The following is a 114,467-nucleotide window of genomic DNA, read 5'->3' on the forward strand; positions in this document are numbered from 1 at the left end:
GCGTCCTTGGCGCGGTTGCCGAAAATCTTGAAGACGTTGCGTACTTCGATCTTGCTCACGCTTGCATTGCTCATTTGCTCACCTCATGGCGTGGCCGACCGTACGCTTGAGTGATGCGGTCGATGACCACAGCGAGAATCACGATCGCCAGCCCGGCTTCGAGACCCCGGCCGACGTTGAGGGTCTGAATCCCCACCAGTACGTCTTCACCGAGGCCACGGGCACCGATCATCGAGGCGATCACCACCATCGACAGGGCCATCATCGTGGTCTGGTTGATCCCGGCCATGATGCTCGGCAGCGCCAGCGGCAGTTGCACGCCGAACAGTTGCTGCCAGCGGTTGGCGCCGAAGGCGTTGATCGCCTCCATGACTTCGCCGTCGACCTGGCGAATGCCCAGATCGGTCAGGCGAATCAGCGGCGGCGCGGCGTAGATCACCGTGGCGAAAATCGCCGGCACCTTGCCCAGGCCGAACAGCATCAGCACCGGAATCAGGTACACGAAACTCGGCATGGTCTGCATGATGTCGAGCAGCGGCATCAGCACCGAACGCAGGCGATTGCTGCGCGCCGAGAGGATCCCCAGCGGGATGCCGATCAGCACCGAAATGATCGTCGCGACCATCATCAGCGCCAGGGTCTGCATGAGCTTGTCCCAGAGGCCAACCGCACCCACCAGAAACAGCAAGCCGACAATCACGGCGGTGGTGACGACTTTGCGCGTGGCGTGCCAGGCGATGACACCGACGATTGCCAGCATCAACCACCACGGCGCCGCACGCAGCAGACCTTCGAGACTGACGATGGCCCACAGCAGCGTGTCGGAGATTTGCCGGAACACGTCGCCGTAATTGGTCACCAGCGAATCGACCCAACCGTTGACCCAGTCGGCGATGGAAAAGGTAAAGCTTTCGGGAAACATAAGGGACTCTCAATCAAGGGTTGCGATCAAGCGTCCGGCTGCCATGGCTGGCAGCCGGGAAGCCTGACCTACAAGGCCGCGTCGATTTTCTTGGCTGCGTCGTCGCTCACCCATGCGTGCCAGACTTCAGGATGTTCCTTGAGGAAGATTTTCGCCAGTTTTGCCGACTCGATACGTTCCTTGGCCATGCGCCCGAGGTTCTGATTGAGCAGGTCGATCGGCAGGTTGACCTTTTCCAGCACGGCGACCAGTTCCGGGGCTTCGTCGTGGAAGGTTTTCGACAGGCCGACCTTGATGCTCACGGTCTTGTCGACGCCGGGTTTCTCTTCCAGTTTGACTGCATCGATCTGGCCCATCAGCGGCGTTGGCGACCAGTAGTAGAAGAGGATCGGCTCGCCACGCTTGTAGCTCGACAGCACCGCCGCATCCAGCGCAGGTCCTGTGCCTGGGCGGAAGTTGGTGTAGCTGTTTTCCAGGCCGTAGCTCTTGAGCATTTCGCTGTTGTCGAGCTCGCAGGTCCAGCCGGCCGGGCAGTTATAGAAGCGGCCCTTGGACGGCTCTTCGGCATCCTTGAACACGGCGGAATACTTGCCCAGGTCAGCGATGTTTTTCAGGTCCGGGGCTTTCGCCTCGAGCTTGCGCTTGGCGTCGCCTTCGATCACGTAACGCGGCACGTACCAGCCTTCGACAGCGCCCACCACCGGTGCACCGACGCCAACGACCTTGCCGGCCTTCTCGGCCTTGTTCCAGACCTCGCTGCGGCCGACCCACTCTTCGGCAAACACTTGAATATCGTTGCTGCTCAGGGCGTTTTCCATGGTGATGGAATTGCCCGGCAAGCTGTCGGTCTTGCAGCCGTAACCTTTCTCCAGCACCACTTGCAGCACGTCGGTCAGGAGCATGCCGCTTTCCCAGTTCAGCCCGGCGAATTTCACCGGTTTGCCCGATTCGCACCAGCCGGCGGCTTGCGTCGCACCGGCACTGGCCAACAGGCCCATGGACAGCAATGTGGTCAGCAGGGTCTTGTTCGATTTCATTGTCGTGACGCTCCTAATCATGAATGGGCTTACGGCAGTTCAAGAGGCATCCAGCCTGGTCCACGTCCAGATCAGGCCTGCGCCGCAGCGCGACCGGCCCCGCTCGTTTTTGCTTGTTGGGTGCTGTTCGGCTCGACCGGCAGAATCAGGCGATCGGGCACTGCGCTGTGCCATTTCTTTGCGCAGAAGTAATAGACGGCGGCCGGCAGAACCAAACCGATGATCCAGGAAATGTCGACATCACCGAGGGCGGCCACCAGTGGGCCGGTGTAGAACTTGGTCGAGATGAATGGCAACTGCACCAGCACGCCGAACACATAGACACTGATACCGAGCAGGTTCCAGCGGCCGTAGCGACCGTCCGGATCGGCCAGTGCCGGCACGTCATAGCGCTCGCGGGTGATGCAGTAGTAGTCGACCAGATTGATCGCGCTCCACGGGGTGAAGAAGGCGAGCAGAAACAGGATGAACGACTTGAACGCACCGAGGAACGAGTGCTGTCCGAGCAGGGCAATCAGGGTTGCCGCGCCGACGATGAACAGCACGAACACCAGGCGCTGCATGCGGGTAACCGTCAGGTGTCCTTTGAAGCCACTGATGATGGTGGCGATGCACATGAAGCTGCCGTAGGAGTTCAGCGTCGAGATGGTCACTTTGCCGAACGCGATGCTGAAATACAGCAGCGCGGCGGTGGCGCCGGTGCCGCCTAAACCAACGATGTAAGCGACTTCGTGACCGGCGAATTGACCATCGGCCGAAGCGGCGGCAAACACACCAAGGATCATCGCCACTTGGGCGCCAATCACCGAACCTGCGCCAGCGGCGAAAAAAGTTTTCACCGATGAAGTGGCGCTCGGCAGGTAACGCGAGTAGTCCGCTACATACGGGCCGAAAGCGATCTGCCAGGACGCCGCCAGCGACACCGCCAGGAGGAAACTGCTCCAGCTGAAATGACGTATCTGCAGAAGTGCGCCGACGTCGGTCTGGCTCATCAGCCGCCAGAACAGGAACACAAAAGCGATCACGCCAACCACGCTGGCGACGCGGCCGATCCAGTGGATCACTCGGTAGCCAAGCACCGTAACCAGCACGATGACACTGGCGAAAATCAGAATGCCAACGCTGTCGCTGACGTTGAACAGCTGCCCCAGCGCCTGCCCGGACAGCACCGTCCCGGTGGCGGTGAAGCCGAGGTACATCAGGCACACCAGGACGATCGGAATCGCCGCGCCATAAACGCCGAACTGCACGCGACTGGAGATCATCTGCGGCAGGCCCAGTTTCGGCCCTTGCGCGGCATGCAGCGCCATCACGCCACCGCCGAGCAGTTGGCCGATCAAAAGACCGATCAACGACCAGAACACATCACCGCCAAGCACCACCGCCAAGGCCCCGGTGACGATCGCGGTGATCTGCAGGTTGGCGCCCATCCACAGGGTGAACTGGCTGAACAGACGACCGTGTCTTTCCGCTTCCGGGATGTAGTCGATCGAACGCCTTTCGATCAACGGAGTACTGCCTGCACGTTCGTTGTTAACCGCCATGATTCAACCTCTGTGGATTGCTATTCGGGTTCACTGAAATTCCTCTGTGGGAGCGAGCCTGCTCGCGAATCGGTGTATCAGGCACAGCAGTAGCGACTGACACGACGCCTTCGCGAGCAGGCTCGCTCCCACATAAACCAGAGCGTGTTACCCGCCAGTGACCATCGGCAGATTCAGCCCCTGCTCTTTCGCGCAGTCGATGGCGATCTGGTAACCGGCATCGGCATGGCGCATGACGCCGGTAGCCGGGTCGTTGTGCAGCACGCGAGCGATGCGCTCGGCAGCCTCATCGGTACCGTCGCAGACGATCACCATCCCCGAATGCTGCGAGAAGCCCATGCCGACGCCGCCGCCGTGGTGCAGCGACACCCAGGTCGCGCCGCTGGCGGTGTTCAGCAGTGCGTTGAGCAGCGGCCAGTCGGAGACGGCGTCGGAACCGTCCTGCATCGATTCGGTTTCGCGGTTGGGACTGGCGACCGAGCCGGAGTCGAGGTGGTCGCGGCCGATCACCACGGGGGCCGACAGCTCGCCGCTACGGACCATTTCGTTGAAGGCCAAGCCGAGCTTGGCGCGCTGGCCCAGACCGACCCAGCAGATACGCGCCGGCAGACCCTGGAAGCTGATGCGCTCGCGGGCCATGTCCAGCCAGTTGTGCAAATGCGCGTCGTCGGGGATCAGCTCTTTGACCTTGGCGTCGGTTTTGTAGATGTCCTGTGGATCACCCGACAGCGCCGCCCAACGGAACGGGCCGATGCCACGGCAGAACAGCGGACGGATGTAGGCCGGCACGAAGCCCGGGAAATCGAAAGCGTTTTCGACGCCTTCTTCCTGAGCCATCTGGCGGATGTTGTTGCCGTAGTCGAAGGTCGGGATGCCTTGCTTCTGGAACTCCAGCATGGCTTTCACATGCACCGCCATCGACTGCTTGGCAGCCTTGATCACAGCGGCTGGTTCGGTCTTGGCGCGGGCGCGGTATTCGTCCCAGCTCCAGCCAGCCGGCAGATAGCCGTTGAGCGGATCGTGGGCGCTGGTCTGGTCGGTGACCATGTCCGGGCGCACGCCGCGCTTGACCAGTTCCGGCAGGATTTCCGCCGCGTTGCCGAGCAGGGCGATGGAAATCGCTTTGCCTTCTTTGGTGTATTTGTCGATCCGCGCCAGAGCGTCGTCGAGGTCTTTGGCTTGCTCATCGACGTAACGGCTTTTCAGGCGGAAATCGATGCTGACCTGCTGGCATTCGATGTTCAGCGAGCAGGCGCCGGCCAGGGTGGCGGCCAGCGGTTGTGCGCCGCCCATACCACCGAGGCCGGCGGTGAGCACCCAGCGCCCCTTGAGGTCGGCGTTGTAATGCTGGCGCCCGGCCTCGACGAAAGTTTCGTAGGTGCCCTGAACGATGCCCTGGCTGCCGATGTAGATCCAGCTGCCGGCGGTCATCTGGCCGTACATGGCCAGGCCTTTGGCGTCGAGTTCGTTGAAGTGTTCCCAGCTCGCCCAGTGCGGCACCAGGTTGGAGTTGGCGATCAGCACGCGCGGCGCGTTGCTATGAGTCTTGAATACGCCGACCGGCTTGCCCGATTGCACCAGCAGGGTTTCGTCGTCATTCAGGTTGGTCAGGCTATCGACGATCTTGTCGTAGCACTCCCAGTTGCGCGCGGCGCGACCGATGCCACCGTAGACCACCAGTTCTTTCGGATTTTCGGCAACTTCCGGGTCGAGGTTGTTCATCAACATGCGCAGCGGCGCTTCGGTCAGCCAGCTCTTGGCGGTCAGCGTGTTACCGCGTGCGGCGCGGATCTGCACGTCACGAAACTTGTTGCTGTTCTGGGTATTGTCAGTCACGAAAAAGACTCCTCAGCGATCAATTCAAACCAACCCTGGTAGTGGGCAGCAGCCTGCGCGCCGTGCTGCGCGACAAGCGAATCAGTGGACGCTGCGGAGAGTCTCGACCGACTCATACGCATACGTCTTTACTTGTACATACAAGCATATGCAATCAAGCGGCCAACTTGTTGGTGGAGTGTTCAAGGAAAATTGCGGACGAGGCTGGAGAGCTTCTGAGACAAGGGTTCTGGCGTGGATGAAATTTTCTTCGAGGATATTGCGAGGAGGCGCGACATGGCCAAGCGAACGTGGTTTTGCGCCACGCTGGGGCGTTCGGTAACAAGTTGGTGCGTGGAGGGAAACAAGAGTGAGGATGGCTTGTGGCGAGGGGATTTATCCCCGCTGGGCTGCGCAGCAGACCGCTTTTTTAATCAGGAATGGGGCCGCTTCGCGACCCAGCGGGGATAAATCCCCTCGCCACAGGGTGTGTTCAATTCTGGGGGAGTTCGATCACGCAGCATGCCGCGTTGGTGGAGACTTCGACCAGCCCACTGTTGCCGTCCAGTTGCAGGCAATCATGCCGACCGAGCTGCGAAACGCCGTCGCCAACACGCACGTCCATCAGCTCACTGACACTGAACACCAGCAGCGTCGATGCCGAGCTGAAAAACCGCTGCTCACCGTCCAGCCACTGCAACCGCGCGCTGTAACGTTGCGGCGCGTAGATCAGATTGAAGTCGCGAATCGCACCGCCGAGCAAGGTGCAGGACACTTGGCTTTCGCCGCTGAAAGCAAACGGGTCCAGGGGTAACAATGGCCGGGTATCGTCACCGTCGACGCACAAGGTCATGCCGTCGCCCTGCAACACGGTGATGACTCGCTGGTAACCGGCGAATGTCGAGAAACCGCCCGATTCGGTGATGTCGGCAATCGACAGACGCCAGCCGAAACCGTCCAGGCCAGCGCCAGCATCGCGGGTGATTTCCTCGGTGCTGCCGCCGCCGTTTTTCCACGGCATGCGCGGGTAGCCTTCAGCGCGTAGAACCTTCACTTGATAATTCATTTATGAAAGCGCCCTTCCAGACGATGACGCGAGCCCGGGTGGATCAAACGCGCCGCCGTCACTGGTTGACGCCCCGACCAGGTTCGCCGACGAATCAGCAAGCACGGCTCGCCCTTTTCGATCTGCAGCAACTTGCACTCCGACGGCTCGGCAAGAATCGCTTCGACCACGTGCTCGCCCTCGGTCAGCGGCGCGACCTGGTTGAGATAGGCATAAGGCGTTTGCAGGGTGAAATCCTGCTTGAGGTATTCCGGCGCGACCAGGGCGTTGACGAAACGGTCTTCGATTTGCACCGGAATGCCGTTTTCGTAATGCACGATCAGCGAGTGGAAGACCTTCTGACCTTCGCGCATGTCCAGCGCCAGCGCGCGTTCGGAGCCGGCAGCTTCTTCTTCGAGGGTGATGACCTGGCAGGTGTGGCGATGGCCGCGCGAGGCGATTTCGTCGGCAATGTTGTGCACTTCGAACAGCGCGGACTGGCTCTTCGGTTCGGCGACAAACGTGCCCACGCCTTGCATGCGCACCAGCAAGCCATCGGCGGTCATCTCGCGCAGGGCGCGGTTGATGGTCATGCGGCTGAAGCCAAGCTGGCTGACCAGTTCGCTTTCGGACGGCACGCGGTAGTGCGGCGGCCAGTTACCGCTGTCGATCTGCTGGGTGATCATCTGTTTGACGCGGGCGTACAAAGGCGCCGGACTGTCGCCCATGTTCGCGGCCAACGGAGAAACTGGAGGCGGAGTCGGCACGGTTGATCCCTGTTCATTGGATGAAAGTGACTAGCTTGCCGGAGTTTACCGGGCAGGCAAACGTCTGTATATGTATATACAAATAACACACGATGGGGTGCCGAACGATGTCCGCCTTCTTTGCCGAACGCGCACTGCTGCCTGAGGGATGGGCCAACAATGTACGTCTCGAGGTCAGCGCCGATGGCTTGTTGACCCGAATCCAGGCCGATTCCAGCGCAGACGGCGCCGAACGGCTGCGCGGGCCGTTGCTGCCGGGAATGCCCAATCTGCACTCCCACGCCTTCCAGCGTGCCATGGCTGGATTGGCCGAAGTGGCCGGCAACCCCAACGACAGTTTCTGGACCTGGCGCGATCTGATGTATCGCCTCGTCGGAAAAATCAGCCCGGATCAGCTCGGCATCATCGCCCGTCAGCTGTACATCGAAATGCTCAAGGCCGGTTACACCTCGGTCGCCGAATTTCACTATGTGCACCACGACAGCAACGGCCAACCGTACGCCGATCCGGCCGAGCTGGCCTTGCGCATCAGTCAGGCCGCCAGCGAAAGCGGAATCGGTCTGACCCTGCTGCCAGTGCTCTACAGTCATTCCGGTTTCGGTGGCCAGACGCCCAACGATGGCCAGCGTCGCTTTATCAACAGCACTGAAAACTATCTGAATCTGCAAGCGCGGTTGCAGCCGTTACTGGCGCAGCAAAAGGCGCAATCGCTGGGCCTGTGTTTCCACTCGTTGCGTGCGGTGACGCCGCAGCAGATCAGCGAAGTGTTGGCGGCCAGTGACAAACAATGCCCGGTGCACATCCACATCGCCGAGCAGCAGAAAGAAGTCGACGATTGCCTGAGCTGGAGCGGTCGCCGTCCGTTGCAATGGCTGTATGAAAATACTGAAGTCGATCAGCGCTGGTGCCTGGTCCACGCCACCCACGCCAACCCGGAAGAAGTCACGCTGATGGCCAACAGTCGCGCGATCGCCGGGCTGTGTCTGACCACTGAAGCGAATCTGGGTGACGGGATTTTCCCGGCGGTGGACTTTCTTGCCCAGGGCGGGCGCATGGGTATCGGTTCCGACAGCCATGTGTCGCTGAGCGTAGTGGAAGAGTTGCGCTGGCTGGAATATGGCCAGCGCCTGCGCGATCAGCGGCGTAATCGCTTGTATGGCGCGCAGCAGCCGATGGTCGGGCGCACCCTGTATGACGCGGCGCTGGACGGCGGCGCGCAAGCGCTGGGGCAGCCGATCGGCGCGCTGGAAGTGGGCAAGCGCGCGGACTGGATTGTGCTCGATGGCAACGATCCGTATCTGGCGACGGCTGCGGGGGACGGGATTCTCAATCGCTGGTTGTTCGCCGGCGGCGATCGCCAGGTGCGTGATGTGCTGGTCAATGGTCAGTGGGTGGTGCGCGATGGACGGCATGCCGACGAAGAGCACAGCGCCCGAGCCTTCACCCGGGTCCTGCGCGATCTTTTAGGGTAAGAAAAGCAAAAGATCGCAGCCTTCGGCAGCTCCTACACGAATGCATTCTCATGTAGGAGCTGCCGAAGGCTGCGATCTTTTCGCTCTTAATTGGATGTCTTGGCCATCTGCCGATCCGACGCGCGCCAGATCAGGCGTGTGGTGTCGTAACCCTGCTGACGCGCCTTGCTCAGCAATTCTTCGCGCACTACACCGTTGACGGTCGGTGTGCGTGACAGCAGCCACAGGTACTTGCGACTCGGATCGCCGACGATGGCGGTCTTGTAGTCGTCGCTGACGTACAACACCCAGTACTCGCCCTTTGCCACACCCGGCACCAGGCGCGAGAACCAGTTATCGAATTCGACCCAGAGCTTGTCGGTCTTGCCCGGCACTTGTGGATAAGCCGTGCCCTTGGCCTCTTCCCACTGCCACTCCGGGGTCAGGCAACGGTTGAGCACGCCGACATTACCGTCAGGCTTGAGGGTGTAATGGGCTTCGGATTGCGCACAGTGGCGCTGGAAGTACATCGGCAAGCGTGCCAGTTCATACCAAGTGCCCTGATAACGCTTGAGATTGACGCTGTTGACGGTCTTGGGCGCCAACGGGTCGACGCCGGAAGTGGCGCAGCCAGCCAGTACCAGGCCAGCAAAAAGGATCAGCAATAACCGCTTCATTTTTTTCTCCGTGGGCGCGAAGCCCCGGTTTACTTCAGGCCTTGGCCGGAAAACATCAGCACTTTGTCACCGGCGTATTGCACGCTGATAAAGCTGTTCTTGTCGCCCCAGGTGCAGCTGGACATACCGAGCGCGCCCGAGCAATCGGTGGGCTTGCCGAGAAGGGTTTCCACTTCGGACTTGGCCATGCCGGCCGAGAGCTTGGAGTAGTTTTCCTGATTAACCTTGCTGCATGCGGCCAACAGCACGCAAAACGACAGCAGGGCGATAGATCGCAGCGACATGGTGAAACTCCTGGAACGAGGGGGGATGGCATGGTGCCAACCAGAAGCTTAGAAGAGAAAAGTGTCATCTGGTTCCGTGACCGAACGCCTATTTATCAGCCCGCCCGTCCGGCTTTTGTCGGTAAATCAAAAACTTTGTGAAGCCGTCGAGCATTTCGTCGACTTTCCCTGCAAGCGCCTAATCTTTGGCGCGGCGCGGTCGAAATAAGAGCAGCGCAACGCTGCCGATTATGGCAAATTGCCGCCCTTTCCTGACCAGCCCCTTCGCGGTAGTTCATTCGATGACCAGAAACATGAAATTCAGCCACAAGATTCTGCTGGCTGCTGCCCTTGTGGTGGCCGTTGCGTTCGCCTGTTTCATCTTCTTCAACGACTATCGCCAGCGTCAGGCCTTGAGCAGCAGCACCGAAGCGACCATGCAGGAGCTGGGCAGCCTGACCACCAGCAACATTCAGACGTGGCTGGAAAGCCGCATCCAACTGCTGCAATCGCTGTCGCAGCAAGTCGCCGTCGACGGCAACGCGCCCGCCAGCCTCAAGCGCATCATTGACCTGCCCGCCTACACCGGCAATTTCCAGCTCAGCTATTTCGGTGGCGCTGACGGTGTGATGTTCTCGGTGCCGGCCGGCAACCGCGCGCCGGACTACGATCCGCGGGCGCGCGGCTGGTACAAAGCCGCCAATAGCGCACAGCAGACCATCGTCACCGAACCGTACATTGCCGCTTCGTCGGGCAAGCTGGTGATCACCGTCGCCACGCCGGTGCAGCGTCAGGGCCAGATGCTCGGCGTGGCCGGGGCCGACATCGATCTGACCAGCGTCAGCGCGATCATCAACTCGCTGAACTTCGGCGGCCACGGTCACGCATTCATCGTCAGCGCCGAAGGCAAGATTCTGATTCACCCGGACAGCAAACTGGTGCTCAAGACCCTCGCCGAGGCCTATCCGAACGGCGCGCCTCAAGTCAGCCCGGGCCTGAAAGAAGTCGAGTTCGACGGCAAGACCCAGTTGATTTCCTTCACTCGCGTCAACGGCGTGCCATCGGCTGACTGGTACGTGGCACTGGTGCTCGACAAAGACACCGCGTTCTCGATGCTCAGCGAATTCCGCACCTCGGCGCTGATCGCCATGGTCATCGCCGTGCTGATCATCATCGGCCTGCTTGGCATGCTGATTCGCGTGCTGATGCAGCCACTGCTGACCATGGGCCGCGCGATGCATGACATCGCTGAAGGCGAAGGCGACCTGACCAAGCGTCTGGTGATTCACGGCAACGATGAATTCGGCGCGCTGGGCACTTCGTTCAACCGCTTCGTCGAACGCATTCATACGTCGATCCGCGAAGTGTCCTCGGCTACCGGCCAGGTCAACGAAGTCGCTTTGCGCGTGGTCGCGGCATCGAACTCGTCGATGTACAACTCCGACCAACAGGCCAGCCGCACCAACAGCGTCGCCGCCGCGATCAATCAGCTCGGCGCCGCCGCCCAGGAAATCGCACAAAACGCCGCCCTCGCCTCGCAACACTCCAGCGATGCGCGCAGCCTCGCGGTCGATGGCCAGCAGGTGGTGGATAAAACCATTCAGGCCATGCAGCAACTGTCGGCAAAGATCAGCGATTCCTGCGGCAACATCGAAACCCTTAACAGCAACACGGTGAACATCGGCCAGATTCTCGAAGTGATCACCAGCATCTCCCAGCAGACCAACCTGCTCGCACTCAACGCCGCCATCGAAGCCGCGCGCGCCGGTGAAGCCGGACGCGGTTTCGCCGTGGTCGCCGACGAGGTGCGCAACCTCGCGCACCGCACCCAGGATTCGGCGCAGCAAGTGCAGAAGATGATCGAAGAGTTGCAGGTCGGCGCACGTCAGGCAGTAACCATCATGACCGAGAGCCAGCGCGAGAGCGAAAGCAGCGTCGGCATCGCCAACCAGGCCGGCGAGCGCCTGGGCAGCGTGACCCAGCGCATCGGCGAAATCGACGGCATGAACCAGTCGGTGGCCACCGCGACCGAAGAACAGACAGCCGTGGTCGAGTCGATCAACGTTGATATCAACGAGATCAACACGCTGAATCAGGAAGGCGTGGAGAACTTGCAGGCGACATTGCGCGCCTGTTCGGATCTTGAGCAGCAGGCGGCGCGGTTGAAGCATCTGGTCGGCAGCTTCAGGATCTAAGCTGCGGCCGCAGGCCTCTTCGCGAGCAGGCTCGCTCCCCCAGTGGAATGCATTTCAATTGTGGGAGCGAGCCTGCTCGCGAAAGCGGCATAAGCCGCACTGAAGATTCAGAATCTTGAACCGGGCCTGGACAGAAACTCCAACTCCTCAGCCGTAGACTCCCGCCCCAACACCGAATTGCGGTGCGGAAATCTTCCAAACTGCGCAATCACCTTCCGATGCCGCTCGGCATAGTCCAGGTTATCGGCAAACACCGCCCGCTCCGACTCTGGCTGTTCAGCCACCAATTCAATAAATCTGGAAACGGCTTCGTTCTGCACTGCGAGGTTTTCGCAGTGTTCGAATACCAGATAAATGAATACCCGCTGAATCGGTTTCAACTGCCGATCGAAATCCGCTGCAATGCCTTGGGCGACGAGCTTCTGTGCGAGCAGATCACCGGAAAAGGCTTTTGGGGTGTCGCGATAGATCATGCGTGGCAGTTGATCAAGCAACAGCACCACCGCCAGCCAACCTTCGGGACATTGCGTCCACTCGGTCAATTCGCCGGCCAGGGCCTGATCGACAAAGACCCCGAAACGCGTCTGCGCTTCGAGGTCCTGGCTGTTTCGCTTGCCGAACCACAACTTGCCCTTTTCGGCCGCTACTGCATTCGGTGATTCAGCGTGTCCGAACCACCAGTCAAGCAACGGCTGCCAGGGTGCAGTCATGTTTATTCCTTGTGGTAAGCCGTGGCGCGTGCGACTTCTTCTTTCGAGCCGAGGAACACTGCAACGCGCTGGTGCAGGCCTTCCGGCTGGATGTCGAGAATGCGCTGGTGGCCGTCAGTGGACGCGCCGCCGGCTTGTTCGACGAGGAACGACATCGGGTTGGCTTCGTACATCAGGCGCAGCTTGCCCGGTTTCGACGGCTCGCGGCTGTCGCGCGGGTACATGAACAGACCGCCACGGGTCAGGATGCGGTGTACGTCGGCAACCATCGCCGCGACCCAACGCATGTTGTAGTTCTTCTTCAGCGGGCCTTCTTCACCGGCCAGCAGCTCGCCGACATAGCGCTGCACCGGGGCTTCCCAGTGGCGCTGGTTGGACATGTTGATGGCGAATTCCTGGGTAGTTTCCGGGATGGTGATGTCTTCGTGAGTCAGGACGAAGCTGCCCATTTCGCGATCGAGGGTGAAGCCTTTGACGCCGTCGCCCAGGGTCAGCACCAGCATGGTCTGCGGGCCGTAGATGGCGTAACCGGCGGCCACTTGCTGGGTGCCTGGCTGCAGGAACGCTTTTTCGTTCAGTGGCTCGTTCTGGCTCAGGTATTCGTTCGGGCAACGCAGTACCGAGAAGATCGTGCCGACCGGGGCGTTGATGTCGATGTTCGACGAGCCGTCGAGTGGGTCGAAGACCAGCAGGTATGCGCCCTTCGGGTATTTGCCCGGGATCTGGTAGGCATTGTCCATTTCTTCGGACGCCATGCCGGCCAGGTGACCGCCCCATTCGTTGGCTTCGAGGAGGATCTCGTTCGACAGCACGTCGAGCTTCTTCTGCACTTCGCCTTGCACGTTCTCGGTGCCCATGCTGCCCAGAACACCACCCAGGGCGCCTTTGGACACGGCGTGGCTGATCTCCTTGCAGGCACGCGCCACCACTTCGATCAAAAAGCGCAGATCGGCAGGAGTGTTGTTGCTGCGGGTCTGCTCAATCAAATAGCGACTCAAGGTAACGCGGGACATGGACGGCTCCGGTGGAATGGGGGGCGGAAAACCCGCGCAGTTTACAGGGAGTCTGAAAACCTAGCGAGCGAAGACGCCGGCTAACGTGCGCCTGGGTGTATTTGCCTGTATGAGACGTGATTGTCGGTGCAGAGTTCAGGTGTCGGATTGAGCGTAGTTCGGTTCGGCATGAGCGATTGAAGATTTTCAGTGTCTGCCCGGGCGCTTTCGCGAGCGGGCTCCCACAGGGCAATGCATTCCATTGTGGGAGCAAGCCCGCTCGCGAATGGCGCAAAGCGCCGCCATGCTCAGGTATTGGCTGGCGGTTTGCGCAACAGGCTGAACGCCATCGCTGCGAGAAACACCACACTGAGCAGCAACACCGCCCACAAGCCGAACTTCTTCCAGTTAGTCCCGGCCACCGCAGCCGTCGTCGTCGTTGAGGTTTGCGTGGCCACTGCTTCGTCCTGCACCGTCGCCTTGCCCAGGCTCGCCAGCTTTTCTGGCTTGAAGTCCGGAATCAACGTTGCCAGCGGCAGGTTCGCCGTTTTCACCGTGGCATTGCCCAAGGCCAGGCTGTACGGCCCTTCGCCCCGGGCGAGGAAGATCACTTGCGTGGCGCGCACCGCATATTTCAGGTCCGGCGCCTGCTCACCCAACCCGCCGCCGCGCTCATCCACGGTCAGCTTGAGTTGCTGCACGGTCTGCCCGGACAGCGGGATTTCGTTCTGCACCACGTCCTGATTGTTCTGGCTCAGGCGATACAGCAAACCGCTGCTCAGCGTCTGCCACGGCAAGTTGCTCTCCCTCCGGCCGGCCAACGTGACTGGCGCCAGACTGTTCGGCTGTTTCAGCTCAACCTGCACCCGCTCGACATTCAGCCCCATCGGCAACTGCCAGGTGTATTCCCCGGATTTGCTGCTGCTGCCGGCCACGCTGGGCGACCACACCAAAGGCAGCGGCAGGTCGCGCGGGTCGCTGCTCTTCAATTGCGCCGACGTCAGGACGGGCGCCGAACCCGGCGACTCCCACAACAGGCGCACATAGCGCGCGGTCTGCCCCGGCAGGGTCACTTCGTGCTGTTCGATGCGCTCATCGGAAAAGGTCAGCCGTGCCACTTGGCCCTCGCCCCATGACTGCCAGTGCTGCAGATCGTCGCTGGCCTCGATGCTGAAACGCTGGAAACCGTCGCGCTCGCTGGTCCAGTCGAGGATCAACTGCTGCAACGGTGCCTTGATCGCACTGGCATCAAGCAGCCAGCCGCGCAGCACTTCTTCGCCCGCCTCCAGTTGCGAGGACGGTTGCACTTCGACCAGCGTGCCGTTGGTGGTCGACTGCACGCGCACGTTCGGCGCACGTTCGCTGGCGTCAGCGGCGTTGTACAGCGGGAACCACTTGACCTCGTGCAGCTTGCCGTCGTCACGGGTCTGCGCCGACTCGCGAGCCAAGGCGTAGGCCTGCGCTTCGCCGGCGGCGTTGAACACACGCAAATCGCTGAGATCGGTCTGGCGCGCCTGCAATTGCGCGCTCAGCGGCAGGTCGAGGCGATACCACGGGCCATTGCCGCTCACCGTCAACGGCACTTGCGTGGCGAAGTCCGCCGGTTTTTCCTGAGCGCCGGCGACCATCACCACGCCCAGCGCCAACCACCCCAGATTCAGCATGCGACTCAAGATGCAACTCCTTCGGTTTCCGGCGCGGGTTTGTCCGCCGCCGGTTCAGCCTCGACGCGCTTGGGTGGCAGCGGCGCGAAGTAGCCCACCACCAGCAGCAATACGCCGACACCGATAAACGAGACGATCCGGGCGAGGCCGCCACGGTTGCTCAGTTCGACAAAAATCAGTTTGGCCACCACCAGCGCAATCAGCGCCGCGCCGATCAGCCACACTTCGCGGCGATGACGCAGATGGCCGCCGATCATCAGCCCCAGCGCCATCAACGTCCAGACGATCGACAGGCCGGCCTGCACCAGCATCGACGCGAGCAGTTGATCAAGCTCGAACGGGATGCCGGCCCAGTGATGCGCCGCGCGGGTGACCAGCGCGGTGCAGAAGGCGAACAGCGAAACCCCGGCGATCAGTTGCGTGGCGTGGTCGGCATGATCCTGACGGATCGACAACTGCGCAACGGCGCTGCGCGACCAGACATAAACGCCGAACAGCGCAAACAGCAGCCCCAGCTCCAATGGGTTGAGCAGCGGCACGTAAGGCAACGGTTCGGCATTGCCATCGCTGACGCCATTGGCCAGCCAGAACCACGCCAGCATCAGCACCGCCAGCGGTGCCGCCGCATACAAGCGGTACTCGCGGGCAAACGCGGCCACCGGCCACGGCCACGTTCGGGGAGCAGCCATCAGCAACAGATAGAGGCTCGGCAGAATCGCCCAACCCAACCAGCGCCAGGCATTGTATTGCTCGGACAACAGCAGCAGGCCGTAACGCAACTCCAGCGCCAGCACGCCAATCAGCAGCCAGCAACCGAGCACATGGGCCACGCTCAATGCGCGCGCCGGCAACATGGACCCCAAGCGGCGCAGGCTGAAGAAGTGCACCACGAACAGCGCCGGCCACGCCAGCCAGCCGAAGTCGGCGGCCGGGTGGTAGCGCGAATGCCAAGCGCCGAGCAAAACCAGCGCCGCCGCCGGAATCAGTGAGGTGCAGAGCAACCCCAGCGCCGGCCATTTCAAGCGCAGTGACAAAATCGTCCACAGCGCCACACTGATCGCAGCGACCAGCAGCAACAATGTGCCTTGCAGGTTCGGCGAGGCGAAACGCAGGATTTCGCTGACCCACGCCAGCGTCCACCAACCGGCGCCCCAGACCAGCAGCACTTGCGACAAGCGCTGCAAACTCAAGGCATCAAAAGCCGTGGCATGGTTGCCCAATTGCAAGCGCCACGCACCGATCAGCGCGGCCAGCCCCAGCACCAGCGGTGTCCAGAAGCCGCCATGGGCCAATGGTTGCAATCCTTCGCTAGACAACGGCCCGAGCCATTCGGGGCCGGCGAGCAGAAACGCCGCGCCGCCGACCACCTGCAACAGCAGCCCGAAAACGAAACTCAGACGCTGTTGCAGGTACAGGCTCAGCCAGATGATCAGCAAACCGCTGGCCGCCCACACTGCACTCGCAGTTTGCCACGGCAGCACGAACAGCACCGCCAGATTGATCAGCACCAAGCCGGCCAGCAGCACCACCGACAAGCCGCGCAGCAGGCGCACATCGCCGCGCACCATCTCGTCCCGCGCCGCCAGCAGCATGCCGCCAATCAAGGCCAGACCGATCAAGGACGCACTGAGCAAACCGCTCCAGCCAGCGCTGAACACCGCCGCCGAATCTTCGCCTGCCGTTTGCAGGCGCAACAGAAATAACGCGCCGCCCAGCAACTGCACGGCGAATGCGGTGAACAGGAATGTGCGTGATTGAATCCGCAAGCCGACAAACAACGTTGCCAAACCCGCCAAGGCCCAACTGATCGCCGTGCCCTGGATGAACAGGAACAACGGCGCCAGCAAATACAGGAACGTCAGGCCCAGACACGCCAGCACTGGCAGGCCTTGCCTTTCCCACGGCGATGTCTGCTCGGGCGTAGCCTTGCGCAGTTGGAAGAAACTGAACAGCAGCGCGGCGCCAAGCATCAGCGCGCCCAGCGGTGCGCCGTCGAGCAGGCTGCTCTCGCCGGGCTGCAACTGGCTGAGAAACGCCAGTGCCGAACCCAGTTGCAGCAGTAAGGCAAAGGCCCGGGCAAACGGTCGACGCTGACGCAACCCGAGCCAGAAAATTCCCGCGCCTTCCACGGCCCACGCCGCAGAAGTCCAGCGCGCATCCAGCCCCAGCGGAATCGCCAGGCTGGCGAAAATCACTCCCAGCGCCAGGCAGGTTTCGCCCAGCAGCATCGCGCGCCCGCCCATCAAAACTTTGGCCAGCGCCATATAGATCATGCCCAGCGCCAACGCACTGAACGCCGCCGCAAATTCGAGGTGCTGGACCAAGGCGAACTGCAAACCGAAGCCAATGATCGGCGGGCCGAACAGCATGGTGCCGTCGACGTAATCACCCTTGCGTGCAGACCATTGCAGCAGCGCCTCGCGATCAGCCTCCGCCGGGGCATCAGGCAGGTCGCGCAATTTGCGCCGGGCGAACAGCAGGCCGATGGCGAGGTACATGAGGAAAAACACAATCAGGAACGGCTCGGTGCTCCACAGCAGTTCCGGCGTGTATGAACGCAGACCCCAGGCGAAACCGATACCGAAGGTGCCGACGAAGCCGATAAGGTTGAGCAGGCGCCAGGCCTTGAACCAGGCGATAGCAAGAATGCCGGCGTTGAGCAGAGCGAAATAGCTGAACAGTGCGACGTGATTGCCTTCGCCGGTAGAAGTGAGAATCGGCGCGGCGAAACCACCGAGTGCCGCCGCTGCCGCCAGCCCCAGCGCGTCCTGGGTAATTGCCAGAATGGCCGAGAACACCGTCACCGCGACCAGCAAACCGAGTGCAGCGGACGGATCAAGCAACGGATGCAGACGCATCGCCGCAAACACCGTCAGGTACAACACCGCGATCCCGGTGCCTTGCAGCATCAATGCATAGTTGCTGTTGCGTCGGCGCAACCACCAGCCCAGCGCAAGCAGAGCCAACGCCGCTGCCGCGACGCCGGCGTACCGCAACTCGATCGGCACCACCATGCCTTCGGTGGCGTAACGCAGTAAAAATGCCAGACCGAAAAACAGCAGCACCACACCGACGCGCAGCACTGTATTGCCGCCAAACAGCCAGTTGCGCGCAGCGCTGATGCCGCGTTCGATCAGGTTCGGGCCACGGGGGTGGGCAGGTTGTTGTGGCGGTGCAGCAGGAGCCGGTTCGGCGCGCCAGACATCGGCGGGCAGCGGCTGGCTGGTTTCGCGGACGACGGCGGAAATCGGTTCGAGTTCGGGAGGCAGTTCCCAGATCAGTTCAGGGGTCAGGGCAGCCTGCTCAGCCATGTCGACAGGTTCGGCGACTGGCTCGGTTTCAGGTGACGGCGCAGGCGCATGCGAGGGCGAACCCTCCAGCACAAACAGCCGCTGAGCCACGCCTTGCAAGGCTTCGCGCACCTGCTCGAGTTGACGCTGTTGCTCCGCCGCCTGCGAGCCAAGGCGCGCAATGCGCAGCGCCTGGCCGATGACCAGCCCCAGCAGCGCACCCAACAGCGCGCCACTGAACGACTCGTCGAGCAGTCCACCGAGCACCAGCCCGATCAACATGAACATCCATTGCATGGTCGATATCCCTAAGCAGCCCCGGGGCGGGGCGAGTCCGGCGATGGCTTCAGTCTAGGCAGAAACCGTGTGGGAGCGAGCCTGCTCGCGAAGGCGGATTGTCAGCCAACATTTCTGTTTAAGTCGACGATCGCTTCGCGAGCAGGCTCGCTCCCACAGGGTAAGGCCGTGATTGATGCCTTTTAACCGGCGCTCAGTATATCGATCCGGCCCAACAAACGTTGGGCCTTGAGCAGATTTGTCGGGGAAAGTTACTCCAGCGCTTTCCAGATATCCGTGGCGTACTCGCGAATCGTCCGGTCGGAAGAGAACCAGCCCATCCGCGAGGTGTTGAGCACCGCCGAACGCCACCAGTTCTGCGAGTCATGCCAGTGCGCATCGACACGCTTCTGCGCTTCCCAATAGGAGTCGAAATCGGCGCAGACCAGGAAGCGGTCATAGTCGATCAGCGAGTCGATCAGGCCGGTGTAACGAGAGGTATCGTCCGGCGAGAACACACCGCTGCGAATCGCTTGCAGCACATCGTTCAAACGATGGGAGGCGGCGATGTCGGGTACGGCGCTGAACTCGTGGTTCTGCTTGCGCGCCTCAACCTGTTGCGCACTGAGACCGAAGATGAACATGTGCTCGGCACCGATGCGCTCGCACATTTCCACGTTGGCACCGTCGAGGGTGCCGATGGTCAGCGCGCCGTTGAGGCCGAACTTCATGTTACTGGTGCCCGACGCCTCGAAACCGGCGGTGGAAATCTGCTCGGACAAGTCCGCCGCCGGGATGATGCTCTCGGCCAGGCTGACGTTGTAATTGGGCAGGAACACCACCTTCAGCAGGCCGCGCACGGTCGGGTCGTTGTTCACCACCCGAGCGATGTCGTTGGTCAGCTTGATGATCAGCTTGGCCTGGTGATAACTCGCCGCCGCTTTACCGGCGAAGATCTTCACCCGTGGCACCCAGTCGACTTCCGGCTCGGCACGAATCGCCTGGTACAGCGCCACGGTATGCATCAGATTGAGCAACTGACGCTTGTATTCGTGAATACGTTTGACCTGCACGTCGAACATCGCTGCCGGGTTGACCGCGATCCCGAGGCGCTCGTGAATCAGATAGGCCAGCGCCTTCTTGCTGTGCAAACGCTGATCGGCGAAGGCTTTGCGGAACGCGGTTTTCTCGGCGAACGGCTCGAGTTCGAGCAGGCGCTCTTCAGGATGATCAAGCAGGTCCGGGCCGAGGGCATCGACCAGCATCGAAGTCAGTTCCGGGTTGGCCTGATACAGCCAGCGGCGGAAGGTGATGCCGTTGGTTTTGTTGTTGATCCGCTCCGGGTAGAGCTTGTGCAGTTCGGCGAATACGGTTTTGCGCATCAGTTGCGTATGCAGACCGGACACGCCGTTGACGCTGTGCGAGCCGAGGAACGCGAGGTTGCCCATGCGCACCCGGCGGCCGTTGTCTTCTTCGATCAGCGACACCGCGCGCAACACGTCGAAGTCATGAATGCCCTTGGCCCGCAACGAATCGATGTGCTGCGCGTTGATCAGATAAATGATCTGCATGTGCCGTGGCAGCATGCGTTCCATCAGCCCGACCGGCCAGGTTTCCAGCGCTTCCGGCAGCAGCGTGTGGTTGGTGTACGACAGAGTGTCGACGGTTACTTGCCATGCTGCGTCCCACGCGACGTCGTAGACGTCGACCAGTTGGCGCATCAGTTCTGCCACGGCGATTGACGGGTGAGTGTCGTTGAGCTGGATCGCCGCGTGATCACCCAGGGTCAGCACCGAGGTGTGCATGTTGCGATGACGGCGCAGCAGATCCTGCAGCGAAGCGGCGACGAAGAAGTATTCCTGACGCAGGCGCAGTTCTTGCCCGGCTTCGGTGCTGTCGGCCGGATAAAGGACGCGGGAGATACTTTCGGCGCGAGCCACTTCCGCCACGGCGCCCAGGTGGTCACCGGCGTTGAAGCGTTCCAGGTGCAGATCTTCCATGGCGCGGGCACGCCACAGACGCAGAGTGTTGACACTCGCCCCGCGCCAGCCGACCACTGGCGTGTCATAGGCAATTGCGCGCACGGTTTCCGCCGGCGACCAGACCTGACGAGTCTTGCCGGAGGCATCGGTGACGGTTTCGACGCTGCCGCCGAAGCCGATCGGGTACGCCACTTCCGGCCGTTCGAATTCCCAAGGGTTGCCGAAATCCAGCCAGTGTTCGGTCTGCTCCTGTTGCCAGCCATCGACGATCGCCTGACGGAACAAGCCGTGTTCATAACGAATGCCATAGCCATGGCCGGCGATGCCAAGGGTCGACATGCTTTCCATGAAGCACGCCGCGAGACGACCGAGGCCGCCGTTGCCCAGAGCCGCATCGGGCTCCAGCAGACGAATGCGTTCCAGATCGACGCCCAATTCGGTCAACGCTTCACGGGCGACGTCGAGCAGGCCGAGGTTGCTCAGGCTGTCGTAGAGCAAACGGCCGATGAGAAATTCCAGCGAGAGGTAATACACCCGCTTCTGGCCTTTGCGATAGATCTGTCGGGTGTGGTCCATCCAGTGTTCGACCATGTGATCACGCGCAGCCAGGGCGATGGCTTCGAACCAGTCATGGTCGAAGGCGTGATCGGGGTCTTTGCCCACGGCGTAGGTGAGTTTGGTCAGGACGGCGTCGCGGAATGCGGCCACCTCTGCTTCGCGAACTAGTGGTTCTTGAGTCATCAACAGGACCTCGAGCGAGCGGGAATTTTCTGAGCCTAGACGGTCTGACCGGCGCTAACGGCTCTGGTTCGGCAGTATTTGCGCGGACTGTGCGCCAGTGCGACATAACCCTGGCGGATGAGCCAATGAATGCAGGGGCCGTGCCGTCCTGTCGGGCAAAATGCGGCCGCTGCGAAAATATCCGGCGAAAGGTTGTTCAAAATTCCACCGCTCCCGGTATGATCGCGCGCCCTGATGCATACACGCCTGGTAACTCCCGATGATGAAGCCCAACCTGATCGCCGCCGCCGAGATTGATCGTCTCGATACGTGGGCCAAATATTCGGCACCGATGTGCGGCTCGTGCATGTCCAGCTGCTGCACGCTGCCGGTCGAAGTGAAGATCAAGGATCTGGTGCGCATCGGCGTGGTCGACGAGTTCGAACTGGGCGATCCGCCAAAGAACATCGCCAAGCGCCTGCAAAAGGAAGGTCTGGTCGAGCGCTTCAATCAAAAGTCGGGAATCTTCACCCTGCAGCGCATGAGCAACAACGACTGCTATTACCTGGATCGTAAAACCCGCTTGTGCACCATTTATGACAAGCGCCCGGACACTTGCCGCAACCACCCGAAGATCGGCCCGCGGCCGGGGTATTGCGCTTATAAGCCGAAAGAAGTCGAGCGGGTGCAGAATTTCCGGGCCATCGACAAATTTTGATCGCTGGTGAGGTTTTCGGCGGCTGATCGGCCGCTTTCGCGAGCAGGCTCGCTCCCACAATAGAGATCAGTGAACACAGATTTTGTGTGCACCCTAAATCCCCTGTGGGAGCGAGCCTGCTCGCGAAAGGGCCAGTGCAAACACTGCATAAACCCCAGACAAACAAAAACGCCCCCGGTCTCGCGACCGGGGGCGTTTTCTATTCCAGGGCTGGATTACGCCTTGGCTTTCTTCGCAGCGCGGGTACGCTCGCTTTCGTCGAGGATCTTCTTGCGAAGACGGATCGACTTAGGCGTAACTTCGCACAGCTCGTCTTCCTGGATGTATTCCAGAGCCTGTTCCAGGGTGAAGCGAACAGGTGGGACCAGAGCGATGGTTTCGTCTTTACCCGAAGCACGCATGTTGTCGAGCTTCTTGCCTTTGGTTGGGTTGACACCCAGGTCGTTGTCGCGGCTGTTCTGACCAACGATCTGACCGTTGTAGATCTCCTGGCCGTGTTCTACGAACAGCTTGCCACGAGCCTGCAGGGTTTCCAGCGAGTAGGTCAGAGCCTTGCCGGTTTCAACCGAAACCAGAACGCCGTTCTGACGGCCGGACATGTGGCCCGACTTCACTGGAGCGTAACGGTCGAAGATCGAGGTCAGGATGCCAGCACCGTTGGTCAGGGTCAGGAACTGGTTACGGAAACCGATCAGACCGCGAGCAGGGATGTTGTATTCCAGACGAACACGGCCCTTGCCATCCGGCACCATGTTGCTCAGGTCGCCCTTACGCAGACCCATCTCTTCCATGACCTTGCCCTGCGATTCTTCAGGGATGTCGATGGTGACGTTTTCGAACGGTTCCTGCTTCACGCCGTCAACTTCACGGATGATCACTTCAGGACGGCCCAGGGCCAGCTCGAAACCTTCGCGACGCATGGTTTCGATCAGTACCGAGAGGTGCAGCTCACCACGGCCGGAAACCTTGAACTTGTCAGCCGAGTCGCCTTCTTCAACGCGCAGTGCAACGTTGTACAGCAGCTCTTTGTCCAGACGATCCTTGATGTTACGGGAGGTCACGAACTTGCCTTCTTTACCGCAGAATGGCGAGTCGTTTACCTGGAAGGTCATGGAAACGGTTGGCTCGTCAACGGTCAGCGGCTTCATCGCCTCGACGGTGTTGATGTCGCACAGAGTGTCGGAGATGAACAGCTCGTCGAAGCCGCTGATGCAGACGATGTCGCCGGCAGCTGCTTCGTCAACGTCGATGCGGTGCAGACCGTGGTGACCCATCAGCTTCAGGATACGACCGTTGCGACGCTTGCCGTCGGCGCTGATAGCGACAACCGGGGTGTTCGGCTTGACGCGACCGCGAGCGATACGGCCAACACCGATAACACCCAGGAAGCTGTTGTAGTCCAGAGCGGAGATCTGCATCTGGAACGGACCGTCACGGTCAACGGCCGGAGGCGGAACGTGGTCGACTACCGCCTGGTACAGCGGAGTCATGTCTTCCGCCATGGCGGTGTGGTCCAGACCGGCAATACCGTTCAGGGCCGAAGCGTAAACAACCTGGAAGTCCAGTTGTTCTTCGGTAGCACCGAGGTTGTCGAACAGGTCGAAGATCTGATCCAGAACCCAGTCCGGACGCGCGCCTGGACGGTCAACCTTGTTGATCACCACGATTGGACGCAGGCCGGCTTCGAAAGCCTTCTTGGTCACGAAACGGGTTTGCGGCATAGGGCCGTCTTGAGCGTCAACCAGCAGCAGAACGGAGTCGACCATCGACATTACGCGTTCAACTTCGCCGCCGAAGTCGGCGTGGCCCGGGGTGTCCACGATGTTGATGTGGTAGCCGTTCCAGTTGATGGCGGTGTTCTTCGCCAGAATGGTAATACCGCGCTCTTTTTCCTGGTCGTTGGAGTCCATCACGCGCTCGTCGTTGAGCTCGTTGCGCTCCAGGGTGCCGGATTGACGCAGGAGTTTGTCTACCAGGGTGGTTTTACCGTGGTCAACGTGGGCAATGATGGCGATGTTGCGTAGATTTTCGATCACTTGTGTATCTCGATCAGAGGATTCGGTTTGCTGACAAGTCATGGCAGCGATTAGCAGTAGTGTCCGGCATGGCCGTTACAGCTTGACGGCGGTGTCGGGGGGCCGGTGACGCAGGCCACAGGCAAACAGCCCCGGGCACTTAGCTCGGTCGATAAACGCGCACATTGGCATGCCCCTCACTGAGCAAATGGTGGGCATGCAGGCGACTCATCACGCCTTTGTCGCAATACAGCAGGTACTGGCGAGTAGGGTCCAGTTCCTTGAAACGTGCGTTCACTGCATAGAACGGCATCGTCTGTACCTCTATGCCGGCGAGTTCCAGCGGGTCATCCTCGGCGGCATCCGGGTGGCGGATGTCGATGACGATCTGACCGGCCAGCGCTTCGCTGACTTCTTCAATCTGCAAATCCTGGCCCAATTCGTCGATCACCCGATCGATCGGCACCAGTTTGGCGTTGGCGAGCGCACGCTCGAGTACCGCCATGTCGAATTCTTTCTCTTCGTGCTCAACCCGGCCCCGCTTGGCGGCGGTCTTGGGGTTGACCGAAATCACGCCGCAGTATTCCGGCATGTGCCGGGCGAAATCGGCGGTGCCGATCTCGTTGGCGGTGTCGATGATGTCCTGCTTGTGCGCGACGATCAGCGGCCGCAGCACCAGCTTGTCGGTCACGCAGTCGATCACCGACAGGTTCGGCAGCGTCTGGCTCGACACCTGGGAGATCGCTTCACCGGTCACCAGTGCATCGATGTGCAGGCGTTCGGCGATCTCGGACGAGGCGCGCAACATCATACGCTTCAAAACCACGCCCATATGACTGTTATCGACTTTGCCGAGAATTTCGCCCAGCACTTCCTCGAACGGCACACTGACAAATAGCACGCGTTGCGAGCTGCCGTACTTCTTCCAGATGAAGTGCGCGACTTCCATCACGCCCAATTCGTGGGCACGCCCGCCGAGATTGAAGAAGCAGAAGTGCGCCATCAGGCCGCGACGCATGATCTGATAAGCCGCCACGGTCGAATCGAAGCCGCCGGACATCAATACCAGCGTTTGCTCCAACGCGCCGAGCGGATAGCCGCCGATGCCGTTGTGCTGGCTGTGAATCACGAACAACCGTTTGTCGCGAACTTCGATACGGACTTCGATTTGCGGCGCTTTAAGGTCGATTCCGGCCGCACCGCACTCGCGACGCAGCTTGCTGCCAACGTATTTTTCCACGTCCATCGAGCTGAACGCATGCTTGCCTGCGCGCTTGCAGCGGACCGAGAAAATCTTCCCGGCCAGCGCATCGCCGTAGTGCTGTTTGCACTTCTCGGTGATGTCGTCGAAGTCGCCCAGCGGGTACTCGTCGATCTGCAGAAAGTGCGCGATACCCGGCATGCAGGTCAGGCGCTCGCCCATCTCTTTCAAGGCTTTGGGGTCGGTAACGCGGGTTTCCAGCTCGAGATTGTCCCACACGCCGTTCACCACCACGGCCGGGTCCAGGTCACGGAGCACGGTGCGGATGTTCTTGGCCAACTGGCGGATGAATTTCGTCCGGACAGGTCGGCTTTTGATGGTGATCTCGGGGAAGACTTTTACGATAAGTTTCATGAAAACAGCGCGCGAACGGCCAGCCGAAAAAGGGGGGCGCGGATTATAGCGGAAATTGCTCAAGGTTTAACCAGTTAATGTGCAGAAGGTTTTGCGCGCACCAAAACAGGTCATTTATGGAGTTAAGCGCAACATTACGGGGCGGGATTTGTCGATTCAGTAGCCTGCGCACCTTAATAAGCGTGAATTTGGGGCAAAAAACCCATGCTGGGGCACTGGCATGCAATTTGCTCCCTTGTGAGGCAGGTTGCCTTGGCAGAGTATTCGCGCCGGCATCACCATTATTAAGGGCATCCACTACCCGCCCTAATTCACCCGGAGGACACTATGTCGAAGTCGGTTCAACTCATCAAAGATCATGACGTCAAGTGGATTGATCTGCGCTTCACGGACACCAAAGGCACTCAGCACCACGTGACCATGCCGGCTCGCGATGCGCTGGATGACGACTTCTTCGAAGTCGGCAAGATGTTCGACGGCTCCTCCATCTCCGGCTGGAAAGGCATCGAAGCCTCCGACATGATCCTGATGCCGGTCGACGAAACTGCCGTACTCGATCCGTTCACCGAAGACCCAACCCTGATTCTGGTGTGCGACATCATCGAGCCTTCGAGCATGCAGGGCTACGATCGCGACCCACGTGCGATCGCCAAGCGCGCCGAAGAGCACCTGAAAGCCACCGGTATCGGTGACACCGTATTCGCCGGTCCAGAGCCTGAGTTCTTCATCTTTGACTCGGTGAAATTCAAGTCGGACATCTCCGGCTCGATGTTCAAGATCTACTCCGAGCAAGGTTCGTGGATGTCCGACCAGGACATCGAAGGCGGCAACAAGGGTCACCGTCCAGGCGTGAAAGGCGGCTACTTCCCGGTTCCACCGTTCGACCACGACCACGAAATCCGTACCGCCATGTGCAACGCACTGGAAGAGATGGGTCAGTCGGTTGAAGTTCACCACCACGAAGTGGCGACTGCCGGCCAGAACGAAATCGGCGTCAAGTTCAACACCCTGGTGAAGAAAGCTGACGAAGTTCAGACCCTGAAATACGTTGTGCACAACGTTGCCGACGCTTACGGCCGCACCGCGACCTTCATGCCGAAGCCACTGTACGGCGACAACGGTTCGGGCATGCACGTACACATGTCGATCTGGAAAGACGGCAAGAACACCTTCGCAGGTGAAGGCTATGCCGGCCTGTCCGATACCGCTCTGTACTTCATCGGCGGCATCATCAAGCACGGTAAGGCGCTGAACGGCTTCACCAACCCGGCGACCAACTCCTACAAGCGTCTGGTGCCAGGCTTCGAAGCGCCGGTAATGCTGGCCTACTCGGCGCGCAACCGTTCCGCCTCGATCCGTATTCCATACGTGTCGAGCCCGAAAGCCCGCCGTATCGAAGCACGCTTCCCGGATCCGGCTGCCAACCCGTACCTGGCCTTCGCAGCACTGCTGATGGCCGGTCTGGACGGCATCCAGAACAAGATCCACCCAGGCGATGCTGCCGACAAAAACCTGTACGACCTGCCGCCTGAAGAGGCGAAAGAGATTCCACAGGTTTGCGGCAGCCTGAAAGAAGCCCTGGAAGAGCTGGACAAGGGCCGCGCCTTCCTGACCAAGGGCGGCGTGTTCTCCGACGACTTCATCGACGCTTACATCGCGCTGAAATCGGAAGAAGAAATCAAGGTTCGCACCTTCGTACACCCACTGGAATATGAGCTGTACTACAGCTGCTGATCCGGTAGCGCTGCGTAAAGTGGCGTGACACAAGAGGCCTCCTTCGGGAGGCCTTTTTTATTGCCCGGCGCAGCGCATTTTCCGTGTGGGAGCGAGCCCGCTCGCGAAAGCGGTGTGTCATTGAAGATGATGGTGACTGACGCGACGCCTTCGCGAGCAGGCTCGCTCCCACAGGGGATCTGTGGTGTCTGAATGATCTTTGGATGTGTCGCCAGTTGGGCCAACCGCCCCTCCTGTCCTATGCTGCTACCCATCGCTTCCAACCCCGGTCGATTTCATGGGTCGCACGTTTCTCTACATTCTGCTGCTGATCGCCCTGCCCGCCGCCGCGCAGATCTACAAGTACACCGACGCCAACGGCAACACGGCGTACAGCAATCAGCCGCCGGACGGCGTGCAGGCGCAACCGGTCGAGTTGCCACCGCTCAATCGGGTCGAGCCGCAAGCACCGAGTGCGCCGCAGGCACCCACCGCAGAACAACCGCAGCCACCGCGCAACGCCTATGAAATCCTTGAGCTCGCCGGTCTGCCCACTGACGAGGCGCTGCGCGCCAATAACGGCACCTTCACGGTCAATGTTCTGCTCAAGCCGCGCCTGCAACCGCCGCATCAATTAAGGCTGCTGCTCGACGACCAGCCCTATGGCCAGCCGAGCAACGTGCCGGTTCTGCAACTGGTGAATATCGATCGCGGCGAGCATCGCCTGGCCGTGCAAGTGATCGATGGCCAGACTGTCATCCAGCAGAGCCCGCCAGCCGTCTTCACCGTGCAACGGGTGCATACACCATGATCCGCGCGGGGCTGGCACTCATCCTGGCGCTGATGGCGCTGCCCGCCTCGGCGGAGGTCTTTACCTACATCGACGCGCAGGGCAACCGCGTCTACACCGACCAGCCGCGCGCCAACGCCAAGCGAGTGCCGATCGCGACGAGCAATCGCATGGCTGTCCCTGCCAGCACCGCAGCGCCGATCACCACAGCGAAAAAGTCCGCCGAACCAGCGCCCTTTCACTACGACATGCTGCGCATTCTGATCCCGGAGCCTGATGCCACTCTGCGCAGCAGCGCCGGCGAGCTGATCGTCAGCGTCACCAGCGAGCCCGGCCTGCAAAGCGGCCATCGTTATCGCCTGCTGCTGGATGGCAAGGCCACTGGCGAGCCCGGCGTCAGCCCGGTATTTGCGCTGAGCAATATCGATCGCGGCAGCCACAGCCTTTCGATCGAAATCCTCGACGCCGCCGGGCGTACCGTGGAACGCACCGCCAATCAGCCGTTCCACATGCTGCGCATTTCCCTGGCGCAGAAACGTCAGGTCAAACCCTGTGTCGCCGACGATTACGGCGTGCGCCCGGAATGTCCGCTCAAGGACAAACCTGCTGAGCCTAAAAACCCATTCCTGCGCTTCTTTTAACGCCTGCCGGGCATGCGCACCCTATTGGTGCACTAAACTGCATCTCGCCCACAACCCAACCCATTTTGGTTCGAAACTTCCCGTTTGAGCTGGCTTCGTGCCATACAAACGCGCGTCAAACGCCTGTTTCAGGGCTTAAACGCTTCTTTTCGGAGCCTTGGTTTGGTTTTTGCATTTTCCCGACATCAGCGCTTTGTTCTCGCGCACGCCTTGCTCCAAAAGGGGTCCAGATGACCATAAGCGACGCTATTCACCGTTTGCTGCTCGACAACCTGACCACGGCGACCATCCTGCTCGACGCCGAATTGCGCCTGGAGTACATGAACCCGGCGGCGGAGATGCTGTTGGCGGTCAGCGGTCAACGCAGCCACGGCCAGTTCATCAGCGAGCTGTTCACCGAATCCCCCGAGGCGCTCAATTCCCTGCGTCAGGCGGTGGAGCAGGCGCACCCGTTCACCAAGCGTGAAGCGATGCTCACCGCCCTGACCGGCCAGACGCTGACCGTGGATTACGCGGTCACGCCAATTCTCAGCAACGGCGAGACCTTGCTTTTGCTTGAAGTGCATCCGCGTGATCGCCTGTTGCGCATCACCAAGGAAGAGGCCCAGCTGTCCAAACAGGAAACCAGCAAGATGCTGGTGCGCGGCCTCGCCCACGAGATCAAGAATCCCCTCGGTGGCATCCGTGGTGCGGCGCAATTGCTCGCCCGCGAGCTGCCCGAAGACAGCCTGCGCGATTACACCAATGTGATCATCGAAGAGGCCGACCGCCTGCGCAATCTGGTCGATCGCATGCTCGGCTCGAATAAGTTGCCGTCGCTGGCCATGTGCAACGTCCACGAAGTGCTCGAACGCGTTTGCCATCTGGTCGAGGCCGAAAGCCAAGGCTGCATCACCCTGGTGCGTGATTACGACCCGAGCATTCCCGATGTATTGATCGACCGCGAGCAAATGATTCAGGCGGTGTTGAACATCGTGCGCAACGCGATGCAGGCGATCAGCAGCCAGAACGAGCTGCGCCTGGGCCGCATCAGCCTGCGCACCCGCGCCATGCGCCAGTTCACCATCGGCCACATCCGCCATCGTCTGGTGACCAAGATCGAGATCATCGACAACGGTCCGGGCATTCCGGCGGAACTGCAGGAAACCATTTTCTTTCCCATGGTCAGCGGCCGCCCGGACGGTACCGGGCTGGGCCTGGCCATTACCCAGAACATCATCAGTCAGCACCAGGGCCTGATCGAGTGTGAGAGCCATCCAGGCCACACCACCTTCTCGATCTTCCTGCCACTGGAACAAGGAGCCACATCGACATGAGCCGTAGTGAAACCGTGTGGATCGTCGATGACGACCGTTCTATCCGTTGGGTCCTGGAAAAGGCCTTGCAGCAGGAAGGCATGACCACCCAGAGCTTCGACAGCGCCGATGGCGTGATGAGTCGTCTGGCCCGGCAGCAGCCGGACGTGATCATTTCCGATATCCGCATGCCGGGCGCCAGTGGCCTGGATCTGCTGGCGCGGATTCGCGAACAGCACCCACGGCTGCCGGTCATCATCATGACCGCTCACTCCGATCTGGACAGCGCTGTCGCCTCGTATCAGGGCGGCGCTTTCGAGTATCTGCCCAAGCCGTTCGACGTCGATGAAGCGGTGTCGCTGGTCAAGCGCGCCAATCAACATGCGCAGGAACAGCAAGGCCTGGAAGTCGTGCCAGCCCTGACCCGTACCCCGGAAATCATCGGCGAAGCGCCGGCGATGCAGGAAGTGTTTCGCGCCATCGGGCGCTTGAGCCACTCCAACATCACCGTGCTGATCAACGGCGAATCCGGTACCGGTAAAGAACTGGTGGCCCACGCCCTGCACCGCCACAGCCCCCGCGCGGCCTCGCCGTTCATTGCCCTGAACATGGCGGCGATTCCCAAGGATCTGATGGAATCGGAACTGTTCGGCCACGAGAAAGGCGCGTTCACCGGCGCGGCAAACCTGCGTCGCGGTCGTTTTGAACAGGCGGACGGCGGCACGCTGTTCCTTGATGAAATCGGCGACATGCCGGCGGACACACAGACTCGCCTGCTGCGCGTGCTGGCCGATGGCGAATTCTATCGCGTCGGCGGTCATGTGCCGGTCAAAGTCGATGTGCGCATCATCGCCGCGACCCACCAGAATCTCGAAACGCTCGTCCACGCCGGCAAGTTCCGTGAGGACCTTTTCCACCGCCTCAACGTGATCCGCATCCACATCCCGCGCCTGTCGGATCGTCGCGAAGACATTCCAACCCTGGCCCGGCACTTCCTCAGCCGCGCCGCGCAGGAACTGGCGGTCGAGCCGAAGCTGCTGAAAAGCGAGACCGAGGAATACCTGAAAAACCTGCCGTGGCCGGGCAACGTGCGCCAGTTGGAGAACACCTGCCGCTGGATCACCGTCATGGCCTCCGGCCGTGAAGTGCACATCAGCGATTTGCCGCCGGAACTGCTCAACCTGCCGCAGGATTCGGCGCCAGTGACCAACTGGGAACAGGCCCTGCGCCAGTGGGCCGATCAGGCGCTGGCCCGTGGCCAGTCGAGCCTGCTCGACAGCGCAGTGCCAGCGTTCGAGCGGATCATGATCGAGACGGCACTGAAGCACACCGCAGGGCGTCGACGAGATGCGGCGGTGTTGCTGGGTTGGGGGCGGAACACCTTGACGCGCAAGATCAAGGAACTGGGGATGAAGGTTGATGGTGGGGATGATGACGAGGGGGAAGAGGGTTAACGCTTAAGGATTGTCGTGTACTCAGGATCGATCCCCCTCCCCAGCCCTCTCCCCCGAGGGGGAGAGGGGGAAGGGAGCCGATCTCGGGTGGTTTCGAGGCCTGAGTTCGGCTCGGTATCTCAGGTCGGCGTAACTTGACCGGGCACCTCGGTCAGTCCCCTCTCCCTCTGGGAGAGGGTTAGGGTGAGGGCTACCGTGCACCGCATCAATGCACAATGACCCGCGATCGCGCACAGCCGTATCGCCACAATCACTCCTGAAAACACTGAAAAACCCTTCATTCAAAAACGCGAAAGCCCCGAGTCCCGGGGCTTTCGCGTCCCCAAAGTGTTTTTTGTTTCGGCAAATTAAAACCTGGCACGCCCCCTGCAGTACCTGTCTCAGGTGATTCGTTTCACCACCCGTTTCGGGGACCTTGGTACAGGCAGGCCGGGGATTCCCCTCTTTACATCGGGCTCACAGCGCAAAGCGGTGAGCCCACCCTTTTGGGATCCTTGGTACAGGCAGGCCGGGGGTTCCCTCTTTACACCGGGCTGACGCCGCAAGCGAAGCCCATGCTTTTGGGAACCCTGATACAGGCAGGTCAGGGATTCCCGCTTTTACACCTCCAGCCGAGGTGTTCAGCTCGGCGCTAATCAAGCTTTGGACGTTTGGGCAAATGGTGCAGGGGCTGGTTCTGCCGCCCCGAGTCATATTCCCGTATTAGTGCTTCAAGCCTGTCCAGCATTTTCCCGGGGCTGGGTTCATTGATCAGAATGTCCTTCATCCTTGCCTGTTCGCTTGGCTCAGCCTTCGTATAGATATCCAGAAACCACCACACCCGTCGCTGTAAAAGTGGATACTCAACGTGAAATTCAGGTGTACGGCTCAGCTTCCGGATTCCATTGAGCACGTCACTTCCTGCTCCGCCGAAACTGTCCCAGAGCTTCAATTTTCCGGACAACTCCAATGGCGGCACATTGCGCAGCCACAGGTTTGCCGAGCGATCATTACTTTCAACTCCCAGCCAGATATCGGTGCCTGTTTTTATACGCGCATGTATCAGCCGGCGGAGCGAAGCCGGATCCGTAATTGGATTGCCGATGAAATTGAAGCCGGTTCTGAGTTCAACGGACTCGGGAATCGACGTAATGCGGTTGTTCGCCAGGTTCAACACTTTCCCGGGAATCTCGTCGGTGATGCCCTCCGGAAATTTGTCTAGCAATGCATTGGAAAGATTCAGCTCCTGCAGTGCAGTCATTCCTTTGAGTGAAGGTGCGACAGAAAGCGCATTGTTGCCGAGCCTTAATACTTCCAGTGTTGACCACCCGCTGTCGGCATCAAGACCGAAAGGGATTCGGCGTATACCAGCTCCTGTCAGGTCCAGCACACGCAACTCGGTCATCCCGGAAATATCAGGATCCGTTTGCAAGAAATCGTTCTGGCGTTGAACAGGTACGCCAAAGCGCAACGGACCGGGCAAACCATTCACCTCTGGCCCCGGTGTGCTACCAAGCCTCAACACCTGGAGTCTGGTCATGTCCCTCACCGAAAAATCAGCCTGTAGGTCACAATCCTGCAGGCTCAGTTCTCGTAAATGGGGGAGCCTTTTTAATTGCTCGGTAAAGCGCGAATCCACCCTGAATCTTGAATAACTCATATCCATAAGGAACAGTCCGGCCCCTGAGCTTCTACTGGTGATCATCTGGCTGGCTATCGTCAGACTTTCAATGTTGGGAAACTGCGCAAAAAACACTTCCGGGTCCAGCGGCGCATGCCCTCTTAAAGAAAGAGAAACGACGGACTTGAACTTCAATGAAAGCAGCCTATCGACTGGCCATAGCGTGAGATTGATATCCAGTTTGTAACCCGTTAGCCGCCCATTACTATAAACCTGCTGATCAGGCGCACCTTGCCACTTGTGCACTTGGCGTAGCGTGTTCCACATGGCAATCGCCTCAGTTATTTCATGGGACTGTAAAGCGTGATTCTGGTGGTACGGGATGCTGACGTGTTTGATGTCCAGCTGAGGAAGCCCAAGCTGAATGTGCTTGAGTTCAAGCTCTGCCACGTCCTTGTCATCGAACCGGGCAATGAACGCATCTGCGTCCTGATCGGCAATTTCCGGAAGATATTTCCGAACCTGCGCCAAGGTTGTTGGCTCAACGACCGCGCGCGGGTACCAGTAACCGGTGTCGGGGTTGCGCAGAAGCACCGGTCCGGACGCAAGCAACTCGCTTGGACGTCGGGCACGATATAAACCTGTGACCGGATCCGTCGCGACAGGCACAAGATCGCCGTTGGCCAGGTCAGCGTATATTCGCTTCCCGATCACACGCAAACCATCAGTGTTGACCTGTGGAAGTATCGCTCGGGCGTTGGTGACGTAATTGTCGAGCGAAGCCTGGGGCTCGGGAGGGCGGGCGCCCTCCGGCATCGCATGAACCACAACTGCAGAAGGGAGTACGCCATCGATAGTTGCATCGCTGGATGAGCCGGCACGCGGCTGTGAAATATCCTGCGTAAGATTCGAGTCGCCGCCTCTGCGACCCAAGTGGCCCTGCAGAGAAGCGTCCGCATCCGTCGACCGATGCGGGCTGCCGGAAGCGTCCACGTGGCTGCTGCCACCGCGAGGGGGTTTTACTGGCATATTTTTTCATCCTTGAAAATAGTCTCCGGCATTGATGCCGGAGGAAATGGGGGTTGGCATACTGAACACAGGCAGGCTGAAGATTCCTGCGATAACACAGACTTCACGTGCTCTTGCGAGTCATTCGAGCCTTGGGCGCTTGGACGGTGGATGCAGCGGCTGATTCTGTCGCCCTCCGTCATAGCTGCGGATTTCATTCTCCAGACGATCCAGCATTCTTCCGGGACTCGTTTCCGTATGAAGAATGGCGTCAAGCCTGGCCCGCTCGTTGACGTCGGCCCCGTCATAAATTTCCAGAAACCACCAAACGCGCCGCTGCAACAGCGGGCGTTCAACGTGAAACTCGGGCGTTCGACTCAGCCGACGAAGAATTCCGGTCACTGCCAGTGGCATCGCGGCGTTATGCCTGTCCCACAGCGCTTGTTTTTCGGCTATCTGTTCCTGTGGCACATTGCGGAGCCAGAGATCGGCAGATACGTCGCTGCTTTCCTGTCCAAGCCAGATATCGGTGCCTGTCTCTACACGTGCTCGTATCAACCGCCGTAGAGAGGCCGGGTCCGTTACAGGATTGCCGATGAGATTGAAGCCCGCTCTGAGCTCAACGGATTCGGGAATCGACCTGATATGATTGTCAGCAAGATTCAATTCTTTTGCGGGAATCCTGTCGGTAATGCCCTCGGGAAATCTTTGCAATCGTGTATTGGAAAGATCCAGCTCCTGCAGTGCGGTCATGTTTTCGAGTGAAAGGCTGTTCGCAAGCGGATTGCCCCCCAGTCTTAACACTTCCAGCTTCGACGCCACATCGATGGTCTCAAGACCGGAAGGCAGCAGGTGTATTCCGGTGCGGCTCAGATCCAGCACCCGCAGTTCAGTCATCCCTCTGAGGTCAGCTGCCACTTGCAAAAAGGTGACTTGCTCCTGATGCTGCATTTGCATGTGGAGGCTATTCACCGGCGGCTCGAATGTATTGCAAAGCCAAAGCTCATGTAGCCTGGCAAGGCCTCGTACCGAAAAGTCAGACGTCAATTCACAGTCCTGCAGGTGCAGCCTTTGCAAACGCGGGAATTTTTTCAATTGCTCGGCAAAGCGCGAATCCAGACTGAATTTTGAATGAACCCGTTCTATCACGTTCCATCCTTGAAACCGCCCTTCCACTTCGATTACCTGACTGGTGATCGTCAGAGTTTCAAGGTTGGGAAATTGTGCGCAAAACACGTCCGGGTCCAGCCGCCCACGGCCTCTCAAAGTCAAAGAAACGACTGAGCCGAATTTCAAGGAAAGCGGCTTTGCAACTGGCCATATTGTCAGATCGATTTCCAGCTTGAAGCCCACGAGCCGCCCATCACGGTAGACCCGCTGATCGGGCTGACCTTGCCATTTGTACAACTGGCGAAGCGTCGTCCACATATTCCACGCCGCACGAAACTCCTGGTCCGATGTAATGCGAGCTCGACTGAACGGCATTTCAAAACGCGTCGAGTCCAATTGCGCAATCCCAAGCTGGATATGCTTGAGCTCAAGCTCTGCCACGTCCTTGTCATCAAACCGGGCGATGAAGGCATCTGCGTCCTCGTCGGTCGTGTCGGGGAGGTATTTGCGGATCTGTTCCCGGGTAGTTGGCTCCGCGACTTCACGCGCATACCAAAGTCCGCTGTCCACATCGCGCAGCATCACCGGGCCGGATGGGAGCAACTCGCTTGGCCGCCGGGCTCGATACAAGCCCGTCGCAGGATCCACTGCGACAGGCACCAGGTCGCCGTTGACCAGATCTGCATATGTTCGCCGACTGATCACCCGCAAACCTTCGCTGTTGACCTGTGGAAGTATCGCTCGGGCGTTGGTGACGTAATTGTCCAGCGAAGGCTGGGTGGCGGGAGGGCGAATACCCTCAGCGATTGTGCGAACCACAACGGCCGCGGTGGGGGGTACGGCATCCAGGGTCGCGTCAATGGAGGATGTGGCGCGCGGCTGCGAATGAACCTGAGCGATACTCACATCGACGCCTGTGCGACCCAAGTGGCCGGGAAGCGAAGTCTCCACGTCCGCAGACCGGTGCGGGCCGCCCGAGGCGTCCACGTGGGTACCGCCACCGCGAGGGGGTTTTACTGGCATATTTTCATCCTTGAAAAAGACGCCCCCTGCATTCCTGCAAGGGGACGACGGGTTTCGGCATCCTGCCGTTTGGAGGGACGAACGATAGCGTGCACGAGCACGTGCTGGAGATGGGAAAGGAAGACGGTCGCAGTGGGAAACGACCTCAAATAGTGTGGGAGCGCGCCCCAGTGATGAAGAAGTGCCGCTAGGGCTCGCTCAAACGGATCTCCAGTCGCCAGCGATCATCGACCTCGCTACCGACCCAGTCGCCCCGCAACGGACGCGCTGCCAGCACCGTCAGCAACAATCCGCCATCACTCTTGCGCGTGCGCCAGTTGACGTCCTTGCCGTTGAGCCTGAGCTGGCCTTTCTGCGGTCGACCTTCGGCCTGAAACAGCAGCGCGACGGTGCCGTCGATGATCTCGCCGTGCAGCTTCGGCTCATTGTTGAACCACACCACCAGGCCGCCATCGGTAACCTCGACCTGCTCCAGCATGCTCGGATCCGGCGTGGTCAGCCGGCCGATCATCAAGCCGATCATCAAGCCGACAATCGCCAGCGAGCCGATGACTCGCGGGAATAGTTTCGAACGGTTGTCCACAGGCGGCGTAGAATGCCGCTCATCTTTACCTTCGGAGCCGTGCATGTTTCACGTCATCCTTTTTCAACCAGAAATTCCGCCGAACACCGGCAACGTTATCAGGCTGTGCGCCAACAGCGGCTGCCACCTGCATTTGATCGAACCACTGGGTTTCGAGATGGACGACAAGCGCCTGCGCCGTGCCGGTCTCGACTACCACGAATATGCCACGTTGCAGCGTCACGCTGACTTGGCCAGTTGTCTGGAAAGTCTGGGCAACCCGCGCGTGTTCGCCTTCACCACCAAAGGTTCGCGGCCGTTCCATGATGCCGCGTTCGTGCCCGGCGATGCGTTTCTGTTCGGCCCGGAAAGTCGTGGCCTGCCAGCGGACGTGCTCGATTCCCTGCCCGGCGAACAGCGCCTGCGCCTGCCAATGCGCGAAGGCTGCCGCAGCCTGAACCTGTCCAACACCGTGGCGGTCGCCGTGTACGAAGCGTGGCGGCAGAACGACTTCAAGTAACGCCGCAAAACAAATGTGGGAGCGAGCCTGCTCGCGATTACGGAGTGTCAGTCAACATTGATGTGTCTGACAGACCGCTTTCGCGAGCAGGCTCGCTCCCACATGGGGTATTGCTGAACCGTCTTACTGAACGGTCGGGGTCTCGCCGCTTTCCTGCATGCGCTGCAGCTCTTGCGCGTACAGGGCATCGAAGTTCACCGGGGCCAGCATCAGCGCCGGGAACGAGCCACGGGTAACCAGGCTGTCCAGGGTCTCGCGGGCATACGGGAACAGGATGTTCGGGCAGAATGCTCCCAAGGTGTGGCTCATCGAAGCCGCGTCCAGGTTCTTGATCAGGAAGATACCGGCCTGTTGCACTTCAGCGATGAAGGCCACTTCTTCACCGTTTTTTACGGTAACGGAAAGGGTCAGCACCACTTCGTAGAAGTCGCCTTCCAGCGCTTTTTGGCGAGTGTTCAGATCCAGACCGACCGCCGGATCCCACTGCTGGCGGAAGATCGCCGGGCTTTTCGGGGCTTCGAAGGACAGGTCGCGTACGTAGATGCGCTGCAAGGAGAATTGCGGTGCGGTTTCTTCTTCGCTGGCTGCAGTGTTCTGTTGGTCAGTCATCTCAGATCCTTATCGATCTTGGGTCTTTTAGGGAGTGCTGTACGTGGGTGCAGCCGTTCAGCCCTTGAGCAGCGCGTCGAGTTTGCCGGCGCGTTCCAGGGCGTATAAATCATCGCAACCGCCGATGTGCTTTGCGCCGATCCAGATCTGCGGCACGGACGTGCGCCCGGCCTTTTTGGTCATTTCGGCACGCAGCTGCGGCTTGCCATCGACCTTGATCTCTTCGAAGGCCACGCCTTTGTTCTCGAGCAGGTACTTGGCGCGCGAGCAGTAAGGGCAGTAATCGCTGGAGTAGACGATGACTTTGTTCATGTCATTTCACCAGCGGCAGGTTGTCGCCCTTCCAGCTGGAAATCCCGCCGGACAGCTTGGCGGCGGTGAAGCCGGACTTCATCAGCTCGCGGGCGTGGGTGCCGGCGGTCTGACCGAGGGCGTCGACCAGAATGATGGTCTTGGCCTTGTGTTTTTCCAGCTCGCCGACGCGGGCAGCCAGTTTGTCCTGAGGGATGTTCACCGCGCCGACGATGTGGCCAGCGGCATAATCCTTGGCCGGACGGATGTCCACCACCACGCCTGCGTCTTTATTGACCAGTGCGGTCAGTTCGCCGGTGCTCAGGCTCTTGCCGCCGCCCTGCATCGTGTGCGCCAGCAACAGAGCCAGAAGTACGACGAAGATACCGACAAGAATGTAGTGGTTAGTGGCAAATTCAATCAGGTGAGCAACCATCGAAGGAGGTTCCAGGGCGTTAAAATGTCGGCCAGTATACACAGCCACTATGGTCGGCCAAACCCCGTCCGGCGGTGACGCGGTCGGAACTTCGCTTTAAACTCCAACTCCGTTTTCCATCGCCCTCTTCTTTATCAGCCACGAGTGGATTCCATGACGACTACGCCCAAACCTTTGGTCCTGATGATTCTCGACGGCTTCGGTCACAGCGACAGCCCCGAATCCAATGCCGTGTTCGCGGCGAAGAAACCTGTGCTGGATCGTCTCTGGGCCACGGTGCCGAACGGCTTGATTTCGGGCAGCGGCATGGACGTCGGCCTGCCGGACGGCCAGATGGGCAACTCGGAAGTCGGCCACATGAACCTCGGCGCCGGGCGCGTGGTATATCAGGACTTCACCCGCGTGACCAAAGCGATCCGCGACGGCGAATTCTTCGAAAACCCGACCATCTGCGCCGCTGTCGATAAAGCCGTGGCCGCCGGCAAAGCCGTGCACTTTATGGGGCTGCTGTCCGATGGCGGCGTGCACAGCCACCAGGATCACCTGATCGCCATGGCCGAACTGGCCTTCAAGCGCGGCGCCGAAAAAATCTACCTGCACGCCTTCCTCGATGGCCGCGACACGCCGCCGAAAAGCGCTGCTTCGTCGATCGAACTGCTCGACGCGACTTTCCAGGCACTCGGCAAGGGCCGCATCGCCAGCATCATCGGCCGCTACTTCGCCATGGACCGTGACAACCGTTGGGATCGCGTCGCCCAGGCCTACAACCTGATCGTCGACGGCAACGGCGAATTCAACGCCGCCACCGCTCAGGAAGGTCTTGAAGCTGCCTACGCCCGTGGCGAAAGCGACGAGTTCGTCAAAGCCACCTCCATCGGCGAGCCGGTAAAAGTCGAGGACGGCGATGCCGTGGTGTTCATGAACTTCCGTGCCGACCGCGCTCGCGAGCTGACCCGCGTGTTCGTCGAAGACGATTTCAAGGAATTCGCGCGCGCCCGCCAGCCAAAACTGGCCGGTTTCGTCATGCTGACCCAGTACGCCGCAAGCATTCCGGCACCGTCGGCCTTCGCCGCCGGCAGCCTGGAAAACGTCCTCGGTGATTACCTGGCGAAAAACGGCAAGACCCAGCTGCGCATCGCTGAAACCGAGAAGTATGCCCATGTGACCTTCTTCTTCTCCGGCGGTCGCGAAGAACCGTTCCCGGGCGAAGAGCGCATCCTGATCCCGTCGCCGAAAGTCGCTACCTATGACCTGCAGCCGGAAATGAGCGCCCCGGAAGTCACTGACCGCATCGTCGACGCCATCGAAAACCAGCGCTACGACGTGATCGTGGTCAACTACGCCAACGGCGACATGGTCGGCCATAGCGGCGTATTCGACGCGGCGGTGAAGGCGGTCGAGTGCCTGGACACCTGCGTCGGTCGCATCGTCGAGGCGCTGGACAAGGTCGGTGGCGAAGCGCTGATCACGGCCGACCACGGCAACGTCGAGCAAATGGCCGACGAATCCACCGGTCAGGCGCATACCGCGCACACCACCGAGCCGGTGCCGTTCATCTACGTCGGCAAACGCGACCTGAAAGTGCGCGAAGGCGGCGTGCTGGCGGACGTGGCACCGACCATGCTGATGCTGCTGGGCCTGGAAAAACCGGCGGAGATGACTGGCACTTCGATCCTCGTATAAACACTGATAATCCCTGTGGGAGCGAGCCTGCTCGCGAATACGGTGGATCAGTCGACAGCGATGTCGCCTGACGCACCGCTTTCGCGAGCAAGCTCGCTCCCACATTGGTTTTGCGGTGTTTTTCTGTCCAGTTATCACACAGCCCCAATTGGGCGTTTTTTTTGCAGCCTCGGGCGGGCATACTAGGCCGTCCCTTACCCTGGTGCCGCCCGCCCCTATGCTTCGCGTCCTGATCGCCCTTGCTCTGACCTGTCTGCTCCAGCCGGCCTTCGCCGACGAGCGCGCGCAAACCCAACAGCAGTTGGACGCCACGCGTCAGGATATCGCCGAGCTGAAAAAACTCCTGGGCAAGCTGCAGGAAGAAAAGTCCGGCGTACAGAAAGAGCTCAAGGGCACTGAAACCGAGATGGGCAAGCTGCAGAAGCAGGTCGACGCGCTGCAGAAAGAACTGCAGAAAAGCGAATCCGAGCTACAGCGGCTCGATGCAGAGAAAAAAAAACTCCAGAGCGCGCGCACTGAACAGCAGCGACTGATCGCCATTCAGGCCCGAGCGGCGTACCAGAACGGCCGCCAGGAATACCTCAAGCTGCTGCTCAATCAGCAGAACCCCGAGAAGTTCGCCCGCACCCTCACCTATTACGACTACCTGAGCCAGGCCCGCCTGGAGCAGTTGAAGAACTTCAACGAAACCCTGCGCCAACTGGCCAATGTCGAAAAAGACATTGGCCTGCAGCAGGCGCAGTTGCTGGTGCAGAAAAGCGACCTCGACACTCAGCGCGAAGCACTCGAGAAGGTCCGCAAGGAACGCCAGCAGGTTCTCGCCAAGCTAAATGACGACGTGAAAGCCCGCGATCAAAAGCTGGCCGCCCGCGAGCAGGATCAGGCAGACCTGTCTAAAGTCCTTAAAACCATCGAAGAAACCCTGGCGCGCCAGGCTCGTGAGGCAGAAGAAGCGCGGCAGAAAGCGCTGATGGCCCAGCAGGAAGCGGAAAAAAAGCGTTTGCGTGAGGCGCAGGCTGACAACAGCGACGCCCCACGAAAACCCGCCAGATCAAGCCCCGGCGCGCTGGTATCGAGCAGCGGCGAAACCTTTGGCGGGCCTTTTGCTGCAACCCGGGGAAAACTTCCGTGGCCGGTTGATGGTCGATTACTCGCACGCTTCGGTGAAAGCCGTGGCGACGACGCCCGCACCAAGTGGGATGGTGTGATGATCAGCGCCTCCGCCGGCAGCCAGGTGCACGCAGTACACGGTGGGCGCGTGGTATTTGCCGATTGGCTGCGCGGTGCCGGTTTGCTGGTGATTCTCGATCACGGCAACGGTTTTCTCAGTCTTTACGGCCACAACCAGACGCTGCTTAAGTCGGCGGGTGATGTGGTCAAGGCTGGCGAGTCGATTTCCACTGTCGGTAACAGTGGCGGTCAGGACACGCCAGCGCTGTATTTCGCAATTCGTCAGCAGGGTCACCCGAGTGATCCGGCGCAATGGTGTCGTGCGCAAGGATAAGCGCACCATCTAATTCAGGAGTTCGTTCGACATGCTGCATTTGTCCCGCCTTACCTCGCTGGCCCTGACGATCGCCCTGGTGATCGGCGCGCCTCTGGCGTTCGCCGCGCAACCGGCCCCGACCGTCGCTCCGGCAGGCACTGCCGCGACCGCCAAGGCGCCGTTGCCGCTGGAAGAGCTGCGCACCTTCGCCGAGGTCATGGACCGGATCAAAGCCGCCTATGTCGAGCCTGTAGACGACAAGACCCTGCTGGAAAACGCGATCAAGGGCATGCTCAGCAACCTCGATCCGCATTCAGCCTACCTTGGCCCGGAAGACTTCACCGAACTGCAGGAAAGCACCAGCGGTGAATTCGGCGGCCTGGGCATCGAAGTCGGCGCCGAAGACGGTTTCATCAAGGTCGTCTCGCCGATTGACGACACCCCGGCGTCGAAGGCCGGCATTCAGGCTGGTGACTTCATCGTCAAGATCAACGGCCAGCCAACGCGTGGCCAGACCATGACTGAAGCCGTCGACAAGATGCGCGGCAAGATCGGCCAGAAAATCACCCTGACCCTGGTTCGCGACGGCGGCACGCCGTTCGACGTGACCCTGGCCCGTGCAGTGATTCAGGTCAAGAGCGTCAAGGCGCAGCTGCTGGAATCGGGCTACGGCTATATCCGCATCACCCAGTTCCAGGTCAAGACCGGCGAAGAAGTCTCCAAGGCTCTGGCCAAGCTGCGCAAGGACAACGGCAAGAAGCTCAACGGCATCATTCTCGACCTGCGCAACAACCCGGGCGGCGTGCTGCAATCGGCGGTGGAAGTGGTCGACCACTTTATCACCAAAGGCCTGATCGTCTACACCAAGGGCCGCATCGCCAACTCCGAATTGCGCTTCTCCGCCACCGGCAAGGACGAAAGCGAAGCGGTGCCGATGGTCGTGCTGATCAACGGTGGCAGTGCCTCGGCTTCGGAAATCGTCGCCGGCGCCCTGCAGGACCAGAAACGTGCCGTGGTCATGGGCACCACCAGTTTCGGCAAGGGCTCGGTGCAGACCGTGCTGCCGCTGAACAACGACCGCGCGCTGAAGATCACCACCGCGCTGTATTTCACGCCGAACGGCCGCTCGATCCAGGCTCAGGGCATCGTGCCGGACATCGAAGTGCGCCGCGCGAAGATCACCAACGAAGCCGACAGCGAGTACTTCAAGGAAGCCGATCTGCAAGGTCACTTGGGCAACGGCAACGGCGGCGCCGACAAACCGAGCGGTTCCGGCGGCAAGGCCAAAGCGATGCCGCAGGATGACGATTACCAGTTGGCCCAGGCCCTGAGCCTGCTCAAAGGCCTGAGCATCACTTCCGGCCGCTGAGGATGTTGCTGCGTTCCCTCTGCGTTCTGCTGTGCTGTCTGGCGGGTTTTGCCCAAGCAGAGCCCGCCAGCTCCTCGCCGCACAAAGCCTACCTGACATTGATCATCGACGACCTGGGGCAGAGCCTGCCCCGGGATCGTCGCGTGCTCGCCCTGCCCGGCCCGGTCACGGCGGCGATCATGCCCGACACCCCTCACGCCACCGAGCTTGCCCGCGAAGCCCATCGCGCCGGCAAGATCGTCATCCTGCACATGCCCATGGATCCGGCCACCGGGCCGTACGCCTGGCACCCCGAACTGCCCATCGAAGAGCTGCAGAAACGCCTGAATGCCGCGTTTGAAAAAGTCCCGTTCACCGCCGGCATCAACAATCACATGGGCAGCCGCATGACCGCCCAGCCTGCGGCGATGGCGTGGTTGATGGCTGAGTTGCAGCGTCGGCACAAGTTCTTCGTCGACAGCCGCACCAGCGCGCAGACCGTCGCAGCGCAGCAGGCGCAGAAAATCGATCTGGCCAGCGTTTCCAGAGATGTGTTTCTCGATGATGAGCGCACCGAAGCGGCCATTGCCACTCAGTTGCAGACCGCGATCGCCCTGGCGCACAAACAGGGTTCAGCGGTGATGATCGGCCATCCGTATCCGCAGACCCTGGCGGTGCTGGAGCGCGAATTACCCAAGCTCAAAGCGCAAGGCATCGACTGGATCGATATCCGGCAGATGATCAGCGTGCGCAGCAACCGCGCCATGGCTGGCCATGGCAAGGATGGCGTCTACCGGTAACACCCGTGACGCTGGCACATACATAGTTACCACCCGCTAACTACCCCCGTTTCCGATAGTGCGACCTGCAACGGGTCGCGACGCCCTCGCGTCGCCTTTAACTATCAGGAATCATCATGACTATCGAAGACAATATCGCAGCGCTGCCACGGCAAATGGAACCGATCATTCAAGACAGCCTGCTGATCAGCTTCACCACGGAGTTCAATCGGGTCTGGAGCAGCAACGGCTCGAAAGCAAAACCCGCCACCTTCTGGCGCCCTGCCCCCGGCCCGGATGCACTGCCCGGCTATTTCCCGCTGGGCGATGTGCTGATCCCCGGCGATGCCAATATCAATGGCGAAGTAGTCGCGGCCGTGGTCTGCGAGAGGGATTTGAAAGGAGTCGCAAACGCCAGAGGCAAGGCACTGGCGCGCCCTGTCGATTTTGAACTGGTCTGGAAAGAAACCGGGGCTCCCAACGTTGCGCGCCTGTCGATCTGGCGCCCTTTGGCACCTGTCGGTTACGTCGCCTTGGGGCAGGTCTGCACCAACGATCATTGCAAACCTTCTCTGAACTCAATGCGTTGCGTCAGGGTCGACCTCGTCGTCGCAGCGAACCTCGGCGAGTTGATCTGGAATGACAAAGGTAGCGGCGCCAAAATGAGTTTCAGTGCCTTCGCCATCGAACCGCCGACTGCGGCAGCAGGCGATATCCTGTTTGCAGCGGGCACATTTGCCGGCATTCAGGGCTACGGCAAGCCTGCGGCACCATCATCGGCGTACGCGTTGCGCATGCAGATCCCTGTGCAACTGAGCGAACCGCCACAGGCTCCGGTTCTCGGTGGATATGCCAAGCCACCCGAAAGCGAACCCGCCACGGTCACACATGTTGCCCGCCTGCCCTGGTTCGCGGTGAGAGACCATGCGCATCCCGGTGAGCAGTTTCGCAACTCACCTTACTACGCACTCAAAAGGACCGACCAATACGTGCTCATCGGTTATGAGCGCAATGAGTCGGACACATACCGCGCGAAAAAATGGACTGCGCCGCGCGCGCAGAGCGCCGTGACGATGCGGATGTTCCATAGCTTCACCGCGATGGAAATTGTAAAAGCCTGGCCATCCGTGCCTCTGAGCGACATCCGCATGACCAGATTCTCGGCGTGCCTGCCGAAGGCCCTGACCCATACTGAAGCGTCTTCCAACGGCTGGAACGAGCTGCGACCGCAGATCGTGATTGCCATGGTGCCAAAACAATCAGCCGTAGCGGTCTATCAGATGCAAAGCCATTACGAACTGGTGAGGGAAGACGGTACTCAAGTGGCGGTCGATTTCGGCTATACCGACGACTCCAGCGTTCTGCTGACGCAATACCCGCCGCAATCCATCGAATCAGTCGGCTCGTGTCCATCGTTGACGACGGACATCCCCGCTGAGCCAGGCATCGACAGCGCCAGCGTAGAAGCGCTGCCATCACCCGGTCTGGATGTGGTCACAGATAGCGCGCCATGATTTCATCGACCACGCCTTCTTTGCGCAGTTGATCCAGCGCGGTCTGTAGCCTGTTGACCACCTCATCGGAAACATCCTTGTTCAGCGCCAGGTACAACTCGGCGCTGTTGAAGCGCAGCACGGTCTTCAGGCCGGTCACGCCATCCTGCCGTGCCAGATAACGGCCGGCAGGATCACCGGTGGCCCACAGGTCGATCTGGCCATTGAGCAGCTTTTTAGCGTTGTCCTGATCGCGCAGCACCACCACCGGTTTGAGGCCTTGCTTGGTGAGAGTCTCGGCAATCGCATCACCCTTGTAGGCGCCGATCTTGTATTTGCGCGCGTCGTTGAGGGTGTCGAGGGTGATCTTGCTGTCAGCCTTGGCCAGCAGAATCCAGTCATCCGGGCCGATCGGGCCGACCCATTTGAACAGTCTTTCGCGATCGGGCAGGCGCGCCATGACGAAGGCCCCGTAACCGGGATTTTCCAGGGCGAGCTTGTAGACACGTTCCCAGGGGAAACGCAGGGTCAGGCTGTAAGTGAGGCCGGCGCGCTGGAACATCTCGCGAACGATGTCCGTGGCAATGCCGTTGATGTTGTCGCCCTGGGCGAAATTCTTGCCGTTCTTCGCCATGTTGTACGGCGGGAAGTTCTCGGTGAGCAGCACCAGATCGGTGTCGGGACTGGTTTCGGCCCGGGCATTGCTGATGAACAACAACGAGGCGCTGGCGAGAACAACAAGCAGGCGTTTGATCATGTCGGGCTACCGGAATCCATGGCGTGCCCAAGAGTGCCTTGGGCGCGCCATGCTGTCCACTGGCCTGTACGCTTTAGCGCATGACGATGCCGCGATGCGACATGTAGGCCTTGGCTTCCTGCACGGTGTATTCGCCGAAGTGGAAAATACTTGCCGCCAGCACCGCACTGGCATGGCCTTCGAGAATGCCGTCGGCCAGATGCTGCAAATTGCCGACGCCACCGGAAGCGATCACCGGAATGCCCAGCGCGTCGCTGATGGCGCGGGTCACGCCGAGGTCGAAGCCGTTTTTCATGCCGTCCTGATCCATGCTGGTCAGGAGGATTTCGCCAGCACCGAGGCCTTCCATTTTCTTCGCCCACTCGACCGCGTCGAGGCCGGTCGGCTTGCGCCCGCCGTGGGTGAAGATTTCCCAGCGCGGGGTTTCGCCGGGGCCGGAGACTTTCTTGGCGTCGATGGCGACGACGATGCACTGCGAGCCGAAATGCTGCGCGGCTTCGCCAACGAACTCCGGGTTGAACACGGCGGCGGTGTTGATCGACACCTTGTCCGCGCCGGCATTGAGCAGGTTGCGGATGTCCTGCACGGTACGCACGCCACCGCCGACGGTCAGCGGAATGAACACCTGGCTGGCCATGCGCTCGACGGTATGCAGCGTAGTGTCACGCCCATCGACGCTGGCGGTGATGTCGAGAAAGGTAATCTCGTCGGCACCCTGCTCGTCGTAGCGACGGGCGATTTCCACCGGGTCACCGGCGTCGCGGATGTTCTCGAACTTCACACCTTTGACGACCCGGCCGTTGTCCACGTCCAGGCAAGGGATGATGCGTTTGGCTAACGCCATAAGACTTAATCTCCGATTAAGAAGCTTCAAGCTTCAAGCTGCAAGAAAGGGCGGATTGCGGTCGCGCTTCTAACTTGCAGCTCGCAGCTTGCAACTTGAAGCTGCTTTTATCTGGCCGCGTAGCCATCACAAAAAGCTTGAGCCTCTGCAACATCCAAAGTGCCCTCATAGATCGCGCGGCCCGTGATCGCGCCGATGATGCCCGGTGCCTTGGCGTCGAGCAGCGACTTGATGTCACCCAGGTTATGGATGCCGCCGGAAGCGATCACCGGAATCCTGGTGGCAGCGGCCAGCGCAGCGGTGAACGGTACGTTGCAGCCCTGCATCATGCCGTCTTTGGCGATGTCGGTATAAACGATCGAGGACACGCCGTCGGCTTCGAACTGCTTGGCCAGGTCAATGACCTGCACGGTGCTGATCTCAGCCCAGCCGTCGGTGGCGACGAAACCGTCTTTCGCATCCAGACCGACAATGATCTTGCCCGGAAACGCACGGCAGGCTTCAGCAACGAACGCCGGATCTTTTACGGCTTTGGTGCCGATGATCACGTAGCTGACGCCGGCCTTGACGTAATGCTCGATGGTTTCCAGCGAACGGATGCCGCCACCGATCTGGATCGGCAGGGTCGGGTAGCGCTTGGCGATCGCCGTGACCACTTCGCCGTTGACCGGCTGGCCTTCGAACGCGCCGTTCAGGTCGACCAGATGCAGACGGCGGCAACCGCCCTCCACCCACTTGGCAGCCATGCTCACCGGGTCATCGGAGAACACCGTGGAATCTTCCATGCGGCCCTGGCGCAGACGTACGCAGGCACCGTCTTTGAGATCGATAGCGGGAATAATCAGCATGCTTTTTCCTTCGTCAAAAGAGCGGCAAGCTGCAAGCCATAAGCTGCAAGCGCGCACGCGCGTCTATCTCTTGCAGCTTGCAGCTTGACGCTTGCCGCTGCTCTTAATTTTTTTCGAGCGCCCACAGGTCGCTTTCGATGCTTTCAAACCGTTCCTTGAGGTGGGTCTGCACATCGAAAATCGCCCTGTTGTAATAGTGCGGAGCAATTTCGCGGGTAAACAGCTCAAGAATTTCCGCCGCTTCGAACGAACCCAGGTCCAGCTCGAAACGATCCTCCATGAACCGCTGAATCTTGCGATTGGCCTCGCTCTCCTGCTCGGGAGTGAGGGTCAGAATCGGCGGTTTGGACTTCTTGACAGCCATTTACCAGCGACCGTCCCACGCAGCGAAGTTCTGCAGCAGTTGCAGGCCGTGGGTATGGCTTTTCTCCGGGTGGAACTGCACGGCGAAACGCGAGCCATCGGCCAGCGCGGCAGCGAAATCGACACCGTAATGACCGCTGCCCACCACCTGACGCGTATTGGCGGCGGCGATGTAGTAGCTGTGCACGAAGTAGAAACGCGCCAGATCCGGGATGTCATGCCACAGCGGGTGACTGATGTTCTGCTTCACCTCGTTCCAGCCCATGTGCGGGACCTTCAGGTGCTCGCCGTCTTCGTGCAGATCCTTGCCGAAGAATTTCACCGCGCCCGGAAACAGGCCGATGCCGTCGACGCCGGCGTTCTCTTCGCTGGTATCGAGCAGGGCTTGCATGCCGACACAGATGCCGAGGAACGGCCGATCCTGGCTGACCTCACGGACCAGCGAATCGAAGCCGAGGCGACGGATCTCCGCCATGCAATCGCGAATTGCGCCAACGCCCGGGAAGACCACGCGGTCGGCTTCGCGAATCACGTTCGCATCGCTGGTGATCAGCACCTTGCCGGCGCCGACGTGCTCAAGAGCCTTGGCCACCGAGTGCAGATTGCCCATGCCGTAGTCGATAACTGCAACCGTCTGCATTACAGAACGCCTTTGGTCGACGGCATTTGCCCGGCCATGCGCTCGTCCAGCTCGACGGCCATGCGCAGCGCGCGGCCGAAAGCCTTGAACACGGTTTCGATCTGGTGGTGGGTGTTGGTGCCGCGCAGGTTGTCGATGTGCACGCTGACCAGCGCGTGGTTGACGAAGCCCTGGAAAAACTCCTGGAACAGGTCAACGTCGAAACCGCCGACGGTAGCGCGGGTGTACGGCACGTGCATCTGCAGGCCCGGGCGACCGGAGAAATCGATCACCACGCGCGACAGCGCTTCATCGAGCGGCACGTAGGCATGGCCATAGCGACGGATGCCTTTCTTGTCGCCGATGGCTTTGGCAAACGCCTGGCCGAGGGTGATACCGACGTCTTCCACCGTATGGTGGTCGTCGATATGCAGATCGCCCTTGCATTCGATATCCAGGTCGATCAACCCGTGACGGGCGATCTGATCCAGCATGTGCTCAAGAAAAGGTACACCGATATCGAATCGGGCCTTTCCGGTGCCATCAAGGTTGATCGAGGCTTTGATCTGGGTTTCCAGAGTGTCGCGCTCGACAGACGCCTTACGTTCGGCCATCACCAGCTCCGCAAAATCATTGGGCGAAAAAGGCAGCCATTATAGGCACGCAGGAGGCAAACAGAAACACGAGAGGTGAGATGCCTGACGGACAGAACGCCCGGCTGTCGCGGGTAGACATGTCCATACAAGCCAGTACAGGCATGCCATAACCAAATGTGGGAGCGAGCCTGCTCGCGAATGCGGTACGCCAGCCAACATTGATATCGACTGGTGCTCCGTCTTCGCGAGCAGGCTCGCTCCCACAAGTTCGGTGTTTATTCAGCTAACACCTTAGTGAAACAGTACCGCCGTCTTCTGCAGGGTCACCCACACACCCCACGCCAACGGAATACCCACCACCAGCCATGCCGCGATCGCCAGAGGCTTGGTGCCCGGCGCCGCTTTCCACTCCAGAACGGTGCTGGCATCGGCACCCTTGTCGTGGCCCAGCGCCTGTTCGGCGGCCAGTTCGGCGTCGGTCATGAAGTACTTGTCGGCCACCGGGCGCACCATCAGGTTGCACAGGAAGCCCAGCACCAGCAGGCCGGCGAGGATGTACAGGGTGATGTCGTAAGCGGCAGCGCGTTCCACGCCGATGCTCAACTGATATTCACGCAGGTAGTTGACCAGCACCGGACCGAGCACGCCGGCAGCGGCCCAGGCAGTCAGCAGACGACCGTGGATCGCACCGACCATCTGTGTACCGAACAGGTCGGCCAGATACGCCGGAACGGTGGCAAAACCACCGCCGTACATCGACAGGATGATGCAGAACGCCGCCACGAACAGCGCAACGTTGCCCAGATGGCCCATGTTCGGAATCAGCGCGTACAGGGCAAAACCCAGCGCGAAGAACACGAAGTAAGTGTTCTTGCGGCCCAGGTAGTCCGAGAACGAGGCCCAGAAGAAACGGCCACCGATGTTGAACAGGCTCAGCAGACCAGTGAAGCCCGCTGCGATCGCCGCGATCGAGGCCAGTTGGCCAGCGTCGAGTTGACCGAACGGCACATCGACGCCCAGCAGCTTGCCGCCGAACACTTCCTGCAACAGTGGCGAAGCCATGCCGAGGATACCGATACCCGCCGACACGTTCAGGCACAGCACCAGCCAGACCAGACGGAATTGCGGGGTTTTCCACGCTACGTTCACGTGGACGTGACGGTTGGTGATCATGGCGTTGGAAGCTTTCTTCGCCGGAGCGGTCCAGCCTTCAGGTTTCCAGCCGGTTGGCGGCACGCGGTAGGACAGTGCGCCACCGATCATGAACACGAAGTAGATGGCCGCCATGGCCACGAAGCTCTGCCATACGCCTACGCCTTCTGGGGAAGCGAAGTGGCTCATCAGTGCAGTCGCCAGTGGTGCGCCGACCATCGCGCCGCCACCGAAGCCCATGATCGCCATGCCGGTCGCCATGCCGCGCTTGTCCGGGAACCACTTGATCAGGGTCGACACCGGCGAGATATAGCCCAGGCCCAGACCGATACCGCCGATCACGCCGGAGCCGATCCACATCAGCCAGATCTGGTGGGTATAGATACCCAGCGCGGAAATCAGCAGACCGCCGCACCAGCACAAGGCCGAGACCACGCCCGCTTTACGAGGACCGGCGTGTTCCAGCCAGCCACCCCAGATCGCTGCCGAGCAGCCGAGGAAGATGAAGAACAGCGTGTAGATCCAGCCGAGCATGGAGATCGGCCAGTCGCAGTTCGACGAAAATACCTGTGCGATGAAGCTCATGTCCGGCGCGCAAGCCACCGGCGCGGTAACGCCGAGTGCCTTGGACAGCGGCAACCAGAACACCGAGAAGCCGTAAGCCATGCCGATGCACAGGTGAATGGCCAAAGCGGCCGGTGGAACCAGCCAGCGGTTGAAACCGGGCTTGGCGATGATGCGTTCCTTGGACAGGAACGCAGGCTGGTCGGCCTTGAGGCCGTCCGCCGTGATGCTCGTGCTCATTGTGTATCCCCCAATTGTTAGTATGGTTCGCCAGCCACTGCTCACCCTCGGCCTTATGCACGCAGGCATGACCGTTTTTTTAGGTGAAGCTCCTTGAAGGCGCGACGTTAAGTCGCAGACGGGCGGACGAACTGGCGAAGGTTACCATTCTCAGGTGACAGAAAAACCAAACTGATATCACCTTTTTTCAAGTCATCTGTTCTCGTATGACTCGGGAAGCCGTCAACCCCGCGTCTGCAAAGGCACCACGCCGTTTGCTACTTGTCCCATTTATGCGTGTGAAAAGTTACCCGTCGCCTGGGCGTGACTGAACGACGGGTGAACCAAGCGCAAAAAATGGCGTCGCAAGCGGGGGCCGGATTGCGCCCTCTGGCGCCCGCCGGGCATCCTCAAGCGCAGGCCCTGTGGCGAAGTTGCAGGTGCCGCCGCCGACCCTCGGCAGATGACGCCACACCGAACCGGGTGCCGGCAGCGCTATACTCCCCGGCCATATGACCAATTCGACTAACTACAAGGACTCGCCCATGAAAGCGTTCGGCAAAATCCTGGGTCTGGTACTTCTCGGGCTGTTGCTGATCATTGTGGCGGCAGGCTTTGCCCTGACCCACCTCTTCGATCCCAACGATTATAAAGACGAGATCCGCCAGATTGCCCGCGACAAGGCCCACATCGAGCTGACGCTCAATGGCGATATCGGCTGGAGCCTGTTCCCGTGGCTCGGCCTGGAATTGCACGAAGCCAGCGTCGCCACCCTGGCCAAACCTGCCGAACCGTTTGCCGACTTGCAGATGCTCGGCCTGTCCGTGCGCGTGCTGCCGCTGTTGCGCCGGGAAGTGCAGATGAGTGACGTACGCGTCGAAGGCCTCAACCTGCGCCTGAACCGTGACAAGAACGGCCACGGCAACTGGGAAGACATCGGCAAGGTGCCTGTGGCACCTGGCTCGACGCCACCCGCCACAGCGGGCGCAACCGCCAGCGAACCGACCGTCGCCGTGGAAAAACCGGCGCAACCGATCCGCCTCGACATCGACAGCCTGACCGTCAACAACGCCCGCGTTGAATACACCGATGAGCTGACCGGCAAACAGTTCAGCGCTGAAAGCATTCAACTGAGCACCGGTCCGGTACACGATTCGACCAATATCCCGGTGAAAGCCACCGCGTTCCTCGGCACCAACCAACCGGTGCTGCGCGTGCGCACCGAGCTCAACGGCGAGCTGCGCTTCGAGCGCGCCCTGCAACGCTACAAGTTCGAAGACCTGAAGCTGACCGGCGAACTCGCTGGCGATCCGCTGCAAGGCAAGACCATGACCTTCTCCGCTCAAGGTCAGTTGCTGCTGGACAAGGCAGCGAACGTCGCCGAATGGACCGGCATCAAGATTTCCGCCAACCAGTTGCGCGCCCTGGGCGAACTGAAAGCCAACGACCTCGACAAGACGCCACAGATCAGCGGCGGCATTTCCATTGCCCAGTTCGATCTGGCGAAATTCGTCGACAGCATTGGCCAGACACTGCCGGCGATGGGCGAAGGCAGCCTGAGCAAGGTCGAACTGGTCAGCCGCGTTGCTGCCACTCCGACCAGCCTGTCGTTCGACAACATCAACCTGAAACTCGATGACAGCAGCTTCAGCGGCCGCATCGCCATCGAGGACTTCGCCAAACAATCGCTGCGCGCGATTCTCAAGGCCGACACGTTCAACGTCGACCGTTACCTGCCACCGAAATCGGCCCAGGCCAACAGCGCCACGCAAACCCGTCAGGCCGAAGTCGCCAGCACCGAGGCCGGCGCCGTCGCGGGCTCCACGCCGCTGCCAGACAAACCGAGCAAAACCGCCTGGAGCACCGAGCGCCTGCTACCGGTCGAACGCCTGGCCAAACTCGACGTCGATGCCGATCTGACTTTCGGCCAACTGACCCTCGACAAACTGCCGATCCAGAACGCCGCGCTCAAAGCCACCGGCCAGGGCGGCCTGCTGACGCTGACTAACCTGAGCGGCGATCTGTACAACGGCGGCTTCGTCGCCAACGGCACACTCGACGTGCGCCCAAGCGCGCCGGTGCTGAACCTGCAGACCCGGCTCAACCGCGTGCCGGCGGAAAAAATCATTGAAAGCCAAGGCAAGAATCCGCCGGTCAAAGGTCTGGTAACGCTGACCAGCAGCCTCACCGGCAGCGGCAACAGCCAACAGGCGCTGATCGATACGCTGAACGGCAACGCCAGTTTCGTCATCAATAACGGCGTGCTGCTCAACGCCAACCTTGAACAGCAATTGTGCAAAGGCATCGCCACCCTCAACCGCAAATCCCTCAGCGGCGAGCCACGGGGCAAGGACACACCATTCGAGGAGCTCAAGGGCAACCTGACCGTGCGCAATGGCGTCGCCAGCAACCCCGACCTGAAAGTGCGCATCCCCGGCATGACCGTCAACGGTGACGGCGACATCGACCTGCGCGTGCTCGGCATGGACTACCGCGTCGGCATCATCGTCGAGGGCGACACCAGCGCCATGCCCGACCCGGCCTGTCAGGTCGGCGAGAAATTCGTCGGCATCGAGTGGCCACTGCGCTGCCGTGGCCCGCTGGAACTGGGGGCCAAGGCCTGCCGTGTCGACAATGACCGCCTCGGTCAGGTCGCCAGCAAGATGGCTGGCAACAAGCTCAGCGAGAAAATCGACGAAAAACTGGGCGACAAAGTCAGCCCGGAATTGAAAGACGCGTTGAAGGGACTGTTCAAGCGATGACAGCGGAGCAATTTTCCACGGCTGTGCTGGAGTGGTTCGACCGCCATGGCCGCCACGACTTGCCGTGGCAGCAGGACATCAATCCGTATCGGGTCTGGGTGTCCGAGATCATGTTGCAGCAGACTCAGGTCAGCACCGTGCTCAACTATTTCGAGCGTTTCATGGCGGCGCTGCCAACAGTCGAAGCGCTGGCCGCAGCGCCGGAAGACGAGGTGCTGCACCTGTGGACCGGGTTGGGTTACTACACTCGCGCTCGCAATCTGCAGAAGACCGCGAAGATCGTCGTCAGCCAGTACGCTGGCGAATTCCCGCGCGACGTGGAAAAACTCACCGAGCTGCCAGGTATCGGCCTGTCCACCGCCGGGGCGATCGCCAGCATCAGCATGGGCCTGCGCGCGCCAATCCTCGACGGCAACGTCAAACGCGTACTGGCGCGCTTCACGGCGCAAGAGGGCTACCCCGGCGAACCGAAAGTCGCCAAACAGCTGTGGGCCAACGCCGAGCGCTTTACCCCCCATGATCGGGTCAACGCTTACACCCAGGCGATGATGGATCTTGGCGCGACACTCTGCACGAGGAGCAAGCCGAGCTGCCTGCTGTGTCCGCTCAAGCGTGGCTGTGAAGCGCACATGCTTGGCCTGGAAACCCGTTATCCGATTCCCAAGCCGCGCAAGGCCATCCCGCAGAAACGCACGCTGATGCCAATGCTCGCCAACGGCGAAGGTGCGATTCTGCTTTATCGCCGCCCCTCGACGGGCCTGTGGGGCGGTTTGTGGAGCCTGCCGGAACTGGACGACCTCGACGATCTGCAACATCTGGCCGATCAGCACTCGCTGACCATGGGCCAACAGCAGGCGCTGCCAAGCCTCGTCCATACGTTCAGCCATTTCCAGTTGTCCATCGAACCCTGGCTGGTTCAGGTGCAGGAAGCCAGCCATCACGTGGCCGAGGCCGACTGGCTCTGGTATAACCTCGCCACCCCGCCGCGCCTGGGCCTTGCTGCCCCGGTCAAGACCTTGCTCGAACGCGCGGCCGCCGTCTTGAATGCAGGAGAATCGCCATGACCCGCACCGTAATGTGCCGCAAGTACAAAGAAGAATTGCCCGCGCTGGAACGCGCCCCTTTCCCGGGTGCCAAGGGCCAGGACATTTTCGACCACGTCTCGGCCAAGGCCTGGGCCGACTGGCAGAAACACCAGACCCTGCTGATCAACGAAAAGCGCCTGAACATGATGAACGCCGAAGATCGCAAATACCTGCAGGGCGAAATGGACAAGTACTTCTCCGGCGAGGAATACGCCAAGGCCGAAGGCTACGTGCCGCCAGCCGAATAACCCGCAGATTTCGTAAGCGACGGAATTAATTTAAGAAATTTTCAAAAAGTCGTTGACGTAAATCCGAAAAACCCTTTTAATGCGCCCCGTTGCCCAGATAGCTCAGTCGGTAGAGCAGGGGATTGAAAATCCCCGTGTCGGCGGTTCGATTCCGTCTCTGGGCACCAAATACCGAAAACCCTGAATCGCAAGATTCAGGGTTTTTTTATGTCCGGGATTTGATGGACACTGCTTACCCCTTACGGAAAAGGGCCATCACTCGATGAATCAGAAACGAACCCGCGTCCTCCTGCCCCATCCTCCGCCGTATTGGCAAAGCCGCTTGAGTTATTGGCTGACCGTCCTCGCCGGCGTGCTGATTGCCATTGCCGTCTGCCTTTCAATCTACATGCTGATCGAAAGCTGGATCAGCGGCTCCATTACTACCAACAATCGTGGGCCGCGCAGCACCTACACCTTGGCACTGCAACCTCGGCGATACTGGTTCGAGTTCGTTTGGCAGAGCTTCTGGACGGCATTCATGCTGGCCATTGGTGTGTTTGGGTTGTGGATTTATCGCAAAGGGCGGGTGCGCGAGCAGAGGCCGAAGCGCAAGCGCACAAGTCAATAGTGCATGCCGCCTTCACAGAGTGTTGATGTAATCGACGGGCAACAAGACTGTATCCACAGCGGCATCCACTGGCAGGGATACAACAGTGATGACCGGGCAGACGATCATCATGTAACAGATGATCGCTGCCGGCATGCCATCGCTGCCTCCTCCCCGAACACCGAGCAGGTGTAGGCCGCCATCGACCCCTCGGTAATATTCGGCGTCGGACAGACCATCATTCAAGCGTCCGATAAACGTTCCGCAGCCAACCAACAGCAGTGCCAGGCCTATGACACAGCCAATTCGCAGAATCCCTTTCAAAACAGCGCTTCCTTACGTCACAAAATACTGGGCGCGGGATTGTACTCGCGCCTTTCGCTCGTGACTGCTTTACCTGCTGACTCGGCATATCGGTTAAACCAGATTGCCTGTTGCGCGACGGCGCATTCGAACGCTGTCATGTTGGCATTACGCCGCTGCGCGTTGCATGAACTGCAGCGGGTGTGAAATGAACTGTCTCTCGGACTTATGTAAATCGTGACGCAGCACGTCACGAATTCGATCACATTGAATTCGGAACGCACTGCGTTCCGTATGTTGCTCGGCGCCAGTTCCAGACTCATTCTCGATCCACCTTCGCAAAGGCCGAGCCCTTATGAACAAATGCCTTTCGACCGACCCGGCAACCATTGGCGAATCGTTCATAGAGAACGCAGCCGACGGCTACGCACTCGGCGGCTTCACCTGGCGCCATAGTTCGCCCGATCCACAGCGCCCGGTGGTCATCATCAACGCCGCCACCTCCGTGCGCTGTCGCCACTATTTACGGTTCGCGGCCTATCTGTTCTGCCACGGCTTCGACGTGATGACCTACGACTACCGGGGCATCGGCGAATCCCGCAGCGAATCGATCAAAGGGCTGCGTGCCTCGTGGACCGACTGGGGCGCGCTGGATTTCGAAGCGATGCTCAAACGCGCGCAGCAGGAGTTTCCCGGTCAGCCAATCGATGTGGTTGGCCACAGCTTCGGTGGTTGCGCGGCCGGTCTCGCCGCATCCGGCAAGGTAATCCGACGGCTGGTAACCGTCGGTGCGCAGTTCGCCTACTGGCGCGATTACGCCCCCGAACACCGCTGGCGGATGTTCGGCAAGTGGCATGTGGTCATGCCTTTGATGGCGCTGCTCTGCGGTTATTTTCCAGGCAAGCGGCTCGGCTGGCTGGAGGACACGCCCACCGGTGTAGTCCGCGACTGGAGCACACCCACCGCACGTTACGAGGATCGTCCAAGCGGTCGTGCCCTGATGAAAAAGGCGGGCGCCCTGCCTTTCGCCAACGTCCGCGCGCAGACCCTCGCCATCAGCCTCTGCGATGATCCTTACGGCACGATCCCGGCCATCGAACGCTTGCTCAGCTACTTCAGCAACGCGGCAAAAACTCACCTGCGCATCGAGCCGCAGGACATCGGCGAACAACAAGTCGGACATTTCGGCTTTTTTCGCAGCGCATACCAAGCCACACTATGGCCCATCGCTCTGACCTGGCTGCAGACCGGCGCACTGGCCCCCGACACACCCGGGCGGCAAGTCCCGCGCAGCTGAGCCCTTCTCCACGCACGACGGAACACATCATGGCCTCCGCCAACAAGCAGCAAAAACGCGCCACCCGGGCCAAAGCCAAGGCCAAGCAGAACCGCACCAAGCGCGCCGAAGCGCCGGTCGAGCTGGACCCGAACGACGACCGCATCGATTTCGAATCGGTGGACCTGACCGAACTGTTCAAGAAAATGATCGACGCCGAGAAGATCAGCCAGCAAGCCATGTGCACCGCGTTCCTCGAAGACCCGCTGCTGGAACTGGTCTATGAGCAGGAAGGCGAAGAAGGCGCGATGGATTTCATCCTCGCCGCGCTGATCGAGTATCGCCAGTGGTCACAGGAAACCGACGAGGCTGGCGCGCTGGCGTGGATCGAATCCCCGGCCTTCCAGGCTGACTATGTGGCGGCATCCGACGCGATCGCTGCACAAACCCAACAGAAGAACTGAGCTCCCATGGCATCCCTGAACAAGCAACAGAAACGCGCCAAACGCGCCAAGGCCAAAGCCAAGCAAATCCGCATGGTCGGGCGCAAACCGCTGGATCAGGACGAAGACCTCGGCCACCTCGCCGAGCCGATCCCGGAATACACCCTGGCGATGTTCAGCAAAATGCGCGACGCCGAAGCCGTCAGCCGCAACGAAATGCTGCTGACCCTGCTGCGCGAACTGGCCTTCATCATCGTCGACCATCCTGAACTGCTCGACATGGAAAACGCCGACAACGAAGGCATGGCCGCCACCCACCTCGCCGCCGACATGCTCATCGACTACCGCATGTGGGCCGACGGCATGACCATCGAACAAGCCCAGGCCTGGCTGAGCGAGCCGCAGTTCATTACGGATTTCGGGCTGGCGCTGGATGCTTATGGGAAGTCGGTAGACACCCAGGAAGACAAGAGCGAATAAGCCCTGCTCAGAAACCAAAACGGCCGCTAGTCATCCCTGACAGCGGCCGTTTTTTTGTTTGGATGGCCTAGCACTCTTTGCCCAATGACAATGTATATCCCGTTGACATATCCCCAGCACAACCTATCCTGAACCAATCACAGGATCAGGCCCGGAGGTCGGATATGGAGCAGACCACAATTTTCATGAGCAATAGAAGTCAGGCAGTCCGCCTGCCAAAGGCAGTTGCGATGCCCGGCGACGTTAAACGCGTGGAAGTTATCGCGATTGGCAGAACACGCGTCATTACGCCTGCTGGAGAAAGCTGGGATAGCTGGTTTGATGGCGACAGCGTCAGCCCTGATTTCATGGCTGACCGTGAGCAACCCACTGATCAGGAGCGCGAGTCGTTCTGATGATCAAATACATGCTGGATACAAACATCTGCATCTTCACCATCAAGAACAAACCACAAATTGTCCGGGAAGCCTTCAATCGACATTCCGGGCAGTTGTGCATCAGCGCTATCACGCTCATGGAGCTTATTTACGGTGCTGAAAAGTCAGCGGTCCCGGAGAAGAATCTGGCGATTGTCGAAGGGTTTGTCGCGAGACTGGATGTTTTGCCTTTCGATAACGACGCAGCCGCACAGGCCGGGATGGTTCGATCTGAACTTGCGAAGGCTGGAACGCCGATCGGGCCATACGACCAAATGATCGCTGGCCACGCGCGGTCACTTGGACTCATTGTAGTGACGAACAACGTACGGGAGTTTGAACGCGTTTCCGGTTTGCGAATCGAGGACTGGGTTCAACCTGACTGAGCTGCTCAGAAACAAAAAACGGCCGCTCTTCATGCACTGACAGCGGCCGTTTCTACATCACGAGTTACAACTCAGTTCAATACAACAGCACCACGCTTCTCCAGCTTGCGCCGGCGCGATACCAGCAACCCAGCAGCCACCACCATCAGGCTCAGCAGACCGGTGGCGAGGATTTCCACGCGGTGGGCTTCCTGGAACAGCATGATGGTCAGCGCGGCGACAATGAAGATGATCACCGCCCAGGTCAGCCCCGGGAACAGCCACATGCTGAAGACGATTTTCTCGCCGCGCGCCATGCGCTGTTTACGCATACGCAGTTGCGAGAACGCGATCACCAGATACACCAGCAGGGCGATGGCGCCGGAGCTGGCCAGGAGGAATTCAAACACCGCGGCCGGAGCCACATAGTTGGCGAAGGTGCAGAGGAACGCTGCGCCGGTCGACAACATCACTGCCCAGTAAGGCGTGCCGCTTTTGTTGGTGCGGGTCGACATGGCTGGGGCGTCGCCGCGCTTGCCGAGGGAGAACAGCATGCGCGACGAGGTGTACAGCGCCGAGTTCAGGCAACTGGTCACCGCCACCAGTACGACGATGTCGACGATCATCTTCGCGTTGGGAATGCCCATGCGCTCAAGTACGGTCTGGTAGGAACCGAGGTTGGCCAGGGTAGGATCGTTCCACGGCACCAGCGCCACCACGATGAAAATCGAAACCAGATAGAACAAGCCGATTCGCCAGATCACCGAGTTGGTCGCCTTGGAGATCTGCTTGCCTGGGTCCTTCGATTCCGCCGCCGCGATGGTGACGATTTCGGTGCCCATGAACGAGAACATGGTGGTCAGGATCGCGCCCAGCACAGCGCCCATGCCGTTGGGCAGGAAGCCGCCACTGTCGAACAGATGCGTCACACCGCTGACCTGACTGGTTGGCAGGAAACCGAAAATCGCTGCAAGGCCGAGGCCGATAAAACCGATGATCGCCAACACTTTGATCAGCGCGAACCAGAACTCGAACTCGCCGTAATTCTTCACGCTGAACAGGTTGGTCACGGTCAGCAGCATGGTGATGACCAGCGCGAAGGCCCAGATGTCCACCCCCGGGAACCACGCATGCAGGATGGTCGCGGCGGCGTTGGCTTCCAGCGGAATCACCAGCACCCAGAACCACCAGTACAACCAGCCGATGGTGAAACCGGCCCAGTGACCGATCGCGCGGTCAGCGTAAGTCGAGAACGAACCGGTGTCCGGCGAAGCCACGGCCATTTCGCCGAGCATGCGCATCACCAGCACCACCAGAGTACCGGCAGCGGCGTAAGCCAGCAGCACGGCGGGGCCGGCAGCAGCAATGGCGTGGCCGGAGCCGACGAACAGGCCGGCGCCGATCACACCGGCGATCGACAACATGGTCACATGACGCGGTTTGAGCCCCTGTTCGAGGCCAGTGGAGCTTGGGGTACTGCTCATAGAGACTACCTTTGCAAGGAAAGCGAGTGCGTCCGGCGCGTCTGAAAATTCTTTCTCGTAAAAAGAATCCAACGGCCTGTTCCTTATTCTGCACGCAATATTTGCGCCAAAATGTTTCAAGTCCTTGAGGGCCGGGGGCTCCGGCATCCGCTGCAAGTCATTGAGTTTAATGGCTATTCGCCAGAACGTTACCCCGCGACTCACTTTCAAGACGAATCCGCGCACCAGAAACACACAGAAAAACCGTGCGACGCACAGAAAAAGGGCGAATAAGGAACGTTCGGCCGGACAGCGCTTCCAACACCCCGCCAAAGCTGGCAACATCGCGCCTTTTTTTACGCGGCACCCACGGGTTTGCACGATCAGACACCCGTTCGGTTGTTGATGGGGCGACAGTCTGCTGCGCCGATGCGACAACCCGCCACATGCCACCCGTTTACCGCTCGTAGCGCTGTTGGCTGCCATTGAAACGCTATGCTAGCTTGGCCGCCTCGCCAGGAAGGCCCGCCAACAGCAGGAGCGCAACATATATGAGGAACGCACATGGCTGAGGCCACGCCCGCGCTTGAAATCCGCAACTTGCACAAACGCTACGGACAGCTGGAGGTGCTCAAAGGCATCTCGCTGACCGCCCGCGACGGCGACGTGATCTCGATCCTCGGCTCTTCCGGTTCCGGCAAGTCCACGTTCCTGCGTTGCATCAACCTGTTGGAAAACCCGCACCAGGGCCAGATCCTCGTGGCCGGTGAAGAACTCAAGCTCAAAGCCGCGAAGAACGGCGAACTGGTCGCCGCCGACGGCAAACAGATCAATCGCCTGCGCTCGGAGATTGGTTTTGTATTTCAAAACTTTAATCTGTGGCCGCACATGAGCGTGCTCGACAACGTCATCGAGGCCCCGCGCCGCGTGCTCGGCCAGAGCAAGGCCGAGGCCATCGAAGTCGCCGAAGCGTTGCTGGCCAAGGTCGGCATCGCTGACAAGCGCCACGCCTACCCGGCGCAATTGTCCGGTGGTCAGCAACAACGCGCCGCCATCGCCCGCACCCTGGCGATGCAGCCGAAAGTGATTCTGTTCGACGAGCCCACCTCCGCGCTTGACCCGGAAATGGTTCAGGAAGTACTTAGTGTCATCCGCGCATTGGCCGAAGAAGGCCGCACCATGCTGCTCGTGACCCACGAAATGGGCTTCGCCCGTCAGGTCTCCAGCGAAGTGGTGTTCCTTCACCAGGGCCTTATAGAAGAGCAAGGATCGCCACAGCAGGTGTTCGACAACCCGCTTTCGGCGCGCTGCAAACAATTCATGTCCAGCAACCGCTAACGGAGCAACATGCATGCAGAATTTCAAGAAGGTCTTTCTGGCCGCCGCCGTCACCCTCGCGTTCAGCGCCGGCGCCATGGCTGAAACCCTGAAAATGGGCATCGAAGCGGCCTACCCGCCGTTCAACAATAAAGATGCCAGCGGCCAAGTGGTCGGCTTCGACAAGGAAATCGGCGACGCCCTGTGCGCGAAGATGAAAGCCGAATGTTCCGTCGTCACTTCCGACTGGGACGGCATCATTCCGGCGCTGAACGCGAAGAAGTTCGACTTCCTGATTTCCTCGCTGTCGATCACCGAAGAGCGCAAAGCGGCGGTGGACTTCACCGATCCGTACTACTCGAACAAATTGCAGTTCATCGCGCCGAAAAACGTCGACTTCAAAACCGACAAGGACTCGCTCAAGGGCAAGACCATCGGCACCCAGCGCGCAACGCTGGCCGGCACCTGGCTGGAAGACACTTACGGCGACGACATCAAGGTCAGCCTCTACGACACCCAGGAAAACGCCTACCTCGACCTGACATCTGGCCGTGTCGACGCGATCCTCGCCGACAAGTACGCCAACTATGACTGGCTGAAAACCGACGCTGGCAAGAACTACGAGTTCAAGGGCGACCCGGTAGTGGAAAGCGACAAGATCGGTATCGCCGTGCGCAAAGGCGACCCACTCCGTGAGAAGTTGAACGCTGCCCTGAAGGAAATCGTCGCTGACGGTACCTACAAGAAAATCAACGACAAGTACTTCCCGTTCAGCATCTATTGATCTGACCTGTGGGACCGGCGCCGTGATCAAGCGGCGCCGGCTCCCGACTTTGCCTGCCGCAATTTGAACAGAAACCCATGATTATCGACCTCTACGGATTCGGCCCGGCGCTCGCCGCTGGTGCGCTGATGACCGTCCAACTGGCCCTCACCGCCCTGTGCCTGGGCCTGGTGCTCGGCCTGATCGGCGCCTTGGCCAAGACTTCCCCGTACAAGCCGCTGCAATGGCTTGGCGGTACCTACTCGACACTGGTGCGCGGCGTCCCGGAATTGCTTTGGGTGCTGCTGATCTACTTCGGTACGGTCAACCTGATGCGCGCCCTCGGTGAGTACATCGGCAACCCCGACCTGCAACTCAACGCCTTTGCCGCCGGTGTGATCGCGCTGGGCCTGTGCTTCGGCGCGTACGCCACGGAAGTGTTTCGTGGCGCCCTGCTGGCCATTCCCAAGGGTCACCGTGAGGCCGGCCAGGCCCTGGGCCTGTCGAAGTGGCGGATTTTCACCCGTTTGATCATGCCGCAGATGTGGCGCATCGCCCTGCCGGGCTTGGGCAACCTGTTCATGATCCTGATGAAAGACACCGCGCTGGTATCGGTCATCGGTCTGGAAGAAATCATGCGTCACGCGCAGATCGGTGTGACCGTGTCGAAACAACCGTTCACCTTCTATATGGTCGCGGCGATCATGTACCTCGGCCTGACAGTGCTGGCGATGACCGGTATGCACTTCCTGGAAAAACGCGCCGCCCGCGGCTTTGCGAGGAGCGCGCAATGAACTGGGAAGTCATTATCAAGTGGCTGCCGAAACTGGCACAGGGCGCGACCCTGACGCTGGAATTGGTCGCCATCGCGGTCATCGCCGGCCTGCTGCTCGCCATTCCGCTGGGCATCGCGCGCTCTTCGAAGCGCTGGTACGTGCGCTCGCTGCCGTACGCCTACATCTTCTTTTTCCGCGGTACACCGTTACTGGTGCAGCTGTTTCTGGTCTATTACGGCCTGGCGCAGTTCGACGCCGTGCGTGAAAGCGCTTTGTGGCCGTACCTGCGCGATCCGTTCTGGTGCGCGACCGTGACCATGACCTTGCACACGGCGGCGTACATCGCCGAAATCCTGCGTGGAGCCATTCAGGCAATTCCACCCGGTGAAATCGAAGCCGCACGTGCGTTGGGCATGTCCAGGCCCAAGGCGATGTTCTATATCATCCTGCCCCGTGCCGCGCGCATCGGCCTGCCGGCCTACAGCAACGAGGTGATCCTGATGCTCAAGGCCAGCGCCCTGGCTAGCACCGTGACCCTGCTGGAACTGACCGGCATGGCCCGCACGATCATCGCCCGCACTTATCTGCCGGTTGAGATCTTCTTCGCCGCCGGTGTGTTCTATCTGGTCATGGCTTACGTGCTGGTACGCGGCTTCAAGCTGCTGGAGCGCTGGCTGCGCGTCGATGCCTGCCAAGGCCGCTGATACTTCCCACGTGCTGACGGGCGAGGCCCTACTCGCCCGTTTCACGGCGCTGGATGCTTTCTTGATTAAGCATCAGGCGCTGTGGAAACCTCGGCCGTTCACTCACCTACAACTTCCATGGGAAGTATCCTACCCGGAGTTGTCTGCGTGGCTACGCGAGCGGTCGCTGGAAGATGCAGAACGCGCGCATAACCATCCTGCTGATCTTGTCGAAGCGCCTGAGCCGTTCGCTTCATTGGCGAAGTTGTCGGCAGAGTTGACTGCGGTCGGTGAATTGCCGGGACGTGCGCTTGAAGCTGCCGGACATCGCTTGAATGTCGATGTGCCCGGGCGCAAGTGGCAGCAGATTGAAGCGTTTGCCAGTCGTTTGTCTTTTGCCTCACAGCCGACGCATTGGCTGGACTGGTGCTCCGGCAAAGGGCATCTGGGACGGCGCCTGTTGGGTGACGGGCAACAATTGACTTGCGTTGAATACGATCCTTTCTTGGTCGCCAGCGGTCAGGCACTGAGTCAGCGTCATCACTTGCACGCCCTGCATGTCGAACAGGATGTACTGGCGGCAGACGCCCCAGCCATATTGAACGCCGCCCACACCCCCATCGCCCTCCACGCCTGCGGTGATCTTCATGTGCGCTTGATGCAACTGGCCAGTGCCGCAGGTTGCCAGCAAATGGCGATCGCGCCCTGCTGCTACAACCGTATCAGTCGTAACGAATATCAGGTCTTGTCCTGCGCAGGATCGGCATCACTCCTACAGCTATCGCTGGAAGATCTGGCGCTACCAATGAGCGAAACCGTCACCGCCGGTGCGCGCGTCCGACGTCAGCGCGACACCTCGATGGCTCGTCGCCTGGCTTTCGACCTGCTGCAACGGCAAGTGCGCGGCGTCGATGAATACCTGCCGACCCCATCACTCCCCAGCGCCTGGCTGGAAAAATTCTTCGCCGATTACTGCAGGGATCTGGCTGCATTGAAGGAGTTATCCACAATCGGCACGCCCGATTGGCAGGCGTTGGAGGCCGCCGGTTGGCAGCGGTTGGCCGAAGTGCGCAACCTGGAATTGCTGCGCGGCCTGTTCCGCCGACCACTTGAGATTTGGCTGAATCTGGATCGGGCGCTGTTCCTCATCGAGCGAGGCTACAGCGTCCGACTCGGCACCTTTTGCGGATCACCGCTCACGCCGCGCAACCTGCTACTGCTGGCCGAGCGGTGAAAACGCTCAGCCTGTGGATAACTCTGTTGATGAAATCTTCATGGATCCAATCCCCGCACCTGTTTCAAGCATTTATCACTATTGGTCATTTTTTGTTCACACCAATAAAGAACTGGGAGAACAGCGATTTGCGTACAAAATGAGAACGGCTCCATGGAAATGGATTGGAAAGTCGTCTACGAGTATCGCGTTGTGCATAACCTCGCCGTCAAAAAGGGATAACGCGCACATTCCATGATTTCGGCAGCACTGCAGCCCGATATTTCCTACAGCGCAGGTGATCGGACTTATCAATTTCAGCGGTACAACCCTTGGCATCGCAACCCGCGTAAAAGACAATTTGATGTTCGCTCAAAAATAGTCTGAATTCAGGGGTTTACAGAACCAGCCCAATCGCTATAATCGTCGCCCACACGCCGGTATAGCTCAGTTGGTAGAGCAACTGACTTGTAATCAGTAGGTCCCGGGTTCGACTCCTGGTGCCGGCACCATACAAAACAAAGCCCCTGCAGAAATGCAGGGGCTTTGTTGTTTCTGGGGGTTTATATTCCTGGCAGTTTTACCGTCGGTGAAAATAGCTTCTCCCCTCGCATTCGCGCGATTAGCCACACTTCCTCTTACACACCTCGAAAGCGCGGACGTTGAACCAACGGTTCACATTTCCATCTTCATGCTAAATTATGAAATAGCAATAATTATGGTGGACACATAAAAAGGTGTAATCGTATGAGTAGCATTTTTCAGCGCCCAGAACTGGCCGAGTCAATGGCTAACCAGCTTCTCAATCCAGGTGTGCTCGACGAAGGTCTGCGCTCAGGGTTATTTCTATCTGGCCTGCGCCGCACAGGCAAAACGACGTTTCTGAGGAACGACCTTATCCCGGCGTTGGAAGAAGCAGGTGCTTTGGTCATCTACGTCGACTTATGGAGCGACACTCTGGCTAACCCGGCAAAGCTCGTGCACAACGCCATCCGGGAAACCCTGAAAGATCTGCAAACACCTGGCTCCTCTGCATTGGAAACATTCAAGCGAGTCAGCAATGTGGAAATCGGCGCCGCTGGATTCAAGTTCGGCTTCAAACTCGACAGTATTGGCAATGCCGATGGTCCGACATTGGCTCAAGCACTCACAGAGGTCGTTGATCAGGCGAAGACTGATCTGGTGTTGATCATTGACGAAGTGCAGCACGCCATTTCCTCAGACGACGGCAATCAACTGCTCCTGGCACTCAAGGCCGCCCGCGATGCCATCAACCCTCGCCCGAAAACACCGGGATATTTTCTGTTTATTGGTACCGGCTCACACCGGGCACAAGTCAGCGAACTGACCGCAAAACGTAACCACGCCTTTTCCGGCGCCACGTCAGCCGCCTACCCGTTACTGCAAGGTGATTACGTTGAGTTCCTGCTCGACCGGCTAGCAATGACAGTAAAAAAGGAAAAATTGCCGTCCCTCGAAGCCGCTATTGAAGCGTTCAACACGTTGGGAAACCGACCTGAAGAAATGCTGAAAGCCCTACGCCAACTCTTGCAGCAGGAAGGTGAGCCCGATGTTTTCCTACCCGTAATAGCCAGCACATTACGTTCGGCCGCGGCGAGCATCGAACTGGAAAAAGTCGAGCAACTGGGTAGCCTGGCTCAAGCGGTTTTCAACAAGATCGCATCTACAGAAGGCGATGCTCGCGGAATTTTTTCTACTGACGCAGCGGCTGAGTATTCGAGGTCCGTCGGACGAGAGGTACGGGTAGAAGAAATCCAACCGGTGGTGATTGCGTTGGTAGCCGAAAACATCATCATGCGACGCGGGCATGGGATTTATGCGATCACAGATCAGTTCGTGCAGGAAATCTGGCTGGAAGAGCGGGCTTTGATAGAGGGGAGTTAGGCTCCAGGCAGGCTTCGAGACCCCCTCACAGTGTTGCTGGGACATCACAAGTTGATACGCAACGTTGATTACGGACTTGGCCCGTCCCGCATAAGCTGACCGCCGATAAATTAAACAGGTAGTCGAGTGATGTCCAACTGGAACAACTGTCTGGAGATTCGCGAAACATTTGAGGAAGCTGGACACGCACTGTCGTTGTTCATCGACCTGCTTACATCCGATATTCAACTCACCGAGCGTAGCAGGCTAGCGTTGGCCAGTTATGGCAGAGCCAGTATGGAGGCCTTTGAGCGAGCAGAAAGCCAACTGCACAATAGAGATGATACAAAGGACGATGTCTCGTGATCGGAGTTCGAGCCGTGAAACTTTGCGGCTGCGCCCTATGCGAATCTGCCGGTTAGACCTGACTGACCTCTAACACAAACGAAATCCTGCCCTCACTCGCGCTCCACACATACCGCAAATGCTTGCCCTGCTTCGGAATCGAAACCGCTGGCGGGCGGAACGTTGCAACGCATTCATGCCCAGGCAACCGCACGCTGTTATAGAGCAAGCCCCACGACTCGGCGTCGCGCAGTTGTCGCGCGAACAGCTGTGATGGGCCATAGGCTTCAGGATCAGGCTGATGCAGATGATCAAAGCCATGACGAATATCATGCAGCGGCCTGATCACTTGATTGATGTAAGTACGCATGGTCAATTCAAGATCAGCTTCCTGGGTCGCAGCGAGAAAACGTTCCTGATGAAAACAGGTTTCGGCGATGGCCGCAGCCTGACTGCTGGCGGCGTAATAGACGCCAAAGGTGCCGTCAGTGAAACGGCTGCGTTTGCCGACGTGAGTGAACGCGGCCATCACCGGGCTGGAACCGGGGCCGGACAGGCGATCTTCGGGACGTACGCGGGCAAGGACGCCGGCCTGTTCGATCAGCCGATCATTGGTCAGTGCTTCGATGGCGTAGGCAACTTCAAGGTCCTCCGGTTCGAGGACATCTTCGAACAGCGCAATCGGCGGGAAGCTGCTGTTGACGATACGATAGGCGCGCGGCCATGGCACATCGACTTGCGCCGGCGCTTTCAACCGCGCACTCCGTCGAGGTAGCGGCGCACATCGGCGATATCGACCACCCGGCCTGCCAGCATGTAATCCAGCGCGGTTTTGCCGTTGAACGGTGCCGCCGTGTTGGGGCTGCTGACCCAATCGTAGGCGCGCTCGCGGCTGTTGCTGAAGATGATGCTCAACGCCTTGTGGATGCCCATCAGATAAGAAATGCGCTCGAGCGTGTCGTGGGGCAGACGTATGTTCGGCAGGTGTTTGTATTTGTAGAACGTAGTGTTGCCGACTCCTCCGAGCAGGGTGCGTTGTTGCTCGGCGTTGCAGCCCCAGTGCTTCATGAGGTTGAAGAAGAACTTCAGCGCAACGCGCCCGGCTTCGGGGACGTCGAGTTGTTCGCGTGGGTTTAACGCAGTAGATGAAGTTGGCATTTGGCCGCCTCCAGAGAAATCATCATGCCTTGAGGTTAGTACATATCTGTACATTTACCCAAAATTAATACACTGATGAACAACCGTGCAGACTGAAAAATCCATGCTTCTCGCACGCATTTTTTGATCTCCATCACCCCCATCCCAGCAAAAACCCCGATCCTCTGTCAGCCTCCAGCCATCGGCGGGGAAATCAATTCGCTACTAAAGCCGCGACAACTATGCTCAGGTGCAGGAATATAGCCGGCATATGGCGCCGTTTCGGTCGTTTCGTACACAACAATACCCAGCCCACTTCAGAGGGCATTACCCATGGATAGCAGAACCTTACGCAACCTCATGCGCATCGTGCAGACCGGCTCGTTGTCGGCCGCAGCCGAGCATTCGTGCCTGACCGTGCAGGCGTTGGCCGCACAGTTGAACAAGGTCGAAGAGCAGTTCGGTTTCCGCTTGTTTCGCCGTTCCAACAAGGGCCTGACGCTGACGCCGCAAGGCACGGAGCTCACGCCTTACATCGACAAAGTGTTGATCGCCACGCGACAGATGGAAGAAAAGGTCGAAGCGCTGAAGGTGCCCGGGCAGCGGACGTTGAAGGTGGCGTTGAACAACACCCTGTCGCCTGATTTCAACCGGCGCATGATCGGACGCCTGATCGAGGTGTTTCCCGATTATCAGATGGAATTCAGCTACGCCGAGTCGATGGAAAACCTCAGCAAGCTGAAGAACGAAGATTTCGACCTTGCCGTGCTGATCGGCCCGCAGCGGCCGGGGCTGCCGAGCATCGTCCTGCCGGATGTGCAGGTGCAGGTGGTCGGTGCGCATTGCGGTCAGGAAAACGATCCGCTGACTTTGCTGGGCAACAAGTTCCAGGTGCGTCCTGCGGAAGATTGTCCGTATTCCCACAGCTTTTTGCGTTTTCTCGACGCCGGGCTGGGCAATCACGAGAACGGCCAGCGCATGGTCTATTCCTGCAGCGAAACCCTGACGCTGTCGTTGATCACGCAGATGGATGCGGTCGGCATGGTCTCGCGTGAAGCGGCGCAGAAAAACGGCCTGACGATTTTTCCCGGTTTCGAGGATTTCCTCGAAGTGCGCCTGGCGGTAAACAACCCGGAGTTGTCCCACCAGGCGCTGAACGACGTCGTTGATCTGCCGCTACATGAACGAGCCGAGCGCAATGTACGCAGCCGTCCCCACCGCCACACTGAGAAAGAGGTTTTTGCTGAAATACGCACATAGCAACGTCGGAATCGCGGCATAGAATTCCGGGCGATCGAGCTGAATATGCCGGTCCTTGATCAACAGGGGCGTGAGGCTGATCGCAGCGACGATCGCCACCGGCAAATATTCCAGTGCGCGCGCCACGAACGGCGGCCAGTGTTCGGTGTTGATCTGCAGCGGCAAGGCGCGCGGCAGGAAGGTCACCGCCATCATCAGCACCACCACCAGAATCAGGAACGTTTGGTCAGGCATACACCCACTCCGCAGCCCACAAACGTGGCGATAAATACGTTGAAGGGCGAACTGCCGATCAGGCTCAGCGCACCCATGCACACCACGGCGGCAGCGGCAGCGATCAGTTTGTTGCGCGTGTTGCACAGCGAGACCAGCACGTAGAGCATCATCGCCGTCAGCGCGTAGTCGAGCTGATACTTGATCAAGTGCGCCGCGTACTGCGCGCAGACCGCACCAAGCAAACCGCCGAGCACCCACGAGGTGTGGCAGAACAGGTTGAAACCGATCAGATAACGCACGTTGACCGGAGCGCCTGTACCGAGCTTGACGCTGTGAAAGGCGAAGGATTCATCCGTCAGGCCACCGGCGTAAGCCCAACGCTCCATGCGGCTCAAGCCTAATGCGCGCAGGGCTTTGGCCATGTACACCGACATCAGCATGTGCCGCGCATTGATCAGAAACGTGGTCAGCACAATGGTGGTCAGCGACGCACCGCTGGAGATCAGCGCCAGCGCGGCGAATTGCGAAGCGCCGGCATAGACAAACAAGCACATCGCCACCGGCAGCCACATCGGCAGGCCGGCGTTGACCGCCATCAACCCGAAGACAAATGACACGGTGAAATACCCGGCGACCACCGGGCTGGCTTCGGCAAACGTGCGCGACGGCTGATGAGTCGCCATCAGCGGCGCGCTGCCGGACCTTTCATTCATAGATCCCTCTCAAATGTTCGTTCGCCGTGAGGCTCGCAAAAACCCTGGGCGGTCCAGAATCGCTTGCCCGCGAGGTTAGCATCGTCGACGAACAGAAACATCCGCAGCACCCCGACCCGTTTCATGTCGGACGACGCTGCTTCGACCAAACGCTGGCCCACGCCCTGGCTGCGGTAACGCGGGCTCACGGCCAGATGGTTGATCGTGCCGCGACTGCCGAGCATGCCACCGAGCACCGCGCCGACGATCTCGCCCTCGACATCGAAAGCCAGATACGCCGTGGTGGTTTTCTGGATCAACACGCCGCGCAGGCATTTGGCGTCCTGCCATTCGCAGAACGACACTTCGTCGAACTGGCGGAAGAAGCGCTCCATGCGTTGCGCATCCTTGGCAGATGCGCGGCGCAGTACCACTGGCGTCGAGCACTCGACGCCGTCGATTGGGGTGATCTGATTAGCGAACAATGTCGAAAGCGGTCCCGGGCCGCGAGAAGGAAATCGCCAGAATCTGCCGGTACGCCATGGCATGGGTGTGGGTGTTGCGCGCCGGGGTCACGTAATGGCGCATGTCGCGATCGAGGAAGTAGGTGGTATCGAGAATTTCCTCGTAGGTGGTCGCCGCCAGTTGCTGCTGATGAATGTCATACAAACGACTCTCAGCGCCCTCGACATTATTGCGCCCCCAGAAGTGCACGCCGCTGAACGGATAGCCGTCGCAATGAATACCTTCAGGAGTGATTTCCAGCTGTTTGCCGGGTTTGATCTCGATGCGGATCTGATGGATCTGGCACTGCCAGATTTCATCGTGCAACTCTTCCGGCAGGACACTTTTGTACACTTCGAAATCGGTGTCGATCAGGCTGCGCATCACCGGCGAAGAGATCACTTCTTCGGAAAAGTCCTGAAAGTGTCGTACCACGCCACCGACGTAAGCGTTGTTCTCTTTCGATTGCACGTAAGCGCGATGCTCAAGTTGCTTGAGCTCACGGGTTTTCGGATTGTATTCAAAGTCGCTGTAACGACGATAACGCATGCCGGCTTCGGCCTGACCGTAGTAGCTGTCAGGCTCCATGTTTTCCCAACTTTTGGTCAGTCTGACGAAGTCGGCAAAATGACCGTAGAGATTGAAGTCACCACCCTGGACGTTGACAAACTTGTCGCGCCGTAGCGATTCGCCCACTTCTCTGTTCAAAACGATCATTACCAAATTCTCCGCTGCGTTGAACGCCCTAATCTATTGGGTGGAGAATTTGCGTCCATGAGAAAGAATTTCAGGCATTTGAAGCACTGCTTGAAACGGAATCTGCAGCGCTTGAAAAACGACTTTTACATGACAAGAACACCGGTTATTTGCGGTTTCGCTGAAAAACCGCCGAAAAAAAACCCCGAACGAATCGGGGTTTTCTCATTTTTCTTACAGCGGATCGATCATCAGAAGATGTTGATCGGATAGTCCACGAATACCCGCAGTTCGTTACCGCTGACGTTGTACTCGCTGGATTTCTGCGATACGCGCAGGATCGAGCTGCGCAACTTCACGCTCAGGTCTTTGGCCGGGCCACTCTGCACGACGTACTTGAACTGGTTGAAGATCTCACGCTCGGTGCCGCCTTCGCTGGTGGACGTGGTGATGTTGTCGCCGCGCACGTAAGCGAAGTTGTAGCTCAGGCCCGGAACACCGAACGAACCAAAGTCCAGGCCGTAACCCAGCTGCCAGCTGCGTTCGTCTTCGGCGTTGAAGTCAGACCAGTAGGAGTTGGCCAGGTAGATGGAGTTACCACCGTCGCCAACACGACCCTGGTCTTTCTGATAGCCGCCATAGGCGTAGCCCAAGTTGCTGTCGCCAGTGGAACGCTGATGCGCCACAGTGAACGAGTGCGGGCCAGTGGCGAAGGTGGCTGCCAGGCTCCAGATCTTGTTGTCGTCGCCAGTTACACCGTTTTCGCGGACATAGGAGTTGTCCAGCTTGGTGCGATAGCCGTTGAAATCCAGGGTCAGGGACTGATCCTTGTTGAACGGGATCACGTAGTTGGCGTTCACGTACTGTTTCTTCAAGACGTCTTCAACGTCGGACGCATACAGCGCGCCTTTGAAGTGTTCGGTGAACTGATAGCTGCCGCCCAACACGTTGATCGACTTCAGACCGCCGCTGTCACGGCCTTCATCGCTCTTGCGCGACTCGGCGGTGAATCGGCCGGCGTTCAATTCCAGGCCTTGGATCTCACGGGAGGTGATCAAAGTACCGGTATAGCTTTCCGGCAGCAGACGCACGTTGTCGTAGCTCAGCACCGGCAGGGCCGGCATCTGGTCGCCATAGGTCAACACGGTGTTGGACACACGGAATTTGACCGCTGCGCCGCCCTTGGCGATGTCGTGGTTCGCACGACCGTCATTTTCCTGTTTGAAGAAGTCGATGCCGCCGGCGCCGCTACGGCCCTTGCCGCCGTCCAGGCGCAATGCGTACAGACCGAAAGCGTCCACGCCGACACCGACGGTGCCTTGAGTGAAGCCCGACGAGAACGTACCGATGGCCGCTTGGCCCCATTCGGCCTTGTCCTTGTTACCGTCTTTGTAATCACGATTGATGTAGGCGTTGCGCAGCAGCACTTTCAGGCTGCTGTCTTCAACGAAACCCTTGGATTCGGCCTGGTCGTTAGCCATGGCCTGTGTAGCACTCAACATCCCCAGTGCGATCAGACTGATTCGCTTGTTCAACATTTTGTTTTCCTTATTACGGGTTGAAACGCGCTGTGTCGAACGGCTGAAACGGCGCTTTCTGCACTCTTGTATTCACCCCGAAACAAAAAGACCCGCCGACGTTAACGTCATGGCGGGCCTGCTCCTTATTTTGAGTCATGGCGGTTAGCCACAGGCGTTGGGCCGAATCGTAGCCGCGCCCTGAACTGTGTGTCAATTTCAAGAATCGTCTTTAAATAGGCGAAAAACGTCTAAGAAACGTAATTTTTTTGCTCGGCTGTTGCAGAAAAAACGGATTAAACAGGGAGTTTGAACTGTGGGAGCGAGCCTGCTCGCGAAGCGCTGGATCAGTCAACAAAGTCATTGGCAGGGCTGACGTCTTCGCGAGCAGGCTCGCTCCCACCTTTGAATACCTGTGGATAAAAATCAGGCAAAAAAAAGCGCCGCCATTCCGGCAGCGCTTTTACCAATCCCTATTGTTCTTATCCTTCCATCACATCCCACAAGGCTTCCAGCTCGGCCTCGCTGAACAGGCCAGCGGGGTAACGCTCGATCATCATCCGGCGCGGATCAGGTTGTCTGATCTGACGCGTTCCATTGGACTTCAACCAGTGCGCGACAAGCTGGAGCGATTCGCCGTTGACGGCCATGGGATGCACAGTCCGCTCGCTGATTACGTTCACTTCGGCGTTCATTTCAGCGCTCTCTCCCCGTTCGTGAGCGGCTACGTTATCCAAGGTTTGTGACAGAACTGTTGAAGTTCCCCGCCCTCCCTAGTGCATAAGGAGCAATACAAGAGCTATGCCAAGGCGACTCGAATGTAGACCGGCGGATACGAACAAGCCCGCGGTCCTGACGGGCCGCGGGCTTGCTTTGATGCTGAGCGAGCTAATCATTGCCTGGCTGATTTGTGAATCAACTCAAGCTGTTACGACTCAACTCACTCTTTGTGCGGCGCTGGCTGCTGTTGGGTAAGGCAGTGAATATTGCCGCCACCCAGTAACAGTTCGCGGCCCGGCACCATCACCACTTCGTGCTGCGGGAACAGCTTCTGCAGAATTTCCCTGGCCGGAGCATCCATCGGGTCGTCGAAGCTCGGCGCGATGATGCCGCCGTTGACAATCAGGAAGTTCACGTAGGAACCGGCCAGACGCACGGAAGGATTGCGCTCCTGCGAACCGTCCACCGCATCGACCCCGGCGCATTCTTCTTCGGTCGCGTACAGCGGCCCCGGAATCGGCATTTTGTGCACCGTGAACGGGCGGCCCTTGGCGTCGGTGCTGCTTTGCAGCACTTTCATTGCGGCCTGGCATCGCGGGTAGTTCGGATCCTGCGGATCATCGGTCCACGCCAGCAGCACTTCGCCCGGACGCACGTAGCAGCAGAAGTTATCCACATGGCCGTCGGTTTCATCGTTGAACAAGCCATCCGGCAACCAGATGATCTTGTCCACAGACAGGTTGTCGCTGAGTACGGCTTCGATTTCTTCGCGGCTCAGGTGCGGGTTGCGATTGCGGTTGAGCAGGCATTCTTCGGTGGTGATCAGCGTGCCTTCGCCGTCGACATGAATCGAACCCCCTTCGAGCACGAAACCTTCGGTGCGGTAACGCGGGCTGCGCTCGATCTCGAGGATCTTGCCGCCGACCTGCGAATCACGGTTCCACGGTGCATACAGGCCGCCATCGAAACCACCCCAGGCGTTGAAATCCCAGTTCACACCGCGTACTTCGCCATGGTTATTGATCACAAAGGTCGGGCCGCTGTCGCGAACCCAGGCGTCGTCGCTGGACATCTCCACCACGCGGATATTCGGCACATCGAGGCGCGCGCGGGCGTTTTCGTATTGGCCGGCGGAGACGGCAACGGTCACCGGCTCGAAGCGGGCGATGGCCTTGGCCACCGTGGCGTGCGCAGCCTGCGCCGGTTTGCCGCCCAGACGCCAGTTGTCCGGGCGCTCGGGCCAGATCATCCAGGTCTGGGTTTGTGGCGCCCACTCGGCCGGCATGTAGAAGCCATCGGCGCGTGGGGTACTTTTCAATGTGGTCATCAGGACTCCAGGGAACCGTCGAGGGTTTTCAACGCGCCGTACAGATTCGGCCGGCGGTCGCGGAATGAACCCCACGCGCTGCGAATATGTTCCAGCTCGTCGAGGTTGAACGTGTGCACAAGAATACCTTCTTCGGTTTTATTCAGCTCCTGCACTTTTTCGCCGAACTGGTTGGCGATGAACGACGAGCCGTAGAAGGTGATGTCGTAGCCGTCCTGCTCTTCGTTGCCGATGCGGTTGCTGGCAATCAGCGGCATCAGGTTGGCGCCGGCATGGCCCTGCTGCACCCGCTGCCAGTGATCGCGTGAAGAGATGGTCTTGTCGTGCGGCTCGCTGCCGATCGCGGTTGGATAAAAGAGAATTTCCGCGCCTTGCAGGGCCATGCTGCGTGCCGCTTCCGGGAACCACTGGTCCCAGCAGATGCCAACGCCGATTTTCGCGTAACGGGTGTTCCATACCTTGAAGCCGGTGTCGCCCGGGTTGAAGTAATACTTTTCGTGATAGCCCGGGCCGTCAGGGATGTGGCTTTTACGATAAATCCCGAGGCTGCTGCCGTCGGCGTCGATGATCGCGATGCTGTTGAAGCGTGCACGCCCGGCCAGTTCGTAGAAGCTGATCGGCAGCACCACTTGCAGCTCTTTGGCGATTTTCCGGAAATGCTTGATGGCCACGTTCTCTTCAACCGTCGTCGCCAGTTGCAGGTAATCCGGATTGGGCTTCTGGCAGAAGTACGGTGCCTCGAACAGTTCCTGGATGAGGATGATCTGCGCGCCTTTGCCGGCGGCTTCACGGACCAGTCTTTCAGCGGTTTCGAGGTTGGCTTCCAGGTCCCACGAACAGGCCATCTGCGTGGCGGCGACGGTAACGATACGGCTCATGAATCATCTCCGGGCTAGTGCTTTGACGGTCGAAGAATTCAACCGAAAAGAAAACGCGCGCACCGGACAAGAGTTCACCATGCCGGAGCAATGGCGACTTTATAACCGATAAATATCGGCCTTAAAAGCTATAAATCAGTAATTTATTCCATTGAACGCCAATTAAATCGATACAAATCGAACTTAAGACCGAAAACAAATGTGGGAGCGAGCCCGCTCGCGAATGCGCTGTGTCAGTCACCGCATGTGGCGACTGATACACAGCTTTCGCGAGCAGGCGCGCTCCCACAGGGGATGTGCGTTGCTTAAAGGCCTTCGGTAAGCACCCGATCCAGCATATCGACAAAGAAATCCACGCTCTGGCGCGACGTCACCATCGGTGGCTTGATTTTGAGGATGTTCAAGTCATCGCCGGTCGGCTGCATGAAAATCCCCAACTCGCGCAGGCGATCACACAGCAATGCAGTCTCGGCAGTTGCCGGTTCCAGCGTCTGCCGATTGCGGATCAGCTCCAGCCCGAGATAAAACCCGGAGCCGTGCACCGCGCCGACCAACGGATGTTTATCGATTAACGCTTCCAGGCGCGCCTTGAAGTGGCCGCCGACGACCTGGGCGTTTTCCCAGAGCTTTTCTTCCTCCATCACATCGAGCACCGCCATACCAATCTGGCAACTGACCGGACTTCCGCCCGCCGACGAGAAGAAATAGCCTTCGGCCTCCAGCGCCTCGGCGATTTCCCGGCGAGTGATCACCGCGCCAAGTGGCTGACCGTTACCCATGCCCTTGGCCATGGTGATGATGTCCGGCACCACGCCCTGCTCTTCGAAACCCCAGAAAAAATGGCCCATGCGCCCGTAACCGACCTGCACTTCGTCAGCGATGCACACCCCGCCCTGCGCGCGGACCCTTTCATACACCTGCGACAAATAGCCCGGCGGCAACGAAATACCCCCGGCATTGCCGTAGACCGGCTCGCAGATGAAACCGGCCAGTTGCCGCTTCTGCTCGGCCAGTTTTTGCAGATGATGCTCGACGCTGCGCACGTAATCCGGCGCCGAATCGGCGCCACGGAATTCGCCGCGATACGTGTTCGGCGCCGGCACTGGGTGCACCCAGTCCGGGCGACTTTCCAGGGCCTTCGGGTTGTCGGCAATCGATGTCGATACCGCATCGGCGCCGATCGTCCAGCCGTGATACGCCTCGAGCACGCTGATCATGTCGCGCCCGCCGCTGAAGGCCCAGGCCAGGCGAATCGCCAGGTCATTGGCCTCGCTGCCGCTGTTGACCAGAAATACACGATCCATGCCCTTCGGCGCCAGCTTCAGCAAGCGCTCGGAAAACTCGGCGACCGCCGCGTAGTTGAAACGCGAATTGGTATTGAGCAACGACCACTGCCGCGCCGCGACCGCCGCCATCCGAGGGTGACCGTGGCCGAGCACGGCGACGTTATTGAGCATGTCCAGATACGAGCGGCCCTGCATATCTATCAGGTGATTGCGCCAGCCGCGTTCAATGCGCGGCGGGTCAACGTAATAGTGTTTTTGCGTGCGGGCAAAACTGGCATCGCGTCGTTCGAGCAGGGTTTTTGCGTCCAGCTCAGGCTCGGCGTCGCAGGCCAGCCCGAGCAGCATCGCCGGTGACGGGCACAACGCCTGCCACGCCGATGCACGGGACGGCGTGCAGAACAGCGGCGCGTCGAGTTCTGCTCCCCGGCACATCTGCACTAGCAGCGGGCCCGTGACCGTACCGAGCTTCTGGCCTTGATCCACTGCCACACCCTGCTCAAGAACGGGCGTCACGCCCCACAGGCGAACGCTGAACTGCGGGCCATCGAGTTGCAGCGCACCGTTTGCCGCTTGCTTCAGAACGCCGGCGAACGGTGCTTGCACTTCGGCTCCAGCCGGCACACGCAATTCGACATGCAACGGGAACGTGTCCGGCTCAGTCGCGCTGTTTGGCCGAGTACGTGACAAGCGGTACTGGCCATAACGCGTCGCCGCCAGCCCGTGCACCGCTGCGGCCTCTGTCAGCAAGCGCTGATCAATGCCCTGCTGCTCCCAATTGCCCGCCTCGAAGTGCGGGCTCAACACGCCCAGATCGATCAGCGCGAATTCGCGCCCGACCAGCCCTGGCAACAACGGTGCAAATTCTGTGTTTTCGGCCTCTGGCACGGTCTGTCCCACGGCTCTGAGAATCGCCGCTTCCATCAGCGCCTGTGGCACCGATGTCGCGACGCGAAAAATTTCCCACTCGTGACTGAGATTGTCGCGGCTATACGTATTGGTGGGGTCGATGCTCACCTGTTGCTCGCCACTGAGCACCAGCACCGCCGCCCGGGACACGATCAATGGCCACAGCGCTTGCAGCTCAGCGTACTGCAACGGATTGACCGCGTGATACGCCTGGACCGCCGGCAGGATGACAAACGGATCGCCATCGGCGTGATGCAGCAAAGCCGCACAGGTCACCGACAGATCGGTGATACGCCAGGTGCGCACCAGATCACCGAAGTCGATCACACCCTGCAACTGCCAATGCCGCTGGGCGTCGCGCGCCCAAACGGCGTTGTCATCGGTGATGTCCATGTGAATCGCCTGCACCGGCAGTTTGTCCAGCAACGGCTGCAAACGGCGCTCGGCCTGCTCGGCGGCAGCGCTGATCGCCGCACCCTGCTGCGCGTCGGTGATCACCGGCAACAGATGACTGATCAAAGCGTTGGCGTGACGCGCGTCCCACTGCAAGGTGCGTTCAAGGCCCGGATGATCGAAGCCGGCCAGCGCCAAATCCATCTCGCCACAGAGTCGGCCAAACCCGGCGACCACGTCTTTGCCAAGATGATCGAAATCGGTCAATGGTTGGCCGTCGATGTACTCCAGCAAGCGCACATGCACCGTTTCGCCATTGGCTTGCAACGACAACAGATCGGCACCGTTATTGGCTGCGATGACGCGCGGCACCTTGATCGCCGAATGCTCGGCCAAGTATTTGAGCCCGGCGTGCTGGGCTTGCAACTCCACAAGGGCGTAATCGCCACGACAGACTTTCAACACGAAGCGCCCACGCACGCTGTCGACGCGATAATTCAGATCCTGCTGGCTGCCCAGCGCCTGCAACGTGCCGCTGAGCCCGTAATATTCGGCCAGCCATTGCAGCGCCTGCGCCTCTGAAACCTGCGGACCGGGCAAACTGGCGCGATGAATCAACGTGGCGAGCGGCATGAAACGACCCCTGAAATTTTATTAGGCGCTTATATCGCCATTGCCTTGGCGGTTACGCAACCCCCTTAGGACGTTGCCCGGTCAAACGAAAACGGAAATGCAATCATGGAAGCCTTCCAGGCAAACTTTCCCACAAGACTTTCAGATTGTGTTTCAGCGCCGCTCTGTGCAATCTGCGCCACAAATTCACAGCACGGATGCAAGCCCACGTCATGTCCCATCGTCGCCTCGCCCTTACCGACAAAAAGGTTCGCAACATCCCTCGCCGCTTACGTGCATTGGCTGCTTGGGCCGCCGATTTCGAGGGATACTTTCCAGCCGACCTCACTCTCGAAGATAAATACTGGAACTGGAAAATTCCGATTCACATGGCGCTGGTCGAAGGAAAACAGGCAACTACCGATCTGAAAAGGCAATCTGCCCAGAACTTGATCGACGCGGCGCAGCATCTACGCCTGGCTCGTCCTGAGCATGCGCTTGACTGCAGGGTGGTCGCAGCCATTTGTGTTCCCGGCATGTTTTCCAGCGAAATCTGTATCTATACGGATCTGGAATACCACCGAGGTCATATCCCTGCCTCCGATAGCGAATATGTCGAAACCGGCAAAAGCCTGGCTCAAGAATGGGGGCTTGTGTTGCCACATGGCATGGGCGAACGAGGTTTGCGCTACGAGGTTGAAGGCTGGGATGGGCAGACTTATGAAGAGGAACGCTGGTATTTTGGCGAGGTCGATTGACGCTCCGGCGTAGTCCGCACTCGCGCCCCGCAGCGCTTTGCGCAAGAATGTCGGCCATTCACACCTGTCTATGGAAATCCTCATGAATGTCATCACCACCGATTTGCCCGGTGTTCTGATCATCGAACCCAAGGTGTTCGGCGACGAGCGCGGTTTTTTCTACGAGAGTTTCAATGCCAAGGCGTTTCAGGACGCTACCGGTCTGGAAACGCAGTTTGTGCAGGACAACCATTCGCGCTCGCAAAAAGGCGTGCTGCGTGGCCTGCATTATCAGTTGCAGAACACCCAGGGCAAACTGGTTCGCGTGACGGCGGGTGAAGTGCTCGATGTGGCGGTGGACATCCGTCGCAGCTCGCCGCATTTCGGCAAATCGGTGGCGGTGCGCCTGTCGGCGGAAAATCATCGTCAGCTGTGGGTTCCGGAAGGTTTCGCTCACGGCTTCGTGGTGCTGAGCGAGTTCGCCGAGTTCCTCTACAAGACCACCAACTACTACGACCCGTCTTCCGAGCGCAGCATTCGCTGGGACGACCCGGCGCTGGGCATCGACTGGCAACTGGACGAAGCGCCGAAGCTGTCGGCCAAGGACCAGGCGGCCGCGCTGCTCAAGGACGCTGACGTCTTCGCCTGAGGCCAGGTCTGTACGAAAACTCGCCGAGCGGTGATCAGGCAAGGCAAAAACAGGCGAGGAAGCGGAGTCTAGATCCCTAAATGAGCATTCCGAGCCTGTTTTTAACGCAGCATGATCGACGCGCAGGCAGTTTTCGTACTGAGCAAAGGCATAATGCGCCTGTCCCTACAGGCGTATCCGGCTCATGAAACCCACTCTCCCCCGCAGACCTCGCTGGCGCAGCCTCGCGCTGTTGGCCCTGTGCCTGGCGCCGCTGCTGTGGCCGCTGGAACATCTTGCCGAACGCTATTACCGCAGCGAACTCGCCGGGCAGAATCGCCAGACTCTCGATCTCTACGTCGCCAACCTGCTCGGCACCCTGCATCGCTATGAAGTGTTGCCGCAGATTCTCGGCGATCTGCCGGCCCTGCGCGCGGTGCTCGGTGCGCCGGATGACGGCGTGACCCAAGACAACGCCAATCGCCTGCTGAAAAACATCGCCGCGCAGACCGGCGCTGAAGTCATGTACCTGATGGACACGTCCGGCCAGACGCTGGCGGCGTCGAACTGGGACAAACGCGACAGCTTCGTCGGCCGCAATTTCGCCTTCCGCCCGTATTTCAGCGAAGCCATGGCCGGGCGCCTCGGACGCTTCTTCGGCCTCGGCACCACTTCCGCCAAACGCGGCTACTTCTTCGCCGCTGCTGTGCGCAACGGCGAGAAAATCATCGGCGTGCTGGTGATCAAGGTCGACCTCGACCACACCGAAAGCCTGTGGGGCAAAACCCCGGAACAATTGCTGGTGACCGACCATAACGGCGTGGTCATCCTGACGTCGCGCCCGGAATGGCGTTTCCGCTCCACCCGTGCATTGAGCGATGCCGAGCGCGCCGCGATCACTGCGATCCAGCCCTACCCGACCCGCGAACCCCGACCGCTTAACCTCAGTTCCGACGCTTGGCTCACGCAGACCCACGACATCGCCGAAACCGGCTGGAGCGTGAGCATTCTCGCCCCGCGCACGCTGATCGATCGTCCGGTGCGCACGGTGGTCGCGATCGGCGGCGCCACGCTGTTGGTGGTGATGCTGCTGGTGGGTTTGATGATGCAACGTCGCCGGCATTATCTGGAGCGCATCGCCTTCGAGGCCAAGGCGCGCCGCGAACTGGAAGGCCGGGTGGCTGAACGTACCAGCGATCTGGAGGGCCTCAACCGGCGTTTGAAGCAGGAAGTGCTCGAGCGTGAGCAGGCGCAGCAGGAGCTGGTGCGCGCCCAGGACGATCTGGTCCAGGCGGGCAAATTGTCGGCGCTGGGGACCATGTCGGCGAGCATCAGCCACGAACTCAATCAGCCGCTGGCGGCGATTCGCAGCTATGCGGAAAACGCCGAAGTGCTGCTCGATCATCAGCGCACCGAGGACGCGCGCGGCAACCTCAAGCTGATCAGCGAACTGACCGGGCGCATGGCCTCGATCATCGCCCATTTGCGTGCCTTCGCTCGGCGCGATCGCCACGCACCGGAAAGCGTTGCCCTGCAACCAGCGCTGGACGATGCGCTGGCATTGCTGGCCAAACGTCGGCGCAGCATGGAAGTCGAACTGATCCGCGATCTGCCAGCCGCGACGCTGTGGGTCGAGGCCGGCGAAACCCGCTTGCGCCAAGTGCTGGGCAATCTGCTGGCCAATGCTCTCGATGCCCTGACCGAAAAAGGCCCGCCGCGCAAATTGTGGCTGAGTGCCGAAGCCACCGCCGACGGCGTCAATCTGTACATTCGCGACAACGGCCCCGGGTTCTGCATGGAAGCTCTTGGCCGCGCCAGCGAGCCCTTTTACACCACCAAGACCCGCACACAGGGTCTGGGTCTGGGACTGGCGATTTGTGAAACGCTGATGCGCGCCTTTGGTGGCGAGCTGTCGTTCGCCAACCACAAGCAGGGCGGCGCCCTGATCACCCTGCGCCTGCGCGCCGGCGCGCCCGGAGTCAGCCTGCAACCGTCCGAGGATCGAAGTGCATGACCATCGACAATCGCATCCAGGTAGTGTTGATCGACGACGATCCGCACCTGCGCCAAGCCCTCGGCCAGACCCTGGACCTGGCCGGCCTGAAAATCCTGCCGCTGTCCGAAGCCAAGGGCCTGGCCGCGCAACTTGAGCGTGACTGGCCGGGGGTGGTGGTCAGCGACATCCGCATGCCGGGCATGGACGGCCTCGAACTGTTGAGCGAGTTGCATGCACAGGATCCGGAGTTGCCGGTGCTGCTGATCACCGGCCATGGCGACGTACCGCTGGCGGTGCAGGCGATGCGCGCCGGCGCTTACGACTTTCTGGAAAAACCCTTTGCCAGCGATGCACTGCTCGACAGCGTCCGTCGCGCCCTCGCGCTACGGCGGCTGGTGCTGGACAACCGCAGCCCGCGTCTGGCCTTGAGCGACCGCAACGAATTGAGCGCGCGACTGGTCGGCCATTCGACGCCAATGCTGCGCCTGCGTGAGCAGATCGGTGCGCTGGCAGCGACCAAGGCTGATGTGCTGATCCTCGGCGAAACCGGCGCTGGTAAAGAGGTGGTTGCCCGCGCGCTGCACGACTTGTCGAGCCGCCGCAACGGCCCGTTCGTGGCGATCAATGCCGGTGCCCTGGCGGAATCGGTGGTGGAAAGCGAGCTGTTCGGTCACGAGCCCGGCGCTTTCACCGGCGCGCAGAAACGCCGCATCGGCAAATTCGAATTCGCCAACGGCGGCACGCTGTTTCTCGACGAAATCGAAAGCATGAGCATGGACGTGCAAGTGAAGCTGCTGCGCATGCTGCAGGAGCGCGTCGTCGAACGCCTGGGCGGCAATCAGTTGATCCCGCTGGACATCCGCGTCATCGCCGCGACCAAGGAAGATCTGCGCCAGGCGGCGGATCAGGGTCGCTTCCGCGCCGACTTGTATTACCGCCTCAATGTCGCGCCGCTGCGCATCCCACCGTTGCGCGAACGCGGCGAAGACGCACTGGTGCTGTTCCAGCACTACGCCGATGAAGCCAGCGCCCGCCACGGCTTGCCGCCCCACGAGCTGCAACCGGCACACCGCGCCCTGCTGCTGCGCCACACCTGGCCGGGCAATGTACGTGAACTGCAAAATGCCGCCGAACGCTTCGCCCTCGGGCTTGAGCTGGCACTGGACAACAGCGCGGATGGCAGCGGCGGCGCGCCGGTCGAAGTGGTCAGCGGCGGCCTCAGTGAGCAAGTGGAAAACTTCGAGAAGTCGTTGATAGCCGCCGAACTGGCGCGCTCGCACAGCTCGGTGCGCAGCCTCGCCGAAGCCTTGGGTATTCCGCGCAAGACCCTGCACGACAAGCTGCGCAAACACGGTCTGAATTTCGGCGACAGCAGCCACGGGGAAGACAACGAATGAGCAGCGCAAGCGAATACCTGCAAACGGTGCTGCATCACGACATTCCGCTGACCGCCGAGATGGGCCTCAAAGTGCTTGAATGGCGTGAGCAGCAATTGAGCCTGCACCTGCCGCTTGCGCCCAACGTCAATCACAAGAGCACCATGTTTGGCGGCAGCCTCTACTGCGGCGCGGTGCTGGCCGGCTGGGGCTGGTTGCATCTACGTTTGAAGGAAGAAGGGATTACCGACGGACACATCGTCATTCAGGAAGGGCAGATCAGTTATCCGCTGCCGGTGACCGGGGACGCCGTGGCGATCTGCCCGGCACCGGATGCGGCAGTCTGGAAACGGTTCGTGGCGATCTATCGGCGATATGGGCGGGCGCGGCTGACGCTGGATACGCGGATCCTGAATGCGGGAAGTGGGGACGAGGCGGTTAGATTTACCGGGCAGTACGTTTTGCACCGTTGAAGATCAACAGCCCCTCACCCTAGCCCTCTCCCGAGGGAGAGGGAACCGATACGGGGATGCTGCAGATTTACGTCGACCTGAAACTGCTTCGCCGACTCCACAATCGACTCGATTCTCCAGGTCCATGCATAGCGCCAGACAACTCGGTCGGCTCCCTCTCCTGGGGGAGAGGGCTGGGTGAGGGGAATTGCGGATCAGGCAGTTAGCCTCGGGCCAACTCCAACAACCGTCCGCGCCACGCAGCCTTCGCCGGCAGCGCCAGAAAGAACTCATTCAACAGCGATTCCCGCGGCGGATAACTGAACGCTTCGCCATTCAAATCCAGCACCTCACCCCCCGCGCCTTCCAGCACTCCCTGCGCTGCCGCCGTGTCCCACTGCGAAGTCGGCGCAAGACGTGGATAGCAATCGGCAGCACCTTCGGCCAACAGACAGAACTTCAAGGAGCTGCCGATATTGGCCAGTTGCAGCTCACCAAGACTGGCGCTCAACCCGGCCAGCAAACGCTCTTGCTCGGGACTGGAATGGCGACGGCTGGCCACCACAGTAAACGCCTCGCCCGGCGCAGGCACATCGCGCACCTGAATAGCTATCGGCGTTGCGCCTTTGTCGCCACGCCATGTCCCGAGCCCGGCGCCACCGACGTAAAAACGACCGTTGGTCGGCATCGTCACCACGCCAAACACCACCCGGCCATTTTCGATCAGCGCGATGTTGACGGTGAATTCTTCGCTACCGCTGATGAACTCCTTGGTACCGTCCAGCGGATCCACCAGCCACCAGCGTTGCCAACCGGCGCGCACGCTTTGCGGGATGTCGGCGTCCTCTTCCGAGAGCACCGGAATGCTCGAATCCAGCGCCGTCAGCCCGGCAACGATAAGGTGATGCGCAGCCAGATCGGCAGCCGTCACCGGCGAATCATCGGACTTGGCCGTGACTTCGACGCCTGCACGCCAGAACGGCAGAATCGCCTCGCCAGCCTGTAAAGCCAGCGCAACCACAGGTGCCATCAGCGGATGGGGAAAATTCATCGACGTCTCACTCATAGCTGAACACCCCGCGCTGGCTCAGCAGGTCGCGGGTCAGATACAGCGCCGCCAAGGCGCGGCCTTCGGAAAATTGCGGATTCTGCGCCAGCGCCGACAGTTCGCGCAGGTTGACCTTGTCGACCCGCATCGGCTCCGGCTCATCACCTTCCAGCCGCTCTTCATACAGGTCGGTGGCCAGCACCACTTGGATTTTCTGGCTCATGTAACCGGGCGACAGCGACAGCTCGGTCAGATGTTCCAATTGACGCGCGCCATAACCGGCCTCTTCCTTGAGCTCCCGCTCGGCCGCCGCCAGCACGTCCTCGCCCGGCTCGATCAGGCCTTTGGGCAGAGACAGTTCGTATTCGTCGGTGCCGCCGCAGTATTCCTCGATCAACACTGCGTGTTCGGCATCAAGCATCGCGACGATCATCACCGCGCCATAACCCGCGCCCTTGCCAACCAGACGCTCGTAAGTACGCTCCACGCCATTGGAAAATCGCAGCTTGAGTTCTTCGACGCGAAACAGGCGACTGGTGGCGACGATCTCGCGGGCGAGTACGGTGGGTTTCTGGCGCATGCAAAGCTCCTTGGCGTGAACGCGCTACTATAACGCGGCTTTCCCGATTGTTTGCGTCGGATATCCTTTCACCGTTCGAGACGTTGCCATGCCTTCTTTACCGTGGTCCGACATCGATACCGTTCTGCTCGACATGGACGGCACGCTGCTGGATCTGCACTTCGACAACCATTTCTGGCTCGAACACCTGCCCCAGCGCTACGCCGAACTGCACGGCATCAGCCGGGCCATGGCCGAGCTGGAATTGCAGCCATTGTTCGAGCGCCACGCCGGCCAGTTGCAGTGGTATTGCCTGGATTTCTGGAGCGCGGAACTGAAATTGTCGGTGCGTGAACTGAAACAGGAAACCGCCCATCTGATCGCCCTGCGCGCGGATGCCGATACCTTCCTCGACGCGATCAAACGCGCCGGCAAACGGGTGATCATGATCACCAATGCGCACCGCGATTCGCTGTCGTTGAAACTGGAACGGATCGAACTCGCACCATACTTCGAGCGGCTGATCAGCTCGCACGACTATGGTTATCCCAAGGAGAACCCGCAGTTCTGGGATGCCTTGCAGGCGGACATCGGTTTTGATCCGGCGCGCAGCCTGTTTATCGACGACACCTTGCCGATCCTGCGCAGTGCACGGGATTTTGGCGTAGCGCACTTGCTGGCGGTGAAAGAACCGGACAGCCGCAAAGGGCCGAAGGACACGGCCGAATTTGCCGCGGTCGGGGATTACCGCGATCTCATCGCCGGACTCTGAATCCTGTAGGAGCTGCCGAAGGCTGCGATCTTTTGACTTTGTTAAACCAAGATCAAAAGATCGCAGCCTTCGGCAGCTCCTACATTACTGCGTTATTTTGGAATGCGCAGCTTCTGCCCCGGATAAATCTTGTTCACATCCTTGAGCATCGGTTTGTTGGCTTCGAAAATCTTCTCGTACTGGTTGGCATTGCCATAGACGCGCAGTGAAATTGCGCTGAGTGTGTCACCTGCTTTGACCTCGACAAACTCTGCCGCAACCACCACCGGCCCGGTCACGGTGATCTGATCATCCACACTGCCCACGCCAGCAATGTTGCCCACCGCGAGCAGAATCTTTTCCTTCTCTTCCTGGCTCGCCACCTCACCGGTGACAGTTACCTTGTCGCCATCCACGGTCGCCTGCACGTTGGGATTGCCCAGCCCGACCTTGCTGATATGTTCCTTCAACTGCTCGCTGGCATTGGCGTTTCCGGGAGTCAACAGATCAAGCAGTTTCTCACCGGCTTCTTTGACAAAACTCAAAAGGCTCATCGCATTCACTCCATGTAATAAAGGGTCAGTCGTCCAAGCCTAGACCACCCCAGCCAAACCCGGTTCCAGTCCGACCAATGACGCTGCCGCGCCGCAGGCGGTAGAATCGCCACACCCCGCCAACCGCCCGGAGCGAAGATGGACATCAAGCAACTGAAATTCCTCATCGCCCTCGACGAAACACGCCATTTCGGCCAGGCCGCCGCGCGCTGCCACATCACCCAGCCGACCCTGTCGATGCGCTTGCGCAGCCTCGAAGAAGAACTTGATCTGCCATTGGTCAACCGTGGCCAGCGCTTCGAAGGTTTCACCGCGCCGGGCGAGCGCGTGCTGGCTTGGGCGCGCACGGTGCTGGCGGCTTACGACGGCTTGCAGGCAGAAGCGGCGGCCTGTCGCGGCAACCTGATCGGTACGCTGCGCCTGGGCGTGGTGCCGCTGTCGAGCTTCGATCCGTTGCCGCTGATGCAACGTCTGCATGCGGCGCACCCGGACCTGCGCTTCGAACTGTCGTCGCTGAGCTCCGAGCAGGTGCTCGAACACTTGGCAAACAACCGCATCGACATTGGCGTGTCCTATCTGGAGCGTCTGGACAGCGAGCGCTTCGATTCGCTGGCCTTCAACGAAACGCGCATGGGCCTGCTCTATGACGAGCGCTCGTTCAACTTCGGCGAAGCCCCCCTGAGCTGGGAATCGCTGATCGAACTGCCGCTGTGCATGCTCACCAGCGGCATGCACTTTCGCCAGTCCATCGACCACAACTTCCACAGCCGTGGCCTGACCCCGCAACCGTTGTTGCAAACCGACGCCGTGCATCAACTGCTGCAAGCAGTACACGGCGGTTTTTGCTGCGCGATCATGCCGCTCGATGGCGGCGCGGAAACCCTTGCTGATCACCTGCGTCTGCAACCGATCGAAAATGCCCACACCCTCGCGCCACTGGGGCTGATCATGCGCCGTGGCGCGCCGCGTTCAGCGCTGGCGGAAGCCTGTTTCGCGCTTTATCAGAAATCGCCAACAGACGCTTGATCGACGGCATCTATCGGTAGATCGGTAATAGCGATTAGACGCGACAACTTGCCGCGCCTAGTCTTGACCTAGATCAAACCGTCGGTGATGCCATGAACGCCAAGCGCCCAGCCTGCGCGGCGCCAGCAATTGAAACGCCCGCGCCTGCCGCCAGCCAGACCTACAGCTACAGCGATCTACCCTTTGAGGCATCGGCCAGCACCGCGCTGGCCGAGGAAGTCGCGTTGGCGATCGCCTACAACGGCATCAGCCAGGCAGTGATGCTGGTGACGCCGACCGACCTTGAAGATTTCATCGTCGGTTTCAGCCTCGGTAGCGGCATCATCGAAGACGCCAGCGATATCTACGATCTGCAACTGACAGGCGCAGGCTCGGCGCAATACGCGCAAGTGACCATCGCCAATCGCGCATTCTGGAACCTCAAACAGCAGCGTCGGCAGTTGGCCGGCACCAGCGGCTGCGGACTGTGCGGCGTCGAAGCCGTCGAACAGGCGCTGCCTGAGCTCAAAGTGTTGCCGGGCGCGGCGTTGCCACCGATCGAATGGCTCGACGGTTTGCGCCAGCGCATCGGCGCCTTCCAGCCGCTCGGTCAGCACTGCGGCGCGGTGCATGCAGCGGTGTTCATGAATGCCCGTGGCGAATTGCTGCTCGGCCGCGAAGACATCGGCCGACACAACGCCCTCGACAAGCTGATTGGCGGGTTGGTCCGCCAGAAGATTTCCACCGAAGGCGGCCTGGCGATTGTCACCAGCCGTTGCAGCCTCGAATTGATCCAGAAAATCTTGCGTGCCGGCATCCAGACCCTGGTCAGCCTGTCGGCACCCACCGGTCTGGCCGTGCAATGGGCCCGGCGCCACAACCTCAATCTCATCCACCTGCCGCAGAAAAGTGCGCCGCGGGTGTACAGCCCCGCGATGGAGAATCAAGCGTGAGCCAACATCATCAAGCCGACCAGAAACCTGTCCCGCGCTACAAGCCTTACAAAGGTGCCGCTGGCGGCTGGGGCGCCCTGATCAGTGTGGCCCAGGCGTGGCTGACCAGCGATAACGCCCTGAAAAACCTGCGCATGATGCTCAAGACCAACCAGAACGGCGGTTTCGACTGCCCGGGTTGCGCCTGGGGTGATTCGCCGGAAAGCGGCATGGTCAAGTTCTGCGAGAACGGCGCCAAAGCGGTGAACTGGGAAGCGACCAAGCGTCGCGTCGATGCCAAATTCTTCGCCAAGCACAGCGTCACTTCCTTGCTGGAACAAAGCGATTACTGGCTGGAATATCAGGGTCGCCTGACCGAGCCGATGGTCTACGACGCCGAGTCCGACCGCTATAAGCCGATATCTTGGGAAGATGCCTTCGCCCTGATCGGCAAGCATCTGCGCAATCTGCCGAGCCCGGATCAGGCCGAGTTCTACACCTCGGGGCGCGCCAGCAACGAAGCAGCGTATCTGTATCAGCTGTTCGTGCGGGCTTACGGCACCAACAATTTTCCTGACTGCTCGAACATGTGCCACGAGGCCAGTGGCGTGGCGTTGGCGCAGAGTGTCGGGGTCGGCAAAGGCACGGTGACCTTCGACGACTTCGAACACGCCGACGCGATTTTCGTCTGGGGCCAGAACCCTGGCACCAACCATCCGCGCATGCTCGAACCGTTGCGTGAAGCGGTGAAACGCGGCGCCCAAGTGGTGTGCATCAATCCGCTGAAAGAGCGCGGTCTGGAGCGTTTCCAGCATCCACAGCACCCGATCGAAATGCTCACCAACGGCGACAAGCCGACCAACACCGCGTATTTCCGCCCGGCACTCGGCGGCGACATGGCGGTGCTGCGCGGCATGGCCAAGTTCCTCCTGCAATGGGAACGCGATGCGCAGAAGGCAGGCGAGCCGGCGGTGTTCGACCATGATTTCCTCAATGCCCACAGCGCTAACGTGCTGGAGTACCTCGCCACTGTCGACGACACCTCGTGGGAGCAGATCGTCGAGCAATCGGGGCTGACCCTGGTCGAGATCGAGCAAGCTGCGCGCATGTACGCCAAAGGCAAGAACGTGATCATGTGCTGGGCCATGGGCATCACCCAGCACCGTCATTCGGTGCCGACCATTCAGGAAATCGCCAACCTGACGCTGCTGCGCGGCAATATCGGCAAACCTGGCGCCGGTCTGTGCCCGGTGCGTGGTCACAGCAACGTGCAGGGCGACCGCACCATGGGCATCAACGAGCGTCCACCGGTGGCGTTCCTCGACTCGCTGGAGCGTCGCTTCCAGTTCAAGGTGCCGCGCCACAATGGCCACAACGTGGTCGAGGCGATTCATGCGATGGCCGAAGGTCGCGCCAAGGTGTTCATCGGCTTGGGCGGCAACTTTGCCCAGGCCACGCCGGACAGCTCGCGCACTTTCGAAGCGCTGCGCAACTGCGACCTGACCGTGCAGATCAGCACCAAGCTCAACCGCAGCCACCTCGCTCACGGCAAAGACGCGCTGATCCTGCCGTGCCTGGGCCGTACCGACATCGACATCCAGACCGAAGGCCCGCAAGCGGTGACCGTGGAAGACTCGTTCAGCATGGTCCACGCGTCCAACGGCCAGTTGCAGCCGCTGTCGAACCAGATGCGCTCGGAACCATCGATCATCGCAGGCATCGCTGCCGCCACTCTCGGCAGCCAACCGGTGGACTGGAACTGGCTGGTAGCCGATTACGGGCGCATTCGCGAACTGATCGCCGACACCATCCCGAGTTTCAAAGACTTCAACGACAAGATCAAAAACCCGGGCGGCTTCTATCTGGGCAACTCGGCTGGCGCCCGCAAGTGGAACACACCTTCGGGCCGTGCCAATTTCCGCGCCAACCAGTTGCCGAAAGACCTGGTCCACGAGCGCACCCGTGCCACCGGCCAGGTGCCGGATCTGATCCTGCAATCGATGCGCTCCCACGATCAGTACAACACGACGATCTATGGTCTCGACGACCGCTACCGTGGCGTGAAGGGCCAGCGTGACGTGCTGTTCGCCAACGAGGCCGACATCATTCGCCTGGGCTTCCGTCCAGGGCAGAAGGCCGACATCGTGTCGATCTGGGACGACGGTCGCGAGCGTCGGGTGAAAGGTTTTACATTGTTGGCGTTCGATATTCCTGCCGGGCAGGCAGCGGCATACTATCCGGAAGTCAATCCGCTGGTGCCGCTGGAGAGCACAGGCGATGGCAGCCACACGCCGACGTCGAAGTTCATTGCGATCCGGCTGGAAGCGGCGAGTGAGACTGGTTTGATCATGGCTAAATCCGCTTAACCGCGGAGCCAGATCCGGCCCCTTCGCGAGCAGGCTCGCTCACAGTTGGAATACGTTTCAAATGTGGGAGCGAGCCTGCTCGCGAAAGCTATCGACCTGTCAACAGATCTGCCTTAGCAAAGATTTTCGACCGCCCACAAAAAAGGCCGTTTCTGCATGAAAACGGCCTGTCCGAAGTAGCTAAAGACCGGCGAAAATCGGTTAAGTTCCGGTGAAAAAACAGTAACTTGCATTATTGTATACAAGTCGTGTTATTCGTCGGATTTTGATTGTCACGCCCAACGCAGAGCCTCAGGATCGGCGCCGTCATCCCTTTGAGGCTCATCCTCTATGAAGTTCTCCTCGATTCTCTTGTTGTCCCTTGGCCTGGTCAGTGGCTTCGCTTCTGCCGGAGGCACCACCGAAGCAGGTGTGGGCGGCGCATTGGGCGGGGTTCTTGGCTCGGTCGTCGGTCAATCGTTAGGCGGCAATACAGGTTCCACCATTGGCGCAGCCCTGGGCGGCGCGGGTGGTAGCGCAGTCGGCGCCGACAAGCGCAGCCGTGGCGAAGCAGCCATCGGTGGTGCACTGGGTGCAGCCGGCGGTAACGTGGTTGGCCGCAGTCTCGGCGGCACCACCGGCAGCCTGATCGGCTCCGCCGCTGGTGGCGGTGCAGGCGGCGCGCTGGGTAACTACATGGGCAACAAGAGCGACGATGATGATCGTCGCTACGACCGTCGCCATGATGACCGTCGCTACTACCGCGACCGTGGTCATCCAGGTCGCGGCCATGCCTACGGCCACCGCAAGCATCACAAGTACTATCGCCACCACTAAGGCGAAGGCTTGAACAAAAAATCGCAGCTTTTTAGCTGCGATTTTTTTTGCGCGCCTAGACCACCAGCCGCTCCAGCGCCCCGCGCAAACCGGCAGGAATCGGCACCGGCTGATTGCTCGCGCGATCGACAAACACATGCACGAACCGCCCCGCCGCGCACGCCTCGCTTTCGCCAACCTTGAACACAGCCAGTTCGTATTGCACCGAACTGTTGCCCAGTTTGCCGACCCGCAGCCCGATTTCGATCAGATCGGGAAAAGCGATCGAGGCAAAGTAATCGCAGGCGGAACTGACCACGAATCCCACCACTTCGCCGTCATGAATATCCAGGCCACCGACTTGAATCAGATAAGTGTTCACCGCCGTGTCGAAGAAGCTGTAGTAGGTAACGTTGTTGACGTGACCGTAGGCATCGTTGTCGTGCCAGCGTGTGGTGATGGGCTGGAAGTGGGGGTAGTCGGAGCGTTGTGATGTCGGGTTGGGCATTGATCAGGGATTCCTTCAGATTTTTCGGCGAGTCTAATGCAAACCGTGGCAGCCCCTTCGCGAGCGGGCTCGCTCCCACAGGGAAACACGAAAGTCTGTGGGAGCGAGCCTGCTCGCGAAGGCGTCAGCACAATCGACCGGTGTCAACGATCAGCAAACCCCTTCCCCTGCGCCGCCAGCTCGTCAATCAACCGCGCCGGCTTCCACTGGTCGCCCTGGCGCGTCTCCAGCGCCAGCAAGCGCTGGTGGATATTCGCTAGCCCCTGCTGATCCGCCCACGCCATCGGCCCACCCTTTTCTGCTGGAAAACCATAGCCGTTCAAGTACACCAGATCGATGTCATGGGCGGAGCTGGCAATACCTTCCTGGAGGATCTTCGCGCCCTCGTTGACCAGCGCCAGCAAACAGCGCTCTAGGATTTCTTCAGGACCGATGTCGCGACGCTGGAAACCCAGCTCTTCGCTGACTCGCAGCACCAGTGCATCCACTTCGGGATCATGCTCGGCCTGGCGACTGCCCGGCTCATAGTGGTAGTAGCCGTTGCCGGACTTCTGCCCGAACCGCCCCATCTCACACAGGCGGTTATCCACCTGAACCTCGGGCGCATCCTGCCCCTTGCCAGCTAGCTGCCGAGCACGCCATTCCAGATCGATGCCGACCACGTCGTACATGCGAAACGGCCCCATGGCGAAGCCGAAGCTTTGCAGCGCGGCATCCACCTGCTGTGGATAAGCGCCTTCGAGAAGCATCTTGCGGGCTTCGAATACATACGGATGCAGCATGCGGTTGCCGATAAAACCGTGGCAGTTGCCCGACACTACGCTGACCTTGCCCATGCGCTTGCCGAGTGTCAGCGCGGCCTCCAGCGCCACTGGCGAGGTCTGAGCACCTCGCACTATTTCCAGCAGTTTCATGATGTGCGCGGGGCTGAAGAAATGCAGACCCAGCACCTGTGCCGGGCGCCGGGTCGCAGCCGCGATGGCGTCGATGTCCAGCGCCGAGGTGTTGCTCGCCAGCAGCGCCTCAGGCTTGAGCAGACCATCGAGTTCGCGAAAAATCTTCTGCTTCAGTTCGAGGTTCTCGTACACCGCTTCGATCACCAGATCGACGTTGCGAATCGCCGCGTAATCCGCCGCTGCTGATACGCGAGCCATTCGCGCATCCGCCTCGGCCTGATCAATGCGGCCCTGACGCACGTTGTGTGCATAAGTTTGCGCGACCGTCGTCAGCGCCTGCTCAAGCATCTGTGGATTGTTATCCACCCATTGCACGTTCACGCCAGCACTGGCCAGGCACATGACGATGCCACGGCCCATGGTGCCCGCGCCGATCACGGCAGCTTGCTGGATTTCGAAGGATGTCTGGCTCATGTTGTTCTCTTGTGGGTGGCCCGAAGACAGAATCCAACCTTAGTCAGGCCACGACGCTTTTTGAAGTTTATTAGCGTGATGATCGACATTCAGCGGATGGATGCAGCGCCCACAGACTCTCTGCTTAATCGAGCAAGTGACTGTCCGCCCACTCGCGGACCTCTGCGTAGGGATACTCTTCCAACGCAGCAAAACCCGGTATCGCCCGCGCCTTGAGTTTGGTGAACAACGGCACGCTGATTCCGCACAGGAACCGTGTCAGGCGTTCGGCCGTCGGAAGGCTGCCTGTGTGCTGCTCATGCCTGTGGATAAATTCACCACACAATTGCGCGAAGTTTTTATCCACAAGTGCTGGCAACGGCGGCGGCTCGGGCAATCGCGCGATCTGGCCGTGACATACCGAACAATGCCCGCAATGTTCAGGGGCATTGTGGTCACCGAAATACTCGGCCAGGCGATAACCCAGGCAGCGTTCGGTTGCGAACACCTCAAGCATGGCGTGAATCCGCGCCACCTCAGTCCGTTCATGGCGAGTGAAATACTCGTGCAGCTCAGCGCTCAGGGCGTCGCTGTCTAAATCACTGTGCAGCAGGCTGTAAACCTCGGTCATTTGCTTGCTTTCTAGCTCGACCCAGCCTTTTTCCTGGAAGTAATCAAGCGCTGTCACCACGCGATTGCGCTCGGCGGAATACTGCGAATACATCGCCTCGAAATCTACCGTGGCCCAGGTGCGTGCTCGCGTGGACGTTCTGATGATCGCCGCAACGAAATCCCTGCGCTCGCCTTCGAAGCGCTGGAGCAATGCTTCAGGCTCAAGCAGATATTTGAAGCGGTATTCAGCGTAATAAGCGTAGCGCGGCGCGATCAGGCCCCGCAGTTCCAGCTGCACCAGCAAAGTCTTCAACGGCAAAGAGCGAATGTTGCTCTGATCCGCCAATGGCCCAAGCAAAAACTCCCATTGTCCGTCCGGCACTGAGGCTTTGAGCTCTTCGAGCACATAATGAATCCCGTCGCGCTCGGGCGTATCACCGTAGACGAAGTTTTCCAGCACATTGAGGCTGTCGCGATTCGCCAGTACCAGGCAATCCGAAGGCTGTCCGTCACGCCCGGCGCGGCCGATTTCCTGGCTGTAGTTTTCGATGGATTTGGGCAGATCGAAATGCACGACGTTACGGATGTCGCTCTTGTCGATGCCCATGCCGAAGGCAATGGTGGCGACAATGCAATTGGACTGCCCGACCATGAAGCGGCGTTGAATGTCTTCACGCTGATCGTGGGGCAAACCTGCGTGGTATGCCTCGGCCTGAATTCCGTTGCGTTGAAGATGCTCGGCGATGTGCTCGGCGGTCTTCTGCAACGTCACGTAGACAATGCTCGGTTGCCCGGGACGCTCGCTCATCCATTCGACCAGACGCCGGCGCTTGTCCTGACCGCGTACAGGCTCGACCAGCAGGTTGAGGTTGGGCCGATAGAAACCGGTGGTCACTACATCGTCCGGAGATATGGCGAATTTGGCCTGCATGTCGGCGATGACTTCTGGTGTCGCCGTGGCGGTGAGCAGCAAGGCCTGCGGGATGTTGAACTGACGTTGGTAGTCCGGCAATTTCAGGTAGTCCGGCCGAAAGTTGTGGCCCCATTCGGAAATGCAGTGAGCTTCGTCGACTACCAGCAACGAGATCGGCACCTGCTGCAGAAAATTGCGGAAGCGCTCATTTTTCAGGCGTTCGACGGAGATCATCAGAATCTTCAATTCCCCCGAACGCGCACGGGCCATGACGTCGTTGGCATCCTCGCGGCTCTGCGCCGAATCGATACTGCCTGCGGAGATACCGTGGCGCTTGAGAAACGCCAGTTGATCCTGCATCAACGCCAGCAACGGCGAAACCACCAATGTCAGGTGTGGCAGTAAAAGCGCCGGCAGCTGATAGCAAAGCGATTTGCCGGAGCCAGTGGGAAAGATCGCCGCCGCGGAGCGCCCCGCCAGCACCGCGCTGACAGCGGCCTCCTGACCGGGGCGAAACTGTGGATAACCAAAAACCTGTTCCAGGGTGTGGTGCATTTACTGTCACTCCTTTGACTGCTGCCATGCCCAAAGCCTAGCGGGCGATTGCAGCGAGTCGAGAAAAGGTCGGGGTTGAATCGATACTGAATGATACATGGGAAGCGAAAACCAAGCGTTTAACAATCAAAGCGCCTCGACATACTTTCGAAAGGCTCAGCTACATATATATAACAAACTTCACATTACAAACGCAGACACAACAACGCCCTTTATTTTTAACACCGCCTAAAACTAACTTGACTGCTCTTATACATAAGCAAGAGCAACGAAATGACAACTTTAACAATCTTTTTCTGCGGCACCGGCTCCAACAAGTTTGATGACAAACATAAAAGCTTCTGGGACGGCGAAATCGTTTCTACGCTCGCTGCACACCACAGCGGACGCGAATTTGCCGAGTGGATCGTCGTCGATGGCCCCGGCAGCGGCAATCTGCAAGCCGACGACCTGTTCACCAAGACCACTGAATACGGCTTGTCCGGCACGCTGTTCGGCAAAGGCTGGGATGAAAACGTGCAGCACGCGTTGAATATCATCAAAGGCAAATGCGACTGGCAGCGTAAACAACTTACCGAGGCAGAATATAACCGTCTGAAGGCCGCAGGTATTCCTATTGAAGATGTAAAAGTGGAAGGCTCCTGGTTCTGGCGCCAGTACAACTATGGCGACCGGAGTATCACGCAACAGAAGTTGCAGGAACAGATCATCAAGACTTTCCGCAAGGACGGCATTATTCCGACGCGTGTCAATCTGCTCGGCTGGAGCCGCGGTGGCATCAGTTGCCATATGCTTGCCAATGCAATGTCCAGGGACGCTGCCCTCAAACATATTCCGGTGAATATCTTTGCGATTGATCCAGTCCCGGGAATTGGCAACTTCCAGGAAAACCGCGTCAAACTCGAATCCAACGTCAAGGAATACATCGCTTTCTATGCCCGCGACGAGCGCTCAAAAGGCTTCAGCTGCGTGATCCCGCAAACCGCTACCGGCACCAAGACTTCGATCTATCCAATGGCCGGTCGCCACGCCACCCTTGCTGGCAACGCCACGGCGCTCGGCGGCGAGCCCACCAACACCAGCGACCTCAACGCGCTGATCGAGCCCGGCCGCATCGTTCGTCATTTCGCCGAAACCTGCTTTAAACGCTGGGGCGTCACGCTGAGCAAAACTCTCAACCTGAGCGATGCCGATCTGCTGCGCTTCACCGGCGCCATTGTCAGCGACGAAGCTCGCTACAAGAAGATGCACAGCCAGTCCTACACCTGGTTCACCGAACTGGACAAAGGCGAGCGCTATGTCTCGCTGGGCAGCAAAGGCGTGCCGTTCTCGGCAGTCAAAGGCACGATCTACCGGCCGGCAACCGGACTGACCCAAAGCCTGCTGGATATTTCCGGTTACCAGCATCTGCGTTGAAAGGCGTTGAAGAATCGGTAGCAACGTCTGGCGAATTGTTCGTCCAGTTCCTACTTCACGCGATGCCTTGTCGGCTATCGCGAGGTGGTGGTGCCAACCTATAGTCGTGGGTGTCGCTGCTTTGGTCACTGACACCCACATCACCCACGCCCTGTATCCGCTGACACAGGACGGCTGCGACCTGCTGCAAGTCGCGCAGACACAGATGCTCAACTGGAAAGCCCCTGCCTAAGGCGAGCAGCCTGATCGCCGCCAATCATCTGTCGGCGACCAGGCACCAGTCATCGTTATCAACACTTCAGCATTGCCTGAAAGTAAGTCACTGGCGTACATTGACCATGATTTTTATTGAGACTTCAGTCTTCACCCGCCGAGTAAGAGAGTTACTGGACGACGATGCCTACGCCACCTTTCAAAAGCAGTTGGTCGCAAACCCGTCTATTGGCGATGTAATCGAAGGAACCGGCGGGGTGCGTAAAGCACGAGTCGCCTCCAAAGGCCATGGCAAACGGGGTGGCGCACGGGTTATCTACTACCACTTCGTTTCAGCATCACAGATCGCGTTGTTGATGATATATCCAAAAAACGAGCAGCAGGATCTTACCCATGACGAACGGAAAGCACTGAAGGCCATGATTGGAAACTGGAGGTAACCATGAGCAAGTTTTTTGATGAGCTGATGGAAAGCGTGCAGGAAATGGATGAGATTCTTCGGGGTGAAAAAAAGCCGTCCCGCGAATTCTATGTGGATGCATTACAGGTTAAACAGATTCGCAAAGCGACGGGAATGACGCAGGCAAAGTTCGCAGCCTTGATCGATGTCCAATTGGGAACGTTACGCAATTGGGAGCAAGGTCGTCGTCAGCCGACTGGCCCGGCCAAAGCACTACTCAAGGCCATTCATAACGATCCTGTCCATGTGCTGAGTGCACTGGCTGATTGACACATAGCCAGGGCAAGCCACGTCTTTGACGTCTAACCAAGCTGCATTTCAGATCGGAAATAAAAAACCGCCCCAAAGGGCGGTTTTTTATTCACTGCAAACCGCTACTTACAACTTCGGCCCAGCCGCCTTGATCGCGTCGCTCACTTCGAACTTCTTGAAGTTCTCGATGAACAGACCGGCCAATGCTTTGGCTGCCTCGTCGTACGCCGCCTTGTCAGCCCAGGTGTTGCGTGGGTTGAGCAGGTTGGTGTCGACGCCCGGGACGGCCAGTGGCACGTCGAGGTTGATGGTGTCGAGGTGCTCGGTGGCGGCACCGATCAGTGCGCCGCTCTGGATCGCTGCGATCACCGCGCGGGTGGTCGGGATGTTGAAGCGTTGGCCGACGCCGTAGCCGCCGCCGGTCCAGCCGGTGTTGACCAGGTAGACCTTGGAGCCGAAGCCGCGGATGCGCTTGATCAGCAGTTCTGCGTACTCACCAGCCGGACGCGGAAAGAACGGTGCGCCGAAGCAGGTGGAGAAGGTCGACTTGATGCCGCTGCCCGAACCCATTTCAGTCGAGCCCACCAGTGCGGTGTAGCCGGACAGGAAGTGGTAGGCCGCTTGCTCTTCGTTGAGGATCGACACTGGCGGCAGCACGCCGGTCAGGTCGCAGGTCAGGAAGATTACCGCGTTTGGCTCGCCACCCAGGTTCTTCTCGGAACGCTTGGCAACGTGCTCCAGCGGGTAGGCGGCGCGGCTGTTCTGGGTCAGGCTGACATCGGCATAATCGGCGTGCTTGGCATCGTCGATGACGACGTTTTCCAGCACTGCGCCGTGCTTGATGGCTTTCCAGATGACCGGCTCGTTCTTCTCGGAGAGGTCGATACACTTGGCATAGCAACCGCCTTCGATGTTGAACACCACGCCTTCGCCCCAGCCGTGTTCATCGTCACCGATCAGGTAACGGCTTTCGTCAGCCGACAGGGTGGTTTTACCGGTGCCCGACAGACCGAAGAACAGGGTCACATCGCCTTCTTCGCCGATGTTGGCAGCGCAGTGCATTGGCAGCACGTCAGCGGCCGGCAGCAGGAAGTTCTGCACCGAGAACATGGCTTTCTTCATCTCGCCGGCGTAACGCATGCCGGCGATCAGCACTTTCTTCTGCGCGAAGTTGATGATCACGCAACCATCGGAGTTGGTGCCGTCACGCTCAGGCACGCACTCGAAGTTGGCGACGTTGAGCACTTGCCATTCTTCACGGCCAGCCGGGTTGTACTGGGCCGGGTTGATGAACAAGCAACGACCGAACAGGTTCTGCCAGGCAGTCTGCGTGGTCATTTTCACGGCCAGGTAGTGATCTTCCGCCGCGCCTACATGCACGTGGGAAACGAAGTGCTCTTGCGCGTTGTTGAAGGCCTCGACGCGAGCCCACAGGGCATCGAACTTGTCGGCCGGGAACTTGCGGTTGATCGGGCCCCAGGCAATAGCGGCCTGGGTGGACGGCTCTTCAACGATGAAACGGTCGACTGGCGAACGGCCGGTGCGGTGACCGGTGCGAACAACCAGAGCGCCGGTATCGGCAAGCTCGCCTTCACCGCGATTCAGGGCTTCTTTTACCAGATCATCAACACTCAGATCGGTGTACACGGCGTTATTGGCTTGCGTCATGAGGTTCCCCGTCGGCCAGTGGCCGAGTGTGCTCCAAACGTTTTGTAGTAGAAAGTCGTGCACTACTACCGCGAAAAAAGTGGGCCGGATTATGCCAGAAAAGCCCAAAAAGAGTAGGGTCCTCCCGTCGTAACGGCGATATTCCGTCATTCCGCAGTGAATTTACCTGCGCTGAACCGTTTTAGTGACGGGTATCTGACGGCGTATCGACGCCCGCGCCAGCGAACAATTGAGCAATATCGGCCGCGTCGAACAGGTACTGCTGATTGCAGAACTGGCAATCGATCTCGACTTTGCCGCCCTGCTCGGCGGCCAGCGCCAGCGCATCTTCCAGCCCAAGACTGACCAGCGCATTGCCGGAGCGTTCCCGCGAGCAACTGCAACTGAAGCGCAAATGCTGCACATCGAACAGGCGCACTTGTTCTTCGTGGTACAGGCGATGCAGCACGGTTTCGTTGTCCAGGCTCAGCAGCTCATCGGCGCTCAAAGTGCTGGCCAACGCGGTGAGGTGCTGCCAGTTGGCGGCGCGATCCTCTTCGTCTTTCAAGCGATCGGCGGGGAGTTGTTGCAGCAGCATGCCGCGGGCACGACGACCGTCGGCGAACAGCTTGAAGCGCGTGCCAACTTGCTGCGACATGACGAAGTAGTTGGTGAAGCAATCCGACAGGGTTTCGCCGTCGAGATCAACAATGCCCTGATAGCGCTGGCCAACAGTCGGATCGACGGTGAGGGCCAGAACGCCGTTCGGCATCAGATCGCTGAGGGTGGCGTCTGCGGCGATCTGCTCGGCGTTGTAACGCGCCAGACCACGGATCTCACGCTCGCTGGAGCACTCGATCATCAGCAGCGGAATCGGCCCTTCCGAACGTGCCTGCAAAATCAGCAAGCCATCGAACTTGAGCGTGCCGACCAGTAAAGACGCGGCCGCCATCAGTTCGCCGAGCAACTGCGCGACCGGCTCCGGGTACGGGTGTTTGGCGAGGACTTCGGCGTAGCTGCGCTCCAGCGCTACCAGTTCGCCGCGAGTGTCGCTGTCATCGAAGATGAAGCGTTGAGTGAAATCGGTATCCGCTAGGTCGGTCATAGGTCTGGGTATCTGAATGTGATGACAAAATGATTACAAAACGTGAAAATTTGCGCTTGCTGGCACTTTTTTTGGTGCCGGCGCTTTTTCGCCATGGGAGGCATTTTATGAACAATCCGGGTTTGTTCCAATCAAGGTGGAACCTCGGCCGGCTGGTTCTGTGTAACGTAGTGCCGTTGGCGCTACTGGCTTTCTGGTTATGGCCTACCGGCCAGATGCTGTGTGTGATTTTCGACGAGTGGCTGTTCCGCTCGCTGAATGCACCGCTGGCCAGCAACCCGATATGGCTCCACATCTGGGCAATTGCAAGTCTGCGCCCGTTCGACATCGTCGTCGGCCTGATTCTGCTGACGCTGCTGATCAAGGGCGACTGGGTTTTCAGGGCGATTGACGTGCGCCGCGCATTCTTCGGTTTTTTCTCGATCCTGCTGCTGATGGTGGTGATCCGCGCGCTGTTTTCCAAATTCGCCGATCACATGGGCTGGCAGCACAGCAGTCCGTCGATGGTGCTTGAGGGCGCGGTGCACATCAGCGATTACTTTCCGCACCTGGAAAAAACCTGGGAGCTGAAGGACCGTTCCGGCCAGAGTTTCCCCGGTGATCATGCCTCAGTGTTGTTGATCTGGGCGTTGTTCATGGGCGTGTTCAGCCGCACCGTCGGACAATTTCTAACAGTATGGGGGCTGGCAGTGTTGTTCATGCTGCCGCGTCTGGTGGCCGGTGCGCATTGGGGCCAGGACGATTACATCGGCGGCGTGCTGCTGGCGGTGTGGGCGTTGGGCTGGGGTTACTACACGCCGTTTGCCTGGCACGCGTCGAACCTCTGGTTGAAGCTCACCGCGCCGGTTTTCGCGCTGTTGGGCAAGCTGCCGATGGTGTCGCGAATGAGTGTGGTGCGTAGCGCCTGATACCGCGTCGTACTCGATTCGCGAGCAGGCTCGCTGCCACAGACGACTCGATCGAATGTGGCAGCGAGCCTGCTTGCGAAGATGCCGGCACAACGTTTCAATCTTCGTTGCTGCTACCGCGAAACTTGAACAGATCGCGCCGCTGTTTCTTGCTCGGTTTGCCATCGGTGCTCACGCCCAACGATCCCGCCTTGCGCATTGCCGCAGCCGCCTCACGCTTGGCGATACTCGCCTCGGTCTCGGCATACAAAGTCTGCGCCTCGGGTGCGCCACGACGCACGATCGACAATGCCTCGACCCTCACCGTGCGCACTTCGAAGCCGGTGCGAATCTCGAACTCATCACCGATGCGCGGCTCCTTGCCCGGTTTGCAGCGCTCGCCACGGCAATGCACCTTGCCACTTTCAATGGCGGCTTTGGCCAATGCACGGGTTTTGTAGAACCGCGCTGCCCACAGCCATTTATCGAGACGGACCTTGTCGTCCTCCTCCTGCTTCTGTCCCATATGAATTCCTCGCTCGGCCAGTAGTCGGAACTGTACTACCGTTTCTGTCGGGCGCAAGAACTCGGCCCTCCAGATAGACTGTGATCTTCGCCGCCTGACCGGCCTGGAGTGACCGCGTGACTAAATTTCCAACTTCGTTGACCTCACCCAAGGGCGGTTGCCAGGGCTGCCAGCAGAGCGAACCGCTGGATTTCGATTTTGCCTTCGCGTACCAGCCGATCGTAGATCTGCGCGATGAATCGGTGTTTGCCCACGAAGCATTGGTAAGAGGCGTGGCCGGGGAAGGTGCACTGTCGGTGTTAAATCAGGTTACAGAAGACAACCGCTACCGTTTCGACCAGCTCTGCCGGACCCGCGCCATCGAAGGCGCGGCCAGCCTTAATATGCAGACACACTTGTCGATCAACTTTTTGCCCAACGCCGTCTACCGTCCAGAGCTATGCATTCGCAGCACACTGGAGGCCGCACGCAAACACAACTTTCCGATCCACCGACTGATTTTCGAAACCCTGGAAATCGAGCACGTAGATAATTATCGCCATTTGACCAATATTCTGCGTGAATACCGCGAATTCGGCTTCAAGACCGCCATCGACGATTTCGGTGCCGGTTATTCGGGGCTCAATCTGCTGGCTGATTTCCAACCGGACCTGATCAAACTCGACATGGCGCTGATCCGCGATGTTGACCAGGACCGTGTCCGTCAGGTGATCGTGCGGGGGATTGTCACAATGTGTGCGGAGTTGGGCGTTACAGTCATAGCCGAAGGCATAGAAAGCGCCGGGGAACGGGATTTCCTCGCGGACTGTGGAATATTCCTGATGCAGGGCTACTGGTTCGCCAGACCCGCATTCAAAGCGTTGGCCCAGGTGCCGGACGGGGCCTGGAAGCGTTAACCCTTGGTTTTTTTCTTTGAAGACATTTGATCATTTGACCGTTGTCGGTCTGCGCGAGTGGGTGGCGCTCCCGGGCCTGGGAGTCGCTGGCCTGCGCGCAAAAATCGACACCGGCGCCAGCACCTCCAGCCTGCACGCCACCGATATCGAACCGTTCGAACGTGACGGCGAGAAATGGGTGCGCTTCACCGCGCACCTCGGCACGGTGGTGCAGTTGCGTCACCGGCGCTGTGAAGCACCGCTGGTCACGCGCAAAACCATCAAGAGCTCCAATGGCCATGCCCAGGTGCGCTATGTGATCAGCACCACGCTGGCTCTGGGTGATCGGGTCTGGCCGGTGGAGTTCACCCTGGCCTGCCGCAAGTCCATGCGCTATCGCCTGTTGCTCGGTTCCAAAGCCCTGATCGATGGCCAGTTGGTGGTCAATCCGGGCATCAAGTATGTACAAGACAAGCCGGTGTTCCCGGTATCTACCTCCTCCACAGGTGTTGCATGAAGATCGCTGTGCTGTCGCGTAATCCGCGTCTGTATTCCACCCGCCGTCTGGTCGAAGCCGGAATCGAGCGCGGGCATGAAATGGTGGTGATCGACACCTTGCGCGCCTACATGAACATTGCCAGCCACAAGCCGCAGATCCATTACCGCGGCAAACCGCTGGAAGGTTTCGACGCGGTGATCCCGCGGATCGGCGCGTCGGTGACGTTCTACGGCTGCGCGGTGTTGCGTCAGTTCGAAATGATGGGCGTGTTCCCGCTCAACGAGTCGGTGGCCATTGCCCGCTCAAGGGACAAATTGCGTTCGCTGCAGCTGCTGTCGCGGCGCGGCATCGGTTTGCCGGTCACCGGTTTTGCCCACTCGCCGGACGATATTCCCGACCTGATCGCCATGGTCAACGGCGCACCGCTGGTGATCAAGGTGCTCGAAGGCACTCAGGGCATCGGCGTGGTGCTGTGCGAAACCGCGACGGCGGCAGAGTCTGTGATCGAAGCGTTCATGGGCCTGAAGCAGAACATCATGGTTCAGGAATACATCAAGGAAGCCGGCGGCGCGGATATCCGCTGCTTCGTGGTCGGCGACAAGGTGATCGCGGCAATGAAGCGCCAGGCCAAACCGGGGGAATTTCGTTCCAACCTGCATCGCGGCGGCAGCGCCAGCCTGATCAAGATCACACCGGAAGAGCGCATGACCGCATTGCGCGCGGCCAAGGTCATGGGCCTGGCAGTGGCGGGTGTGGATATCCTGCGCTCGAATCACGGGCCGCTGGTGATGGAAGTGAATTCGTCACCGGGACTGGAAGGCATCGAAACCACCACTGGCAAGAATGTGGCGGGGATCATCATCGAGCACCTTGAAAAGAATGGCGGACCAAATATGACCCGCACCAAGGGCAAGGGCTAGAGAAGCAGCTGCTAGCGGCAAGCTTCAAGCGGCAAGTGAAAAGCGCTCTTGCTTGTAGCTTGTAGCTTGTAGCTTGTAGCTTGCAGCTTGCAGCTTGCAGCTGCTTCTAGACTGCATCTCGGGGCAACATCAACCCCAACGGCAATCTCACCCGCGCCTCAAGTCCACCCCCGGACCGGTTGCGCAATTCGACATTGCCGCCATGCATCGCCGCAATCCTTTTCACGATCGCCAGTCCCAATCCGGTGCCTTTGCCACCGCGAGCCCGATCACCTCGGGTGAAAGGGTTGAAGATTGCCTCAAGCTCGGACGGATCAATCCCGGCGCCACGGTCCATCACGCTCAGGACCACATACGGCGCGCTGGTATCTCCGGACACATAAGCCGCGACCTCAACTCCCGTGCCGGCATGGTTCAAGGCGTTGCCGATCAGGTTGTTGAGCAGGCGTTTCATCGACACTCGACGCAGTGGAAACGGCTGGATCGGTTCCAGGCGCAGGCGCACTTTCTCTTCGTTCTGGTTGTACGGCGCGGCGACTTCGCGCACCAGATCGCTGAGGTCGACCTCTTCCACCGACTCGTCTCGACCATCGCGAATGAACGCGAGGAACTGGTCGAGAATCGCGTCCATGTCTTCGATGTCGCGAACCATGTCATCGGTGAGGTCGGTGTGATCGCCCATCAGTTCCAGCGACAGGCGCAAGCGCGTCAGCGGTGTGCGCAAGTCGTGGGAAACCCCCGCCAGCATCAGCTCGCGCTCACGTCCGGCCTGTTCGACGTCCTCGGCCATCTGGTTGAAGGCGCGATAAACCTCGGTCATTTCGCTCGGCGTATCACTGATCGGCAGGCGCACGCTGCGGCCCTGGCCGAGTTGCCGCGCGGCATACACCAAGCGTTTCAAAGGCTGGTTGAGCTGACTGACGAAAATCCATGCGGAGGCTGTCGACAACAGGCCAATGGCGAGGAACCAGCCGAGCACGTTCCAGATTTTCTGGCCGCGCAACGGATGCGGATACAGCGGTACTTTCAGCCAGCCATCGCCCAGGCTCGGCGCCCTCACCCACAGTGCCGGCGGCGAGTGCATGCGCAAACGCACCTCGGTGTCGGCACCCAGTTCCGCCTGCATCTGACGTTGGTAGATTTCGCTGTACGGCCAGTGCTGCTCGCCTTCCGGCACACCGGCGCCGACCACACGAATCAGGGTCGCGGCATCGGCAATTTTTGCGCGGTTCTCTTCGTCAGCGGCCCAATAGGCTCGCAGCGTCAGAGCGACGCCATGGCTGTATTGGCGATCCACCAGCACGTCCTCGTTCATCAACAGATAAACCAGGGTCAGCGCCTTGGAAAACAGCACGACGATCAGCACCAGCCAGAGGGTGCGGGAGAAAAAACTTTGGGGGAACCAGACGGGGGTTTTCATCTTTAACCGCTACACACTTGCAGGAGCGAGCAATGCTCGCATATTGCGGATTGCGAGTCTGTGGCAATGGCCGTGCGGCCAGAGCCTTGCAGACCCGCTCCTACAAATCACCGATCACTTGGTGGCGGTGCCATCCGGTACGAACACGTAACCCACACCCCAGACGGTCTGGATGTAACGCGGTTTCGACGGATCGGGTTCGATCATCCGGCGCAGACGCGAGATCTGCACGTCGATGGAACGCTCCAGCGCATCCCATTCACGGCCACGGGCGAGGTTCATCAGCTTGTCGCGGGTCAGCGGCTGACGCGCGTTCATTACCAGCGCCTTGAGTACAGCGAACTCACCGGTGGTGAGCATGTGCACTTCATCGCCACGCTTGAGCTCGCGGGTCGCCAGCGACAACACGTAATCACCGAAGGTGACGTTTTCGTCTTCACTGCCCGGCGCGCCCGGTACCGGTGCGGCCTGACGGCGCAATACGGCTTTGACCCGCGCCATCAGCTCGTCCGGGTTGAACGGCTTGGCCAGGTAATCGTCGGCGCCCAGTTCAAGGCCCTTGATACGGCTCAGCTCATCGCCCTTGGCGGTAAGCATGATGATCGGAATCTGGTTGTTCGCGCTGCGCAGACGGCGGCACGCGGTCAGGCCGTCTTCGCCAGGCAGCATCAGGTCGAGAACGACCAGATTGAACACTTCACGCGCCAGCAGACGGTCCATCTGTTCGGTGTTCGGAACGGTACGGGCACGGTAGCCCTTGCTGACGAAGAAACGCTCCAGCAGGCTGCTCAGCCCCGGATCGTCATCAACGATAAGAATTTTTTCGCCTTCAGCCGTTTGTGCAGTGCTGCTCATTGGATGCTCCTTTTAGCTCGGCGCGCATTATGGCGTAGCTGCCGTTATACGCACCGTGTGCATTGTTAGCAGATTTTTCCTTCACTGCCAGAAAACCGGGGTTTATGCCTACAGCCTGCAACGCCCCCGAATGACAGAACGCTGGTTATAATGCGCGGCGTTTTGCGCCAGGCAACGTCTGAATCGTTACCGTAAGTGGCCGGTATTTTTTCCGGCCCTGTGCAGTAACTGTTCGATTTCACGGGTCAATGGGCAGCTTCTTGATCCAGGCAGCGGCAATTTTCCAGCCGCTCAATCAGCCTCCAGGCCATTATCTGCGTGCCTGCGAGCCTGCTTTCATACTATGTCAGGTGGTTTTATGGACAGCATCAACAGCCGCATCGCCGAGGAACTCGGCGTACGCCCACAACAGGTCGAAGCGGCCGTCGCGCTACTCGATGAAGGTTCTACCGTCCCCTTTATCGCCCGTTACCGGAAAGAAGTCACCGGCAGCCTCGATGACACCCAGTTGCGTCATCTGGAAGAGCGCCTGCGCTACCTGCGAGAACTCGACGAACGGCGCATCAGCATCCTCGCCAGCATCGAGGAGCAAGGCAAGCTCACCCCTGCCCTTGAGCGCGACATCAAGCTCGCCGACACCAAGACCCGTCTCGAAGACTTGTACCTGCCGTACAAGCAGAAGCGCCGCACGAAGGGCCAGATCGCCCTGGAAGCCGGCCTCGGCGAACTGGCCGACGGCTTGTTCAACGACCCGAACCTGTCGCCGGAAACCGAAGCCGCGCGCTTCGTCGACGCCGAAAAAGGCGTGGCCGACGTCAAGGCTGCGCTGGAAGGCGCCAAATACATTCTCATGGAGCGCTTCGCCGAAGACGCCAGCCTGTTGGAAAAACTGCGTAATTTCCTCAAACAGGAAGCGATCCTCAGTGCCCGCGTCATCGCTGGCAAGGAAGAGGAAGGCGCCAAGTTCCGTGATTACTTCGAACACGACGAGCCGCTGAAAAGCATGCCGTCGCACCGCGCTCTGGCGATTTTCCGTGGCCGCAACGAAGGCATTCTCAGCTCCGCGCTGAAAGTCGGCGATGAGCTGCCCGGCACCATGCACCCGTGCGAAGGCATGATCGGCCAGCAGTTCGGCATCCAGAACCAGAACCGCCCGGCGGACAAATGGCTCGGTGAAGTGGTGCGCTGGACCTGGAAGGTCAAGCTCTACACCCACCTGGAAACCGACCTGCTGGGCGAGTTGCGCGACGGGGCCGAAACCGAAGCGATCAACGTGTTCGCGCACAACCTGCACGACCTGCTGCTGGCCGCTCCGGCCGGCCCGCGCGCGACCCTGGGCCTCGACCCGGGCCTGCGTACCGGCTGCAAGGTGGCCGTGGTCGACTCCACCGGCAAGCTGCTCGACCACGCCACGGTTTACCCGCACGTGCCGCACAACAAATGGGATCAAACCATCGCAATTCTCGCCGCGCTGTGCGCCAAACACTCGGTGGATCTGATCGCCATCGGCAACGGCACTGCCAGCCGTGAGACCGACAAGCTGGCGATCGAGCTGATCAAAAAATATCCAGCGATGAAAATGACCAAGGTCATGGTTTCCGAGGCCGGCGCCTCGGTGTACTCGGCTTCGGAACTGGCGGCCAAGGAATTCCCGGATCTGGACGTGTCGATCCGTGGCGCCGTATCGATCGCCCGTCGCTTGCAGGATCCGCTGGCCGAGCTGGTGAAAATCGATCCGAAATCCATCGGTGTCGGCCAGTATCAGCACGACGTCTCGCAGCTGAAACTGGCGCGCGGTCTGGATGCCGTGGTCGAGGACTGCGTGAACGCCGTGGGCGTGGATGTGAACACTGCCTCCGTGGCCCTGCTGGCGCGGATCTCCGGCCTCAACGCAACGCTGGCGCAGAACATCGTTGCTCACCGTGACGAACACGGCGCGTTCAAGACCCGTGCAGCACTGAAGAAAGTCGCGCGTCTGGGCGAGAAAACCTTCGAACAGGCCGCCGGTTTCTTGCGCGTGATGAACGGCGACAACCCGCTGGATTCCTCGGCGGTTCACCCGGAAGCCTATCCACTGGTGCAGCGCATTGCCGCTGAAACCGACCGCGACATTCGCTCGCTCATCGGCGATGCCGCATTCCTCAAGCGTCTGGATCCGAAGAAATTCACCGACGAAACCTTCGGTTTGCCGACCGTCACCGACATCCTGCAAGAACTGGAAAAACCCGGTCGCGATCCACGTCCGGAGTTCAAGACCGCCGAGTTCCAGGAAGGCGTAGAGGACCTCAAGGATCTGCAACTGGGGATGATCCTTGAAGGCGTGGTGACCAACGTTACGGCGTTCGGTGCGTTCGTCGACATCGGCGTGCATCAGGACGGTCTGGTGCACATTTCGGCGCTGTCGGAGAAGTTCATCAAGGACCCGCGCGAAGCAGTCAAGGCCGGTGACGTGGTGAAAGTGAAGGTCATGGAAGTCGATATCCCGCGCAAACGCGTCGGCCTGTCGATGCGCATGAGTGACACCCCGGGCGAGAAAATCGACGGTGCGCGTGGCTCGCGTCCGGGCTCGGCAGCGCGCCAGTCTTCGGGCAACGCGCCACGCAAGGAAACCGCCACCGCCGCGCCGGTAAACAATGCGATGGCCTCGCTGTTCGCCAACGCCAAGCAGTTGAAGAAACGCTGATGGACATGCCGGCCGGGCTCGTCGAGAGCGCGTTTTTCAAGCTGTTGGGCTGTCGCCTGCACAGTCTCGAAACCGGGGTGGCGCAAGTCGCCCTGGCGCTTGAGCCCGAACTGCGCAACCGCGGCGGCAAACTGCACGGCGGCGCGCTGTTCAGTCTGGTCGACATCGCCATGGGCCTGGCGTGTTCCAGCAGCCATGGCTTTGATCAGCAGAGCGCGACCATCGAATGCAAGATCAACTACATCCGCGCCGTTTCCGACGGCGAGGTGCTGTGCACGGCGCGGGTGATCCACCCGGGCCGGCGCACGCTGGTGGTCGAAGCCGAGGTGATGCAGGGCGACAAACTGGTCGCAAAAGCGCAAGGCACCTTCGCTGTCCTGTAGATGTTGCTCATCATTTTGAGTTAATTTCGGCGCAATGAATCCTGTGGGATCTACCGAAGGCTGCGATCTTTTGATTTTGTTTTCCAACAGCAAGATCAAAAGATCGCAGCCTTCGGCAGCTCCTACAGGTCATGTGTGCGGCTGACAGGCTAGAAAACCAGGCGATAACGCCAGTTTCAACTTCACCCTTGTAGACCGTCCTGCCCACCCCCATATTGGGGCGACTGACGCGTGAAGGAATCCAAATTGAGCGAACTTCTCAACCGCCGCCTGGCTCTGCTTGGCGAGCGCGCTAACCTCTCTCTGCTCAAGCAGTGCCTGCACGGTATCGAACGTGAATGCCTGCGCGTGACCAGTGAAGGTCGCCTGGCGCAAACGCCGCACCCCGAAGCCCTGGGTTCCGCGCTGACCAACGAACAGATCACCACCGACTACTCCGAGTCGCTGCTGGAATTCATCACCCCCGCCCTGCCGGATCCTGCCGACACGCTGGCGAGCCTGGACAAGATTCATCGTTTTGCCTACAGCAAACTCGGCAACGAGTACCTGTGGAGTCCATCGATGCCGTGCCCTTTGCCGGCCGAGGAAGACATCCCGATTGCCTATTACGGCACCTCCAACATCGGTCAGCTCAAGTACGTCTATCGCAAGGGCCTGGCCCTGCGTTACGGCAAGACCATGCAGTGCATCGCCGGGATTCACTACAACTTTTCCCTGCCGGAACAGCTCTGGCCATTGCTGCGCGAGGCCGAAGGTTTCGTCGGCACCGATCGCGATTTCCAGTCGGTGTCCTACATCGCGCTGATCCGCAACTTCCGTCGCTACAGCTGGCTGCTGATGTACCTGTTCGGTGCCTCGCCGGCGCTGGACGCCGGCTTCCTGCGCGGGCGTTCGCATCAGCTCGAGCAGCTCGACCCGGACACGCTGTATCTGCCGTACGCGACCAGCCTGCGCATGAGCGATCTCGGTTATCAGAGCAACGCCCAGGCCGGCCTGACACCGTGCTACAACGATCTGGCGAGCTATACCGACAGCCTGCGCGAAGCCGTGGCCACGCCGTATGCGCCGTATGTTGAAGTCGGTACGCACAAGGATGGTGAGTGGGTGCAGCTCAACACCAACATCCTGCAGATCGAAAACGAGTACTACTCCAACATCCGCCCGAAACGCGTGACCTACACCGGCGAGCGGCCGATCCAGGCGCTGATGGCGCGCGGCATTCAGTACGTCGAAGTGCGCTGCCTGGACATCAACCCGTTCCTGCCGATGGGCATCGACCTCACTGAATCGCGCTTCATCGACGCCTTCCTGCTGTACTGCGCGCTGAACGACAGTCCGCTGCTGACCAACACTTCGTGCGGCAACGCCACTTCGAACTTCCTCAGCGTGGTCAAGGAAGGTCGCCGTCCGGGCCTGCAATTGCAGCGTGACGGTCAGCCGGTCGAGATGAAACAGTGGGCGGCGGAGCTGCTGGAACAGATTGCTCCGCTGGCGGCGATGCTCGACCAGAGCGTTGGCGGCGATGCCCACAGCAAGGCCCTTGATGCGCAACTGGCCAAGGTCAACGACCCGTCCCTGACCCCATCGGCGCAGGTGCTGGCGGCCATGGCCGAGCACAAGGAAAGCTTTGCGCAGTTCTCCCTGCGCCAGAGCCAGACCCACGCCGAGTTCTTCCGCAGCGAGCCGTTGGCGGCGGATGAGCAGGCGAAGTTTGAGGAGTTGGCGCGTACGTCGCTGGCAGCGCAGGCTGAGCTGGAGCAGAACGAGGTGGGGGATTTTGATGTGTTTGTCGGTTCGTATCAGGCGAGCATTTTGGCGATCAGCAATTAAAAGCCCCTCACCCTAGCCCTCTCCCGGAGGGAGAGGGGACTGACTCAGGTGCTCTTGAGATTCACGTCGACCTGAAATATCCAGCCGAACTCAGGCCTTGAAAAGCACCGAGATCGGCCCCCTTTCCCCCTCGCCCCCCTGGGGGAGAGGGCTGGGGTGAGGGGGCAAAGATCGAACGTCGAACGCAAGATCCGAAATATCCACAATCCCCCGCGTCTTAGATTTTTCCGCTCATAAGCTCATTCTAAAAAGTTATTTATTTACTGATTCTTAGATCATTTAGTCTCCTTTCACGCCGACGCTCGGTCGCCTGATATGGAACTGTTCAATGAAACTGAATTTCCCGCTTCGCCTGCTCGCCGCTGCCTCGCTGGCCGCTGCAAGCTTCCTGGCCCAGGCGGCCGATCTCACTGTCGCCTACCAGACTACCGTCGACCCAGCCAAAGTCGCGCAGGCCGACGGCGCTTACGAGAAAGCCACCAAGGCTGACATCAGTTGGCGCAAATTTGATAACGGTGCCGACATCATTGCCGCCATCGCGTCCGGCGATGTGCAGATCGGCTATCTCGGTTCGAGTCCGTTGACCGCCGCGATCACCCGCAAAGTGCCGGTCGAAACCTTCCTCATCGCCACGCAGATCGGCGCCGCTGAAGCACTGGTCGCGCGCGATGGTTCCGGCATCAAGACTCCGCAGGATCTGATCGGCAAGAAAATCGCCACGCCGTTCGTGTCCACCGGGCACTACAGCCTGCTCGCCGCGCTCAAGCACTGGAACATCGACCCGTCGAAAGTCACCGTGCTCAACCTCGCGCCGCCAGCCATCATCGCGGCGTGGAAACGCGGCGACATCGACGCCACTTACGTGTGGGATCCAGCACTGGGCGTGGCCAAGGAAAACGGCAAAGTGCTGATCACCTCCGGCGAGCTGGCCAAGTTCGGCGCACCGACCTTCGACGCGTGGATCGTGCGCAAGGACTTCGCCGAGAAGCACCCGGAAATCGTCACCGCATTCGCCAAGGTCACCCTCGACGCCTACGCCGATTACCGCAAGGATCCGCAGGCCTGGCTGGCCAACCAGAGCAACGTCGACAAACTGGTGAAACTCTCCGGCGCCAAGGCCAGCGACATTCCATTGCTGCTGCAGGGCAACGTCTACCCATTGGCGGCGGATCAGGTCAGTGACCTCGGCGCGCCGACCACCAAAGCCATCACTGACACCGCCGCGTTCCTCAAGGAGCAAGGCAAGGTCGACGCCGTGCTGCCGGACTACGCGCCTTACGTCAGCGCCAAATACATCACCAACT

Annotated in this window: 105 protein-coding genes, 2 tRNA genes and 1 pseudogene (2 of these 108 running past the window's edge); 55 read left to right on the top strand and 53 right to left on the bottom strand. The window is 59.8% G+C overall.

The window, feature by feature from the left end:
• The 7 genes from KVG85_RS18540 to hutC all read right to left on the bottom strand — a co-directional run.
• Positions 1-74, bottom strand: partial view of a quaternary amine ABC transporter ATP-binding protein gene (locus KVG85_RS18540; protein ID WP_042608737.1) — the 5' end (the start) only. It extends 757 nt beyond the left edge of the window; the window shows 74 of its 831 coding nt (coding positions 1-74); the start codon lies at positions 72-74; its stop codon lies beyond the left edge, outside the window.
• Positions 71-922: an ABC transporter permease gene (locus tag KVG85_RS18545; RefSeq protein WP_217864601.1), complete on the bottom strand. Its 852-nt coding sequence runs from the start codon at positions 920-922 to the stop codon at positions 71-73. The genes KVG85_RS18540 and KVG85_RS18545 overlap by 4 nt, the downstream gene beginning before the upstream one ends.
• Positions 923-990: 68 nt before the next feature.
• Positions 991-1,959 (bottom strand): ABC transporter substrate-binding protein, encoded by a 969-nt coding sequence (locus KVG85_RS18550; protein WP_071174126.1) that lies wholly within the window; start codon positions 1,957-1,959, stop codon positions 991-993.
• 71 nt (positions 1,960-2,030) lie between these two features.
• Positions 2,031-3,503 (bottom strand): purine-cytosine permease family protein, encoded by a 1,473-nt coding sequence (locus KVG85_RS18555; protein WP_217864602.1) that lies wholly within the window; start codon positions 3,501-3,503, stop codon positions 2,031-2,033.
• 147 nt (positions 3,504-3,650) lie between these two features.
• Positions 3,651-5,339, bottom strand: a complete 1,689-nt coding sequence (hutU, locus tag KVG85_RS18560; RefSeq protein ID WP_217864603.1) for a urocanate hydratase — start codon at positions 5,337-5,339, stop codon at positions 3,651-3,653.
• A 472-nt stretch (positions 5,340-5,811) separates the two neighbouring features.
• The gene (locus tag KVG85_RS18565) at positions 5,812-6,384 is read right to left on the bottom strand and encodes a HutD/Ves family protein (protein WP_071174123.1); all 573 of its coding nucleotides are present in this window, start codon (positions 6,382-6,384) and stop codon (positions 5,812-5,814) included.
• Positions 6,381-7,091, bottom strand: a complete 711-nt coding sequence (hutC, locus tag KVG85_RS18570; protein WP_162999786.1) for a histidine utilization transcriptional repressor HutC — start codon at positions 7,089-7,091, stop codon at positions 6,381-6,383. Before hutC ends, KVG85_RS18565 begins: the two co-directional genes overlap by 4 nt.
• A gap of 146 nt (positions 7,092-7,237) precedes the next feature.
• Here hutC and KVG85_RS18575 point away from each other — a divergent pair, with 146 nt between their 5' ends.
• Entirely contained in the window at positions 7,238-8,602 is a 1,365-nt protein-coding gene (locus KVG85_RS18575) for a formimidoylglutamate deiminase (protein WP_217864604.1), read from the top strand.
• Between the two features lie 86 nt (positions 8,603-8,688).
• Here the strand turns inward: KVG85_RS18575 and KVG85_RS18580 are convergent, their stop codons facing one another.
• Together KVG85_RS18580 and KVG85_RS18585 are read right to left on the bottom strand one after the other, a co-directional pair.
• On the bottom strand, positions 8,689-9,258 hold the full coding sequence (locus KVG85_RS18580) for a lipocalin family protein (RefSeq protein ID WP_016772094.1): 570 nt from the start codon (positions 9,256-9,258) through the stop codon (positions 8,689-8,691).
• A 29-nt stretch (positions 9,259-9,287) separates the two neighbouring features.
• Complete coding sequence (locus tag KVG85_RS18585; RefSeq protein WP_016772095.1) at positions 9,288-9,542, bottom strand: hypothetical protein; 255 nt, start codon at positions 9,540-9,542, stop codon at positions 9,288-9,290.
• Between the two features lie 281 nt (positions 9,543-9,823).
• On the opposite strand from KVG85_RS18585, the gene KVG85_RS18590 reads away from it, so the two are divergent.
• Positions 9,824-11,716 carry a methyl-accepting chemotaxis protein gene (locus KVG85_RS18590; protein ID WP_206665449.1) on the top strand — a complete coding sequence of 631 codons (1,893 nt, stop codon included), beginning with the start codon at positions 9,824-9,826 and terminating at the stop codon, positions 11,714-11,716.
• A gap of 107 nt (positions 11,717-11,823) precedes the next feature.
• On the opposite strand, the gene KVG85_RS18595 is transcribed toward KVG85_RS18590, so the two are convergent.
• The 5 genes from KVG85_RS18595 to KVG85_RS18615 all read right to left on the bottom strand — a co-directional run bounded on the left by KVG85_RS18595 (position 11,824) and on the right by KVG85_RS18615 (position 21,371).
• Positions 11,824-12,426 carry a DUF924 family protein gene (locus KVG85_RS18595; protein ID WP_217864605.1) on the bottom strand — a complete coding sequence of 201 codons (603 nt, stop codon included), beginning with the start codon at positions 12,424-12,426 and terminating at the stop codon, positions 11,824-11,826.
• 2 nt (positions 12,427-12,428) lie between these two features.
• Complete coding sequence (locus KVG85_RS18600; RefSeq protein WP_039756611.1) at positions 12,429-13,439, bottom strand: class 1 fructose-bisphosphatase; 1,011 nt, start codon at positions 13,437-13,439, stop codon at positions 12,429-12,431.
• A gap of 287 nt (positions 13,440-13,726) precedes the next feature.
• A complete protein-coding gene (locus KVG85_RS18605; protein ID WP_217864606.1) occupies positions 13,727-15,091 on the bottom strand; it encodes a DUF3999 domain-containing protein in 1,365 nt (454 codons plus the stop codon).
• Complete coding sequence (locus tag KVG85_RS18610) at positions 15,088-18,669, bottom strand: DUF2339 domain-containing protein (protein ID WP_217864607.1); 3,582 nt, start codon at positions 18,667-18,669, stop codon at positions 15,088-15,090. The genes KVG85_RS18605 and KVG85_RS18610 overlap by 4 nt, the downstream gene beginning before the upstream one ends.
• Positions 18,670-18,920: 251 nt before the next feature.
• Complete coding sequence (locus KVG85_RS18615) at positions 18,921-21,371, bottom strand: glycogen/starch/alpha-glucan phosphorylase (RefSeq protein ID WP_217864608.1); 2,451 nt, start codon at positions 21,369-21,371, stop codon at positions 18,921-18,923.
• A gap of 259 nt (positions 21,372-21,630) precedes the next feature.
• Here KVG85_RS18615 and KVG85_RS18620 point away from each other — a divergent pair, with 259 nt between their 5' ends.
• Positions 21,631-22,068 carry a YkgJ family cysteine cluster protein gene (locus KVG85_RS18620; RefSeq protein WP_016772101.1) on the top strand — a complete coding sequence of 146 codons (438 nt, stop codon included), beginning with the start codon at positions 21,631-21,633 and terminating at the stop codon, positions 22,066-22,068.
• 215 nt (positions 22,069-22,283) lie between these two features.
• Here KVG85_RS18620 and typA read toward each other — a convergent pair whose 3' ends face one another.
• A complete protein-coding gene (gene typA, locus KVG85_RS18625) occupies positions 22,284-24,104 on the bottom strand; it encodes a translational GTPase TypA (protein WP_016772102.1) in 1,821 nt (606 codons plus the stop codon).
• A 139-nt stretch (positions 24,105-24,243) separates the two neighbouring features.
• On the bottom strand, positions 24,244-25,698 hold the full coding sequence (thiI, locus tag KVG85_RS18630) for a tRNA uracil 4-sulfurtransferase ThiI (protein WP_024011233.1): 1,455 nt from the start codon (positions 25,696-25,698) through the stop codon (positions 24,244-24,246).
• A 327-nt stretch (positions 25,699-26,025) separates the two neighbouring features.
• Here thiI and glnA point away from each other — a divergent pair, with 327 nt between their 5' ends.
• The 5 genes from glnA to ntrC all read left to right on the top strand — a co-directional run bounded on the left by glnA (position 26,026) and on the right by ntrC (position 31,591).
• A complete protein-coding gene (gene glnA / locus KVG85_RS18635; RefSeq protein WP_016772104.1) occupies positions 26,026-27,432 on the top strand; it encodes a type I glutamate--ammonia ligase in 1,407 nt (468 codons plus the stop codon).
• 277 nt (positions 27,433-27,709) lie between these two features.
• Complete coding sequence (locus KVG85_RS18640) at positions 27,710-28,222, top strand: DUF4124 domain-containing protein (protein ID WP_217864609.1); 513 nt, start codon at positions 27,710-27,712, stop codon at positions 28,220-28,222.
• A complete protein-coding gene (locus tag KVG85_RS18645) occupies positions 28,219-28,842 on the top strand; it encodes a DUF4124 domain-containing protein (protein WP_217864610.1) in 624 nt (207 codons plus the stop codon). The genes KVG85_RS18640 and KVG85_RS18645 overlap by 4 nt, the downstream gene beginning before the upstream one ends.
• Positions 28,843-29,072: 230 nt before the next feature.
• Positions 29,073-30,158 (top strand): nitrogen regulation protein NR(II), encoded by a 1,086-nt coding sequence (glnL, locus tag KVG85_RS18650; protein WP_016772107.1) that lies wholly within the window; start codon positions 29,073-29,075, stop codon positions 30,156-30,158.
• Positions 30,155-31,591: a nitrogen regulation protein NR(I) gene (ntrC, locus tag KVG85_RS18655; RefSeq protein ID WP_016772108.1), complete on the top strand. Its 1,437-nt coding sequence runs from the start codon at positions 30,155-30,157 to the stop codon at positions 31,589-31,591. Before glnL ends, ntrC begins: the two co-directional genes overlap by 4 nt.
• Positions 31,592-32,222: 631 nt before the next feature.
• Here ntrC and KVG85_RS18660 read toward each other — a convergent pair.
• From KVG85_RS18660 to KVG85_RS18670, 3 genes are all read right to left on the bottom strand, one after another.
• The gene (locus KVG85_RS18660) at positions 32,223-34,220 is read right to left on the bottom strand and encodes a leucine-rich repeat domain-containing protein (RefSeq protein WP_225926695.1); all 1,998 of its coding nucleotides are present in this window, start codon (positions 34,218-34,220) and stop codon (positions 32,223-32,225) included.
• A 120-nt stretch (positions 34,221-34,340) separates the two neighbouring features.
• Positions 34,341-36,215: a leucine-rich repeat domain-containing protein gene (locus KVG85_RS18665; protein WP_367615315.1), complete on the bottom strand. Its 1,875-nt coding sequence runs from the start codon at positions 36,213-36,215 to the stop codon at positions 34,341-34,343.
• Between the two features lie 304 nt (positions 36,216-36,519).
• The gene (locus KVG85_RS18670; protein ID WP_217864611.1) at positions 36,520-36,960 is read right to left on the bottom strand and encodes a hypothetical protein; all 441 of its coding nucleotides are present in this window, start codon (positions 36,958-36,960) and stop codon (positions 36,520-36,522) included.
• Between KVG85_RS18670 and KVG85_RS18675 the strand changes: the two genes are divergently transcribed.
• The gene (locus tag KVG85_RS18675; protein ID WP_217864612.1) at positions 36,959-37,414 is read left to right on the top strand and encodes a tRNA (cytidine(34)-2'-O)-methyltransferase; all 456 of its coding nucleotides are present in this window, start codon (positions 36,959-36,961) and stop codon (positions 37,412-37,414) included. The genes KVG85_RS18670 and KVG85_RS18675 overlap by 2 nt on opposite strands.
• A 123-nt stretch (positions 37,415-37,537) precedes the next feature.
• Here the strand turns inward: KVG85_RS18675 and secB are convergent, their stop codons facing one another.
• From secB to KVG85_RS18690, 3 genes are read right to left on the bottom strand one after another with little or no spacing between them, the layout of a single operon-like run.
• Complete coding sequence (gene secB / locus KVG85_RS18680; RefSeq protein WP_016772114.1) at positions 37,538-38,023, bottom strand: protein-export chaperone SecB; 486 nt, start codon at positions 38,021-38,023, stop codon at positions 37,538-37,540.
• Positions 38,024-38,080: 57 nt separating this feature from the next.
• On the bottom strand, positions 38,081-38,335 hold the full coding sequence (gene grxC, locus KVG85_RS18685; protein ID WP_217864613.1) for a glutaredoxin 3: 255 nt from the start codon (positions 38,333-38,335) through the stop codon (positions 38,081-38,083).
• Position 38,336: 1 nt separating this feature from the next.
• Positions 38,337-38,750 carry a rhodanese-like domain-containing protein gene (locus KVG85_RS18690; protein WP_016772116.1) on the bottom strand — a complete coding sequence of 138 codons (414 nt, stop codon included), beginning with the start codon at positions 38,748-38,750 and terminating at the stop codon, positions 38,337-38,339.
• 153 nt (positions 38,751-38,903) lie between these two features.
• On the opposite strand from KVG85_RS18690, the gene gpmI reads away from it, so the two are divergent.
• The 5 genes from gpmI (at position 38,904) to KVG85_RS18715 (ending at position 45,560) form a co-directional block, all read left to right on the top strand.
• Positions 38,904-40,433, top strand: coding sequence for a 2,3-bisphosphoglycerate-independent phosphoglycerate mutase (gene gpmI / locus KVG85_RS18695; RefSeq protein ID WP_217864614.1), 1,530 nt, complete (start codon positions 38,904-38,906; stop codon positions 40,431-40,433).
• Between the two features lie 217 nt (positions 40,434-40,650).
• The gene (locus KVG85_RS18700) at positions 40,651-41,937 is read left to right on the top strand and encodes a murein hydrolase activator EnvC family protein (protein ID WP_217864615.1); all 1,287 of its coding nucleotides are present in this window, start codon (positions 40,651-40,653) and stop codon (positions 41,935-41,937) included.
• A 31-nt stretch (positions 41,938-41,968) separates the two neighbouring features.
• Positions 41,969-43,288 (top strand): S41 family peptidase, encoded by a 1,320-nt coding sequence (locus tag KVG85_RS18705; protein ID WP_039756590.1) that lies wholly within the window; start codon positions 41,969-41,971, stop codon positions 43,286-43,288.
• A 2-nt stretch (positions 43,289-43,290) separates the two neighbouring features.
• Positions 43,291-44,067 (top strand): divergent polysaccharide deacetylase family protein, encoded by a 777-nt coding sequence (locus KVG85_RS18710; RefSeq protein WP_217864616.1) that lies wholly within the window; start codon positions 43,291-43,293, stop codon positions 44,065-44,067.
• A gap of 116 nt (positions 44,068-44,183) precedes the next feature.
• Complete coding sequence (locus KVG85_RS18715) at positions 44,184-45,560, top strand: Vps62-related protein (RefSeq protein ID WP_217864617.1); 1,377 nt, start codon at positions 44,184-44,186, stop codon at positions 45,558-45,560.
• On the opposite strand, the gene KVG85_RS18720 is transcribed toward KVG85_RS18715, so the two are convergent.
• The 7 genes from KVG85_RS18720 to KVG85_RS18750 all read right to left on the bottom strand — a co-directional run bounded on the left by KVG85_RS18720 (position 45,541) and on the right by KVG85_RS18750 (position 51,522).
• The gene (locus KVG85_RS18720; protein WP_217864618.1) at positions 45,541-46,296 is read right to left on the bottom strand and encodes a substrate-binding periplasmic protein; all 756 of its coding nucleotides are present in this window, start codon (positions 46,294-46,296) and stop codon (positions 45,541-45,543) included. The genes KVG85_RS18715 and KVG85_RS18720 overlap by 20 nt on opposite strands.
• Before the next feature lie 73 nt (positions 46,297-46,369).
• Positions 46,370-47,140 carry an imidazole glycerol phosphate synthase subunit HisF gene (gene hisF / locus KVG85_RS18725; RefSeq protein ID WP_016772122.1) on the bottom strand — a complete coding sequence of 257 codons (771 nt, stop codon included), beginning with the start codon at positions 47,138-47,140 and terminating at the stop codon, positions 46,370-46,372.
• 107 nt (positions 47,141-47,247) lie between these two features.
• Positions 47,248-47,988 (bottom strand): 1-(5-phosphoribosyl)-5-[(5-phosphoribosylamino)methylideneamino]imidazole-4-carboxamide isomerase, encoded by a 741-nt coding sequence (gene hisA, locus KVG85_RS18730; RefSeq protein ID WP_039756586.1) that lies wholly within the window; start codon positions 47,986-47,988, stop codon positions 47,248-47,250.
• A 103-nt stretch (positions 47,989-48,091) separates the two neighbouring features.
• Complete coding sequence (locus KVG85_RS18735; protein ID WP_011332018.1) at positions 48,092-48,352, bottom strand: DUF2164 domain-containing protein; 261 nt, start codon at positions 48,350-48,352, stop codon at positions 48,092-48,094.
• Complete coding sequence (gene hisH / locus KVG85_RS18740) at positions 48,353-48,991, bottom strand: imidazole glycerol phosphate synthase subunit HisH (protein ID WP_217864619.1); 639 nt, start codon at positions 48,989-48,991, stop codon at positions 48,353-48,355.
• Positions 48,991-49,584 carry an imidazoleglycerol-phosphate dehydratase HisB gene (hisB, locus tag KVG85_RS18745; protein ID WP_016772125.1) on the bottom strand — a complete coding sequence of 198 codons (594 nt, stop codon included), beginning with the start codon at positions 49,582-49,584 and terminating at the stop codon, positions 48,991-48,993. Before hisB ends, hisH begins: the two co-directional genes overlap by 1 nt.
• 273 nt (positions 49,585-49,857) lie before the next feature.
• Positions 49,858-51,522: an OFA family MFS transporter gene (locus KVG85_RS18750; RefSeq protein ID WP_016772126.1), complete on the bottom strand. Its 1,665-nt coding sequence runs from the start codon at positions 51,520-51,522 to the stop codon at positions 49,858-49,860.
• Positions 51,523-51,753: 231 nt separating this feature from the next.
• Here KVG85_RS18750 and KVG85_RS25990 point away from each other — a divergent pair.
• The 6 genes and pseudogenes from KVG85_RS25990 to KVG85_RS18775 form a co-directional block, all read left to right on the top strand.
• Positions 51,754-51,968: pseudogene (locus KVG85_RS25990) on the top strand (GNAT family protein); the annotation flags it as partial.
• A gap of 78 nt (positions 51,969-52,046) precedes the next feature.
• Positions 52,047-54,263, top strand: coding sequence for an AsmA family protein (locus KVG85_RS18755; protein ID WP_217864620.1), 2,217 nt, complete (start codon positions 52,047-52,049; stop codon positions 54,261-54,263).
• The gene (gene mutY, locus KVG85_RS18760) at positions 54,260-55,327 is read left to right on the top strand and encodes an A/G-specific adenine glycosylase (protein WP_217864621.1); all 1,068 of its coding nucleotides are present in this window, start codon (positions 54,260-54,262) and stop codon (positions 55,325-55,327) included. Before KVG85_RS18755 ends, mutY begins: the two co-directional genes overlap by 4 nt.
• Positions 55,324-55,596 carry an oxidative damage protection protein gene (locus tag KVG85_RS18765; protein ID WP_016772129.1) on the top strand — a complete coding sequence of 91 codons (273 nt, stop codon included), beginning with the start codon at positions 55,324-55,326 and terminating at the stop codon, positions 55,594-55,596. Before mutY ends, KVG85_RS18765 begins: the two co-directional genes overlap by 4 nt.
• 91 nt (positions 55,597-55,687) lie before the next feature.
• A tRNA-Phe gene (locus KVG85_RS18770) sits at positions 55,688-55,763 on the top strand.
• A gap of 95 nt (positions 55,764-55,858) precedes the next feature.
• Complete coding sequence (locus tag KVG85_RS18775) at positions 55,859-56,206, top strand: hypothetical protein (RefSeq protein ID WP_217864622.1); 348 nt, start codon at positions 55,859-55,861, stop codon at positions 56,204-56,206.
• A 12-nt stretch (positions 56,207-56,218) separates the two neighbouring features.
• On the opposite strand, the gene KVG85_RS18780 is transcribed toward KVG85_RS18775, so the two are convergent.
• Entirely contained in the window at positions 56,219-56,509 is a 291-nt protein-coding gene (locus tag KVG85_RS18780) for a YceK/YidQ family lipoprotein (protein WP_186548453.1), read from the bottom strand.
• Positions 56,510-56,843: 334 nt separating this feature from the next.
• On the opposite strand from KVG85_RS18780, the gene KVG85_RS18785 reads away from it, so the two are divergent.
• The 5 genes from KVG85_RS18785 (at position 56,844) to vapC (ending at position 59,489) form a co-directional block, all read left to right on the top strand.
• Complete coding sequence (locus KVG85_RS18785; RefSeq protein WP_217864623.1) at positions 56,844-57,785, top strand: alpha/beta hydrolase family protein; 942 nt, start codon at positions 56,844-56,846, stop codon at positions 57,783-57,785.
• Between the two features lie 29 nt (positions 57,786-57,814).
• The gene (locus KVG85_RS18790) at positions 57,815-58,228 is read left to right on the top strand and encodes a hypothetical protein (RefSeq protein ID WP_016772137.1); all 414 of its coding nucleotides are present in this window, start codon (positions 57,815-57,817) and stop codon (positions 58,226-58,228) included.
• 6 nt (positions 58,229-58,234) lie between these two features.
• Positions 58,235-58,687 (top strand): hypothetical protein, encoded by a 453-nt coding sequence (locus tag KVG85_RS18795; RefSeq protein ID WP_217864624.1) that lies wholly within the window; start codon positions 58,235-58,237, stop codon positions 58,685-58,687.
• A 164-nt stretch (positions 58,688-58,851) separates the two neighbouring features.
• Complete coding sequence (gene vapB, locus KVG85_RS18800) at positions 58,852-59,082, top strand: type II toxin-antitoxin system VapB family antitoxin (protein ID WP_039756568.1); 231 nt, start codon at positions 58,852-58,854, stop codon at positions 59,080-59,082.
• Positions 59,082-59,489 carry a type II toxin-antitoxin system tRNA(fMet)-specific endonuclease VapC gene (gene vapC / locus KVG85_RS18805; RefSeq protein WP_217864625.1) on the top strand — a complete coding sequence of 136 codons (408 nt, stop codon included), beginning with the start codon at positions 59,082-59,084 and terminating at the stop codon, positions 59,487-59,489. The genes vapB and vapC overlap by 1 nt, the downstream gene beginning before the upstream one ends.
• Before the next feature lie 71 nt (positions 59,490-59,560).
• Here vapC and gabP read toward each other — a convergent pair whose 3' ends face one another.
• Positions 59,561-60,952 carry a GABA permease gene (gene gabP, locus KVG85_RS18810; protein ID WP_217864626.1) on the bottom strand — a complete coding sequence of 464 codons (1,392 nt, stop codon included), beginning with the start codon at positions 60,950-60,952 and terminating at the stop codon, positions 59,561-59,563.
• 543 nt (positions 60,953-61,495) lie between these two features.
• On the opposite strand from gabP, the gene KVG85_RS18815 reads away from it, so the two are divergent.
• From KVG85_RS18815 to KVG85_RS18850, 8 genes are all read left to right on the top strand, one after another.
• Positions 61,496-62,269 carry an ABC transporter ATP-binding protein gene (locus tag KVG85_RS18815; protein WP_024011209.1) on the top strand — a complete coding sequence of 258 codons (774 nt, stop codon included), beginning with the start codon at positions 61,496-61,498 and terminating at the stop codon, positions 62,267-62,269.
• A gap of 13 nt (positions 62,270-62,282) precedes the next feature.
• Positions 62,283-63,032 carry an ABC transporter substrate-binding protein gene (locus KVG85_RS18820; RefSeq protein WP_217864627.1) on the top strand — a complete coding sequence of 250 codons (750 nt, stop codon included), beginning with the start codon at positions 62,283-62,285 and terminating at the stop codon, positions 63,030-63,032.
• Between the two features lie 77 nt (positions 63,033-63,109).
• A complete protein-coding gene (locus KVG85_RS18825; protein WP_217864628.1) occupies positions 63,110-63,805 on the top strand; it encodes an ABC transporter permease in 696 nt (231 codons plus the stop codon).
• On the top strand, positions 63,802-64,491 hold the full coding sequence (locus KVG85_RS18830; RefSeq protein WP_016772145.1) for an ABC transporter permease: 690 nt from the start codon (positions 63,802-63,804) through the stop codon (positions 64,489-64,491). Before KVG85_RS18825 ends, KVG85_RS18830 begins: the two co-directional genes overlap by 4 nt.
• Entirely contained in the window at positions 64,472-65,704 is a 1,233-nt protein-coding gene (locus tag KVG85_RS18835; RefSeq protein WP_217864629.1) for a methyltransferase, read from the top strand. Before KVG85_RS18830 ends, KVG85_RS18835 begins: the two co-directional genes overlap by 20 nt.
• Before the next feature lie 415 nt (positions 65,705-66,119).
• A tRNA-Thr gene (locus tag KVG85_RS18840) sits at positions 66,120-66,195 on the top strand.
• Between the two features lie 235 nt (positions 66,196-66,430).
• The gene (locus KVG85_RS18845) at positions 66,431-67,588 is read left to right on the top strand and encodes an AAA family ATPase (RefSeq protein WP_217864630.1); all 1,158 of its coding nucleotides are present in this window, start codon (positions 66,431-66,433) and stop codon (positions 67,586-67,588) included.
• A 129-nt stretch (positions 67,589-67,717) separates the two neighbouring features.
• Positions 67,718-67,933, top strand: a complete 216-nt coding sequence (locus KVG85_RS18850; RefSeq protein ID WP_217864631.1) for a hypothetical protein — start codon at positions 67,718-67,720, stop codon at positions 67,931-67,933.
• 52 nt (positions 67,934-67,985) lie between these two features.
• Here KVG85_RS18850 and KVG85_RS18855 read toward each other — a convergent pair whose 3' ends face one another.
• The gene (locus KVG85_RS18855; RefSeq protein ID WP_217864632.1) at positions 67,986-68,666 is read right to left on the bottom strand and encodes an RES family NAD+ phosphorylase; all 681 of its coding nucleotides are present in this window, start codon (positions 68,664-68,666) and stop codon (positions 67,986-67,988) included.
• On the bottom strand, positions 68,663-69,070 hold the full coding sequence (locus KVG85_RS18860; RefSeq protein WP_217864633.1) for an MbcA/ParS/Xre antitoxin family protein: 408 nt from the start codon (positions 69,068-69,070) through the stop codon (positions 68,663-68,665). Before KVG85_RS18860 ends, KVG85_RS18855 begins: the two co-directional genes overlap by 4 nt.
• A 312-nt stretch (positions 69,071-69,382) precedes the next feature.
• On the opposite strand from KVG85_RS18860, the gene KVG85_RS18865 reads away from it, so the two are divergent.
• Positions 69,383-70,309, top strand: coding sequence for a LysR family transcriptional regulator (locus KVG85_RS18865; protein ID WP_016772151.1), 927 nt, complete (start codon positions 69,383-69,385; stop codon positions 70,307-70,309).
• On the opposite strand, the gene KVG85_RS18870 is transcribed toward KVG85_RS18865, so the two are convergent.
• From KVG85_RS18870 to KVG85_RS18910, 9 genes are all read right to left on the bottom strand, one after another.
• Entirely contained in the window at positions 70,226-70,543 is a 318-nt protein-coding gene (locus KVG85_RS18870; protein ID WP_217864634.1) for an AzlD domain-containing protein, read from the bottom strand. The two genes, KVG85_RS18865 and KVG85_RS18870, sit on opposite strands and share 84 nt — an antisense overlap.
• A complete protein-coding gene (locus KVG85_RS18875) occupies positions 70,522-71,238 on the bottom strand; it encodes an AzlC family ABC transporter permease (protein WP_016772152.1) in 717 nt (238 codons plus the stop codon). Before KVG85_RS18875 ends, KVG85_RS18870 begins: the two co-directional genes overlap by 22 nt.
• On the bottom strand, positions 71,235-71,612 hold the full coding sequence (locus tag KVG85_RS18880; RefSeq protein ID WP_003220700.1) for a GNAT family N-acetyltransferase: 378 nt from the start codon (positions 71,610-71,612) through the stop codon (positions 71,235-71,237). Before KVG85_RS18880 ends, KVG85_RS18875 begins: the two co-directional genes overlap by 4 nt.
• Positions 71,613-71,691: 79 nt before the next feature.
• The gene (locus KVG85_RS18885) at positions 71,692-72,438 is read right to left on the bottom strand and encodes a 2OG-Fe dioxygenase family protein (RefSeq protein ID WP_016772154.1); all 747 of its coding nucleotides are present in this window, start codon (positions 72,436-72,438) and stop codon (positions 71,692-71,694) included.
• A 230-nt stretch (positions 72,439-72,668) separates the two neighbouring features.
• A complete protein-coding gene (locus tag KVG85_RS18890; RefSeq protein ID WP_016772155.1) occupies positions 72,669-73,955 on the bottom strand; it encodes an OprD family porin in 1,287 nt (428 codons plus the stop codon).
• 461 nt (positions 73,956-74,416) lie between these two features.
• Entirely contained in the window at positions 74,417-74,629 is a 213-nt protein-coding gene (locus KVG85_RS18895; protein ID WP_016772156.1) for a hypothetical protein, read from the bottom strand.
• Positions 74,630-74,874: 245 nt separating this feature from the next.
• Positions 74,875-75,981 (bottom strand): agmatine deiminase, encoded by a 1,107-nt coding sequence (gene aguA / locus KVG85_RS18900; RefSeq protein ID WP_151551647.1) that lies wholly within the window; start codon positions 75,979-75,981, stop codon positions 74,875-74,877.
• Positions 75,981-76,859, bottom strand: coding sequence for an N-carbamoylputrescine amidase (gene aguB / locus KVG85_RS18905; RefSeq protein WP_217864635.1), 879 nt, complete (start codon positions 76,857-76,859; stop codon positions 75,981-75,983). The genes aguA and aguB overlap by 1 nt, the downstream gene beginning before the upstream one ends.
• A 305-nt stretch (positions 76,860-77,164) precedes the next feature.
• Positions 77,165-80,077, bottom strand: a complete 2,913-nt coding sequence (locus tag KVG85_RS18910) for an aminotransferase (protein WP_217864636.1) — start codon at positions 80,075-80,077, stop codon at positions 77,165-77,167.
• A gap of 212 nt (positions 80,078-80,289) precedes the next feature.
• Here KVG85_RS18910 and KVG85_RS18915 point away from each other — a divergent pair, with 212 nt between their 5' ends.
• The 5 genes from KVG85_RS18915 to KVG85_RS18935 all read left to right on the top strand — a co-directional run bounded on the left by KVG85_RS18915 (position 80,290) and on the right by KVG85_RS18935 (position 85,266).
• Positions 80,290-80,814: a DUF3916 domain-containing protein gene (locus tag KVG85_RS18915; RefSeq protein ID WP_217864637.1), complete on the top strand. Its 525-nt coding sequence runs from the start codon at positions 80,290-80,292 to the stop codon at positions 80,812-80,814.
• 82 nt (positions 80,815-80,896) lie between these two features.
• A complete protein-coding gene (gene rfbC / locus KVG85_RS18920; RefSeq protein WP_016772161.1) occupies positions 80,897-81,442 on the top strand; it encodes a dTDP-4-dehydrorhamnose 3,5-epimerase in 546 nt (181 codons plus the stop codon).
• Between the two features lie 184 nt (positions 81,443-81,626).
• Positions 81,627-83,435, top strand: a complete 1,809-nt coding sequence (locus KVG85_RS18925) for a sensor histidine kinase (RefSeq protein WP_217864638.1) — start codon at positions 81,627-81,629, stop codon at positions 83,433-83,435.
• Positions 83,432-84,814, top strand: a complete 1,383-nt coding sequence (locus KVG85_RS18930) for a sigma-54-dependent transcriptional regulator (RefSeq protein ID WP_217864639.1) — start codon at positions 83,432-83,434, stop codon at positions 84,812-84,814. Before KVG85_RS18925 ends, KVG85_RS18930 begins: the two co-directional genes overlap by 4 nt.
• Positions 84,811-85,266: a thioesterase domain-containing protein gene (locus KVG85_RS18935; protein WP_217864640.1), complete on the top strand. Its 456-nt coding sequence runs from the start codon at positions 84,811-84,813 to the stop codon at positions 85,264-85,266. Before KVG85_RS18930 ends, KVG85_RS18935 begins: the two co-directional genes overlap by 4 nt.
• A 202-nt stretch (positions 85,267-85,468) precedes the next feature.
• On the opposite strand, the gene cysQ is transcribed toward KVG85_RS18935, so the two are convergent.
• On the bottom strand, positions 85,469-86,296 hold the full coding sequence (cysQ, locus tag KVG85_RS18940) for a 3'(2'),5'-bisphosphate nucleotidase CysQ (protein ID WP_217865002.1): 828 nt from the start codon (positions 86,294-86,296) through the stop codon (positions 85,469-85,471).
• Positions 86,297-86,303: 7 nt separating this feature from the next.
• Positions 86,304-86,873, bottom strand: a complete 570-nt coding sequence (nudE, locus tag KVG85_RS18945; RefSeq protein ID WP_016772166.1) for an ADP compounds hydrolase NudE — start codon at positions 86,871-86,873, stop codon at positions 86,304-86,306.
• An 88-nt stretch (positions 86,874-86,961) separates the two neighbouring features.
• Between nudE and yrfG the strand changes: the two genes are divergently transcribed.
• Positions 86,962-87,624 (top strand): GMP/IMP nucleotidase, encoded by a 663-nt coding sequence (gene yrfG, locus KVG85_RS18950; protein ID WP_217864641.1) that lies wholly within the window; start codon positions 86,962-86,964, stop codon positions 87,622-87,624.
• Positions 87,625-87,716: 92 nt separating this feature from the next.
• Here yrfG and lysM read toward each other — a convergent pair whose 3' ends face one another.
• On the bottom strand, positions 87,717-88,157 hold the full coding sequence (gene lysM / locus KVG85_RS18955) for a peptidoglycan-binding protein LysM (protein ID WP_071174080.1): 441 nt from the start codon (positions 88,155-88,157) through the stop codon (positions 87,717-87,719).
• A gap of 138 nt (positions 88,158-88,295) precedes the next feature.
• On the opposite strand from lysM, the gene KVG85_RS18960 reads away from it, so the two are divergent.
• The 4 genes from KVG85_RS18960 to KVG85_RS18975 all read left to right on the top strand — a co-directional run bounded on the left by KVG85_RS18960 (position 88,296) and on the right by KVG85_RS18975 (position 93,276).
• Entirely contained in the window at positions 88,296-89,183 is an 888-nt protein-coding gene (locus KVG85_RS18960) for a LysR family transcriptional regulator (protein ID WP_217864642.1), read from the top strand.
• Positions 89,184-89,275: 92 nt separating this feature from the next.
• Positions 89,276-90,115 carry a formate dehydrogenase accessory sulfurtransferase FdhD gene (fdhD, locus tag KVG85_RS18965; protein WP_217864643.1) on the top strand — a complete coding sequence of 280 codons (840 nt, stop codon included), beginning with the start codon at positions 89,276-89,278 and terminating at the stop codon, positions 90,113-90,115.
• Positions 90,112-92,460, top strand: coding sequence for an FdhF/YdeP family oxidoreductase (locus KVG85_RS18970; RefSeq protein WP_217864644.1), 2,349 nt, complete (start codon positions 90,112-90,114; stop codon positions 92,458-92,460). The genes fdhD and KVG85_RS18970 overlap by 4 nt, the downstream gene beginning before the upstream one ends.
• Before the next feature lie 330 nt (positions 92,461-92,790).
• Positions 92,791-93,276, top strand: coding sequence for a glycine zipper domain-containing protein (locus tag KVG85_RS18975; protein WP_039756448.1), 486 nt, complete (start codon positions 92,791-92,793; stop codon positions 93,274-93,276).
• A 55-nt stretch (positions 93,277-93,331) separates the two neighbouring features.
• Here the strand turns inward: KVG85_RS18975 and KVG85_RS18980 are convergent, their stop codons facing one another.
• The 3 genes from KVG85_RS18980 to KVG85_RS18990 all read right to left on the bottom strand — a co-directional run bounded on the left by KVG85_RS18980 (position 93,332) and on the right by KVG85_RS18990 (position 97,192).
• On the bottom strand, positions 93,332-93,763 hold the full coding sequence (locus KVG85_RS18980; RefSeq protein ID WP_217864645.1) for an acyl-CoA thioesterase: 432 nt from the start codon (positions 93,761-93,763) through the stop codon (positions 93,332-93,334).
• Positions 93,764-93,906: 143 nt separating this feature from the next.
• The gene (locus tag KVG85_RS18985) at positions 93,907-95,133 is read right to left on the bottom strand and encodes a 3-hydroxyacyl-CoA dehydrogenase (protein WP_217864646.1); all 1,227 of its coding nucleotides are present in this window, start codon (positions 95,131-95,133) and stop codon (positions 93,907-93,909) included.
• A 124-nt stretch (positions 95,134-95,257) separates the two neighbouring features.
• Positions 95,258-97,192 carry a RecQ family ATP-dependent DNA helicase gene (locus tag KVG85_RS18990; protein ID WP_217864647.1) on the bottom strand — a complete coding sequence of 645 codons (1,935 nt, stop codon included), beginning with the start codon at positions 97,190-97,192 and terminating at the stop codon, positions 95,258-95,260.
• A gap of 273 nt (positions 97,193-97,465) precedes the next feature.
• Between KVG85_RS18990 and KVG85_RS18995 the strand changes: the two genes are divergently transcribed.
• The 3 genes from KVG85_RS18995 to nadS all read left to right on the top strand — a co-directional run bounded on the left by KVG85_RS18995 (position 97,466) and on the right by nadS (position 99,551).
• Positions 97,466-98,608: a hypothetical protein gene (locus tag KVG85_RS18995; protein ID WP_217864648.1), complete on the top strand. Its 1,143-nt coding sequence runs from the start codon at positions 97,466-97,468 to the stop codon at positions 98,606-98,608.
• A gap of 338 nt (positions 98,609-98,946) precedes the next feature.
• Positions 98,947-99,261: a type II toxin-antitoxin system RelE/ParE family toxin gene (locus KVG85_RS19000; RefSeq protein WP_130910162.1), complete on the top strand. Its 315-nt coding sequence runs from the start codon at positions 98,947-98,949 to the stop codon at positions 99,259-99,261.
• A 2-nt stretch (positions 99,262-99,263) separates the two neighbouring features.
• Entirely contained in the window at positions 99,264-99,551 is a 288-nt protein-coding gene (gene nadS, locus KVG85_RS19005) for a NadS family protein (RefSeq protein WP_016772178.1), read from the top strand.
• Positions 99,552-99,659: 108 nt separating this feature from the next.
• Here nadS and KVG85_RS19010 read toward each other — a convergent pair whose 3' ends face one another.
• Both KVG85_RS19010 and hslO read right to left on the bottom strand, forming a co-directional pair.
• The gene (locus KVG85_RS19010; protein WP_101156859.1) at positions 99,660-101,201 is read right to left on the bottom strand and encodes a phosphoenolpyruvate carboxykinase; all 1,542 of its coding nucleotides are present in this window, start codon (positions 101,199-101,201) and stop codon (positions 99,660-99,662) included.
• Positions 101,202-101,382: 181 nt separating this feature from the next.
• Positions 101,383-102,285: an Hsp33 family molecular chaperone HslO gene (gene hslO / locus KVG85_RS19015; protein WP_217864649.1), complete on the bottom strand. Its 903-nt coding sequence runs from the start codon at positions 102,283-102,285 to the stop codon at positions 101,383-101,385.
• Between the two features lie 107 nt (positions 102,286-102,392).
• On the opposite strand from hslO, the gene KVG85_RS19020 reads away from it, so the two are divergent.
• On the top strand, positions 102,393-103,193 hold the full coding sequence (locus tag KVG85_RS19020) for a phosphatase PAP2 family protein (protein ID WP_217864650.1): 801 nt from the start codon (positions 102,393-102,395) through the stop codon (positions 103,191-103,193).
• Positions 103,194-103,290: 97 nt separating this feature from the next.
• Here the strand turns inward: KVG85_RS19020 and KVG85_RS19025 are convergent, their stop codons facing one another.
• Positions 103,291-103,698 (bottom strand): RNA-binding S4 domain-containing protein, encoded by a 408-nt coding sequence (locus tag KVG85_RS19025; RefSeq protein WP_039756436.1) that lies wholly within the window; start codon positions 103,696-103,698, stop codon positions 103,291-103,293.
• 116 nt (positions 103,699-103,814) lie between these two features.
• On the opposite strand from KVG85_RS19025, the gene rimA reads away from it, so the two are divergent.
• The 3 genes from rimA to rimK are packed head-to-tail and all read left to right on the top strand — an operon-like array spanning position 103,815 to position 105,992.
• Positions 103,815-104,594, top strand: coding sequence for a S6 modification regulatory phosphodiesterase RimA (gene rimA / locus KVG85_RS19030; protein WP_217864651.1), 780 nt, complete (start codon positions 103,815-103,817; stop codon positions 104,592-104,594).
• 16 nt (positions 104,595-104,610) lie between these two features.
• On the top strand, positions 104,611-105,090 hold the full coding sequence (gene rimB, locus KVG85_RS19035) for a retropepsin-like aspartic endopeptidase RimB (protein ID WP_016772184.1): 480 nt from the start codon (positions 104,611-104,613) through the stop codon (positions 105,088-105,090).
• Positions 105,087-105,992, top strand: coding sequence for a 30S ribosomal protein S6--L-glutamate ligase (rimK, locus tag KVG85_RS19040; RefSeq protein WP_024011184.1), 906 nt, complete (start codon positions 105,087-105,089; stop codon positions 105,990-105,992). Before rimB ends, rimK begins: the two co-directional genes overlap by 4 nt.
• A 106-nt stretch (positions 105,993-106,098) precedes the next feature.
• Here the strand turns inward: rimK and KVG85_RS19045 are convergent, their stop codons facing one another.
• Positions 106,099-107,412: an ATP-binding protein gene (locus tag KVG85_RS19045; protein WP_016770645.1), complete on the bottom strand. Its 1,314-nt coding sequence runs from the start codon at positions 107,410-107,412 to the stop codon at positions 106,099-106,101.
• 114 nt (positions 107,413-107,526) lie between these two features.
• On the bottom strand, positions 107,527-108,267 hold the full coding sequence (gene ompR, locus KVG85_RS19050; protein ID WP_016772186.1) for an osmolarity response regulator transcription factor OmpR: 741 nt from the start codon (positions 108,265-108,267) through the stop codon (positions 107,527-107,529).
• A 358-nt stretch (positions 108,268-108,625) separates the two neighbouring features.
• Here ompR and KVG85_RS19055 point away from each other — a divergent pair, with 358 nt between their 5' ends.
• The 4 genes from KVG85_RS19055 to tauA all read left to right on the top strand — a co-directional run.
• A complete protein-coding gene (locus tag KVG85_RS19055) occupies positions 108,626-110,950 on the top strand; it encodes a Tex family protein (RefSeq protein ID WP_217864652.1) in 2,325 nt (774 codons plus the stop codon).
• A complete protein-coding gene (locus tag KVG85_RS19060) occupies positions 110,950-111,333 on the top strand; it encodes a PaaI family thioesterase (RefSeq protein WP_024011182.1) in 384 nt (127 codons plus the stop codon). The genes KVG85_RS19055 and KVG85_RS19060 overlap by 1 nt, the downstream gene beginning before the upstream one ends.
• A 246-nt stretch (positions 111,334-111,579) precedes the next feature.
• Entirely contained in the window at positions 111,580-113,163 is a 1,584-nt protein-coding gene (gshA, locus tag KVG85_RS19065) for a glutamate--cysteine ligase (RefSeq protein ID WP_217864653.1), read from the top strand.
• Positions 113,164-113,491: 328 nt separating this feature from the next.
• On the top strand, positions 113,492-114,467 hold the 5' portion of the coding sequence (gene tauA, locus KVG85_RS19070; RefSeq protein WP_217864654.1) for a taurine ABC transporter substrate-binding protein. Its footprint extends 2 nt past the window's final position; 976 of the gene's 978 nt are visible here — the first part of the coding sequence; it begins with the start codon at positions 113,492-113,494; only part of the stop codon is in view: it crosses the right edge, with 1 base visible at position 114,467.

The sequence above is a fragment of the Pseudomonas triticicola genome, from assembly GCF_019145375.1.
Lineage (GTDB): Bacteria > Pseudomonadota > Gammaproteobacteria > Pseudomonadales > Pseudomonadaceae > Aquipseudomonas > Aquipseudomonas triticicola.

Bases quoted from the DNA above. Each gene is read 5' to 3' on its own strand.
- KVG85_RS18895 (WP_016772156.1), bottom strand. From the start codon at position 74,629: ATGAACGCCGAAGTGAACGTAATCAGCGAGCGGACTGTGCATCCCATG.
- KVG85_RS18565 (WP_071174123.1), bottom strand. From the start codon at position 6,384: ATGAATTATCAAGTGAAGGTTCTACGCGCTGAAGGCTACCCGCGCATG.
- rfbC (WP_016772161.1), top strand. From the start codon at position 80,897: ATGAATGTCATCACCACCGATTTGCCCGGTGTTCTGATCATCGAACCC.
- hutC (WP_162999786.1), bottom strand. From the start codon at position 7,091: ATGGGCGACAGTCCGGCGCCTTTGTACGCCCGCGTCAAACAGATGATC.
- KVG85_RS18750 (WP_016772126.1), bottom strand. From the start codon at position 51,522: ATGAGCACGAGCATCACGGCGGACGGCCTCAAGGCCGACCAGCCTGCG.
- KVG85_RS18600 (WP_039756611.1), bottom strand. From the start codon at position 13,439: ATGTCCCGCGTTACCTTGAGTCGCTATTTGATTGAGCAGACCCGCAGC.
- KVG85_RS18830 (WP_016772145.1), top strand. From the start codon at position 63,802: ATGAACTGGGAAGTCATTATCAAGTGGCTGCCGAAACTGGCACAGGGC.
- KVG85_RS18690 (WP_016772116.1), bottom strand. From the start codon at position 38,750: ATGGTTGCTCACCTGATTGAATTTGCCACTAACCACTACATTCTTGTC.
- KVG85_RS18585 (WP_016772095.1), bottom strand. From the start codon at position 9,542: ATGTCGCTGCGATCTATCGCCCTGCTGTCGTTTTGCGTGCTGTTGGCC.
- vapB (WP_039756568.1), top strand. From the start codon at position 58,852: ATGGAGCAGACCACAATTTTCATGAGCAATAGAAGTCAGGCAGTCCGC.
- KVG85_RS18975 (WP_039756448.1), top strand. From the start codon at position 92,791: ATGAAGTTCTCCTCGATTCTCTTGTTGTCCCTTGGCCTGGTCAGTGGC.
- thiI (WP_024011233.1), bottom strand. From the start codon at position 25,698: ATGAAACTTATCGTAAAAGTCTTCCCCGAGATCACCATCAAAAGCCGA.
- KVG85_RS18815 (WP_024011209.1), top strand. From the start codon at position 61,496: ATGGCTGAGGCCACGCCCGCGCTTGAAATCCGCAACTTGCACAAACGC.
- KVG85_RS18735 (WP_011332018.1), bottom strand. From the start codon at position 48,352: ATGGCTGTCAAGAAGTCCAAACCGCCGATTCTGACCCTCACTCCCGAG.
- KVG85_RS18785 (WP_217864623.1), top strand. From the start codon at position 56,844: ATGAACAAATGCCTTTCGACCGACCCGGCAACCATTGGCGAATCGTTC.
- gabP (WP_217864626.1), bottom strand. From the start codon at position 60,952: ATGAGCAGTACCCCAAGCTCCACTGGCCTCGAACAGGGGCTCAAACCG.
- KVG85_RS18960 (WP_217864642.1), top strand. From the start codon at position 88,296: ATGGACATCAAGCAACTGAAATTCCTCATCGCCCTCGACGAAACACGC.
- KVG85_RS19020 (WP_217864650.1), top strand. From the start codon at position 102,393: ATGAACAATCCGGGTTTGTTCCAATCAAGGTGGAACCTCGGCCGGCTG.
- KVG85_RS19060 (WP_024011182.1), top strand. From the start codon at position 110,950: ATGGACATGCCGGCCGGGCTCGTCGAGAGCGCGTTTTTCAAGCTGTTG.
- KVG85_RS18930 (WP_217864639.1), top strand. From the start codon at position 83,432: ATGACCATCGACAATCGCATCCAGGTAGTGTTGATCGACGACGATCCG.
- KVG85_RS18875 (WP_016772152.1), bottom strand. From the start codon at position 71,238: ATGAATGAAAGGTCCGGCAGCGCGCCGCTGATGGCGACTCATCAGCCG.
- KVG85_RS18580 (WP_016772094.1), bottom strand. From the start codon at position 9,258: ATGAAGCGGTTATTGCTGATCCTTTTTGCTGGCCTGGTACTGGCTGGC.
- vapC (WP_217864625.1), top strand. From the start codon at position 59,082: ATGATCAAATACATGCTGGATACAAACATCTGCATCTTCACCATCAAG.
- KVG85_RS18615 (WP_217864608.1), bottom strand. From the start codon at position 21,371: ATGACTCAAGAACCACTAGTTCGCGAAGCAGAGGTGGCCGCATTCCGC.
- KVG85_RS18915 (WP_217864637.1), top strand. From the start codon at position 80,290: ATGTCCCATCGTCGCCTCGCCCTTACCGACAAAAAGGTTCGCAACATC.
- KVG85_RS18705 (WP_039756590.1), top strand. From the start codon at position 41,969: ATGCTGCATTTGTCCCGCCTTACCTCGCTGGCCCTGACGATCGCCCTG.
- hslO (WP_217864649.1), bottom strand. From the start codon at position 102,285: ATGACCGACCTAGCGGATACCGATTTCACTCAACGCTTCATCTTCGAT.
- KVG85_RS18935 (WP_217864640.1), top strand. From the start codon at position 84,811: ATGAGCAGCGCAAGCGAATACCTGCAAACGGTGCTGCATCACGACATT.
- KVG85_RS18835 (WP_217864629.1), top strand. From the start codon at position 64,472: ATGCCTGCCAAGGCCGCTGATACTTCCCACGTGCTGACGGGCGAGGCC.
- secB (WP_016772114.1), bottom strand. From the start codon at position 38,023: ATGACTGACCAACAGAACACTGCAGCCAGCGAAGAAGAAACCGCACCG.
- lysM (WP_071174080.1), bottom strand. From the start codon at position 88,157: ATGAGCCTTTTGAGTTTTGTCAAAGAAGCCGGTGAGAAACTGCTTGAT.
- hisF (WP_016772122.1), bottom strand. From the start codon at position 47,140: ATGGCGTTAGCCAAACGCATCATCCCTTGCCTGGACGTGGACAACGGC.
- glnL (WP_016772107.1), top strand. From the start codon at position 29,073: ATGACCATAAGCGACGCTATTCACCGTTTGCTGCTCGACAACCTGACC.
- KVG85_RS18660 (WP_225926695.1), bottom strand. From the start codon at position 34,220: ATGCCAGTAAAACCCCCTCGCGGTGGCAGCAGCCACGTGGACGCTTCC.
- KVG85_RS18620 (WP_016772101.1), top strand. From the start codon at position 21,631: ATGATGAAGCCCAACCTGATCGCCGCCGCCGAGATTGATCGTCTCGAT.
- KVG85_RS18715 (WP_217864617.1), top strand. From the start codon at position 44,184: ATGACTATCGAAGACAATATCGCAGCGCTGCCACGGCAAATGGAACCG.
- KVG85_RS18880 (WP_003220700.1), bottom strand. From the start codon at position 71,612: ATGGAGCGCTTCTTCCGCCAGTTCGACGAAGTGTCGTTCTGCGAATGG.
- nadS (WP_016772178.1), top strand. From the start codon at position 99,264: ATGAGCAAGTTTTTTGATGAGCTGATGGAAAGCGTGCAGGAAATGGAT.
- KVG85_RS18990 (WP_217864647.1), bottom strand. From the start codon at position 97,192: ATGCACCACACCCTGGAACAGGTTTTTGGTTATCCACAGTTTCGCCCC.
- KVG85_RS18610 (WP_217864607.1), bottom strand. From the start codon at position 18,669: ATGCAATGGATGTTCATGTTGATCGGGCTGGTGCTCGGTGGACTGCTC.
- KVG85_RS18825 (WP_217864628.1), top strand. From the start codon at position 63,110: ATGATTATCGACCTCTACGGATTCGGCCCGGCGCTCGCCGCTGGTGCG.
- KVG85_RS18545 (WP_217864601.1), bottom strand. From the start codon at position 922: ATGTTTCCCGAAAGCTTTACCTTTTCCATCGCCGACTGGGTCAACGGT.
- KVG85_RS18985 (WP_217864646.1), bottom strand. From the start codon at position 95,133: ATGAGCCAGACATCCTTCGAAATCCAGCAAGCTGCCGTGATCGGCGCG.
- KVG85_RS18860 (WP_217864633.1), bottom strand. From the start codon at position 69,070: ATGCCAACTTCATCTACTGCGTTAAACCCACGCGAACAACTCGACGTC.
- KVG85_RS18640 (WP_217864609.1), top strand. From the start codon at position 27,710: ATGGGTCGCACGTTTCTCTACATTCTGCTGCTGATCGCCCTGCCCGCC.
- KVG85_RS18925 (WP_217864638.1), top strand. From the start codon at position 81,627: ATGAAACCCACTCTCCCCCGCAGACCTCGCTGGCGCAGCCTCGCGCTG.
- KVG85_RS18890 (WP_016772155.1), bottom strand. From the start codon at position 73,955: ATGTTGAACAAGCGAATCAGTCTGATCGCACTGGGGATGTTGAGTGCT.
- KVG85_RS19025 (WP_039756436.1), bottom strand. From the start codon at position 103,698: ATGGGACAGAAGCAGGAGGAGGACGACAAGGTCCGTCTCGATAAATGG.
- aguA (WP_151551647.1), bottom strand. From the start codon at position 75,981: ATGACCACATTGAAAAGTACCCCACGCGCCGATGGCTTCTACATGCCG.
- KVG85_RS18850 (WP_217864631.1), top strand. From the start codon at position 67,718: ATGTCCAACTGGAACAACTGTCTGGAGATTCGCGAAACATTTGAGGAA.
- KVG85_RS18595 (WP_217864605.1), bottom strand. From the start codon at position 12,426: ATGACTGCACCCTGGCAGCCGTTGCTTGACTGGTGGTTCGGACACGCT.
- KVG85_RS18710 (WP_217864616.1), top strand. From the start codon at position 43,291: ATGTTGCTGCGTTCCCTCTGCGTTCTGCTGTGCTGTCTGGCGGGTTTT.
- grxC (WP_217864613.1), bottom strand. From the start codon at position 38,335: ATGAACAAAGTCATCGTCTACTCCAGCGATTACTGCCCTTACTGCTCG.
- KVG85_RS19000 (WP_130910162.1), top strand. From the start codon at position 98,947: ATGATTTTTATTGAGACTTCAGTCTTCACCCGCCGAGTAAGAGAGTTA.
- KVG85_RS18870 (WP_217864634.1), bottom strand. From the start codon at position 70,543: ATGCCTGACCAAACGTTCCTGATTCTGGTGGTGGTGCTGATGATGGCG.
- KVG85_RS18845 (WP_217864630.1), top strand. From the start codon at position 66,431: ATGAGTAGCATTTTTCAGCGCCCAGAACTGGCCGAGTCAATGGCTAAC.
- KVG85_RS18885 (WP_016772154.1), bottom strand. From the start codon at position 72,438: ATGATCGTTTTGAACAGAGAAGTGGGCGAATCGCTACGGCGCGACAAG.
- KVG85_RS18775 (WP_217864622.1), top strand. From the start codon at position 55,859: ATGAATCAGAAACGAACCCGCGTCCTCCTGCCCCATCCTCCGCCGTAT.
- KVG85_RS18720 (WP_217864618.1), bottom strand. From the start codon at position 46,296: ATGATCAAACGCCTGCTTGTTGTTCTCGCCAGCGCCTCGTTGTTGTTC.
- nudE (WP_016772166.1), bottom strand. From the start codon at position 86,873: ATGCGCCAGAAACCCACCGTACTCGCCCGCGAGATCGTCGCCACCAGT.
- mutY (WP_217864621.1), top strand. From the start codon at position 54,260: ATGACAGCGGAGCAATTTTCCACGGCTGTGCTGGAGTGGTTCGACCGC.
- hisB (WP_016772125.1), bottom strand. From the start codon at position 49,584: ATGGCCGAACGTAAGGCGTCTGTCGAGCGCGACACTCTGGAAACCCAG.
- KVG85_RS18795 (WP_217864624.1), top strand. From the start codon at position 58,235: ATGGCATCCCTGAACAAGCAACAGAAACGCGCCAAACGCGCCAAGGCC.
- glnA (WP_016772104.1), top strand. From the start codon at position 26,026: ATGTCGAAGTCGGTTCAACTCATCAAAGATCATGACGTCAAGTGGATT.
- ntrC (WP_016772108.1), top strand. From the start codon at position 30,155: ATGAGCCGTAGTGAAACCGTGTGGATCGTCGATGACGACCGTTCTATC.
- hisH (WP_217864619.1), bottom strand. From the start codon at position 48,991: ATGCAGACGGTTGCAGTTATCGACTACGGCATGGGCAATCTGCACTCG.
- KVG85_RS18675 (WP_217864612.1), top strand. From the start codon at position 36,959: ATGTTTCACGTCATCCTTTTTCAACCAGAAATTCCGCCGAACACCGGC.
- KVG85_RS19055 (WP_217864652.1), top strand. From the start codon at position 108,626: ATGGACAGCATCAACAGCCGCATCGCCGAGGAACTCGGCGTACGCCCA.
- KVG85_RS18865 (WP_016772151.1), top strand. From the start codon at position 69,383: ATGGATAGCAGAACCTTACGCAACCTCATGCGCATCGTGCAGACCGGC.
- rimK (WP_024011184.1), top strand. From the start codon at position 105,087: ATGAAGATCGCTGTGCTGTCGCGTAATCCGCGTCTGTATTCCACCCGC.
- KVG85_RS19010 (WP_101156859.1), bottom strand. From the start codon at position 101,201: ATGACGCAAGCCAATAACGCCGTGTACACCGATCTGAGTGTTGATGAT.
- gpmI (WP_217864614.1), top strand. From the start codon at position 38,904: ATGACGACTACGCCCAAACCTTTGGTCCTGATGATTCTCGACGGCTTC.
- yrfG (WP_217864641.1), top strand. From the start codon at position 86,962: ATGCCTTCTTTACCGTGGTCCGACATCGATACCGTTCTGCTCGACATG.
- KVG85_RS18755 (WP_217864620.1), top strand. From the start codon at position 52,047: ATGAAAGCGTTCGGCAAAATCCTGGGTCTGGTACTTCTCGGGCTGTTG.
- KVG85_RS18820 (WP_217864627.1), top strand. From the start codon at position 62,283: ATGCAGAATTTCAAGAAGGTCTTTCTGGCCGCCGCCGTCACCCTCGCG.
- KVG85_RS18910 (WP_217864636.1), bottom strand. From the start codon at position 80,077: ATGCCGCTCGCCACGTTGATTCATCGCGCCAGTTTGCCCGGTCCGCAG.
- KVG85_RS18980 (WP_217864645.1), bottom strand. From the start codon at position 93,763: ATGCCCAACCCGACATCACAACGCTCCGACTACCCCCACTTCCAGCCC.
- cysQ (WP_217865002.1), bottom strand. From the start codon at position 86,296: ATGAATTTTCCCCATCCGCTGATGGCACCTGTGGTTGCGCTGGCTTTA.
- fdhD (WP_217864643.1), top strand. From the start codon at position 89,276: ATGAACGCCAAGCGCCCAGCCTGCGCGGCGCCAGCAATTGAAACGCCC.
- KVG85_RS18995 (WP_217864648.1), top strand. From the start codon at position 97,466: ATGACAACTTTAACAATCTTTTTCTGCGGCACCGGCTCCAACAAGTTT.
- KVG85_RS18575 (WP_217864604.1), top strand. From the start codon at position 7,238: ATGTCCGCCTTCTTTGCCGAACGCGCACTGCTGCCTGAGGGATGGGCC.
- hisA (WP_039756586.1), bottom strand. From the start codon at position 47,988: ATGCTGATTATTCCCGCTATCGATCTCAAAGACGGTGCCTGCGTACGT.
- KVG85_RS18700 (WP_217864615.1), top strand. From the start codon at position 40,651: ATGCTTCGCGTCCTGATCGCCCTTGCTCTGACCTGTCTGCTCCAGCCG.
- KVG85_RS18765 (WP_016772129.1), top strand. From the start codon at position 55,324: ATGACCCGCACCGTAATGTGCCGCAAGTACAAAGAAGAATTGCCCGCG.
- KVG85_RS18645 (WP_217864610.1), top strand. From the start codon at position 28,219: ATGATCCGCGCGGGGCTGGCACTCATCCTGGCGCTGATGGCGCTGCCC.
- KVG85_RS18590 (WP_206665449.1), top strand. From the start codon at position 9,824: ATGACCAGAAACATGAAATTCAGCCACAAGATTCTGCTGGCTGCTGCC.
- aguB (WP_217864635.1), bottom strand. From the start codon at position 76,859: ATGAGCCGTATCGTTACCGTCGCCGCCACGCAGATGGCCTGTTCGTGG.
- KVG85_RS18555 (WP_217864602.1), bottom strand. From the start codon at position 3,503: ATGGCGGTTAACAACGAACGTGCAGGCAGTACTCCGTTGATCGAAAGG.
- ompR (WP_016772186.1), bottom strand. From the start codon at position 108,267: ATGAGCAGCACTGCACAAACGGCTGAAGGCGAAAAAATTCTTATCGTT.
- KVG85_RS18550 (WP_071174126.1), bottom strand. From the start codon at position 1,959: ATGAAATCGAACAAGACCCTGCTGACCACATTGCTGTCCATGGGCCTG.
- KVG85_RS18670 (WP_217864611.1), bottom strand. From the start codon at position 36,960: ATGCACGGCTCCGAAGGTAAAGATGAGCGGCATTCTACGCCGCCTGTG.
- KVG85_RS18790 (WP_016772137.1), top strand. From the start codon at position 57,815: ATGGCCTCCGCCAACAAGCAGCAAAAACGCGCCACCCGGGCCAAAGCC.
- KVG85_RS19045 (WP_016770645.1), bottom strand. From the start codon at position 107,412: ATGAAAACCCCCGTCTGGTTCCCCCAAAGTTTTTTCTCCCGCACCCTC.